97 protein-coding genes and 3 pseudogenes (1 of these 100 running past the window's edge) are annotated in these 115343 nt (G+C 64.9%); 45 read left to right on the top strand and 55 right to left on the bottom strand.

Annotated elements, in window-relative coordinates:
* From KYG_RS07870 to KYG_RS07850, 5 genes are all read right to left on the bottom strand, one after another.
* Positions 1 to 630 carry the 5' portion of a sulfate/molybdate ABC transporter ATP-binding protein gene (locus KYG_RS07870; RefSeq protein ID WP_008904330.1) on the bottom strand. The gene continues 495 nt to the left of window position 1, outside the view, so the window shows 630 of its 1125 coding nt (coding positions 1–630); the start codon lies at positions 628 to 630; the stop codon falls past the left edge of the window.
* A 15-nt stretch (positions 631 to 645) separates the two neighbouring features.
* Entirely contained in the window at positions 646 to 1548 is a 903-nt protein-coding gene (gene cysW / locus KYG_RS07865) for a sulfate ABC transporter permease subunit CysW (RefSeq protein WP_034693693.1), read from the bottom strand.
* Positions 1545 to 2435 carry a sulfate ABC transporter permease subunit CysT gene (gene cysT, locus KYG_RS07860; protein WP_008904328.1) on the bottom strand — a complete coding sequence of 297 codons (891 nt, stop codon included), beginning with the start codon at positions 2433 to 2435 and terminating at the stop codon, positions 1545 to 1547. The genes cysW and cysT overlap by 4 nt, the downstream gene beginning before the upstream one ends.
* Positions 2436 to 2441: 6 nt before the next feature.
* On the bottom strand, positions 2442 to 3443 hold the full coding sequence (locus KYG_RS07855; RefSeq protein ID WP_008904327.1) for a sulfate ABC transporter substrate-binding protein: 1002 nt from the start codon (positions 3441 to 3443) through the stop codon (positions 2442 to 2444).
* A 237-nt stretch (positions 3444 to 3680) separates the two neighbouring features.
* On the bottom strand, positions 3681 to 4268 hold the full coding sequence (locus KYG_RS07850; RefSeq protein WP_008904326.1) for an alpha/beta hydrolase: 588 nt from the start codon (positions 4266 to 4268) through the stop codon (positions 3681 to 3683).
* A 262-nt stretch (positions 4269 to 4530) separates the two neighbouring features.
* On the opposite strand from KYG_RS07850, the gene KYG_RS07845 reads away from it, so the two are divergent.
* Entirely contained in the window at positions 4531 to 6192 is a 1662-nt protein-coding gene (locus KYG_RS07845; protein WP_008904325.1) for a methyl-accepting chemotaxis protein, read from the top strand.
* 49 nt (positions 6193 to 6241) lie between these two features.
* Here KYG_RS07845 and KYG_RS07840 read toward each other — a convergent pair whose 3' ends face one another.
* Positions 6242 to 7003, bottom strand: coding sequence for an AAA family ATPase (locus KYG_RS07840; RefSeq protein WP_008904324.1), 762 nt, complete (start codon positions 7001 to 7003; stop codon positions 6242 to 6244).
* 144 nt (positions 7004 to 7147) lie between these two features.
* Between KYG_RS07840 and KYG_RS07835 the strand changes: the two genes are divergently transcribed.
* Positions 7148 to 8047, top strand: a complete 900-nt coding sequence (locus KYG_RS07835; protein WP_008904323.1) for a hypothetical protein — start codon at positions 7148 to 7150, stop codon at positions 8045 to 8047.
* Positions 8048 to 8085: 38 nt separating this feature from the next.
* Positions 8086 to 8706, top strand: a complete 621-nt coding sequence (locus KYG_RS07830) for a sigma-70 family RNA polymerase sigma factor (protein WP_034693690.1) — start codon at positions 8086 to 8088, stop codon at positions 8704 to 8706.
* A gap of 110 nt (positions 8707 to 8816) precedes the next feature.
* Here KYG_RS07830 and KYG_RS24650 read toward each other — a convergent pair whose 3' ends face one another.
* Positions 8817 to 8990: a hypothetical protein gene (locus tag KYG_RS24650; protein WP_160165340.1), complete on the bottom strand. Its 174-nt coding sequence runs from the start codon at positions 8988 to 8990 to the stop codon at positions 8817 to 8819.
* Between the two features lie 155 nt (positions 8991 to 9145).
* Between KYG_RS24650 and KYG_RS24830 the strand changes: the two genes are divergently transcribed.
* Complete coding sequence (locus KYG_RS24830; protein WP_192810320.1) at positions 9146 to 9649, top strand: ankyrin repeat domain-containing protein; 504 nt, start codon at positions 9146 to 9148, stop codon at positions 9647 to 9649.
* Between the two features lie 12 nt (positions 9650 to 9661).
* Here KYG_RS24830 and KYG_RS07820 read toward each other — a convergent pair whose 3' ends face one another.
* The gene (locus KYG_RS07820) at positions 9662 to 10531 is read right to left on the bottom strand and encodes an HDOD domain-containing protein (protein WP_008904319.1); all 870 of its coding nucleotides are present in this window, start codon (positions 10529 to 10531) and stop codon (positions 9662 to 9664) included.
* A 187-nt stretch (positions 10532 to 10718) separates the two neighbouring features.
* Positions 10719 to 11666, bottom strand: coding sequence for a LysR family transcriptional regulator (locus KYG_RS07815; protein WP_008904318.1), 948 nt, complete (start codon positions 11664 to 11666; stop codon positions 10719 to 10721).
* 125 nt (positions 11667 to 11791) lie between these two features.
* Here KYG_RS07815 and KYG_RS07810 point away from each other — a divergent pair, with 125 nt between their 5' ends.
* Together KYG_RS07810 and KYG_RS24915 are read left to right on the top strand one after the other, a co-directional pair.
* Complete coding sequence (locus KYG_RS07810) at positions 11792 to 12439, top strand: FMN-dependent NADH-azoreductase (protein WP_034693721.1); 648 nt, start codon at positions 11792 to 11794, stop codon at positions 12437 to 12439.
* A 212-nt stretch (positions 12440 to 12651) separates the two neighbouring features.
* Positions 12652 to 14172: pseudogene (locus KYG_RS24915) on the top strand (alanine/glycine:cation symporter family protein).
* Here KYG_RS24915 and KYG_RS07800 read toward each other — a convergent pair.
* The 5 genes and pseudogenes from KYG_RS07800 to KYG_RS07780 all read right to left on the bottom strand — a co-directional run bounded on the left by KYG_RS07800 (position 14149) and on the right by KYG_RS07780 (position 21693).
* Positions 14149 to 16485 carry a bifunctional diguanylate cyclase/phosphodiesterase gene (locus KYG_RS07800; protein ID WP_050813815.1) on the bottom strand — a complete coding sequence of 779 codons (2337 nt, stop codon included), beginning with the start codon at positions 16483 to 16485 and terminating at the stop codon, positions 14149 to 14151. The pseudogene KYG_RS24915 and the gene KYG_RS07800 overlap by 24 nt on opposite strands.
* A gap of 245 nt (positions 16486 to 16730) precedes the next feature.
* Positions 16731 to 17459, bottom strand: a pseudogene (locus KYG_RS07795) (MetQ/NlpA family ABC transporter substrate-binding protein); the annotation flags it as partial.
* Between the two features lie 150 nt (positions 17460 to 17609).
* Positions 17610 to 18413, bottom strand: coding sequence for an IS21-like element helper ATPase IstB (istB, locus tag KYG_RS07790; RefSeq protein WP_008904314.1), 804 nt, complete (start codon positions 18411 to 18413; stop codon positions 17610 to 17612).
* Between the two features lie 78 nt (positions 18414 to 18491).
* Entirely contained in the window at positions 18492 to 20015 is a 1524-nt protein-coding gene (gene istA / locus KYG_RS07785) for an IS21 family transposase (protein WP_026437811.1), read from the bottom strand.
* 589 nt (positions 20016 to 20604) lie between these two features.
* A complete protein-coding gene (locus KYG_RS07780; RefSeq protein WP_008904312.1) occupies positions 20605 to 21693 on the bottom strand; it encodes a DUF6817 domain-containing protein in 1089 nt (362 codons plus the stop codon).
* Between the two features lie 312 nt (positions 21694 to 22005).
* On the opposite strand from KYG_RS07780, the gene KYG_RS07775 reads away from it, so the two are divergent.
* The 7 genes from KYG_RS07775 (at position 22006) to arsB (ending at position 27407) form a co-directional block, all read left to right on the top strand.
* Complete coding sequence (locus tag KYG_RS07775; RefSeq protein WP_008904311.1) at positions 22006 to 22332, top strand: helix-turn-helix transcriptional regulator; 327 nt, start codon at positions 22006 to 22008, stop codon at positions 22330 to 22332.
* 34 nt (positions 22333 to 22366) lie between these two features.
* Positions 22367 to 22873: an ArsI/CadI family heavy metal resistance metalloenzyme gene (locus KYG_RS07770; protein WP_034693684.1), complete on the top strand. Its 507-nt coding sequence runs from the start codon at positions 22367 to 22369 to the stop codon at positions 22871 to 22873.
* Between the two features lie 176 nt (positions 22874 to 23049).
* On the top strand, positions 23050 to 24096 hold the full coding sequence (locus tag KYG_RS07765) for an ArsJ-associated glyceraldehyde-3-phosphate dehydrogenase (RefSeq protein ID WP_008904309.1): 1047 nt from the start codon (positions 23050 to 23052) through the stop codon (positions 24094 to 24096).
* 5 nt (positions 24097 to 24101) lie between these two features.
* On the top strand, positions 24102 to 25409 hold the full coding sequence (arsJ, locus tag KYG_RS07760) for an organoarsenical effux MFS transporter ArsJ (protein ID WP_008904308.1): 1308 nt from the start codon (positions 24102 to 24104) through the stop codon (positions 25407 to 25409).
* Positions 25406 to 25738, top strand: coding sequence for a helix-turn-helix transcriptional regulator (locus KYG_RS07755; RefSeq protein WP_008904307.1), 333 nt, complete (start codon positions 25406 to 25408; stop codon positions 25736 to 25738). Before arsJ ends, KYG_RS07755 begins: the two co-directional genes overlap by 4 nt.
* A gap of 40 nt (positions 25739 to 25778) precedes the next feature.
* Positions 25779 to 26279 carry an arsenate reductase ArsC gene (locus tag KYG_RS07750; RefSeq protein WP_008904306.1) on the top strand — a complete coding sequence of 167 codons (501 nt, stop codon included), beginning with the start codon at positions 25779 to 25781 and terminating at the stop codon, positions 26277 to 26279.
* Positions 26280 to 26390: 111 nt separating this feature from the next.
* Positions 26391 to 27407, top strand: coding sequence for an ACR3 family arsenite efflux transporter (gene arsB / locus KYG_RS07745; RefSeq protein ID WP_008904305.1), 1017 nt, complete (start codon positions 26391 to 26393; stop codon positions 27405 to 27407).
* 13 nt (positions 27408 to 27420) lie between these two features.
* Here the strand turns inward: arsB and KYG_RS07740 are convergent, their stop codons facing one another.
* On the bottom strand, positions 27421 to 28074 hold the full coding sequence (locus KYG_RS07740) for a DUF1566 domain-containing protein (RefSeq protein ID WP_237707224.1): 654 nt from the start codon (positions 28072 to 28074) through the stop codon (positions 27421 to 27423).
* 117 nt (positions 28075 to 28191) lie between these two features.
* Here KYG_RS07740 and KYG_RS07735 point away from each other — a divergent pair, with 117 nt between their 5' ends.
* Positions 28192 to 28950 carry an N-acetyltransferase gene (locus tag KYG_RS07735; protein WP_008904303.1) on the top strand — a complete coding sequence of 253 codons (759 nt, stop codon included), beginning with the start codon at positions 28192 to 28194 and terminating at the stop codon, positions 28948 to 28950.
* Positions 28951 to 29021: 71 nt separating this feature from the next.
* Here the strand turns inward: KYG_RS07735 and KYG_RS07730 are convergent, their stop codons facing one another.
* The 5 genes from KYG_RS07730 to KYG_RS07710 all read right to left on the bottom strand — a co-directional run bounded on the left by KYG_RS07730 (position 29022) and on the right by KYG_RS07710 (position 35470).
* Positions 29022 to 29687, bottom strand: coding sequence for a methionine ABC transporter permease (locus KYG_RS07730; RefSeq protein ID WP_008904302.1), 666 nt, complete (start codon positions 29685 to 29687; stop codon positions 29022 to 29024).
* A 16-nt stretch (positions 29688 to 29703) separates the two neighbouring features.
* Positions 29704 to 30750 (bottom strand): methionine ABC transporter ATP-binding protein, encoded by a 1047-nt coding sequence (locus KYG_RS07725; RefSeq protein ID WP_008904301.1) that lies wholly within the window; start codon positions 30748 to 30750, stop codon positions 29704 to 29706.
* A gap of 283 nt (positions 30751 to 31033) precedes the next feature.
* A complete protein-coding gene (locus KYG_RS07720; RefSeq protein ID WP_008904300.1) occupies positions 31034 to 33091 on the bottom strand; it encodes a PAS domain-containing sensor histidine kinase in 2058 nt (685 codons plus the stop codon).
* A 98-nt stretch (positions 33092 to 33189) separates the two neighbouring features.
* Complete coding sequence (locus KYG_RS07715; protein ID WP_237707223.1) at positions 33190 to 34395, bottom strand: MFS transporter; 1206 nt, start codon at positions 34393 to 34395, stop codon at positions 33190 to 33192.
* Positions 34396 to 34462: 67 nt separating this feature from the next.
* Positions 34463 to 35470, bottom strand: a complete 1008-nt coding sequence (locus tag KYG_RS07710) for a D-2-hydroxyacid dehydrogenase family protein (protein ID WP_008904298.1) — start codon at positions 35468 to 35470, stop codon at positions 34463 to 34465.
* 250 nt (positions 35471 to 35720) lie between these two features.
* Here KYG_RS07710 and dusA point away from each other — a divergent pair, with 250 nt between their 5' ends.
* On the top strand, positions 35721 to 36749 hold the full coding sequence (gene dusA, locus KYG_RS07705) for a tRNA dihydrouridine(20/20a) synthase DusA (protein WP_255344419.1): 1029 nt from the start codon (positions 35721 to 35723) through the stop codon (positions 36747 to 36749).
* A gap of 10 nt (positions 36750 to 36759) precedes the next feature.
* Here dusA and KYG_RS25405 read toward each other — a convergent pair whose 3' ends face one another.
* Positions 36760 to 39552: an EAL domain-containing protein gene (locus tag KYG_RS25405; RefSeq protein WP_008904296.1), complete on the bottom strand. Its 2793-nt coding sequence runs from the start codon at positions 39550 to 39552 to the stop codon at positions 36760 to 36762.
* Between the two features lie 236 nt (positions 39553 to 39788).
* Between KYG_RS25405 and KYG_RS07695 the strand changes: the two genes are divergently transcribed.
* The 3 genes from KYG_RS07695 (at position 39789) to KYG_RS07685 (ending at position 43372) form a co-directional block, all read left to right on the top strand.
* On the top strand, positions 39789 to 40874 hold the full coding sequence (locus KYG_RS07695) for a GTP pyrophosphokinase family protein (protein ID WP_008904295.1): 1086 nt from the start codon (positions 39789 to 39791) through the stop codon (positions 40872 to 40874).
* A gap of 204 nt (positions 40875 to 41078) precedes the next feature.
* Entirely contained in the window at positions 41079 to 42698 is a 1620-nt protein-coding gene (locus tag KYG_RS07690) for a polyhydroxyalkanoate depolymerase (protein ID WP_008904294.1), read from the top strand.
* 17 nt (positions 42699 to 42715) lie between these two features.
* Positions 42716 to 43372, top strand: a complete 657-nt coding sequence (locus tag KYG_RS07685; protein ID WP_008904293.1) for an RnfABCDGE type electron transport complex subunit B — start codon at positions 42716 to 42718, stop codon at positions 43370 to 43372.
* An 88-nt stretch (positions 43373 to 43460) separates the two neighbouring features.
* On the opposite strand, the gene KYG_RS07680 is transcribed toward KYG_RS07685, so the two are convergent.
* On the bottom strand, positions 43461 to 44951 hold the full coding sequence (locus KYG_RS07680) for a methyl-accepting chemotaxis protein (RefSeq protein ID WP_034693678.1): 1491 nt from the start codon (positions 44949 to 44951) through the stop codon (positions 43461 to 43463).
* A gap of 171 nt (positions 44952 to 45122) precedes the next feature.
* On the opposite strand from KYG_RS07680, the gene dapC reads away from it, so the two are divergent.
* The 6 genes from dapC to KYG_RS07650 all read left to right on the top strand — a co-directional run bounded on the left by dapC (position 45123) and on the right by KYG_RS07650 (position 52892).
* Positions 45123 to 46328, top strand: coding sequence for a succinyldiaminopimelate transaminase (gene dapC, locus KYG_RS07675; protein ID WP_008904291.1), 1206 nt, complete (start codon positions 45123 to 45125; stop codon positions 46326 to 46328).
* A 37-nt stretch (positions 46329 to 46365) separates the two neighbouring features.
* Positions 46366 to 47199: a 2,3,4,5-tetrahydropyridine-2,6-dicarboxylate N-succinyltransferase gene (gene dapD, locus KYG_RS07670; RefSeq protein WP_008904290.1), complete on the top strand. Its 834-nt coding sequence runs from the start codon at positions 46366 to 46368 to the stop codon at positions 47197 to 47199.
* A 91-nt stretch (positions 47200 to 47290) separates the two neighbouring features.
* Positions 47291 to 48454, top strand: coding sequence for a PilT/PilU family type 4a pilus ATPase (locus KYG_RS07665; protein WP_008904289.1), 1164 nt, complete (start codon positions 47291 to 47293; stop codon positions 48452 to 48454).
* A 159-nt stretch (positions 48455 to 48613) separates the two neighbouring features.
* The gene (dapE, locus tag KYG_RS07660; RefSeq protein ID WP_008904288.1) at positions 48614 to 49807 is read left to right on the top strand and encodes a succinyl-diaminopimelate desuccinylase; all 1194 of its coding nucleotides are present in this window, start codon (positions 48614 to 48616) and stop codon (positions 49805 to 49807) included.
* Positions 49804 to 50739, top strand: a complete 936-nt coding sequence (prmB, locus tag KYG_RS07655) for a 50S ribosomal protein L3 N(5)-glutamine methyltransferase (protein ID WP_008904287.1) — start codon at positions 49804 to 49806, stop codon at positions 50737 to 50739. Before dapE ends, prmB begins: the two co-directional genes overlap by 4 nt.
* Before the next feature lie 113 nt (positions 50740 to 50852).
* Entirely contained in the window at positions 50853 to 52892 is a 2040-nt protein-coding gene (locus KYG_RS07650) for an ABC-F family ATP-binding cassette domain-containing protein (RefSeq protein ID WP_008904286.1), read from the top strand.
* A 397-nt stretch (positions 52893 to 53289) separates the two neighbouring features.
* Here the strand turns inward: KYG_RS07650 and phbB are convergent, their stop codons facing one another.
* From phbB to KYG_RS07620, 5 genes are all read right to left on the bottom strand, one after another.
* Complete coding sequence (phbB, locus tag KYG_RS07640) at positions 53290 to 54027, bottom strand: acetoacetyl-CoA reductase (protein ID WP_008904285.1); 738 nt, start codon at positions 54025 to 54027, stop codon at positions 53290 to 53292.
* Positions 54028 to 54175: 148 nt separating this feature from the next.
* A complete protein-coding gene (locus KYG_RS07635) occupies positions 54176 to 54958 on the bottom strand; it encodes an EAL domain-containing protein (RefSeq protein ID WP_008904284.1) in 783 nt (260 codons plus the stop codon).
* A gap of 82 nt (positions 54959 to 55040) precedes the next feature.
* Positions 55041 to 56480, bottom strand: a complete 1440-nt coding sequence (locus KYG_RS25400; RefSeq protein ID WP_050813813.1) for a methyl-accepting chemotaxis protein — start codon at positions 56478 to 56480, stop codon at positions 55041 to 55043.
* Positions 56481 to 56673: 193 nt separating this feature from the next.
* Positions 56674 to 57852, bottom strand: coding sequence for an acetyl-CoA C-acetyltransferase (locus KYG_RS07625; RefSeq protein ID WP_008904282.1), 1179 nt, complete (start codon positions 57850 to 57852; stop codon positions 56674 to 56676).
* Positions 57853 to 57944: 92 nt separating this feature from the next.
* Positions 57945 to 59645, bottom strand: a complete 1701-nt coding sequence (locus KYG_RS07620) for an alpha/beta hydrolase (RefSeq protein ID WP_008904281.1) — start codon at positions 59643 to 59645, stop codon at positions 57945 to 57947.
* A 128-nt stretch (positions 59646 to 59773) separates the two neighbouring features.
* Here KYG_RS07620 and KYG_RS07615 point away from each other — a divergent pair, with 128 nt between their 5' ends.
* A complete protein-coding gene (locus KYG_RS07615) occupies positions 59774 to 60109 on the top strand; it encodes a hypothetical protein (protein WP_008904280.1) in 336 nt (111 codons plus the stop codon).
* Here KYG_RS07615 and KYG_RS07610 read toward each other — a convergent pair.
* The 3 genes from KYG_RS07610 to KYG_RS07600 all read right to left on the bottom strand — a co-directional run bounded on the left by KYG_RS07610 (position 60029) and on the right by KYG_RS07600 (position 62136).
* Positions 60029 to 60919, bottom strand: a complete 891-nt coding sequence (locus KYG_RS07610) for a polyphenol oxidase family protein (RefSeq protein WP_008904279.1) — start codon at positions 60917 to 60919, stop codon at positions 60029 to 60031. The genes KYG_RS07615 and KYG_RS07610 overlap by 81 nt on opposite strands.
* A complete protein-coding gene (maiA, locus tag KYG_RS07605; RefSeq protein ID WP_008904278.1) occupies positions 60919 to 61587 on the bottom strand; it encodes a maleylacetoacetate isomerase in 669 nt (222 codons plus the stop codon). The genes KYG_RS07610 and maiA overlap by 1 nt, the downstream gene beginning before the upstream one ends.
* Before the next feature lie 93 nt (positions 61588 to 61680).
* Positions 61681 to 62136 carry a MarR family winged helix-turn-helix transcriptional regulator gene (locus KYG_RS07600; RefSeq protein WP_008904277.1) on the bottom strand — a complete coding sequence of 152 codons (456 nt, stop codon included), beginning with the start codon at positions 62134 to 62136 and terminating at the stop codon, positions 61681 to 61683.
* Positions 62137 to 62224: 88 nt separating this feature from the next.
* Between KYG_RS07600 and KYG_RS07595 the strand changes: the two genes are divergently transcribed.
* Positions 62225 to 62920, top strand: coding sequence for a fumarylacetoacetate hydrolase family protein (locus KYG_RS07595; protein WP_008904276.1), 696 nt, complete (start codon positions 62225 to 62227; stop codon positions 62918 to 62920).
* Between the two features lie 99 nt (positions 62921 to 63019).
* A complete protein-coding gene (locus KYG_RS07590) occupies positions 63020 to 63571 on the top strand; it encodes an NUDIX hydrolase (protein WP_008904275.1) in 552 nt (183 codons plus the stop codon).
* Positions 63572 to 63625: 54 nt separating this feature from the next.
* On the opposite strand, the gene KYG_RS07585 is transcribed toward KYG_RS07590, so the two are convergent.
* From KYG_RS07585 to KYG_RS07535, 11 genes are all read right to left on the bottom strand, one after another.
* On the bottom strand, positions 63626 to 64114 hold the full coding sequence (locus KYG_RS07585; RefSeq protein WP_008904274.1) for a hypothetical protein: 489 nt from the start codon (positions 64112 to 64114) through the stop codon (positions 63626 to 63628).
* Positions 64115 to 64264: 150 nt separating this feature from the next.
* Positions 64265 to 64738, bottom strand: a complete 474-nt coding sequence (locus tag KYG_RS07580; protein ID WP_008904273.1) for a periplasmic heavy metal sensor — start codon at positions 64736 to 64738, stop codon at positions 64265 to 64267.
* Entirely contained in the window at positions 64735 to 65193 is a 459-nt protein-coding gene (locus KYG_RS07575; RefSeq protein ID WP_008904272.1) for an anti-sigma factor, read from the bottom strand. The genes KYG_RS07580 and KYG_RS07575 overlap by 4 nt, the downstream gene beginning before the upstream one ends.
* Positions 65194 to 65207: 14 nt before the next feature.
* The gene (locus tag KYG_RS07570) at positions 65208 to 65762 is read right to left on the bottom strand and encodes a sigma-70 family RNA polymerase sigma factor (RefSeq protein WP_008904271.1); all 555 of its coding nucleotides are present in this window, start codon (positions 65760 to 65762) and stop codon (positions 65208 to 65210) included.
* Between the two features lie 377 nt (positions 65763 to 66139).
* Positions 66140 to 68485 carry a penicillin-binding protein 1A gene (locus tag KYG_RS07565; protein WP_085942526.1) on the bottom strand — a complete coding sequence of 782 codons (2346 nt, stop codon included), beginning with the start codon at positions 68483 to 68485 and terminating at the stop codon, positions 66140 to 66142.
* Positions 68486 to 68555: 70 nt separating this feature from the next.
* Positions 68556 to 69527 (bottom strand): patatin-like phospholipase family protein, encoded by a 972-nt coding sequence (locus KYG_RS07560; RefSeq protein WP_008904269.1) that lies wholly within the window; start codon positions 69525 to 69527, stop codon positions 68556 to 68558.
* Positions 69527 to 71638 (bottom strand): NAD-dependent DNA ligase LigA, encoded by a 2112-nt coding sequence (ligA, locus tag KYG_RS07555; RefSeq protein ID WP_008904268.1) that lies wholly within the window; start codon positions 71636 to 71638, stop codon positions 69527 to 69529. Before ligA ends, KYG_RS07560 begins: the two co-directional genes overlap by 1 nt.
* A gap of 14 nt (positions 71639 to 71652) precedes the next feature.
* The gene (locus KYG_RS07550) at positions 71653 to 72768 is read right to left on the bottom strand and encodes a cell division protein FtsZ (protein WP_008904267.1); all 1116 of its coding nucleotides are present in this window, start codon (positions 72766 to 72768) and stop codon (positions 71653 to 71655) included.
* 150 nt (positions 72769 to 72918) lie between these two features.
* On the bottom strand, positions 72919 to 76443 hold the full coding sequence (smc, locus tag KYG_RS07545; RefSeq protein ID WP_008904266.1) for a chromosome segregation protein SMC: 3525 nt from the start codon (positions 76441 to 76443) through the stop codon (positions 72919 to 72921).
* A 261-nt stretch (positions 76444 to 76704) separates the two neighbouring features.
* Positions 76705 to 77778, bottom strand: coding sequence for a diguanylate cyclase (locus KYG_RS07540; protein ID WP_008904265.1), 1074 nt, complete (start codon positions 77776 to 77778; stop codon positions 76705 to 76707).
* Positions 77779 to 77894: 116 nt separating this feature from the next.
* Positions 77895 to 81065 (bottom strand): EAL domain-containing protein, encoded by a 3171-nt coding sequence (locus KYG_RS07535; RefSeq protein WP_034693666.1) that lies wholly within the window; start codon positions 81063 to 81065, stop codon positions 77895 to 77897.
* 435 nt (positions 81066 to 81500) lie between these two features.
* Here KYG_RS07535 and KYG_RS07530 point away from each other — a divergent pair, with 435 nt between their 5' ends.
* The 6 genes from KYG_RS07530 (at position 81501) to KYG_RS07505 (ending at position 87381) form a co-directional block, all read left to right on the top strand.
* Positions 81501 to 82859, top strand: coding sequence for a diguanylate cyclase domain-containing protein (locus KYG_RS07530; protein ID WP_034693665.1), 1359 nt, complete (start codon positions 81501 to 81503; stop codon positions 82857 to 82859).
* Positions 82860 to 82966: 107 nt separating this feature from the next.
* On the top strand, positions 82967 to 83434 hold the full coding sequence (locus KYG_RS07525; protein ID WP_034693662.1) for a CopD family protein: 468 nt from the start codon (positions 82967 to 82969) through the stop codon (positions 83432 to 83434).
* Positions 83435 to 83541: 107 nt separating this feature from the next.
* Positions 83542 to 85386 (top strand): ABC transporter ATP-binding protein, encoded by a 1845-nt coding sequence (locus KYG_RS07520; RefSeq protein WP_008904261.1) that lies wholly within the window; start codon positions 83542 to 83544, stop codon positions 85384 to 85386.
* 115 nt (positions 85387 to 85501) lie between these two features.
* Positions 85502 to 85834 (top strand): EthD family reductase, encoded by a 333-nt coding sequence (locus KYG_RS07515; protein ID WP_008904260.1) that lies wholly within the window; start codon positions 85502 to 85504, stop codon positions 85832 to 85834.
* A 171-nt stretch (positions 85835 to 86005) separates the two neighbouring features.
* The gene (locus tag KYG_RS07510; RefSeq protein ID WP_237707222.1) at positions 86006 to 86278 is read left to right on the top strand and encodes a DNA-binding transcriptional regulator; all 273 of its coding nucleotides are present in this window, start codon (positions 86006 to 86008) and stop codon (positions 86276 to 86278) included.
* 131 nt (positions 86279 to 86409) lie between these two features.
* Positions 86410 to 87381, top strand: a complete 972-nt coding sequence (locus tag KYG_RS07505; protein WP_034693659.1) for a 2-hydroxyacid dehydrogenase — start codon at positions 86410 to 86412, stop codon at positions 87379 to 87381.
* A 143-nt stretch (positions 87382 to 87524) separates the two neighbouring features.
* On the opposite strand, the gene KYG_RS07500 is transcribed toward KYG_RS07505, so the two are convergent.
* Positions 87525 to 88478 carry a ketopantoate reductase family protein gene (locus tag KYG_RS07500; protein ID WP_008904257.1) on the bottom strand — a complete coding sequence of 318 codons (954 nt, stop codon included), beginning with the start codon at positions 88476 to 88478 and terminating at the stop codon, positions 87525 to 87527.
* 355 nt (positions 88479 to 88833) lie between these two features.
* Here KYG_RS07500 and KYG_RS23665 point away from each other — a divergent pair, with 355 nt between their 5' ends.
* Positions 88834 to 88992, top strand: a complete 159-nt coding sequence (locus KYG_RS23665; protein WP_008904256.1) for a DUF3309 family protein — start codon at positions 88834 to 88836, stop codon at positions 88990 to 88992.
* A 134-nt stretch (positions 88993 to 89126) separates the two neighbouring features.
* Here KYG_RS23665 and KYG_RS07495 read toward each other — a convergent pair whose 3' ends face one another.
* From KYG_RS07495 to KYG_RS07485, 3 genes are all read right to left on the bottom strand, one after another.
* A complete protein-coding gene (locus KYG_RS07495; protein WP_034693656.1) occupies positions 89127 to 89666 on the bottom strand; it encodes an EF-hand domain-containing protein in 540 nt (179 codons plus the stop codon).
* Positions 89667 to 89860: 194 nt separating this feature from the next.
* Positions 89861 to 90703, bottom strand: coding sequence for a sensor histidine kinase (locus KYG_RS07490; RefSeq protein ID WP_008904254.1), 843 nt, complete (start codon positions 90701 to 90703; stop codon positions 89861 to 89863).
* Between the two features lie 62 nt (positions 90704 to 90765).
* Positions 90766 to 91515 (bottom strand): response regulator transcription factor, encoded by a 750-nt coding sequence (locus tag KYG_RS07485; RefSeq protein ID WP_050813818.1) that lies wholly within the window; start codon positions 91513 to 91515, stop codon positions 90766 to 90768.
* Between the two features lie 540 nt (positions 91516 to 92055).
* On the opposite strand from KYG_RS07485, the gene KYG_RS07480 reads away from it, so the two are divergent.
* The 4 genes from KYG_RS07480 to KYG_RS07465 all read left to right on the top strand — a co-directional run bounded on the left by KYG_RS07480 (position 92056) and on the right by KYG_RS07465 (position 96163).
* A complete protein-coding gene (locus KYG_RS07480; RefSeq protein WP_008904252.1) occupies positions 92056 to 92529 on the top strand; it encodes a hypothetical protein in 474 nt (157 codons plus the stop codon).
* A 159-nt stretch (positions 92530 to 92688) separates the two neighbouring features.
* Entirely contained in the window at positions 92689 to 93123 is a 435-nt protein-coding gene (locus KYG_RS07475) for a hypothetical protein (RefSeq protein ID WP_008904251.1), read from the top strand.
* Positions 93124 to 93163: 40 nt separating this feature from the next.
* Positions 93164 to 94936, top strand: a complete 1773-nt coding sequence (locus KYG_RS07470) for a DUF4384 domain-containing protein (protein WP_008904250.1) — start codon at positions 93164 to 93166, stop codon at positions 94934 to 94936.
* A 27-nt stretch (positions 94937 to 94963) separates the two neighbouring features.
* The gene (locus tag KYG_RS07465) at positions 94964 to 96163 is read left to right on the top strand and encodes an SEL1-like repeat protein (RefSeq protein ID WP_050813811.1); all 1200 of its coding nucleotides are present in this window, start codon (positions 94964 to 94966) and stop codon (positions 96161 to 96163) included.
* 56 nt (positions 96164 to 96219) lie between these two features.
* Here KYG_RS07465 and KYG_RS07460 read toward each other — a convergent pair whose 3' ends face one another.
* From KYG_RS07460 to KYG_RS07420, 9 genes and pseudogenes are all read right to left on the bottom strand, one after another.
* Positions 96220 to 97122, bottom strand: a complete 903-nt coding sequence (locus KYG_RS07460) for a LysR family transcriptional regulator (protein WP_008904248.1) — start codon at positions 97120 to 97122, stop codon at positions 96220 to 96222.
* Between the two features lie 78 nt (positions 97123 to 97200).
* Complete coding sequence (locus tag KYG_RS07455) at positions 97201 to 98376, bottom strand: acetyl-CoA C-acyltransferase (RefSeq protein WP_008904247.1); 1176 nt, start codon at positions 98374 to 98376, stop codon at positions 97201 to 97203.
* A 33-nt stretch (positions 98377 to 98409) separates the two neighbouring features.
* Positions 98410 to 100509: a 3-hydroxyacyl-CoA dehydrogenase NAD-binding domain-containing protein gene (locus KYG_RS07450; RefSeq protein ID WP_008904246.1), complete on the bottom strand. Its 2100-nt coding sequence runs from the start codon at positions 100507 to 100509 to the stop codon at positions 98410 to 98412.
* A gap of 328 nt (positions 100510 to 100837) precedes the next feature.
* Positions 100838 to 101533, bottom strand: coding sequence for an ABC transporter ATP-binding protein (locus KYG_RS07445; protein ID WP_008904245.1), 696 nt, complete (start codon positions 101531 to 101533; stop codon positions 100838 to 100840).
* 2 nt (positions 101534 to 101535) lie between these two features.
* On the bottom strand, positions 101536 to 102327 hold the full coding sequence (locus KYG_RS07440) for an ABC transporter ATP-binding protein (RefSeq protein ID WP_008904244.1): 792 nt from the start codon (positions 102325 to 102327) through the stop codon (positions 101536 to 101538).
* Between the two features lie 2 nt (positions 102328 to 102329).
* Complete coding sequence (locus KYG_RS07435) at positions 102330 to 103661, bottom strand: branched-chain amino acid ABC transporter permease (protein WP_008904243.1); 1332 nt, start codon at positions 103659 to 103661, stop codon at positions 102330 to 102332.
* A gap of 4 nt (positions 103662 to 103665) precedes the next feature.
* Positions 103666 to 104619 carry a branched-chain amino acid ABC transporter permease gene (locus tag KYG_RS07430; protein WP_008904242.1) on the bottom strand — a complete coding sequence of 318 codons (954 nt, stop codon included), beginning with the start codon at positions 104617 to 104619 and terminating at the stop codon, positions 103666 to 103668.
* A 68-nt stretch (positions 104620 to 104687) separates the two neighbouring features.
* The gene (locus KYG_RS07425; protein WP_008904241.1) at positions 104688 to 105920 is read right to left on the bottom strand and encodes a branched-chain amino acid ABC transporter substrate-binding protein; all 1233 of its coding nucleotides are present in this window, start codon (positions 105918 to 105920) and stop codon (positions 104688 to 104690) included.
* A gap of 187 nt (positions 105921 to 106107) precedes the next feature.
* Positions 106108 to 107751 (bottom strand): annotated as a pseudogene (locus KYG_RS07420) (3-(methylthio)propionyl-CoA ligase).
* 215 nt (positions 107752 to 107966) lie between these two features.
* On the opposite strand from KYG_RS07420, the gene KYG_RS07415 reads away from it, so the two are divergent.
* Complete coding sequence (locus tag KYG_RS07415) at positions 107967 to 108653, top strand: Crp/Fnr family transcriptional regulator (protein ID WP_008904240.1); 687 nt, start codon at positions 107967 to 107969, stop codon at positions 108651 to 108653.
* Between the two features lie 40 nt (positions 108654 to 108693).
* Here the strand turns inward: KYG_RS07415 and KYG_RS07410 are convergent, their stop codons facing one another.
* Positions 108694 to 110400: a carboxylesterase/lipase family protein gene (locus KYG_RS07410; protein WP_008904239.1), complete on the bottom strand. Its 1707-nt coding sequence runs from the start codon at positions 110398 to 110400 to the stop codon at positions 108694 to 108696.
* Between the two features lie 194 nt (positions 110401 to 110594).
* Between KYG_RS07410 and KYG_RS07405 the strand changes: the two genes are divergently transcribed.
* From KYG_RS07405 to KYG_RS07380, 6 genes are all read left to right on the top strand, one after another.
* Positions 110595 to 111644 carry an AraC family transcriptional regulator gene (locus KYG_RS07405; RefSeq protein ID WP_034693652.1) on the top strand — a complete coding sequence of 350 codons (1050 nt, stop codon included), beginning with the start codon at positions 110595 to 110597 and terminating at the stop codon, positions 111642 to 111644.
* Between the two features lie 62 nt (positions 111645 to 111706).
* Positions 111707 to 113191 carry a YdiU family protein gene (locus tag KYG_RS07400; protein ID WP_008904237.1) on the top strand — a complete coding sequence of 495 codons (1485 nt, stop codon included), beginning with the start codon at positions 111707 to 111709 and terminating at the stop codon, positions 113189 to 113191.
* Entirely contained in the window at positions 113188 to 113601 is a 414-nt protein-coding gene (gene msrB / locus KYG_RS07395; protein ID WP_008904236.1) for a peptide-methionine (R)-S-oxide reductase MsrB, read from the top strand. The genes KYG_RS07400 and msrB overlap by 4 nt, the downstream gene beginning before the upstream one ends.
* 24 nt (positions 113602 to 113625) lie before the next feature.
* On the top strand, positions 113626 to 114174 hold the full coding sequence (locus KYG_RS07390; RefSeq protein WP_008904235.1) for a septation protein A: 549 nt from the start codon (positions 113626 to 113628) through the stop codon (positions 114172 to 114174).
* A gap of 13 nt (positions 114175 to 114187) precedes the next feature.
* A complete protein-coding gene (locus tag KYG_RS07385; protein ID WP_008904234.1) occupies positions 114188 to 114448 on the top strand; it encodes a BolA family transcriptional regulator in 261 nt (86 codons plus the stop codon).
* A 66-nt stretch (positions 114449 to 114514) separates the two neighbouring features.
* Complete coding sequence (locus KYG_RS07380; RefSeq protein WP_008904233.1) at positions 114515 to 115300, top strand: peptidylprolyl isomerase; 786 nt, start codon at positions 114515 to 114517, stop codon at positions 115298 to 115300.
* The last annotated feature ends 43 nt before the right edge of the window (positions 115301 to 115343 follow it).

Raw genomic sequence — 115343 nt, 5'->3', positions numbered from 1 at the left:
GATCACCACCACGCGGTCGGCCACTTCCAGCGCTTCTTCCTGGTCGTGCGTCACGAAGATCGAGGTGACATGCAGCTCGTCGTGCAGGCGGCGCAGCCAGCGGCGCAGTTCTTTGCGCACCTTGGCATCGAGCGCACCAAAGGGCTCATCGAGCAGCAGCACCTTGGGCTCCACGGCCAGCGCGCGGGCCAGGGCAATGCGCTGGCGCTGGCCGCCAGACAGTTGCGACGGGAACCGCTCGGCCAGCCAGTCCAGCTGTACAAGCTTGAGCAGGTCCATCACCTTCTGCTTGATCTGCGCCTCGCTCGGCCGCTCCTTGCGGGGTTTCACGCGCAGACCAAAGGCCACGTTCTCGAACACGGTCATGTGGCGGAACAACGCGTAGTGCTGGAACACAAAGCCCACGTTGCGCTCGCGCACATGCACGTCGGTGGTGTCTTCGCCGCTGAAGTGGATGGTGCCCACGTCGGCCGTCTCCAGCCCCGCGATGATGCGCAAGAGCGTGGTCTTGCCGCAGCCCGAAGGACCGAGCAACGCGATGAGTTCGCCCGACGCAATGTCCAGGCTCACGTCCCGCAGCGCATGGAAGTCGCCAAACTGCTTGCTGACGTTACGGATTTCAATGCTCATGGTGTTCTTCTTCCTTCAAACGCCAGCGGGCGCGGGGCGCTCGGGGGGCAATTCGGCAGCGGCTTTCAGTGCCTGCTCGTTGCGGTGTTCGGCAATGGTCTTGATGACCAGGGTGACCAGCGCCAGCAGGGCCAGCAGCGATGCTGCGGCGAACGCGGCGACCGACTGGTATTCGTTGTACAGAATTTCAACGTGCAGCGGGATGGTGTTGGTCTGGCCCCGGATGTGGCCTGACACCACCGACACCGCACCAAACTCGCCCATGGCGCGGGCGTTACACAGAATCACGCCGTACAGCAGCCCCCACTTGATGTTGGGCAAGGTCACGTACCAGAAGGTCTGCCAGCCGCTGGCTCCCAGCACGATGGCAGCCTGCTCCTCGTCGTTGCCCTGCGCCTGCATCAGCGGGATCAGCTCGCGCGCGATGAAGGGGAAGGTCACAAACACGGTGGCCAGCACGATGCCGGGAACGGCAAAGATGATCTTGATGTCATGCGCCTGCAGCCAGGGGCCAAACCAGCCCTGCGCGCCGAACATCAGCACGTAGACAAGGCCAGCAACCACCGGCGACACCGAAAACGGCAAGTCCACCAGCGTGGTCAAAAACGCCTTGCCCCGGAACTCATATTTGGCAATGCACCAGGCCGCTGCCACGCCGAACACCAGGTTCAGCGGCACGGCTATGGCGGCAGTGATCAGCGTGAGCTTGATGGCCGACCAGGCATCGGGCTCGCGCAGACCTTCGAGGTACGCGCCAAAACCCTTGCGCAGCGCTTCGGCAAACACCGCGGCGAGCGGCAACACCAGAAACAGCAGCATGAAGGCCAGCGCGATCCCGATCAGGGTGTAGCGCACCCATGGCGACTCGGTCGTTCCCGCCTGTGTGCGGCGCACGGTTCTTGTAGCAGCCCCGCTCATGCTGGTGCCCCCGCGTGGCGGCGCTGCCAGGCCTGCAGTGCGTTGATGATGAGCAGCAAGACAAACGAGATGACCAGCATCACCGTGGCCACCGCCGTGGCGCCCGCGTAGTCATATTGCTCCAGCTTGCCGATGATGATGAGCGGGGTGATTTCAGACACCATGGGAACGTTGCCTGCGATAAAAATGACCGAGCCGTATTCGCCCACCGCCCGCGCAAAGGCCATGGCAAAGCCGGTCAGCAACGCCGGCGTGATGGACGGCAGGATGACCTTGGTGAAGGTCTGAAAGCGCGTGGCGCCCAGGCAGGTGGCAGCTTCTTCGAGTTCTTTTTCTGCGTCTTCCAGCACCGGTTGCACGGTGCGCACCACAAAGGGCAGGCCGATGAAGATGAGTGCGATGACGATACCGGCGGGCTTGAACGCCAGCTGAATGCCCATGGGCTCCAGAATCTGGCCGATCCAGCCGTTGCCAGCCAGCAGCGCAGTCAGCGAGATGCCGGCCACCGCGGTGGGCAATGCAAAAGGCAGGTCCACCAGGGCATCCACGATCTTCTTGCCCGGAAACTTGTAGCGCACCAGCACCCACGCGATCAGCAGGCCAAAGACCAGGTTGACCAGCGCAGCAATGAACGAAGCGCCAAACGTGAGCTTGTAGGACGCCACCACCCGGGGTGAGCTGACGGCCGCCCAGAACTCGTCCCACGTGAGCGTAAAGGTCTTGAAGATCAGCGCCGACAGCGGGATCAGCACGATGATGCTGAGATAGAAAAGTGTGTAGCCCAGCGTGATGCCAAAGCCTGGCAGCACGCGCTTGGGCGCACGCCGGCCGACCTGGGCAGAGGCCCGCAAGGCCCCCTGCCCGGCCGCAGAGGTCGCAGCAGTCATGTCGGCTTACTTGGTGCTGTAGATCTTGTCGAACTGGCCGCCGTCATTGAAGTGCACCTTCTGCGCTTCGGTCAGCGAACCAAAATATTTGGACACCGTGAACTGCTTGAGCGGCTTGAACGTGGCGGCGTGCTTCTTGAGCACGGCTTCCGAACGCGGGCGGATGGCGTGCTTGGCGGCGATCTCCTGGGCTTCGTCGGAATACAGGTAGTCAAGATAAGCCTTGGCCAGCGCGCCGGAGTTCTTCTTTGCCGTGGTGCGTTCGACAATCGCCACGGGGTTCTCGGCCACCACGCTCACTGAGGGGTACACGGAGTCCACCTTGCCCGCGCCGAATTCGCGGTCGATCGACACCACCTCGGATTCAAACGTGATGAGCACGTCGCCAATGTTGCGCTGCAAGAAGGTGGCGGTGGCGTCGCGCCCGCCCTTGGCCAGCACCGGCACGTTCTTGTACAGCTTGGCCACAAACTCGGCGGCCTGCTCGTCGGTGCCGCCCTTTTCGCGCACGGCGCCCCAGGCGGCCAGATAGGCATAGCGGCCGTTGCCGCCCGTCTTGGGGTTCACCACGATCACCTGCACGCCGGGCTTGATGAGGTCGTCCCAGTCCTTGATGCCCTTGGGGTTGCCGTTGCGCACCAGAAAGAGCATGGTGGAGGTGGTGGGCGATGCGTCGTGCGGAAACTTCTTGGCCCAGTCCTTGGCGACCACGCCGCTGTCGGCCAGAAACTGCACATCGGTGGTGGTGTTCATGGTGACCACATCGGCGTCCAGCCCGTCACGCACGGCGCGTGCCTGCGCGCTGGAGCCTGCGTGAGACTGGTCAATCTTCACATCCTGGCCCGTGGTCTTCTTGTAGTGCGCCGCGAAAGCAGCGTTGTAGTCCTTGTAGAACTCGCGCGCCACGTCGTACGACACATTGAGCAGCGTGTTCTGCGCCGCTGCCAAACCACTGGTGGCCAGGGCCACGGTGGCCAGAAGGGTCTTGAGTTTGAGGGAAGTCGTCATGGTGCGTCGCCTGATGAAAAGCTGGAGATGGCGGATTGTGCAGAGCGCTTCTTAAAACTCAAAAGAATATATTCTTGTTAATTAATCGAAATTTCGAATATAGACCGTACACCAGACGCATTCACCACCGCCCCGGAGGATCTGCGGAGCTCGATATTTCAAGCAAAAATGGCCTCTAGCGCCTATCTGTATTGCGCTAGCAGCTATCAATTTAGGACCGATCGAGGTGCAACCGGGCTACAACGCCACTGGCGATGCGTGTACGGCAGAGGGCGACACGCCCGCTGCGCCTGCAGGCTGCTCGCCCTCCAGCGACTGCAGCAATGCCCAGCCCAGCGGCCATTCGCCATGGCCGGAGTCGATGTTGATATGCCCGGCGTTCTGCATGCGCACGAACTCGCTGCCCCAGGCGCGGGCATAGGCGCCCGCCAGGCGAATGGGGCAGTACGGGTCGTTGCTGCTGGCCACCACGATGCTGCGGTACGGCAGCGGCGCATAGGGCACCGGCGCAAAGTCGCTCAGGACGGCCCGGCGCTCCGGGTCGGCCGGGGCTACCAGCAGTGCACCGCACACCCGGGCTGCCGCTGCAGGCCCGAGGTGGGTGGTGGTGATGCAGCCCAGGCTGTGGGCCACGACCACCACGGGGTGCGGCGCAGCGAGCACGGTTTTTTCAAGTTGCCCCACCCAGGCGGTGCGCTTGGGGGTGATCCAGTCATCCTGCACCACGCGTGTTGTGCGGGGCAGCCGTTCGGCCCACAGGCTTTGCCAGTGTCCAGGGCCCGAGTCGCGCCAGCCGGGGACGATGATGATGGATGCAGTAGTCACAGGCTCAGCATTCTGGGAGCCCGCCTTTAAAACCCAAACGACTTAATTCTTTTTATTTAATCGCCAAATCATCTAAACGCACGCCGCCAAGCCGTCTGCGGAAAAAATGCGACTCTTCAATGAACAAAAAACTTTGTTGTCGATTTTGCGACCAGACAGTACAATTTCGTAACCAAATGCAAACATTCGTGGTGAGCAATGGGCTCTCTGGCGCGGTGTCTGCAAGCGACTTCTGTTCGAGACATCTATTCAAGGCACACCTATGAACACCTGGAAAATCAGCCATCGCCTCATGGCGGCCTTCGGCCTGGTCATCGTGGCTTTGCTCGGCATGTCGATCTACAGCATGCTCATAGCACGGGGGATCGACCGGGCACTCACGGCCAACGCCACGCAAAACGCCGTCATCCAGCGCGCAGCCATCAACTTCCGCGGCTCTGCACACGACCGGTCCATCGCGGTGCGCGACGTGGTGCTGGCGCCCAGCGAAGACGCACGCCGGGCCGAAGTTGAAGACATCGCCAGGCTGGCGGACTTTTACGCCAAGTCGGCCACGCAGCTTGAAGCGGTGCTGCAAACCGCCAAAGACGTCCCGCCCGAGGTGGGCCCGATGGTGCAGGCCCTCAAAGACATCGAAACGCGCACGGTGGCCACCACCAACAAGGTCGTGGCCCTGATGCAGGCAGGCGACCGGACGGGCGCCGAAGCCCTGCTCTGGTCTGAAGCCAAGCCCCAGTACGAACAATGGCTGGCCGCCGCCAACAAGCTGATCGACTATGAAGAAGGCCGCATCATCAAAAACAGCCAGACGGCCAACCAGGACGCTAACCAGTTCACCGGCGTGATGCTGGCCATCACCTTGCTGGCCGTGCTGATCAGCGTGGGCGCCACGGTGATGGTTTCGCGCAGCATCGGCCGCGAACTGGGCGCAGAGCCCAGCGAGGTGCGCGCCGTGGTGCAGGCCATTGAGCAGGGTGACCTCACGGTGCCTGTGCAGGTCAAGGCGGGCGACACCGGCAGCGTGATGGTGGCGGTGCGCGACATGCAACAGCGTTTTCATGAACTGGTCTCCGCCGTGCGGGACAACATTGGGCAGCTGCGCGCTACCAGCGACGACATCAGCAGCGGCAACCAGAACCTGGGCCACCGCACCGAACAGGCCGCCAGCAGCCTGGAGCAGACCGCCGCCAGCATGGAAGAGCTGACCGCCACCGTGCGCCAGAGCGCCGACTCCGCCCGCCAGGCCAACCAGCTGGCCACCACGGCAGCGGGCACCGCCGCCAAGGGTGGCGAGGTGATGCAACAGGTCGTGACGACCATGCAGGACATCCACCACAGCAGCCAGAAAATTGCGGACATCATTGGCGTGATCGATGGCATTGCGTTCCAGACCAATATCCTGGCCCTCAACGCGGCGGTGGAGGCTGCCCGCGCGGGCGAGCAGGGGCGCGGCTTTGCCGTGGTGGCCACCGAAGTGCGCAGCCTGGCGCAGCGCAGTGCCGAGGCCGCCAAGGAGATCAAGGCGCTCATCCAGTCCAGCGTGGAGAAGGTGGACTCTGGCACCCAGCTGGTGGCCGATGCCGGTGTGACGATGAACGAGATCGTGCAGGGCGTTCAGCGGGTGACGGGCATCATTGGCGAGATCAGCACTGCAGCAGCCGAGCAAAGTGACGGCATCTCGCAGGTCAACGTCGCCGTCACGCAGCTGGACCAGATGACGCAGCAAAACGGCGCGCTGGTGGGCGATAGCTCGATGGCCGCCGAAAACCTGCGCCAGCAGGCGCAAAGCCTGGCAGACCTGGTGGCGGTGTTCCATGTCGCCGGCGGTACGGCTGCAGGCCAGGCCCAAACGGCACCGCGTGCTGCACGCCAGGGCACAGGCACTGCCCTGCCGGTGCCGCGCACCCGGCGCCTGGCGCACTGAATGTGAATGCCCGGGCCCGGGCGCGATGAGCCCGCCCGCAGCGCAATGTTCAGGTGTGCGACCCGGCAGGCCCATCACCCGGTGCGTCTTGCAGCAGTTGCTCCAGCCGCCGGGGGTAGTTGTTCAGAAAGTCCCGGGTCACCGCAAAGTGCTCGGTGTCTTCAAACGCCACTTGCGCCAACCCCGTGCTGCCAAACCGGATGATCCGGGCGTGGGGATAGGACAGCAGGATGGGCGAATGCGTGGCGATGATGAACTGCGACTTGTCCTGCACCAGCTGGTGGATGGCCGAGAGCGCGGCCAGCTGCCGTTGGGGCGAGAGAGCCGCCTCCGGCTCGTCCAGAAGGTACAGGCCCTGGCCCCTGAACTTGTGGATGAGCAGCGCCATAAAGGCTTCGCCGTGCGAACGCGCATGCAGTGACCTGCCTCCATAGCTCTCCAGGTAGCCCACCTCGTCCATGAACGTCGCCACATTGAAAAAGCTCTCGGCCCGCAGAAAGTAGCCATCGCGCGGTTTGCGGAAGCTGCGCGCCAGCCGCAGCACCTCGTGCAGCGGCGACACCGATTGCGTCGTCGCCAGCTGGAAGTTGCGGGTACCACCTTCAGGGCTGTAGCCCAGCGCCAGGGCAATGCCTTCGAGCAGGGTGGATTTGCCAGAGCCGTTTTCTCCCACAAAGAACGTCACGTCCGGATGGAACTCCAGCAGCCCCAGCTCCCGCACGGCAGGGATGCTGTAGGGATAGGCGTCGTAGTCCACCTCGGCATCAGGGCGGATGCGGACGCTCTGCAGATAGGGTTTGGCGGCAAGCATGGACTGCATGCTAACGGGCGCCAAGGGATCGGCTCCCGGCGTTCAGCTCCGGCACCGGCAACTTTTTTCGCGGCCTTTTAACCCCGTTGGCCCGCCCCGTTCGTTTCACCCAGCACCAACACCCATTGCCTGACTGGAGCCCCCATGAAACACCGTTCGCTCACCATCACCGTCCAGACAACCATCACAGGGCTGGCCGCGTTGCTGGCTCTGGCCTGCCTGCCCGCCCACGCCGTGGGCCACCTGGCGGATGTCACCGTTGTTGACCGCGACACCGGGGCCACGCTGCCGGTGCACTACGCCCGTGGCGAGTACTGGGTGGCAGGCCGCCCGGGCGCACGCTATGCCATTACCGTGCGCAACCGGCTGGGTGAGCGCGTGCTGGCGGTGCCTTCGGTGGATGGCGTGAACGTTCTCAGTGGCGAAACCGCCGCGTGGGACCAGCGCGGCTATGTGTTTGCGCCCCATGAGCGCTACCAGATCACGGGCTGGCGCAAAAGCGCCAGCGAGGTGGCAGCGTTTGAGTTTGCCCCCATTGCCCACTCGTACGCAGCGCGCACGGGACGCCCTGCGCACGTGGGGGTGATCGGGGTCGCGCTGTTCCGTGAACAGCCGCCGCTGCCACCGCCGTCCGTCGCGCCTGCACCGTACAGCCAGCGGGGGCGCGGTGACAGCGGCGCGGACGGAGACGATGGCGCCAATGCACTGGACCGCCTGCGCGAGGAACCGGCGCAGGCAGCGCCCGCCCCGTTGTCCCGGGCCGAATCTTCAGCGCGATCGCAGTCTGCCGAGAGCGCAGCCAATGCAGCGCCCCTGCCATCCGCCCGGCTGGGCACGGCACACGGCCAGCGTGAGACATCCGTGGTCACGCACACCACCTTTGCGCGACTGCACAGCCACCCCAATGAAGTGATCAGCATCCGTTACGACAGTCGCGAAAACCTGATTGCCAGCGGCGTGATCCGCGAACCCGTCGCCCGGCTGCATGTGCCCCGCGCGTTTCCGCTGTCGGACCAGTTTTCGTATGTCCCCGACCCGAGGTAGCCCGTGCAAGCGCCTGCAACACCTGCGCCTGCCGGTGCATGAGGGCCTCGCATAATGCGCGGGTGCCGCCCCCCAGCTCCACCGCACCCGCAGACGATGGCGACGAAACGCTGATGCTGCGCTACGCCCGGGGAGACATGGCTGCGTTTGACACGCTGTACGCCCGGCACGAACTGGCGGTATGGCGGTTTGTGTACCGCAGCGTGAAAGTGCAGGCGGTGGCGGACGACCTGCTTCAGGATGTGTGGTTTGCGGTGGCGCGCCATGCACGAACCTATGAAGCCAAGGCGAAGTTCCGCACCTGGCTGTTCACGCTGGCCCACCACCGGCTGGTAGACCACCTGCGCACCGCCAGGCACCACACCAGCCTGGACGCAAGTGGCGACGACGACGTGCACAGCCTGGCGGACACGCTGATGGCCGACTCGGGCTTCGGCCCCGTGCGGCAGTTGCAGTCGCGCGAACAGGCGGTGGCGTTGATCACGGCAGTGGAGAACCTGCCCCTGGAACAGCGCGAAGCCTTTTTGCTGCAGGCGGAAGGCGATCTGAGCGTGCAGGAGATTGCCGAGGCCACCGGCGTCCAGTTCGAAACCGCCAAGAGCCGCCTGCGTTACGCGCGGGCCAGCTTGCGGCTCCAGCTCAAGGAATTTGCACCATGAGTGCGCCAGACGACGAACTGGTACGCCGCTACCACGAGGCCAGTGCAACCGAAGCCGCCCGCCCGGGTGCGCATGTGCGCGATGCCGTGCGCGCGCACGCGCAGATGCTGTCAGCCGCCACTGCCGCCGCCACCGCCGCCCCGCCCCCGGCCCCAGGACGCGCCGCCGCCAACCAGTCGCGCTGGAAGCTCTCGGCCCTGGCCACGGTGGCCGTGCTGGGCCTTGCCGGGCTGCTGATGCTCCAGTTCGAGCGCGGAACGCCCGAAGAAAAAGAAATCACCCACGGCCCGCGCCGGGCTGAGATGCCGGCGCCTGCGCGCGTGCCACCCCCTCCCCCGCGCCGACGACCGACACGGCGGCGAAGCGGCGCGCCGAACCGCCAGCCGCGAGTGCGCAGCCGGGCACCGCCCCCGCACCCGCCAAGCCTTCGGCCCCAGCCATGGCTGCCAGGCCGGCTCCTGCGCCTTCTCCAGCGCCAGCTGGTGCGCCAGCCCTCGCTCAAGAGCCTTTCGCCCAGTCGCACAGGCGTTCGACCGGTGAAGAGGACCCTGCCGAGAGGCGGGCCCCGCTGTCCAAGGAATCGGCGGCACCGGCTGCGGACGCTGCCCTGGCCGAAACCGCCCGTGCAGCAGCGCCTGCGCCCACCGCCAACATGGCATCCCGCGCACCGCTGTCGCGCGGTTTGCACGACGCGGCGCGCGCGGGCAACGCCCCCCAGGTGCACAACCTGGTGCGCCAGGGCGCGGCGGTGGATACGCGCGACAGCGCGGGCAGAACACCGCTGATGCTGGCAGCCATGCATGGCCAGACCACCACCGTTGGGCAACTCCTGGCGCTCGGCGCCAACCCCGCGCTGGTGGATGCGGAAGGCCTGAACGCGGCCGAGCAAGCCCGGCTGCGGGGCCACGCAGCCATTGCAGACCTGCTGGACGGGGCGCGGTGATCGGGTGAAGTCTCAGAACCGCACAGCCTCGAACGCGGGGTGCAACGCGTCGATCCAGTGGTCCAGCTCATCCTGCGTCACATCCAGGTGGTCCATGCAGGCATGGCCGTGTTCCTGCCATTCGCGCGTGGGCGGCAGGTTGTCGTGGTGGTTAACCAGGAACTCGGCCAGCAGGCCCACGGCCACCAGGTGGCGCACTGCGGGCGCAAAGCGCTCATCGCCCAGGCACGCAAAATCGTGGTGCAGCCAGATGGCCTGGGCCACGTCGCCCGGCAGATGCCAGGTGCGGGCCACGATGGCGCCCATTACTGCGTGGTCGGTGCGGTGGCTGGCGTTCTCGGTCTGGGTGAAGGTGCGGTCCTTGCGGGCCAGGGCCTCGGTCACCGTGCCCGCATAGCCGCGCACGGCCTTCACCAGCACCGGCATGCCCACGTGGCAGAACAGCCCGAAGCTGTAGCCCAGGCCGGGGTCAAAGCTGTAGAGCTGGTGACCGATGTGTTCGCACGCAATGGCCCTGCGTTGCGAGCTCTCCCAGAAATGCTCGAGCAGCGGCGACCGCACCTGCAATGCGTTGCGCGTGATGAAGGCCGACAGCAGCTCCACCGACGGCTGCAGCCCCAGCACCGTGAGCGCCATGCCTACCGTCTGCACGGGCTGGGTGAGGCCATAGAGCGGGCTGTTGGCCAGCCGTATCACCGCGGCGGCCAGCGCCACGTCCGAAGAGGCCAGCTGCTCCAGCGCGGCCGCATCCAGCTCGGGTGCCGCCACGATCTGCTGCAGACGCAGCAGCGACTCGGGGCACGGCGGGACCACGATCGCCCGCACGGCGGGGTGGATGCGGGCTTGACGGATATCGGCGTCAACGGGGTGTGGAGCGGTCACAAGGAATTTCCGGACGACCCGCTGTGGTGAACACCCGGACTGCCCGCACAGTTGCAATTGGTTGCATTGTGGCGGCAAAAAGCGCGGGGCTGGTGGTACCCGCGCCCGGCAGCGGACTTTGCACGTGCGGGCCGCGAGAGCTCTTGCTACCCGGTAAGCCGCAAACGGCCGCTCAGTCCACCGCCGCTCAGATGTCCGCGCCGTCCAGCCCTTGCAGGGCCTGGCGCGTGCTGAGGCTGCTGCGCCCCGGCGTTGCCTCGCCCAGAAAGTCCAGAAAACGCCGCACGGCGGGCGACAGCCCCCGGCGCGACGGAAACACCGCGTGCACGATGGCGGTGGCAGGGCCCCAGTCGGGCAACACGCGCACCAGCTTGCGCGCGCGCATTTCTTCATGGCACATGTAGTCGGGCATCCAGCACACGCCCGTGCCCGCCACGGCGGCGAACTTGAGCGTGAGCAGGTCGTCGGCCACATAGCGCGGCGTGTGGTGCACCACCTGTTGCACGCCGCCCGGGCCTATCAAGTGCCAGGTGGAGCGGCCGTCGGGGGCCGACATGGCGATGCTGTCGAGCTTGGCCAGGTCGTCCAGAGTCTCTGGAGTGCCCTGGCGGATGAGCAGCTCGGGGCTTGCCACCAGGATCTGGGTGGTGGTGTCCAGCCGCTTGACCACCATGCTGCCGCTGTCGTCCACCGAGGCGCGCACTCGCAGCGCAACATCGATGCCCTCCTCCACCAGGTTCACGGCACGGTTGCTCACCAGCATGTCGATGCGCACCTCGGGGTACTGGGCCAGAAACCGGGGTATCAGCTCGGCCACTACGGTCTGCGCCAGTGTGACCGGGCAACTCACGCGGATGGTGCCGCGCGGCTTGGTCTGCACCTGGGCCACCGTGTCCGCCGCGGCCTGGGCCGACTCGCGCATGGCCTGGCAGTGGCGCAAGTAGGCCTCGCCCACTTCGGTCAGCGAGAGCTTGCGGGTGGTGCGCTGCAGCAGGCGCACGCCCAGCTGGGTCTCCAGATCGGACACCCGGCGGGACAGCCGGGACTTGGGGATGCCCAGGGCGCGTCCGGCAGCGGCAAAACCGCCCCGCTCCACCACTTCGGCGAAATACAGCATGTCGTTGAGGTCTTGCATGGCGATCACTGTTCTATGGGTAGAACAATCTATCGCAATTTTGCCGGCTTATCAACAAAACCATGCCTGAGCACAATCAACCCATGGCCACATACGGTGGCCTTACACAGACCTCGGAGAACTTCATGCAACTGCTTCACATCGACTCTGCCATCACCGGTGACCAATCCGTTTCCCGCCAGCTCACGGCACAGATCGTGGCCGCCTACAAGGCCAGCCACCCCGACACCCAGGTGAGCTACCTTGATCTTGTAGCCAATGCGCCCGCCCACTTCACCATGGACGCCATGGCGCCCCGCACGGGCCAGACCGACGGCCTGAGCGACGCGCAAAAGCGTGAGAACGCCGTGTCTGAACAGCTGGTCAGCCAGTTCCTGGCGGCTGACGTGGTGGTGATCGGCGCGCCGTTCTACAACTTCAGCATCCCCTCGCAGCTCAAGGCCTGGATCGACCGCCTCGCCCAGCCTGGCCGCACGTTCCAGTACACCGCCAACGGCCCGGAAGGGCTGGCCAAGGGCAAGACGGTCATCGTCGCCTCCACCCGGGGCGGTGTGTATTCGACCAGCGAAGGCGGCCAGGCCATGGAGCACCAGGAGAGCTACCTGAAGGTGGTGTTCGGTTTCTTCGGCATCACCGACGTGCGTTTTGTGCGCGCCGAGGGCGTAGCCATGGGCCCCGATGCCAAGGCCGCCGCCCTGGCCTCGGCCCATGTGGACATCACCACCCACACCAGCGTGGCCGCCAACCAGGCCAGCGTGTCGCAGGCCGCCTGATCTCTGGCCAAGCCTGACGACGGCGCGCTCGCGCGCCATCACCCGACCCGGCCCTGCGCCGGGTTTTGCTTTTGAACGACGAAAATTCAGGTAAAAACAGCCTCCAGCGCTTATCCATAAAGCGCCAGCAGCTATTACAAGCATAGCAACTGCAGACACCATCCCCGACTGCAGCGCGGGGCTGCAACGGCAGACGCCAGTGTTGATGGGGGATGATGCCGTGGTCATCATCCACGGAGAACCCCGCCATGACGCCTGCATCCCAGGCTCTCAGCGTGGACGAGCGCATCAGCGCCGCCATCGCTCCCTATGCCGATGTCGTGTCGGGCGCCATTTTTTATGCCGTGCCGGTGGGCGGCACCGAGTTTCCGCTCATCGTGGGCTGGCTCATCGTGGCCGCCGGGGTGTTCACCCTGGCGTTTCGCTTCATCCAGCTGCGCGGTTTTGGCCACGCCATTGCCGTGGTGCGCGGGCGCTATTCCAACCCGGCCATGGCGGGCGAGGTGACGCCCTTCCAGGCGCTGACCACCGCCGTCTCAGGCACCGTGGGGCTGGGCAACATTGCGGGCGTGGCCGTGGCGGTCAGCCTGGGCGGCGCGGGCGCCACGTTCTGGATGATCGTGGCCGGGCTGCTGGGCATGGCCTCCAAGTTCACCGAGGTGACGCTGGGGGTGAAGTACCGCAGCGTAGACCCCGCCACCGGCGCCATTTCGGGCGGGCCCATGCGCTACCTCTCCAAAGGCCTGGCCGAACGCGGGCGCCCGGTGCTGGGCAGGGTGCTGGCCGTGTTCTTTGCCGTGTGCTGCGTGGGCGGCGCCCTGGGCGGGGGCAACATGTTCCAGGCCAACCAGAGTTTTCAGCAGGTGCTGGGCGTGACGGGCGGCGCAGACAGCGTGCTGGCCGGCCGCGGCTAGGTGTTCGGGCTGGGGCTGGCGGCTCTGGTGGGGCTGGTGATTCTGGGCGGCATCCGCTCCATTGCACGGGTGACCGAGGCGGTGGTGCCCTTCATGGCGCTCACCTATGTGGGCGCGGGGCTGGTGGTGCTGGCGCTGCATGCCGATCAACTGGTGTGGGCGGCGGCGCAAATTCTGCAGGGCGCGTTTTCAGCCGAGGGCGTGGCCGGTGGCGTGCTGGGTGCCATGGTGCAGGGCTTCAAGCGCGCGGCGTTCTCCAACGAAGCGGGGGTGGGTTCGGCGGCCATCGCACATTCGGCGGTGCAGACCGACCAGCCGGTATCCCAGGGGTATGCCGCACTGCTCGAGCCCTTCATCGACACGGTGGTGATCTGCACCGTAACGGCGCTTGTGGTGATTGTCACGGGCCATGTGGACGCCGGAGGGCTGACGGTGGCGGCGGGCGATGCGCGGGGCGTGGCCCTGACATCCGCTGCGTTTGCCAGCGCCGTGTGGTGGTTTCCATATGTGCTGGCGCTGGCCGTGGTGCTGTTTGCGTTCTCCACCATGGTCACCTGGTCGTACTACGGCCTGCAGGCCTGGGCCTACCTGCTGGGCGACCATGCCATCACGGGGCTGGTGTTCAAGCTGCTTTTTCTGGCCTGCGTGGTGGCCGGGGCCAGCATGGGCCTGGGCCCGGTGATCGATTTTTCGGATGCCATGATTTTTGCCATGGCGCTGGCCAATGTGGTGGGGCTGTACTTCCTGCTGCCCGTGGTGCGCGACGAGGTGCGGCGCTACGAGGCCGGGGTGGCGTCAGGCGCCATCCGGCGCCACTGAACCGGCCGTTGCGGCCTCGCCTGCCTCGGCCCGCTGCAGCCAGCGTTCGGCCAGCAATGCCGGCGTGAGCGCAGGGGCAAACAGCCAGCCCTGAAACCGCTGGCAGCCCATCCTGACCAGCAGTTCGAACTGCTCCTGGGTTTCCACCCCTTCTGCCACCACCTCCAGGCCCAGCGTGCGGGCCAGCGCGTTGACGGTGGCGCAAATCTCGCGGTCGTTCACGTCGTGAACGATGTCACGCACGAAGATCTTGTCGATCTTGAGCTCGCCCACGGGCAGGCGGCGCAGCTTGATGAGGGACGAGTGGCCGGTGCCAAAGTCGTCAATCGACAAGCCAAACCCCGCGTTTTTGAGGTCAAGCGCAATGCCGTAGAGCGATTCGTCGAGCAACTGCGATTCGGTAATCTCCAGCACCAGGCCGGCGGGTGGCACGCCGTGGCGTGCGGTCAGCGCGAGCAGCGCCTGCGCAAACCCGGGCTCGCGCATCTGGATCGTGGACACGTTGACCGAAATCACCGGCACCTGCCAGCCCCCGGCGCGCCACTGCGCCACCTGCTGGCAGGCAGCCTCGAACACCCACAGACCGATGGGCACGATGAGCCCCCCTTCTTCGGCCAGCGGGATGAACTCGTCGGGCGGCACCGCCTTGCCGTCCACCGACCAGCGCAGCAGCGCCTCGGCGCCCACCGTGTGGCGCTGCTGGTCAAGCTGGGGCTGGTACACCAGCGTGAACTCGCCCCGCTCCAGCGCGCTGTGCAGGCGGCGGCGCAGCTCCAGCCGGCTGCGCGTGACCTCCGTGAACTCCTCGATGTAAAAGCGGTACGAGCCCCGCGCCGCGCTCTTGGCGGCATGCAGTGCCGAATGCGCATGGCGCACCAGCTCCACGCTGTTGGCCGAATCATCCGGGAACAGGCTGATGCCCAGGCTCGCGCCCATGTACTGCGCGCCCACTTCCGACAGCTCCCAGGGCTGCGCCAGGCCTTCCAGCAGCGTGGCCGCCAGCTGCGCCAGATCGGTGCGCGACGCAGGGCGCAGCAGCATCACGGTGAACTGGTCATTGGCCAGCCGCGACACCAGGCCCTGCCCCGCCAGCAGCTGGGTGATGCGCTGGCCCACCTCGCTGAGCAGCGCGTCGCCCACCCGGTGGCCGTAGGTTTCGTTCACGCTCTTGAAGTGGTCCAGGTCGATCAGCAGCAGCGCCACGCGGCGGTTGGCGCCCTGCGTATCGCGCGCTGCCTCGGCCACGGCGCGCTCCAGCGCATCTTCAAAGTAGCGGCGGTTGGGCAGCCCGGTGAGGGCATCAAAATGCGCCACGCGGTACAGCTCTTCCTCGTTGCGCAGCACGGCGGCCTCGGCCGTGCGCAGGCGGTTGAGCAGGCTCACCACAATGGTCTGGCGCAGTGCAGCCAGCAGCAGCACCAGCAGGCAACAGGCAAGGACCAGCGCCTGGACCCCGGCCCGCCCCTCGGGCGCCAGAAACAGCAGCACCAGCGTGATGGCCGCCAGGGTCATGGACACCAGCGGCACGTAGTTCATGACCCGGTCACAGCGGCGGCGGAAGTCCGCATCTTCGGCGGTGTCAAAACCCAGCCAGCGCGCGCCCCAGCCCAGCGCCACGGCCGACAGGCTGAAGCTGGCGTTGAACCACATCCCGGACTGCAGCTGGCCGCCGATCACCATGAGGTTCCAGTGCATCCAGCTCAGGCCGTAGCCCAGCAGGCCCGCCAGCACCAGCAGGTGCGAGCGCGTGACGCGCACCCCCACGGTGGGTATGGCCAGCGCCGTGACACCCGCAGCCGTGAGGAACCCGGCCGGATACAGCACCAGCACAGCCCCCACCGCCAGCGACCGCACGCCCTCGGCCGGCAGGTAGACCACCAGCGTGAAGGCCAGCGCCGCCAGCACCGCGCCGCCAAAGTCCAGCGCCGCAGGGTAAGCGCGGTCGCGGGACAGGCGGGTGAACGTGGCGCGGATCACGGTGGCCGCCAGCAGGGGCCCCCCAAGCAGGAAGAATGCGTCCGCAGGGGCTGGAAACGGATTCCAGTCCAGGGCCACCTGCAGGTTCCACACCATTTGCCCCACCGCCACCAGCAGGGCAAACAACAGCAGGCCGGTGTGCACCGTGCGCTGGCCAGGGGGCGCCTTCACCCAGCCACGCCAGGCCCAGTAGGCCGACAGCCAGAACGCCAGGCTCCAGGAGGCGTTGTCCAGAAACACCCGCACGCTGGCATCCGGCATTCCCAGCGACGCGGCAAACATCAGCGTGGCTGCGCCCAGCCAGACCACTGAGAGGATTCGTTCCGCAAGGGACATGGGGCGCCGTGGGGTGGGATGTACTGTGCGAAATGCTACAGAACGTTAACACTCCCATTGTGTCTGCAAGCGCAGCCCGCTGCATCACCCGGCCCCGGCACGGGGCACTGCGCTGCCCCATCGCTATAAAATTAATAGCTATTGGCGCTTATTGCATAAGCGCCCGGGGCCGATTTGTTTAAAACTGCGTTTATTGGCGGCACTGTTCAGGCTTGCGCCCTTGCCGGGTGCGCCTGCCCGTAGGCTCAGAACCCCGGCAGCACCGAGCCCTTGAACTCGGTCTGGATGAACTTCTTCACCTCTTCCGACTGGTAGGCCTTGAGCAGCTTGGCCACCCAGGGCTTATCCTTGTCGGCCTCGCGCACGGCGATCAGGTTGACATACGGCCCCTTGGCGTTTTCCTGCGCAATCGCGTCCTTGCCGGGGTTCAGGCCCGCCGACAGCGCGAAGTTGGTGTTGATGGCCGAGGCGTCCAGGTCATCGAGCGAACGCGGGAGCTGCGCGGCATCCAGCTCCACAAACTTGAGTTTCTTGGGGTTGCTCACCACATCGAGCGGCGTGGCTTTCAGGCCCGCGCCGTCGCGCAGCTTGATCAGGCCCTGGTCTTGCAGCACCAGCAGCACGCGGCCGCCGTTGGTGGGGTCGTTGGGGATGCCGAACTTGGCGCCTTCCTTCAGGTCTTCGAGCTTCTTGACCTTCTTCGAATACAGGCCGATGGGGAAGTTGACGGTGTAGCCCACCGACACCAGCTTGTAGCCACGGTCTTTGACCTGTGCGTCGAGGTAGGGCTTGTGCTGGTAGCTGTTGGCGTCCAGGTCGCCCGCGGCCAGCGCGGCGTTGGGCTGCACGTAGTCGCTGAACTCGATGACCTGGATCTTGAGGCCGTCTTTCTCGGCCACCTTCTTCACCTGCTCGAAGATCTGCGCGTGGGGGCCGCCCGTCACGCCCACCTTGATGGGCTTGTCCTGGGCCATGGTGCGTATTTCGGCGAATGTGACCGGTCATTTCGGCGCATCGTGACCGGTGGGCTGAGCGATGTTCTCAGCGCCGTTTCGGTAACGTGACCGCCCGTTTCGGCGATCGTGACCGCCGTGATGCTGGCGGTGCTGCGTAGGGGGTTGAGTTTACGGTTTTGGAGAGGCTGTCAGGTCTTCATGGGGGTCCTTGATGGTCGTTTTTGAAACGGTTGCAGTGCGCGCCGTGCGGCCCGTTCGTCGCGACTCGCCGTCCAGGCTGAAGCGCCGGCAACTCTGCAGCAACCGGTCCAGAATGGCGTCGGCAACGGTGGGGTCGCCCAGCCAGGCGTGCCAATGCTCGATGGGCAATTGGTGGGCGATGATGGTGGCGCGCTGCCCCACCCGGTCATCGATGACCTCCAGCAAATCGGCACGCGTGGCGGCGTCCAGGTGTCCGATGCCCCAGTCGTCCAGCACCAGCACGTCGATCTTGGCGAGTTGCTGTAGCCAGCGTCGGAAGCTGCCGGCCCCATGCAAGATGCGCAGCTCTTCTGCCAGTCGAGGCACGCGCAAGTACAGCGCGGAGCGACCTTGCCGGCACGCGTATTGGGCCAGCGCACACGCCAGCCAAGTCTTGCCCAAGCCTGTGGCACCGGCCAGGGTCACCGTCTCGCCGCGATCGATCCAGGTGGACAGCGCAAGGCCCATGAGGGCCGGACGGTCCATTCCCCGGATGCCCTCGAAGCTGGCGTCCTCCAAGGTGGCCGAGGGGTACTTGAGCTGCGCCTGTTGCAGCAGACGCGCTCGCTTGCGGTCACTGCGGGCGTAGACCTCGCGCTCGACCAGCAAGGCCAGGCGCTCATCAAAGGACAGATTCAGGCAGTCGGCCTGTTCGTGTTGCTGTTGCAAGGCATCGGCGAAGCCCACGAGTTTGAGTGAGCGCAGCTGGGCGATGGTGGTGTTGTTGAGCATGGTGATGATGTCCTGAAGCCGTGGATTGGAGATAGAAACAATGGTGGCAGTGGCGGCGGCGGCGGCGGTGGCGCCACCTCACTGGTAGTAGCCCGGGCCGCGCAGATTGGCGTGCGCCGGGCTGGTCCAGTCCGACTCGGACTGGGGCGTGATCTGGTCACAGTTGTTGGCCAGCAAGTCACGCACATGGCTGTAGCGCAATGTGCCCAGGGCCAACGCCCGCTCGCAGGCGGCCTCCAGTCGCACCGGGCCGTACCTCTTGGACAGGCTCAGCAAACCCAGGCAAGACCGGTAGCCATGCTCGGGATGCTTGTAGGTCTGCAGCAAACGGGTGATCAACTCACCGCAGGCCACACCGATGCGCTGCCCCCATTCGATCAGGCGCTGTGGCGTCCACTCCATGTGGGCGCGGTGGGCCGCGGGCATGTGTGCCTCCACGGTAGAGAAACCCCCACGCTTGTCGCTGCGCGCGTGGGCGGCCACGCGCTGGCCGCGCAAGAGCAACTCGATGCCGCGCCCGGTCATGCGAGCCTCCAGCGTCTGACCGACCAGCGGGTGCGGTGCGCTGTAACGATGACCGTCGATCTCGACGTGGTAGTCGATATGGACCTTCACGGTCTTGAAGCGCGCGAGTTCATAGGGTTGCTGCGGCAGCGGCATCAGGGCTGGGGCGTCCAGCTCGGCGAACACACTGGCGCGACTGCCCGCCAGCTTCTGAAACGGCCGCTCGTTCAGGCTGGGGAGCAGCTGCGCAATGGCCGCGTCAACCTGAGCGACGCTCTCAAATCGCTGGTGGCGCAGCCTGGCCAGGATCCAGCGTGTGACGACCTGAACCGAGCTCTCAGCCGTGGCCTTGTCGCGCGGCGTGCGTGGGCGCGCAGGCAGCACCGAGGTGCCGTAGTAGCGGGCCAGGTCCTGCACCGTCTCGTTGGCACGTGGCTCGTAACGGTCTGGCGAGGCGATCACGGCACGGGCGTTGTCAGGCACGATGAGCTGCGGCACACCCCCGTAGAAGTGCAGAGCGCGCACCATGCCCTCGACCCAGTCATCCAGGCGCTGCGCGGGCGTGGCGCAGGCAAAGACGCAACTGGAGGCGGCCATGGCCGAGACGAAGACCTGGGCACGGGCGCCATCGCGCAAGGGCACCGTGGAGCCAGCGAAGTCGATGAACAGCTTCTCGCCGGCGCGCCGGTGCTGGCGCATCGAGCGCTTGAGGGTTTGGGCGAAGTCCTTGTAGTGACCGCAGAACTGGGTGTAGCGCCAGGTACGACCATGGGGATGGGCCTCCACGTACTCCTGCCACAGCAGCATGAGTGTCACGCCCTTGCGGTCGAGTTCGCGGTGGATGCGGCCCCAGTCGGGGGTGATGTAGGGCTGGGAGGTGGTGGCCTTGGGCAGCAGGGCGGAGGTCAGTCGCTGCTCGCTCCAATCCTGGACAGTCTCCCAATCCAGGCCAGCAGCATGGGCCAGGCCAACGTACTTGGCCACGGCCCCTTTGGAGATGTTGAGGGTGGCGGCGACTTGCTCGTGAGAGAGGTCGGCCTGCCACTTCAGGCGGATAACGTCTTTGATCATGCGTAGAGAAATTCGAGGTTTGGGCATCCGGCTCCTGAAGGCAAAAGCCGTCGAGGTTAGGACGCCCGGGTTGAGTTCTCTACGCAGCACCGCCTGGCTTCAGATCCCACAAAAACGTGGGCTGAAACGGCGGTCACGATGACCGAAATGATCGGTCACGTTGCCGAAACGGCCGGTCACGATGAACCGACAACGGAGTCGGTCACGATGGGCCGAAATCCTCGGTCACGATACCGAAACCAGCGGTCACGTTGGTCCGAAATACCCAGCCATGGCCCCCGACGAGAAAGTGGCAGCAGCCGCCAGGGCCAGGGCGGATTGCAGGAGAAGGCGCTTGTTGTTGTTCACAGGGAAACCCTTTCGTTGAGAGATGGCTCGCATCCTAGGGTTTTCCCGATAAAACTGGAACAACTAAGTTTTCATTTCATTACAACTCATTCGAATAAGAAGACAAGACCCGTGCACCTCACCCCCCAGCTCATGAGACTGGCGCGCGCCCGGCGAGGGCAGCCGAGCAAGGGCCGCCCCGCAGCGAGGGCTGCGTCCCCCTTCCCGAATCGCGCAGCGATTCGAGAGAAGGGGGAAGTGGCGCAGCCACTCAGGGGGATGTTCCAAGTCACCCCCGCAGCGCCACGTTGTTGAGCTTGTCCAGCCGCTCGGGCCAGGTGCCCTCCACCGTCGCGCCCTGCAGCAGGATGCGCGTCCAGGCCACCCAGGCGTCCCACTGCACGCGCTTGTCCCACGCATTGCCCCAGGCGCTGAACAGGTGCAGCGCGCTCTCGGCGGCGGCCTTGGCGTCGTCCTTGCGGCCAGCGGACAGATACAGCTGGGCCAGCACCATCTGCGGCTCGCCCACCCAGGGGTTGTGGCGCACGGCGCTTTCCAGCACGCCGGTGGCCACGTCCAGGTCCACCAGGGGCTGGTCCTGCTGGATGACGGACCAGTACAGCGACGTGGCCGCCGCCTCGTTGGCGGCAGACAGGTGCTGCGTGCAGTTGTCAAACACGGGCGGCATGGGCAGCAGCCCCTTCAGCCCCGGGTGCTGCAGCGCCTTGGCCAGCCCGTTGATCTGGTGCACCATGCGCCCCGACGGCCGCATGGGCCCGGGCCAGAGCGATGCGGCCCAGTGCGCCTTCTGGTGGCGGTGCTGCACCTCGGGGAAACGCGAGAAGATGTCGTCCTGCCAGCTGAACCACTGCTCGATGGTGTCAGCCATGCTCACGATGATGAAGGCCGCCACCTCGCAGGGCGTGAGCACGTGGTGCTGCCCATCCTTTTGCAGCACCAGGCTGCCATCAGCCTCCAGCGCGTGGGCCAGCACCTTCTGCACAAACTGCGTGCGCGACTGGGTGCAGAACAGGTAGACCAGGTGCTCGGCCGACTCGCCCGCAATCTCGCGCACCCGGGCGCGTTCCTTGGCGGGGTCGAACTTCACCAGGTCCACAAAGGCATTGCCGTACACGCTGTGCAGCAGGCCCAGCAGGCGCACATCACGCGGTTGCTGCCACACCGTCAGGGTGCGTGTCACGCCCACCAGGTGGTGGCGGAACGTGCCCGCCTTGTGCCAGTCCTGGCCCACATTGCGCGCCAGCACCATGGGCAGCACGGGGGCCAGTTCAGCGTCGCGGGCGAGCCAATCGTCGTCCAGCAGCGGCAGTGCGCGGGCAAACAGTTCGGTATCCAGGGGGTGCAGGGGCAGGCTCATGAAAATCGTCTCCGGTTTTGCTATGGGGTGCGCGGGCCGGAGCGTGTGCAGAGGCCCGCATGCGTGCAAGTATCGTGGCTTGCCCCGTTCCGCTGCTGCGGGTGTGGTATCGGCATTCCAGAATCTGAATGAAAATCGACTCCAGGACATAACCATCTTGCGCAGATAGCTATACTTTTAGTAGCATTTTCTGTCACGTGGGATCTCGGCCCATGGGCCGTGTCACCAGGGAGCGCCACCAACATCAGGCGCTTCCCACCCGCTTCTGCGCGCCCATTGATAATATTTCTACATTCGTTGTAATATCGAATCATGAATGAAACCGATGTCATCCGCGCCCTCGCCGCACTGGCGCATGAACTGCGCCTGCGTGTCTTCCGCGCCCTCGTGGTCGCAGGCGAGGCGGGCCTCACACCTGGGGCCCTGTCCGAACAACTGGGCATTGCCTCCAACACCCTGTCTTTTCACCTCAAGGAACTGGCCAACGCCGATCTGGTGACCCAGGAGCGCCAGGGCCGCAACCTGGTCTACCGCGCCGCCTACCCCGCCATGAACGGTCTGCTGGCCTACCTGACCGAGAACTGCTGCCAGGGCACCACCGCATGCCTGGCGGACGACGACGCATCCTGCAGCTGCTGAACACCCCTCCCCCCACCGAAAGGAAGAAGCCACCATGAAGCGATTCCATGTCCATATGCACGTGAGCGATCTCAGCCAGAGCATCGCGTTCTACTCCCGCCTGTTCGCCGCCCCGCCCACCCGCGTCGAAACCGATTACGCCAAGTGGATGCTGAACGACCCCCGCGTGAACTTCGCCATCTCCACCCGGGGCGCAAAGACCGGGCTCGACCACCTCGGCTTTCAGGTGGACGACGCCGATGAACTGGCCGAACTCCGGGCCCGCGCCCAGTCGGCCGACATGGCTCTGCTGGACGAAGGCGCCACCACCTGCTGCTACGCGCGAAGCGAAAAACACTGGGTGACCGACCCCGAAGGCGTGGCCTGGGAGCACTTTCACACGCTGGGAGACATCCCCTTGTTCAATGAGGCTGCAGCACCCAAGGATGCGGCAGCCGCCTGCTGCGCTACCGGCGCAGCTACCACCAACATTGAAGCCACCCCCGCTCACAAGGCCGCATGCTGCGCCCCTGAGGCCACCCCTTCCACCCGCTGCTGCTGACGGGCGCCGCAAAACTTGCAGAGACACGGATCTCCAGGGTTGCACTTCCCTGCAGGTCCGTGCTGCATCGGCCTTGGGGCGAGGGTGTGCGGCTGTGTCACCGAACCGTCACGCAATACATCAATAATTCAACGATCATCGAATCAATTCATCCCTCAGCCCTCAGGAACACCCCAATGAAAGTAGGCATCAACGGCATGGGCCGCATTGGCCGCCTGGCGCTGCGCGCCGCCCTGGGCGCAGCCCACCGCCCCGGCAGCGACCCACGGATCGACAACCGTCTGCAGGTGGTGCACCTGAACGAAATCAAGGGCGGTGCGGGTGCCACGGCCCATCTACTGGCATTTGACACGGTGCAAGGCCCCTGGCGCGCAGCCATTGGCACAACGGGCGACGACATCATCCGCATCGACGAACAACAGCTGTCCTTCAGCAGCTACGCCACCCCGGGCGACATCCCCTGGGGCGAACTGGGCGTGGACGTTGTACTGGAATGCACGGGCAAATTCCTCGCCCCCGAAACCCTGCAAGGCCACCTCGACCGCGGCGCCAAGCGTGTGATCGTGGCAGCGCCCGTGAAGACCGGGAACGTGCTCAACATCGTGGTGGGCGTCAACCACCACCTCTACAACCCGGCCCGCGACCACATCGTGACGGCCGCATCGTGCACCACCAACTGCCTGGCGCCGGTGGTGAAGGTGGTGCATGAAAACCTGGGCATCCGCCACGGGCAGATCACCACCATCCACAACCCCACCAACACCAACCTGGTGGTGGACGCACCCCACAAAGACCTGCGCCGCGCCCGCAGCGCCATGATGAGCCTGGCCCCCACCACCACGGGCAGCGCCACGGCCATTGCACTCATCTACCCGGAACTCAAGGGCAAGCTCAACGGCCACGCCGTGCGGGCACCGGTGCTCAACGCGTCGCTCACCGACTGCGTTTTCGAGCTGAGCCAACCCACCACCGCCGAGGCCGTAAACGCCCTGTTTGCAGCTGCGGCAGCGCAAGGCCCACTGGCAGGCATCCTGGGCTATGACGAGCGCCCCCTGGTCAGCGCCGATTACGCGGGCGACACGCGCAGCTCCATCGTCGATGCGCTGTCCACCATGGTCACCGATGGCACGCTGCTGAAGGTGTACGCCTGGTACGACAACGAAATGGGCTACGCCTGCCGCATGGTGGACCTGGCCTGCCACATGCAGGACGTGGGCATCTGACTACCATGACCAGCACCTTGACGCCCGGCCCGCAAGCCCCCGCGCCCGCAGGCAACGCCGCCGCCCGCAACTACGCCATCGTCACGGCCGCGTACTGGGGCTTTACGCTCACCGACGGCGCGCTGCGCATGCTGGTGTTGCTGCACTTTTACCGCCTGGGCTATTCGTCGTTCACGCTGGCGTTTCTGTTCTTGCTGTACGAGGCCGCAGGCATTGCCGCCAACCTGATCGGTGGCTGGCTGGCCACGCGCTACGGCATTGCCCGCATGCTGGCCGTGGGCCTGACCACGCAGATCATCGGTTTTGCGCTGCTGTCCGCGCTCAACCCCGAGTGGACTGCCGCGATGTCGGTGGCGTGGGTGGTAGTGGCGCAGGGCATCTGCGGCGTGGCCAAGGACCTGACCAAAACGGCCAGCAAGTCGGCCATCAAGATCACCGCCAGTCAGGCCAAGGACCAGGGATCTGGCCAGCTCTTCAAATGGGTGGCATGGTTTACGGGCAGCAAGAACGCCATGAAGGGCGTGGGCTTTTTCCTGGGCGGGCTGCTGCTGGACCTGCTGGGTTTTCGCGGCGCACTGTGGGCCATGGCAGTGCTGTTGGCGCTGGTGCTGGTGGGCGTGGTGCTCTTTGTGCCGCCCCTCATGGGCAAGGCCAAGGCCTCCAGATCCGCCAGGGAGCTGTTTGCCAAAAGCCCCGCCATCAACCTGCTGGCAGCCGCGCGCGTGGCGCTGTTTGGCGCGCGGGATGTGTGGTTTGTGGTGGGCGTGCCGGTGTTTTTGTACGCCTCTGGCTGGACTTTCACCATGGTGGGCGGCTTTCTGGCCGCGTGGACCATCGGCTACGGCCTGGTGCAGGCCCTGGCGCCCCACATCGTCAAGCGCAGCCCCGATGGCCTGAGCGCCGAGGTGCCCGCCGCGCGCTGGTGGTCTGCCGCGCTGGCCATGGTGCCGGTGGCGCTGGCCATCGTCGTCTACCTGCAAGTGCCCCACCTGCAATGGGTGGTGGTGGCAGGGCTCACGGTGTTCGGCTTTGCGTTTGCCGTCAACTCGTCGGTGCACTCGTACCTCATCCTGGCCTATGCGGGCAGCGAGAAAGCGGCCGAAGACGTGGGCTTTTACTATGCGGCCAATGCGGCCGGCCGGTTCATGGGCACGCTGCTTTCAGGGTTGCTGTACCAATGGGGGGGCCTGCTCTACGCGCTGATCGGGTCTGCGGTGATGCTGATCATCTGCTGGCTGGTGACCCTGGCGCTACCCTGCACGCTGGTGCGCCCTGCAGCAGCCCCGGCTTCACTTCAAGGAGACACCGCATGACCGACCTGGAAGCCGTCAAAGCCCTGGCCGCACTGGCGCAGGAGTCTCGCCTGCGGGCGTTTCGCATGCTGGTGGTGGCAGGCCCGCAGGGCGCCACACCCGGCCAGATGGCGCAGGGGCTCTGCATATCGCCCACCTCGCTGTCGTTTCACCTCAAAGAGCTCACACACGCCGGGCTGATCACGCAAGAACGCGACGGCCGCAACCTCGTCTACCGCCCCCGCATCGACGCGATGAACCAGCTGCTGGGTTTTCTGACCGCCAACTGCTGCCAGGGTGAGCCCTGCCTGGACGACCCAACCACAGCAGTGCAGTGCACCGCCTGCTGACCTGCCCAACACCGACCACCCATTTCAAAAGAGGCCTTCCATGTCGTATCGCGTCTTCAATGTTCTCTTCATCTGCACGGCCAACTCGGCGCGCAGCATCATGGCCGAGACCATCCTGAACCAGCTGGGCGCCGGGCGCTACCGGGCCTACAGCGCGGGCAGCCAGCCTGCCGGGCAGGTGAACCCCTATGCTGTGGAACTGCTGCAGCGCAACCGCTTTCACACCGACGGCCTGCGCAGCAAGCACTGGGACGAGTTCGCCCGGCCGGGCGCACCCGCCATGGACTTTGTGCTCACGGTGTGCGACAACGCCGCCGGTGAGGTCTGCCCCGTGTGGCCCGGCCAGCCCTTGTCTGCCCACTGGGGGGTGCCCGACCCCGCCGCCGTACAGGGCAGCGAAGAAGACAGGCAGCGCGCCTTCAGCGAAGCCTTCATCACGCTCAACCGCCGCATCACCATCTTTCTGAGCCTGCCGTTTGACAAGCTCGACAGGTTGTCGCTGCAAAGTGAGCTGCGCCGCATCGGTACCGAAAAGGGCTGACAGGCCCGGCGCGATCGCGCAACCTCCGGGGCCTGGCTGCGTCATGCTGTCGGGCCTTCTGACCTTTCAGACCCGCCCCACCCATCGACCACACAACAACAAGGATTCACCATGGGATTGTTTGAACGTTTTCTGAGCCTCTGGGTGGCCCTGGGCATAGGCGCCGGGGTGGGCCTGGGCCTGGCGGCGCCGGGTCTGTTCCAGGCCGTGGCCGCGCTGGAGGTTGCGCACGTCAACCTGGTGGTGGCGGTGTTCATCTGGGTGATGATCTACCCGATGATGATCCAGATCGACTGGACCGCCATCAGGGACGTGGGCAAGAAGCCCCAGGGGCTCATGCTGACGCTGGTGGTCAACTGGCTGATCAAGCCCTTCACCATGGCGGCGCTGGGTGTGTTGTTCTTTCAGTACCTGTTTGCGCCCTGGGTGGATGCGCAATCGGCCAGCGAGTACATCGCGGGCATGATCCTGCTGGGTGTGGCGCCCTGCACCGCCATGGTTTTTGTGTGGAGCCAGCTCGTCAAAGGCGACGCCAACTACACGCTGGTGCAGGTGTCGGTCAACGACATCATCATGGTGTTTGCGTTTGCGCCCATAGCCGCGTTTTTATTGGGCGTGACCAACGTCACCGTGCCGTGGCAGACGCTGCTGCTGTCCACCGTGCTCTACGTGGTGCTGCCCCTGCTGGCCGGCATGGCCACCCGCCACCTGCTGCTTGGGCGATCACGCGAATCCCTGGCGCAGTTCGTTGCGGCGCTCAAACCGTGGTCCATCGTCGGGCTCATCGCCACGGTGGTGCTGCTGTTCGGCTTTCAGGCGGGCACCATTGTGGACAAGCCCCTGGTGATCGGGCTCATTGCCATCCCGCTCATCCTGCAGAGCTACGGCATCTTCTTCATCACCTGGGTGGGCGCGCGCTGGCTCAAGCTGCCGCACAACGTGGCCGGGCCCGCGTGCCTGATCGGCACGTCCAACTTCTTCGAGCTGGCGGTGGCCGTGGCGATATCGCTGTTTGGCCTGAACTCCGGCGCTGCGCTGGCCACGGTGGTGGGCGTGCTGGTGGAGGTGCCGGTGATGCTGTCGCTGGTGGCCATCGTGAACGCATGGCGGCCCCGCACCCAGGGCTGATGGTGCGCCCCGCCTACCGCGCGGGCTCCATCTGCGGGCGCACCAGCCGCACGGGCAGCTTGCTGGCGCGCGCCACGTCGCCCCGCGCCTCGCCGGTGGCCATGTTGACGGCCCAGCCATTGAGCAGGGCCATCTGGCCGGCGCTGTCACCCTCACGGCTCTGGCGAATGGTGTTGTAGTTGTACTGGTTGCCGCGCACGCCGCTGACGTTGGCGGTGGATGACCAGTACCACAGGTCAGGCGCCGCCGGGAACAGCCGGGCGTCTGCGCCCGCCGCGTTGTGGGCAGCCTTGCCCACCAGCCGCTGCAGCTCTGCCGCGCGCGGCAACCGCCAGGCCACGCCCTCGGCCTGCCAGCGGGCGGTGGCCAGCGCCGTGGCTTCGGCACGGTCCAGCAACAGGGGTTTGCCGGTGCAGGTGGTGCCGTTCCACTGCATGCCTTCCACACAGCGGGGCCACGCCAGTTGTGCCCGCACGTCGATCACGTAGGCGCCATCGTCCGACACACGCCAGTCGGCGCTGCCTTGCTGCTGTGGTGAGGCAACCGCCGACAAAACCCACAGGCCGCCCACGACCGCAGCCAGAGAACGCGCCCGGCGAAGCCGGGGCCGGTATTTCAACAGTGCCATGCGGGCGGGCGAAGCGGAACAAAGGGATGCAGAGGCCATGGGGGTGCGGAGAAAGAACATGCCAGGAACAAGCCCCAGAGCCTAAACCCGTCTAGCGCAACGCGCCACCACGGCAGATCAAGCCCGGGGCCCTGCGGCGGTTGGTATAACCCCCGCATGAGCACCCCCGCCGCACCCATCTCGCTGGTCCGCGCCCTGGAAGAGCGCGCCTTCAACGCCTGGCCCGCGCGGCAGAACGTGTTTCACCGGGGGTGGCTGCTGCGCATGTCAGGGGGTTACACCAAGCGCGCCAACTCGGTGAATGCGCTGGTGCCCGGCGCGCCGTTTGACGGGGTGCGCGAAGCAGCTGCGGCGCTGTATGCGCGGCACGGGCTGCCCACCGTGTTTCGCCTGTCGCCCCTGGCCCCGCCCGAGGCTGACGAGGAACTGGCCGGCGCCGGGTACCGGCACTTCGACCCCTCGCTGGTGCTGCACCGCCCCCTGGCCCTTGCGCAACTGGGCAGGCCCGACGACAGCGTGGTGGTGACCACCACGCCCCCCGATGCGTGGCTGAACGGCTTTGCGGCCGCCAATGGCGTGGCGCCCCACCACCGGGCGCTGCACCGCAGCATGCTGGACGCCATTGCCCACCCCACCGCGTTTGCGCTGCTGCACGCACAGGGCCTGGCCGTAGGCTTTGGGCTGGCCGTGCTGGAACGCGGCGCTGTGGGCCTGTATGACCTGGCGGTGGCGCCCGAGCACCGTGGCTGTGGCCGCGGCCAGGCCCTGGTGCAGGCCCTGCTGCACTGGGCCGCCCAGGCAGGCGCCACATCGGCCTACCTGCAGGTGCGCACGCAAAATGCGCCGGCGCTGCGGCTGTACGAGGGGCTGGGATTCAAGGAGGCGTACGGCTACCACTACCGGGTGCCAATGTGATTAAAATCGGCCTCCAGCTCTTATCCAGCATGCGCCACAAGCTATCAAAACAATAGCAAACGGAGTGCCATTCACCGGTGGCTCAGCCTGCGCACCGCCCAGTCGCCCAGGCTCTGCACGGCCTGCACAAAGAAGATCAGCACCAGCACCACGGCCAGCATGATTTCTGGCAGAAAACGCTGGTAGCCGTAGCGGATGCCCAGGTCGCCCAGGCCGCCGCCGCCAATGGCACCGGCCATGGCCGAGTAGCCGGTCAGGCTCACGAACGTGATGGTCAGCCCCGCCACGATGCTGGGCAGCGCCTCGGGCAGCAGCACCTTCCACACGATCTGGCCGGTGGTGGCGCCCATGGCCTGGGCGGCTTCGATCAGGCCTTGGTCCACCTCGCGCAATGCCGATTCAACCAGCCGCGCCACAAACGGGGCGGCGGCAATCGTCAGGGGCACCACGGCAGCGGCCGTGCCGATGGACGAGCCCGTGATGAAGCGCGTGAGCGGGATGATGGCCACCAGCAGGATGATGAAAGGCGTGGAGCGCACGGCATTCACCAGCCAGCCCACCAGCTTGTTGAGGGGGCCGTTTTCCAGCACCCCGCCGTGATCGGTGAGCCGCAAAAAGACGCCCAGCGGCACGCCGATGAGGCCACCCACGATGCCCGAAATGCCAACCATGACCAGCGTTTCCCACAGCGACGAGGCAAACAGATCCAGCATGGCTGGCGTGAAGTTGTCCAACATGATTGAAGTCTCCCTTTCAGCCTGCCACGGCCACTTCTTGCACCTCGACACCCCCGGCACGCAGGTGCGCCACGGCGCCCCGCACGCTCTGGGCCTCGCCACTGGCATACACCGCCAGCGAGCCAAAGGTTTCGTCCTGGATCTCGTCCACCTGGCCGTGCAGGATGCTCATGTCCACACCAAACTCGCGGATCAGCTGCGACAGGATGGGCTGGTAGGCGCTGTCACCCGCGTACGACAGGCGCAGCAGCTGGCCGGTGCGGCCTGTGCTCAGTTGGCCTGCGAGCTTGCGCACATGGCCGAGCACGCTGGCGGGCAGCTCCTGCGGCAGGATCTCGTCGATCAGGCTTTTGGTGATGGCCTGCTGCGGGCGGGTGAACACGTCCAGCACACGGCCCTGCTCCACGATGCGGCCCGCTTCAATCACGGCCACGCGGTCGGCCACCTGCTTGATGACCTGCATCTGGTGCGTGATGAGCACCACCGTCAACCCCAGCTCGCGGTTGACCTGGCGCAGCAGGTCGAGGATGGAGCGCGTGGTCTCCGGGTCCAGCGCCGAGGTGGCCTCGTCGCTCAGCAGCACCTTGGGGCGGCTGGCCAGCGCACGCGCAATGCCCACACGCTGCTTTTGCCCACCGCTGATCTGCGCCGGATAGCGGTCGGCCAGGGCAGACAGGCCCACCAGCTCCAGCAGCGGGTTCACCCGCGCACGGATGGCGGCCTTGTCCATGCCCGCCAGCTCCAGCGGCAGCGCGGCGTTGTCAAACACGGTGCGCGACGACAGCAGGTTGAAGTGCTGGAAGACCATGCCGATCTCGCGGCGCGCCTCGCGCAGTTGGGCGTCGTTCAGCTGGGTCAGGTCCTGCCCACCCACGATCACCTGGCCCGTGGTGGGCCGGTTGAGTAGGTTGATCACCCGCACCAGCGAGCTCTTGCCCGCGCCGCTCTTGCCGATGATGCCGAACACTTCGCCTGGCTGGATGTTGAGGTCGATGCCGCGCAGGGCCTCGACCGGGCCTTGTGCGCCCCGATAGGTTTGGGTGATACCCCGTAAGTCGATCATGAAAATGCAACAGCGCCGCCCAGGGCAGAAGCCTGGCTGCGGCGCGCAGTGTCTGTGGATTGGGATGCCGGACTGTATCGGCGATTAATAAGAACACAAACGATCAAAAAATCGGGTGTTTAGACATCGAAGTTATTTAAAACGTGATAGCTACGCAAAACAACTTCCAAATCAATAGCTGCCAACGCTTTTCCATCAAGCGCTGGAGGCCGATTTGGCTTGTATTTATGCTGTCATCAAGCTGCGCCCGTCCCGCGGGCGAAAGGTACAGCCCACGGGAGCGTCAGCGCCCCTGCCCCATCGCTGCATGCACCTTGGCCACCAGCGCCTGCGCATCAAAAGGCTTCACCAGCAGTTCCATCTGCGCCCCCAGAAACTGCGGGGTCATGGCGGCCTGCTCGGCATAACCGGTCATCAGGATGATCTTGATGGCGGGAAACTTCTCACGCGCGTAGTCGGCCACCTGGCGCCCGTTGGGGCCGGGCAGGCCCACGTCGGACACCAGCAGGTCAAAGTGCACGGCGCCCGACAGCAGGGCCATCGCGGCACTGCCATTGGCAGCCTCCATCACCTGGAACCCCATGTCGCGCAGCAATTCGACAGTCAACGCGCGCACCGTGTCATCGTCCTCCACCACCAGGATCGAATCGGGGCGGCGCGCACCCGAGAGCGGTGTGATCGGCTGCGCAGGCGCGGGCTCGGCCTCCTGCACCTGCGACCGCACGAAGTACAGCGCCACCGCGGTGCCCTTGCCCTCCGCGCTGTCCAGGACTGCAATGCCGCCCGACTGGCGCATGAAGCCGTAAATCATCGACAGCCCGAGCCCAGTGCCCTGCCCCAGCGGCTTGGTGGTGAAAAACGGGTCGAACGCCCGCGCGATCACGTCGCCTGTCATGCCGATGCCGGAGTCGCGCACAGTGATGCGCACATAGTCACCCGGGTCCAGCCCGGGGATGGCCGCCACCAGTGCGGCGTCAGCCTGCACGTTGTCGGCGCTGATGTGCAGCGCGCCACCACCGGGCATGGCATCGCGGGCGTTGATGGCCAGGTTGACTACAGCGCTCTCGAACTGGCCGGCATCCGTCAGGGCAGGCCACAGTGCTTGTGGCAGTGACAGATGCAGGGCGATGTTCTCGCCGCAGGTGGTCTTGAGCATGGACTCCAGCCCGCGCAGCGATGCACCGAGATCCACCGGTCTGGAGTCCAGCGGTTGCCTGCGCGAAAACGCCAGCAGCCGCTGCGTGAGCCCCGCCGCCCGCTTGGCCGCGGCAAGCCCCGAGTCGATATAGCGCCCCACTTCGTCGTGCCGCCCCTGGGCCATGCGCTGGCGGATGATCTGCAGCGGCAGCACGATGCCCTGCAGCATGTTGTTGAAATCATGGGCGATGCCACCGGTGAGCTGGCCCACAGCCTCCATCTTCTGGCTCTGGCGCAGGCGCTCTTCGGCGTTGCGCAAGGCCTCCTCGCGCAGGTGTTCCTCGGTGGTGTCACGGCCCACGGCCTGGATGAAGCCTTCGCTGGGCACGGCCGTCCAGGCGATCCATCGCTCGCCCCCGTCGCGGTGACGGTAGCGCGCCACCATCTGTCGGCGTTCGGGCTCGCCGGCCAGCCGGGCCATGGCGCTGGCCACCATGTGCATGTCGTCGGCGCAGGCGAACGCGGCCAGGGGATGGCCTACCGTCTCTTCCTCCGACCAGCCCAGGGTCGCCGTCCAGGCGGGGTTGACTGCGGTGATGGCGCCATCGAACCGGGCCACGAGCAAAACATCTTCGGACAACTGCCACAGCCGGTTGCGGTCGGCGGTGCGCAGCGCCACCTGCTCTTCCAGCGATGCCGCCACGTCCCGCCACTGGCGCAGCGCGTGGAACTTGCTGGTGGTCTCGACCACCGTGTCCAGCATACCCACGACCACGCCAGTGTCGTCACGCACGGGGCTGTAGCAAAAGGTGAAGTAGGCGATTTCCGGTTGGCCGAAGCGGTTGATTTCCAGCTCAAAATCTTCAATGAACGTGGCCTCGCCAGCGAAAGCCTTGTCCACCAGAGGCTGGATGGACGGCCATGCCTCGCTCCACACTTCGGAGATCGGGCGGCCCAGCCCTTCGGGTTTGCTGCCCATGATCGGGAGGTAGGCGTCGTTGTAGAACAGGGTGCGCTCTGGCCCCCACGCCAGACAGGCCGGGAAACGCGAGGACAGCATGGTCTCCACCGCAAACCTCAGCACGAAGGGCCACTGCGCAATGGGCCCCAGCGGGGTGCTCGACCAGTCGAAGGCCCGCACCCTTGCACTCATGGCGCTTTGAACATGGGGAAACGCCAGCACGGCGGGCGATGGGTCGGTCATGGCAGTGGGTCCCGCAAGGTGAACGCCGAGTCTACAGGCGCAGGCAGCAAGGCCCCGGGCGGCGCCCCACGCCGTGGCGCGGCCAGCATGCGGGCCGATCAGCCCGCCACGGGGGCCCGCGCATGCACCTGGCGCGAAACCATGTAGCCCAGCACCAGCATGCCCAGCGCGGCCGCGGAAAACACCGGGGGCAGCCAGCCACGGTCCACGCTGAAGGCCACCACCAGTACGCCCGTGGACTGCCCCAGAAAGAGCAGGCTTGCAAACAGCGTGACTGCCGTGCCCCGTGCCTGCGGCGCCATCTGCGTGGCCTGCACCTGCAGCGTGTTGTGCAGCATGTAAAAGCCCAGCCCCGCCAGAAAACTGCCGAGCACCGCCCACGCCACGTCGGGCGCCCAGGCGAGCAGCAGCAAACCCAGCGCAATCTGCGAAGCCCCTGCCAGCGCCAGGCCCCGCTCGCCCAGCAGCGCCAGCCAGCGCCGTGCAAACACGCTGTACACCAGGCCACCCACGCCATACAGCACCATCACGCCGCCCGCCGCCGAAGCCGACAGCCCGAAGCCATCGACCATGCGGGCCGGCACAAAGGCCAGGGTGCCAAAGGCCAGCGCCCCTTCCAGGGCCACCACCGTGAGCACCCAGCGCACGCGCGGCATGCGCAGCAGCGCCGCAGTGCTGGCCATGTAGGCCGCCATGGAAAACGCAGCGGCAGCGGCGGTACTGGGCGAGGGGCCGTCGCGGTGCGTGTCGCCCGTTCGGGCATGGCGCAGCAGCAGCGCTGCGGCGGCAAAGAACATCACCGCCAGCACCCCGAACGCAGTGCGCCAGCCCAGCGTCTCGGTGGCGAAGCCCCCGAACCACTGGCCCGCCATCATGCCCGTCACCGTCGCGCCCATCAGGCGGGCCAGCGTCTCCTGCCGCTGCTCATATGCCACCTGGTCACCGATCCAGGCCATCGACAGCGGAATGATCCCGGCAGCCGCCGCCCCCATGGCCGCGCGTGACACCACCAGCACCGTGAACGTGGGGGCCAGTGCCGTCAGCGCACTGAACAAGGCACAGGCTGCGGTGGCTGCAATGATGACGCGCACCTTGCCCAGCATATCGCCCAAGGGGCCATACACCAGTTGCAGCACGCCATAGGCTACGGCAAAGGCCGCGATGACAGCCGAGGCATCCCCCGTGGTGACCTGGAACTCCCGCGACAGCTCCACCAGCATCGGGTCGCACACCCGCATCGACGCCATGCTGCAAAAAGCAGCCAGGCCGACGAGGCGCAGCATCATGGAATGAGCGGGGGTCATGGCGGGCACCAGGGCGCCAGGGGGTGACGGAGCGGACGCAGCGCTGCGCGCCGTGTCGCCCTGATGGCTATCGCCGCACCTGCAGCGCGCCAGGGTTGACGATATTGGACGGCGTGCCCTTGATGAAATTCACCACGTTGTCAAACGCGGCCCCGAAATACAGCTCGTAGCTGTCTTGCTCCACATACCCGATGTGCGGCGTGCAGATGCAGTTCTCCAGCCGCAGCAGGGCGTGACCCTGAAGAATGGGCTCGCTCTCGAAAACGTCAACCGCCGCCATGCCCGGCCGACCCCGGTTGAGCGCCGCAATCAGGGCGTCGGGCTCAATCAGCTCCGCCCGCGACGTATTGACGAGCAAGGCGGTGGGCTTCATGCACGAGAGGTCCTCCAGCGACACGACGCCACGCGTTTCCTCGGTCAGGCGCAGGTGCAGCGAAATCACGTCGCACTGCGAGAAAAACTCTTCCCGGGTGGTGGCCGCCTGGAAACCATCGGTCAACGCTTGCGCCCGCGAGGCTTCGCGCCCCCACACGCGCACGTTCATGCCAAAAGCGCGCCCGTATCCGGCCACCAGCTGGCCGATCCGGCCATAGCCCCAGATGCCCAGTGTCTTGCCACGCAATACCGTGCCCAAACCGAAATTGGGGGGCATGGACGCCGTCTTGAGGCCCGACTGCTGCCACGCGCCGTGCTTGAGGTTGGAGATGTACTGGGGCAGCCTGCGCATAGCCGCCATGACCAGCGCCCACGTCAATTCGGCAGGCGCCACGGGCGATCCAACGCCTTCCGCCACCGCGATGCCGCGCTCTGTGCAGGCAGCCACATCAATGTGGCTTCCCACTTTTCCGGTCTGGGCAATGAGCTTCAGGCGGGGCAGCTTTTCTACCAGCTGGCGGGTGATGTGGGTGCGTTCACGCACCAGCACGATGATGTCGGCGTCCTTCAGACGCACTGAAAGCTGGCCCAGCCCCTTGACCGTGTTGGTGTACACCTTGGCCGTGTAGGCATCGAGCCTGGAGGCGCAGTGAAGCTTGCGCACTGCATCCTGGTAGTCATCGAGAATCACGATATTCATGGCGGTATTGTGCCTTGGCAGGTTCTGCCCTCCCGGAGAGCAAGGCCTGTGCCACCATTTCAGAAAGCAGCGCCGCCTGCGCCCCCGGATGCCCCGTGGCCAGCGCGGGCCGGGCCCGGCTGGGTAAACTTCGCCCCCGGGCCGCGCACGCCACTGCGGCGTACCCGATGGAGTGCACACCTGGCCCGCTCACCCGCTGGCCGGGTTGCCGAGACAGGCAGCGGCGACCTCGCTGAACCGGATTTTTACCTTGGACACTACCCTTTCGCAGCAACCGTACAGCCCCTGGCGCATGTCCGTTGCGCCGATGATGGACTGGACGGACCGCCACTGCCGCTACTTTCACCGGCTGCTGACCCGCCAGACCCTGCTGTACACCGAGATGGTGAACGCGGGCGCCATCATTCACGGCGGCACCGAGCGCCACCTGCGCTTCAACGCTGAAGAGCACCCCGTGGCGCTGCAGCTGGGCGGCAATGAGCCCGACAAGCTGGCCGAAGCCGCGCGCCTGGGCGCGCAGTGGGGCTATGGCGAAATCAACCTCAATTGCGGCTGCCCCAGTGACCGCGTGCAGCGCGGCGCGTTCGGCGCCAGCCTGATGAAGTCGCCCCAGCTGGTGGCCGACTGCGTGAAGGCCATGAAGGACGTGGTGGATGTGCCCGTCACCGTCAAGCACCGCATTGGCATCGACAAGGTGGAGGACTATGGTTTTGTGCGCGACTTCATCGGCACCGTGGCCGACGCCGGGTGCTCCGTGTTCATCGTGCATGCGCGCAACGCCTGGCTGCAGGGTCTCTCGCCCAAGGAGAACCGCGACGTGCCGCCTCTGCGCTACGAGGTGGTGCACCGCCTGAAGGCCGAGTTTCCCCAGTTCACCATTGCGATCAACGGCGGCATCACCACGGATGCAGTGGTGCAGGAACAGCTCACACACCTGGACGGCGTGATGATTGGCCGCGAGGCCTACCACAACCCCTGGTGGCTGGCCCGCTGGGACCAGCTCTACTACGGCGGCGCCCCCTGCCCCCTGACCCGCGAAGAGGTGGAGCTGGCCATGGTCGAATACATGGAACGCGAAGCCGCCCAGTACGGCACGCCCTGGCCCCATATTGCCCGCCACATGCTGGGCCTGCGCCACAGCCTGCCCGGCGCCCGCATCTGGCGCCAGGTGTGGAGCAACCATCTGCTCAAGGACCGCCCCGCGCGGGAGGTGCATGCGCTGGCGGTGCAGTCGTATGCCCGCGACGTACCCGAACTGCAGGCCGGGCCCAGCCCCTAGGCTGCAGCGGTTAGTTGAGCCGGTCCAGCCACGCGGCCAGCGGCTCTGGCCGACCGAAGAGATAGCCCTGCAGGCAGTCGCACTGGCTGTTGATCAGGAAATCCGCCTGCGCGCGGGTCTCGACCCCCTCAGCCACCACCCGCAGTTTCAGGTGACGGGCCACCGACAGGATGGATTGCACGATGGCGGTGTCGTTGGGATCGTCCGGGGTGTCGTTCACAAAGCTCTTGTCGATCTTGAGCTCGTACAGCGGCAGCCGCTTGAGATAGGCCAGGCTGGAATAGCCCGTGCCAAAGTCGTCAATGGAAAACCGCACGCCCAGATTCACGATCTCGGTCATTCGGGCGATGGTGTCGTCCAGATTCTCGATGAGCAGGCTTTCCGTCACCTCCAGGATCAGGTGGGCGGGGTTGGCGCCGGTGTGGGCCAGGATGTGCCGAACGCGGTCCACAAAGTCGTCCTGGCGGAACTGCCGCTCGCTCACGTTGACAGACAGCGACAGCGTGCGCCCGCTGGCCTGCAGGCGGGCCAGGGTTTCGCAGGCCTGCTGGATCATCCAGTCGCCCATGCGCAGGATGAGCCCCGAGGCCTCGGCGATGGGAATAAACCGGTTGGGCGGTACATTGCCCCGCACCGGGTGGTTCCACCGCATCAGCAATTCGCCGCCCACCACGTTTGCGGCTGCGTCCACCTGGTTTTGCACGAACACCGCCAGCTGGCCTTCGGCGTGCGCATTTTTCAGGTCCTGCTCCAGGGCCAGCCGCTCCTGCACGTCGGCCTGCATGGCCGCTTCGTAAAAGCGGATACGGTTGCGGCCCAGGTCCTTGGCGCGGTACATGGCGGTGTCGGCCTCACGCAGCAGATCCTCGGCGTTTTCGCCCCGCTCGGGAAACAGCGTGATGCCGATACTGCCCGTGGTGCTGTACACGTGCGTGTCAATGGTGTACGGAGCCTCCAGCGACACGCGGATTTCCTCTGCCACCAGCAACGCCGCGCGCCCTGCCGATTCCATATCGGATGCCACGTTGTTCACCAGGACCACAAACTCGTCGCCGCCCAGGCGTGCCACCGTGTCGCCGGGGCGCATCTGTCGTGTCAGGCGCTGCGCCACCTGCATCAGCAGCGCATCGCCCAAGGTATGCCCGCGGGCATCGTTGATCTGCTTGAAGTTGTCGAGGTCGATGTACAGCACCGCACCCACATGGGCGGCCTTCAGCGCGCTCTGGAGCGCGTGCTCCATGCGGTCGAGCAGCATGCGCCGGTTGGGCAGCCCGGTAAGGGCGTCGAAGTACGCCAGCTGGTGCGTGCGCGCCTCGGCCTGCTTGCGTTCGGTAATGTCGCGCGAGAGCGCAATGAACCGGGGTTCACCATCCGGCTGGGCGCTTTGCTTGCGGGCAATGGACAACTCAAACCAGTGCGCCACGCCACCGACCTCCAGCCGGTACTGGTGACCTGCCGAGTAGCCCGTGTGGTGGGCAGCCTCCAGCGCCGCATGGCAACCCGCTGCCGCTTCCGGGGGCACCACCTCGGTGATCAAACGGCCCAGAAACATCTCGGGGGGCATGGTGAGCATGTCCATGCGTGCCGTACGGCAGTGGTGAATGCGTCCATGCACGTCCAGCTCGAAGAGCAGGTCGGGGATGGCGTTGAGCGTACTCTCCAGGTCGTCGCGCGTGGCCCGCAGCTCTGCCGTCATGCTGCGGGCAAGCGCCACAGCCCGCTCGCGCCCGGTCGCCAGCAGCCAGGCAAACCAGGCAAGAACCAGGCTCAATACGGTGCCCGCCAAGGCAACGGGGTGGTGGCCCACTACCTGGTAGCGCAGCGAAAAAGCGGGCAGGGGCGCCATCTGCAGCGTCCAGCGGCGCCCGCCGATATCGAGAACGCGCGTTGCCTGCAGCCCTCCTGATTCCAGCCCGGCAGCGTTGGGGGCGGTTTTGCTGAAGATGGGGGTATCGGATGCGCTGCGATCGGGCGTGCTGTCCAGAATCTGCAGGCCGATGTCCGCGTCGAACTCGCCGGACATGCCGCCCAACACATCGGCCATGCTGAACGGGGCGGACACCCACCCCGCAATGCCCGATCGCCTGCCCTCCAGGGTCTGGGTGTTGGCCGCAGGGTCATACATCGGGAGGTACATGACCAGCCCCGGACTGCCGTCCTGCATGAGGGTGATTGGCCCCGAAAGGGCCAGCTGCCCGGTATCGCGCGCGCGGTCCAGGGCCTCTTTGGCCACGGGAATGGTCAGCACGTCGAACCCCAGGGTCTTGAGGTTGTCGTCCTCCAGCGGCTCGATGTGGGTGATGGGGGCATACACCGCCCGCTCGCCTGCAGGCCGCACCGTGTAGCCCGCAAAGCCGCGCTGCTGCATGTCTTCAGTGTGCGCTGCAAGGGCAGATGCCGGCAGCCGCAGGATGAGCGACACGCCTCGCAGGCCCGGCCGGGTTTCACGCAGCTGCAGGGCCTCCACGTAGGCCTGAAACTCCTCCCGGTCAATGCGCTCGGAGCCCTCGAAGTACCCCTTGACGCCCCGCAGCACCACCTGGTAGGTGGTCATCCGGTCCTTGAGGTTGTATGCAATCTGGTCGGCCGCCGTCTGGAAGTTCTGATCGCGCTGGGCGAGCGCGTTGCGCTCCTCGCTTTGCCAGTACAGGAACGTCAGCCCCAGGGTCAACACGGCAATCAGCGGCGGAAGCACGCGGGCAAGCCAGCGGTGGCGCCCGGCATCCGGAACGGCGGCCGGGTGCACGGTAGCTTGGGCTGTCGCGCCGGAGTGCTCGGCGCCCTCGCGGGAGTAGGGTGTCATCGTTTGCTGGGTGCTGTCGCGCTCGCGGCTGCGAGGTCAAACTCTGGCAGTGGAAATACCGGGCCATTATGAGCACGACCCTGCCCTTCCCCGAAGAAGAACTTGCCCGCACCCCAGCAGTCTGAATGCGAAGGGTAATTTTTGCGCCCGCCGTTGGCTTGTATATGCTCTGGACTGCAGCGGCGCCGAACTCTGACCCGCAACCCACCCTCCGCACCACACCAGAAGACCCCGGCATGGCATCGCTTGACTTTGACCTGGAAGCCACCCACTTTCGCACTTTCTATGGGCAGCACGCTGCATCGCTGGAGGCCGCCTGCACAGCCATCACGGCCATGGTGGCCGCGGCCGTGTCCGAGGCGGGGGGCGTCGATGTGGCAAAGGTCGAAGGCCGCGTGAAGGATGTGGACGAGTGCATCCGCAAGTTTGTGCGCAAGTACCGTCCTGCGCTGGAAGAAAGCAACACGCCCTACGACATCCAGAGCTACATCACCGACCTGATCGGCGTGCGGGTGGTGTGCCTGTATGAGGACGAACTGGAAAAAGTGGCCCAGATCGTACGCGCGCGCTTTGCGGTGATCGATGTCACCGACAAGGTGACCGCCGTGGAGAGCACTGAGGCATCGTTTGGCTACAAGGGCCTGCACCTGGACCTCAAGCTCAGTGCAGCAGAACGGGACCTGCCCCAGCACGCCGCCTATGCGCATTGGCCGTTCGAGCTGCAGGTGCGCACCATCATTCAGGATTCATGGAGCGTTCTGGACCACAAAATCAAATACAAGAAGTCCATTCCAGGGCAGCTCAAGCGGCGCATCAACGTGCTTTCGGCCCTGTTTGAACTGGCCGACCGCGAATTCCGCCAGATCCGCGACGCCACGGCGGCCGAGCTGCTGCAGGCACCGGATGAAACCGCAGAGCCGCTGCCGGATGCAGCGGTGGATATCCACCCCCATAGCCGGGCAACTTCGGGCAGCAGCGAGCTCAACGCCTTCACGTTCCTCAAGATCGCCACGCATTTCTTCAAGGATTTCGAGTTCGAGCCCAGCAAGGTGGACGGTTTTGTGGACGATATCCAGGTCTGGTCGCCGGGCATGACGCGCGCACGCTTCAACAGCCTGATGCGCGAAACCATCGGCGTCGTCAAGCGCTACAAGCAGCATTTCGAGGAACTGAACCCTCTGGGCAGCTTCAACCCGTACACCGTGATCCGGCACTGCCTGTACCTCAGTAACAAGTCAGCCTTCCGACCGGCCCTGAGAAACTCGGCACGCGAATCGTTTGAGGCCTGGCTGCAGGAACAGGGCGAACACAAATCGCAATAAATGGTCAAAAACGGTTCTGGCGCTTACCCAACAAGCGCCAACAGCTATATTACTTATAGCAAATTTCGAAGATGAAACGATAGGCAAACCCTCAGGCTCGCGCATGGACCCTGTCGCCCATGCGACTTGACATTGGTGGTTGTACTCCATGCGCTTGTTACCAAGTGCTGCTATATTGCACTGCAACATAACGGAGTTTCGCCCATGCTGTATCACATCTACGAAACCCAGCGCTCCCTGATGGAGCCCTTCACCGATTTCGCCCAGGCTGCTGCCAAGCTGTTCAGCAACCCGCTGTCCCCTTTCAGCGAGACGCCGCTCGCACAGCGCATGTCCGCCGGCTACGAGCTGCTGTACCGGCTCGGCAAGGACTATGAAAAGCCCGCTTTCGGCATCCACTCGGTGGATGTGGATGGTGTCGGCGTGGCAGTGCATGAGCGCATCGAAGTGGACAAACCATTTTGCGAATTGCGCCGCTTCAAGCGCTTTTCGGACGACCCCGCAACCCTGGGCAAGCTCAAGGTGCAGCCGGTGGTGCTGATCGTTGCCCCCTTGTCGGGCCACTACGCCACCCTGCTGCGCGACACCGTGCGCACCATGCTCAAGGACCACAAGGTCTACATCACCGACTGGAAAAACGCACGCCTGGTGCCATTGAGCGAAGGCGAGTTCCACCTTGATGACTATGTGAACTATGTGCAGGACTTCATCCGCCACCTGCAGGGCACCTATGGCAACTGCCACGTCATCAGCGTATGTCAGCCCACCGTGCCCGTGCTGGCGGCCGTATCGCTGATGGCCAGCCGGGGCGAGACCACGCCCCTGAGCATGACCATGATGGGCGGCCCCATTGACGCGCGCCGCTCCCCCACCGCCGTCAACAACCTGGCCACGAACCGCAGCTACGAATGGTTCGAGAACAACGTCATCTATCGCGTGCCAGAGAACTTCCCGGGTGCCGGGCGGCGGGTGTATCCCGGTTTTCTGCAGTACACCGGCTTCGTGGCCATGAACCCTGACCGCCACGCCACCAGCCACTATGACTACTTCAAGGACCTCATCAAGGGCGACGATGCCAGCGCCGAGGCCCACCGCAAGTTCTACGACGAGTACAACGCCGTGCTCGACATGGACGCGGACTACTACCTGGAAACCATCCAGACCGTGTTCCAGGACTACAAACTGGTGAACGGAACCTGGGACGTGCGTTCCCCCGACGGCAAGCTGGAGCGCGTGCGGCCCCAGGACATCAGCACCACCGCCGTATTCACGGTAGAGGGCGAGCTCGATGACATCTCTGGCTCCGGCCAGACCCATGCAGCGCACGGCCTGTGCAGCGGCCTGGCAGACAGCGAGCAACGCCACCTGGAGGTCAAGGGCGCGGGCCACTATGGCATTTTCAGTGGCCGCCGTTGGCGCGAAGTTGTCTATCCCCAGGTGCGCAGCTTCATCCTCGAACACGACAAGCCGCAATCCAGAGCCGCCCTGCCCGTCACCGAAACACCCGATGACAGCCCGCCCCGTCGTGCTGTGGCCCCCAGCGCGCGCCTGCAGGGCGCCAAGGCGGCCGCAAAGCCGGTGGCAAAACCGGCCGCAAAACCTGCTGCCAAACCGGTCGCGAAAAACACGGCCAAGGCAGACACAAAGCTTGCAGCCAAACCGGCAGCTGGCGTAGCCACACGCTGGGTGACGCCTGTGCCCGCCAGCAACGGGGCGGTCGATTCGGCTGCGCCCGCCGCTGCGGATCCGGCGCCAACGCCCAAAGGCTCGCCCTCCGCGGCAGCGCCCACCGCCAGCCGCCGCGCTGCGGCCCGCAAGGCTTGACCCCCCCCGACCCGACCATGGCTGCGCGCGCAGCCCTCTCGGAGCTGGCAGCACGGATTGACGCGGCCCTGCCGCAAACACAGTGCACGCGGTGTGGCTACCCCGACTGCGCGGCATACGCCCACGCGATTGCCGACGAGGGAGCGCCCATCAACCTGTGCCCACCGGGTGGCGCCGAGGGCATCGCCCGCCTGGCATCGATCACGGGGCAGGCGCCGCTGCCACTGAGCGCTGAACACGGGACAGAAGGCCCCAGGGCGGTCGCCTGGATCGATGAAGCGTGGTGTATTGGCTGCACGCTGTGCATCAAGGCCTGCCCCACCGATGCGATCGTGGGCTCAAACAAACAAATGCACACTGTCATCGAGCCCTATTGCACCGGGTGCGAGCTGTGCATCCCGGTCTGCCCCGTGGACTGCATCCAGCTCGACAACGTCAGCGGCTCGGCCACGGGGTGGACGGCATGGTCCAGCCCCCTGGCGCTGCAGGCCCGCCAGCGCTATCAGGCCCACCGGGAACGCGTACCGCTAACGCTGGTGGAGGAATCCGATGACGACCTGCCAGCCCCAGAAGGGGTACAGCAGGAGGCCGCCAGCGGCGCCGCTGCCCGGCAGGCCGTCATCGCTGCGGCCCTGGAACGCGCCCGCCAACGGCGGGCCGAAGGGCCGCGCTAAAAAAAGCAGGCGGCGTGGCCTGCCTGCACGCCCCGATCAGTTCCTGAACGCCAACGCTGCTCCACCCGGGAGCCCCAGCGAGTCCCGCTTACTTTGCGGCGAGCTTCTTATACACACCGCAGCCTGCGTAGAGGTCACCCACGCGGTGAACGTACGACATCTTGGTCTGCACCGCCCCCGTCGCGGGGTTCGTGATGTCGTATTCCACCCAGCCCGGCTCACGGTCTGCCTGGGCGACGATGTCGCTCACCAGCCGGTCGCCGGCAATGCCGGGAATATCCTGAACGCGGGTGCCCACCTTGGCGGGGTTGCCGCCGAACGCCAGGTAAGTGCCTGCCGTGTCGAGCACAAACACGTACATGTCGCGGTCGTGGTACGGCTGGTTTTTGTCCGTGATGCTTCTCAGGAACTGATCGCGCGATGTGCTCTTTGAGAGCGCTACGGCCCGGCCCACCAATGCCACGGCCTCCTCGGCCGTGCCTTGCTGCAGGCGGAAGGCGGACACCGCGTGCGACAGTGTGGAGGCACGGCTTTCGAGGGCCTCGGCCTGTTGCACCGCATGCCCCACCATCTGGGCGTTGTGCTGGGTGATCTGGTCCAGCTGCTGCACGGCGGCGCTGATCTCGCGCAGCCCGGTGCTCTGCTCTGCACTCGAGCCCGAGATCTCGCTCATGCTGGCAGCAACGCTCCGGATGCCTCCCGCCATGTCGGTGATCCCCTGGCCGGCCGAGCGGATGAGGCCGGCGCTGGTTTCCACCTGACTCACCGACGCTCCGATCAGTTCGCGGATTTCGTGCGCCGCATCACTGGACCTTTTCGCCAATGTACGCACTTCGGCAGCCACCACGGCAAACCCGCGGCCTTGCTCGCCCGCCCGGGCAGCCTCGACGGCGGCATTCAGGGCCAGGATATTGGTCTGGAAGGCAATGCTGTCGATCACACCGATGATTTCACTCATCCGGCGTGCGCCCTGCTGAATAGCCTCCACCGACTGCACCGCACGGGCCATGGCCTGTGCGCCCACCTCGGCGGCATCACGTACCTGCGCGGCCCGGGCATCCGCACCCTGGGCGGTCTGCGCGTTGTTCTCCACGGCCGACGACAGCTGCTCCACGCTCGCTGCGGTCTGCTCCAGATTGGCAGCCTGCTGCTCGGTACGGTCGGCCAGGGAGCGGTTGCCCTCGGCAAGGCTTTGCCCGGCATGGGCCACCAAAGCCGCATTGCTGCGGATGTCAGCCACCATCGCGGAAAGCGTGATGACCATGCGGTCCAGCGACCGCGCCATATCGGCCACCTCGTCGTGCCCGAGGTCGCTGCGCGGTTGCGCGCGCAGGTCTCCTCCCTGGGTCATCACGATGGTGCGCGCCAACCCGGCCAGATCCGCCGAAAGACTCAGATGCAGCACCAGCAGCGCGTAAGCCACTGCCAACGCACACAATGCGACGCCCCACCAGGGAGCGCCCAGGACAGCCGCAGCGAGGGCTGCAACCATGGCAAGGCCCAGCGAAATCAGCTTTCCGGGCAGATGCAACCTGCGCATCCACCACAATCCCGGACGCAACGGTAGGAATCCTGACATCGTGTCTCCTCTTATCGTTTTACCAAATAACCAAATGTAAGCAACTGCACTTACGGCGGATTGACAGAAAACCGCAGCCAATGGCTGGCGAACGTCCCGCTCTATCCCCACCCATGCGCGCAGCCCCACGCCCCACCCTCTGCAGCGGGCCATCACCCATAATGGCGCCCCATGAATCCCCTGCTTTCCCAACTCCAGCCTTACCCGTTCGAGCGCCTGCGGCAGCTGTTTGCAGGCATTACCCCGCCGGCGGCGTACAGCCCCGTCAGCCTGGGCATGGGCGAGCCCCGCCATCCTACCCCGCAGTTCATCAAGGATGCACTTTGTAACAACCTCGGCGGATTGGCAAGTTACCCCGCTACAGCCGGCGAACCCCGGCTGCGCGAGGCCTTCACCGGCTGGCTCCACCGCCGCTACGCCGTGGCGGTGGACCCGGCAACGCAGGTGCTGCCCGTGAATGGGTCGCGGGAAGCGCTCTTTGCGTTTGCCCAGACCGTCATCGACGCATCCGGGGGCCAGCCACTGGTGGTGTGCCCCAATCCGTTCTATCAGATCTACGAAGGCGCGGCGCTGCTGTCAGGCGCCGCGCCCTACTACGCGCCCAGCGACCCGGCACGCAACTTTGCCGTGAACTGGGACACGGTGCCCGACGCGGTGTGGCAACGCACACAGCTGCTGTTTGTGTGTTCGCCCGGCAACCCCACGGGTGCGGTGATGCCGCTGGCCGAATGGGAGAAGCTGTTCGAATTGAGCGATCGCCATGGTTTCGTGATCGCTTCGGACGAGTGCTACAGCGAAATCTACTTCCGCGACGAACCACCGCTGGGTGGCCTGCAGGCCGCCCACCAGCTCGGCCGCAGCGACTACAAGAACCTCATCTCCTTCACCAGCCTCTCCAAGCGCAGCAACGTGCCGGGCATGCGCAGCGGCTTTGTCGCCGGGGACGCGGCCTTGATCAAGGCCTTCCTGCTGTACCGCACGTACCACGGCAGCGCCATGAGCCCCATCGTGCAGGCCGCCAGCATTGCCGCATGGAACGATGAGCAGCATGTGGTGGAAAACCGCGCGCTGTACCGCAAGAAGTTTGCCCAAGTCACGCCGCTGCTGGCGGGCGTGATGGATGTAGCGTTGCCGGATGCCGGTTTTTACCTCTGGGCCAAGGTTCCAGAGCAGCTCGCCATGGACGACGCCGAGTTCGCGCGTGCGCTGCTGGCTCAATACAATGTCACGGTGCTCCCTGGCAGCTACCTGGCGCGCGAGGCCCAGGGCAGCAACCCCGGCGCCCAGCGTGTGCGCATGGCCCTGGTGGCCGAAACCGAAGAGTGCGTGGAGGCTGCCTTGCGCATCGTGCAATTCATCCAGTCCCGTACGCCCTGATTTCCGATTCCTGATCCACAGACTGACAGACAACAACATGACCCAACAACTGCAAACCCTCATCGACAACGCCTGGGACAACCGCGCCAGCCTCTCGCCCGCCGCCGCACCCAAAGAGATACTGGACGCTGTCGAGCACGTGATCGCCGAGTTGAACAACGGCACGCTGCGCGTGGCCACGCGCGAAGGCGTGGGCCAGTGGACCGTGCACCAGTGGATCAAGAAGGCCGTGCTGCTGTCGTTCCGCCTCAAGGACAACGAAGTCGTCAAGGCCGGTGACCTGGGCTTTTACGACAAGGTGCAAACCAAGTTTGCCCACCTGACGGAAGAAGAAATGAAGGCCACCGGCGTGCGCGTGGTCCCCCCCGCCGTGGCCCGCCGTGGCAGTTTCATCGCCAAGGGCGCGATCCTGATGCCGTCGTACGTGAACATCGGCGCCTATGTGGGCGAAGGCACCATGGTGGACACCTGGGCCACCGTGGGCTCATGCGCGCAGATCGGGGCCAACGTGCACCTCTCTGGTGGCGTGGGCATCGGCGGCGTGCTGGAGCCCCTCCAGGCCGGCCCCACCATCATTGAAGACAACTGCTTCATCGGTGCCCGCTCCGAAGTGGTGGAAGGCGTGGTCGTCGAAGAAAACTCCGTGCTGGGCATGGGCGTGTACCTGGGCCAGAGCACCCCCATCTTCAACCGCGCCACGGGCGAGATTAGCTATGGCCGCGTACCCTCGGGCTCGGTGGTGGTCAGCGGCAACCTGCCCAAGACAGCCGCCAATGGCGCGCCCTACAGCATGTACGCTGCCATCATCGTCAAGCAGGTGGACGCGCAGACGCGCTCCAAGACCAGCATCAACGACCTGCTGCGCGACTGATCGTTTGCAGGCAGGGGGCGGGCGGCCGCGCCTGCCCGTCGAGACACAGACAGACACCGACGACAGATACCGACACCAAGAGGGAAACACCATGAGCACGATGGAGCGGATTCTTCGCCTGATGAGCGAAAAGAAGGCATCAGACGTCTACCTGTCGGCCAATGCCCCGGCGCTGATCAAGATCAACGGCGAATGCATCCCGATCAACAACCAGATACTGCCACCCGACGCGCCGCGCAACCTGCTCTCCGAAGTGGTCCCCCCGGACCGCATCGAAGAACTGGAGGAGACCGGCGAGCTCAACATGGGCGTGCCGCTCAGTGGTGTGGGGCGTTTCCGTATCAGTGCCATGCGCCAGCGCGGCAGCTATGCGGTGGTGATCCGTTTCATCTCGCAGCAGATTCCCGAATTTGACTCGCTGGGCCTGCCCCCGGTCATGCGTGATCTGATCATGGAGAAACGCGGGCTGATCCTGATGGTGGGCGCCACCGGTTCAGGCAAGAGCACCTCGCTGGCGTCGATGATCGACACCCGCAACGAAGCGCTCACGGGCCACATCCTCACCATTGAAGACCCGGTCGAGTACCAGTTCAAGAACAAGAAGTCCATCGTCAACCAGCGCGAGATCGGCAGCGACACCCAGTCGCTGCAAACCGCCCTGAAAAACGCGCTGCGCCAAGCGCCAGACGTGATTCTGATCGGCGAAATCCGCGACCGCGAAACCATGTCGGCTGCCATTGCCTACGCCCAGTCGGGCCACCTGTGCCTGGCCACGCTGCACGGCAACAACAGCTACCACGCGCTCAATCGCATCTTGTCGTTCTATCCCGTCGAAGTGCGTCCGACCATGCTGGGCGACCTGGCATCCGCCATGAAGGCCATCATCTCGCAACGCCTGGTGCGCACCGTGGACGGCAGCCGAGCCCCGGCGGTGGAGGTCATGCTCAACACCAAGCTGGTGTCCGACCTGATCGAAAAAGGCGACTTCTCCGGCGTGAAGGAGGCGATGGAGAAATCCATGGCCGAAGGTTCGCAGACCTTTGAGGAAGCGCTGGCCAAGCTGATCATGGACTCCAGGATCGACCGCAAGGAAGGCATGGCTTACGCCGACTCGCCCACCAACCTGATGTGGCGCCTGCAGAACGACTTCTCCCTGGCCGCCAACGCAGCCAAGGCCCAGAAGGAAGCGCGCGACACCCCAGATGACGCGCCTTCATTTACCGAAATCGTGCTGGATGTGAAACCCGCGGCTTGAAATGCCCCTGAGCCGCCTCCTGCGGCGCCGCCCCCCTGGGTGCGACGCCCACGCTGCGGGGCGGCCCTTGCCAGGCGTCTTTCGCTAAGGCCGCGCTGGTGCAGACGCATCACCCGATGATCACAGCTGATTGCTCACCCCCCATTCCCCCGAATCCCCATGTCCCGCACCCTGCACCTGGCTGAACAGCTCATCTCCCTGCCTTCCATCACCCCCGAAGATGCAGGCTGTCTGGATCTGCTGGCCGCGCGGCTGGCTCCACTCGGGTTTGTGTGCGAACGCCTGGACAGCGGGCCTGCGGATTTCCGGGTGAGCAATTTATGGGCAAAAAGGCCTGCATCGCTTGCTGGTAAAGCGCAAGCAGCTATCAAAACCATAGTATTCGCAGGCCACACCGATGTTGTGCCTACGGGCCCGTTGAACCAATGGAGCAGCGACCCGTTTGTACCCACCCACAAGGACGGCAAGCTTTATGGCCGTGGCGCCAGCGACATGAAAACCTCCATCGCCGCTTTCGTGGTGGCGGTGGAGGAGTTCCTGGCGGCCACGCCCGATCCACAGATGGAGCTGGCGTTTCTGCTGACCAGCGACGAGGAAGGCCCCTCGGTGGATGGCATCAAGGTCGTGGTCGAGCAACTCAAGGCCCGCGGCGAAAGGCTGGACTACTGCATCGTCGGTGAGCCCACGTCGGTGGAGAAAACCGGCGACATGATCAAGAACGGGCGGCGCGGCACCCTGAGCGGCAAGCTCACCGTGCGCGGCATCCAGGGGCACATTGCCTATCCGCAACTGGCCCGCAACCCCATTCACCAGGCCCTGCCAGCCCTCGCCGAATTGGCTGCCACCGTGTGGGACCAGGGCAATGCGTTTTTCCCACCCACCAGCTGGCAAATCAGCAACGTGCACGGCGGCACGGGTGCCACCAATGTGATTCCGGGCGAGGTCGTGATCGACTTCAACTTCCGCTTCTCGACGGAATCCACGGCCGAACGCCTGCAGCAGCGTGTGCATGCCGTGCTGGACCGCCATGGCCTGGAATACGACCTGCGCTGGACGCTGGGCGGCCAACCGTTTCTGACAACCCCCGGCGAACTGGTGGGCGCCGTGCAGCAGGCCATCACTGCAGAGACCGGGCTGACCACCGAACTCTCCACCACGGGCGGCACGAGCGACGGCCGTTTCATCGCCCAGGTGTGCCCCCAGGTCATAGAACTCGGCCCCCCCAACGCCAGCATCCACAAGATCGACGAGCACATCGTCGTGGCCGACATCGAACCCCTCAAGAACATTTACCGCCGCACTCTGGAAAACCTGCATGCACAGGCTCTGGCGGCACGCGGGGTACCGGCATGAACGCACCGCAACACCCACCCACGCTCGCGGGCGATACCGTGGGTGCCCTGGTCGAATCGGGTGCGCAGTGCCTTGCGGCGGCCGGTGTGTCGTTCGGCCATGGCACCACCAATGCCCACGACGAAGCCGCCTGGCTGGTGCTCTGGCGCCTGGGGCTACCGCTGGACAGCGATCTGTCAGATGCTCCAAATTCCATACAAAAACAGCCTGTAACGCCCGCCGATCAAGCGCGAGTAGCTACACTTTTTGAAGAGCGCATCCGCACCCGCAAACCTGCCGCCTACCTCACCCAGGAGGCCTGGCTCCAGGGCGTGCCGTTCTACGTGGATGAACGCGCCATCGTGCCGCGCAGCTTCATTGCCGAGCTGCTGGTGGATGGCGGGGCCGACGAGTACCTGAGCGACCACACCCACCGGGTGCTGGACCTGTGCACCGGCAACGGCAGCCTGGCCGTGCTGGCCGCCATGGCCTGGCCCGAAGTGCAAGTGACCGGCGCCGACATCTCGCCCGACGCCCTGGCCGTGGCCCGCATCAACGTGGACAGACACGGCCTGCAAGACCGCATCGAGCTCCAGATCTCTGACGGGCTGAGTGCCCTGCCCGGCCCCTGGGACCTGATCCTGTGCAATCCGCCCTATGTGAACGCGGCCAGCATGGCCGTTTTGCCCGCAGAGTACCGTGCCGAACCCGAACTGGCCCTGGCCGGAGGCAACGATGGCATGGACTTTGTGCGCCAGCTGTTTGCCGCTGCGCCGGCCTGCATGAGCGAGGACGCCGTGATCATTCTGGAGATCGGCAACGAGCGCGCACACTTTGAAGCTGCCTTCCCCCAACTGCCGGTTTTCTGGCTGTATACCAGCGCGGGGGAAGACCAGGTTTTGCTGGTGACCCGGCAGGCGCTGGCCGCCCAAACCCGGCTCACGGCACAATAGAGGGTTGCGCGCCACTGCGTTGCTGCATCCGTGGCACGGATTGCGGCAGCCCTGGCCCCTGCTTTTTCTCACGCCACCCGCCCAGTGCGGGTGCGCTTTTTTCTGAGTTCCGGATGATCACCCTCAAGAACGTTACCCTGCGACGCGGCGCCAAAGTCGTGCTCGACAGCGTGTCCACCACCATCAACCCCGGCGAAAGCGTCGGCCTGGTGGGGCGCAATGGCGCGGGCAAGTCGAGCCTGTTTGCCTTGCTCAGCGGCAAGCTGCACGAAGACGGGGGAGACTTTTACATCCCCACCAGCTGGCGCATGGCGGAAGTCGCGCAGAACATGCCCGAGACCGACCAGTCGGCCACTGATTTCGTGCTGGAGGGCGACACCCGCCTGGCCGAAGTGCAGCAACAGCTGGTGGACGCCGAGGCCAGCGACGACGGCATGGCCATCGCCCATGCTTATTCGGACCTGCACGACGCTGGCGCACACGACGCCGTGGCACGCGCGCAGGCACTCATTCTGGGCCTGGGCTTTCGCGTGAGCGAGCTCGACCAGCCCGTCAACAGCTTCTCGGGCGGCTGGCGCATGCGCCTGCAACTGGCGCGCGCGCTGATGTGCCCCAGCGATTTGCTGCTGCTGGACGAGCCCACCAACCACTTGGACCTGGACGCCCTGGTCTGGCTCGAAGCCTGGCTCAAGCGCTACGCGGGCACCATGATCGTGATCAGCCATGACCGCGAGTTTCTGGACGCCATCACCAACGTCACCCTGCAAATCCAGCAAGGCGAATTGAACCGCTACGGCGGCAACTACAGCAAGTTCGAAGAACTGCGTGCCCAGCAGCTTGAACTGCAACAGGCCAGCTTCTCCAAACAGCAGGAGAAGATGGCCCATCTGCAAAAGTTCATTGACCGCTTCAAGGCCAAGGCCAGCAAGGCCAAGCAGGCGCAAAGCCGCGTCAAGCAGCTCGAACGCATGGAAAAGATTGGCCCCGTGCTGGCCGAGGCGGACTTCACCTTCGAGTTCAAGGAACCCGCCAACCTGCCCAACCCGATGCTGGCCATCAGCGATGCCTCGTTCGGCTATGTGGACGACGAGGGTACGCCCACCACCATCCTCACCGGCGTCAATCGCTCGGTGCTGGCGGGCCAGCGCATCGGCATTCTGGGTGCCAACGGCCAGGGCAAGTCCACGCTGGTCAAAACCATTGCCCGCACCATGAAGCCCCTGGGCGGCAGCGTGACCGAAGGCAAGGGCCTGAACATCGGCTACTTTGCCCAGCAGGAACTCGACGTGCTGCGCCCCAGCGAGAACCCGCTGGAGCACATGATCCGCCTGGCCAAGGAACTGGGCCCCGACGCCAAGCAACCCAGCCGCGAGCAGGACCTGCGCAGCTATCTGGGCACGTTCAACTTCACGGGCGACATGGTCAAACAGGCCGTGGGCACCATGAGCGGCGGCGAGAAGGCGCGCCTGGTGCTAGCCATGATCGTGTGGCAGCGTCCCAACCTGCTGCTGCTCGACGAGCCCACCAACCACCTCGACTTGGCGACCCGCGAGGCGCTGGCCATGGCGCTCAACGACTTCGACGGCACCGTCATGCTGGTCAGCCACGACCGCTCGCTGCTGCGCTCGGTCTGCGAAGACTTCTGGATGGTGGGCCGGGGTGTGGTGGGCCCGTTCGATGGCGATCTGGACGACTACCAGCGCTATCTGCTCGAAGAGTCCAAACGCCTTCGCGAAGAGGCACGTTTGGCAGAGCAAACCCAGCCCCCGGTGACAGCCGGGGCCTCTGCGAAGGCAGTTGCAGCGGCTGCACCCGCTGCTGTCGCCGCGCCCGGCCCTGCGCCGACATCAACCCCGCCGGCACCGCGGGATGGCCGTGAACAGCGCAAGCTGGACGCCCAGGCGCGGCAGCAGCAGGCCGAAAAAACACGGCCGCTCAAGAAAGAGCTGGAACAGATCGACAAGCGCCTGGCTTTGCTGGCCACCGAGCGGGCAGCGCTGGAGCACAAACTCACGCAGACCCTGCCCCCAGCCGAGATCGCCGAATGCGGCCGCGCCCTGAAGGCGGGCCACGAAGAGACGGCGCAACTGGAAGAACGTTGGCTTGAAATTTCGACCGCGCTGGAAGAAATTTCGACAGCAGCGGTCAGCTAGAAATGTAATCGCATGTAATTGATTACATGATTTTTTGGGCTCTTTCGCTTATGCAGCAATGGTTTTTAGCTGCAATATTCATAGCGATTGCCACCCTGAATACCCCGGGCACTTACGGTTGCATTTTTTTGCGAAACGCTGTCAACGGACCATTGATGGACCGCGTTGTTGGTACATCACAGGAGTTTTCCAGCATGAATACCACCGCAATCTTGTCCGCTTGGCCCGAAGACGAACGCGACCGCAAGCGCGCTCCCGCCCGCTTCTGAAGGCGTGGCTGCCCATAGCAGCCCCTTGCGCCAAATCACGGATCCTCTCAACAAAAAACCCCGCATCGCGGGGTTTTTTGTCGTCCGGGGAAAGAGGTTGCAAAACCCGCTTCCCGATCCGCGGACCATCAGCCCATGTGGAGGCCGCCGTTGACCGAGAAATCCGCCCCGGTGGCGTAACCACCCTCCTCCGAGGCCAGCCAGGCGATGATGGAGGCGATTTCACTGGGTTCACCCAGGCGTTTCACCGGCACGGTGGCAACGATTTTTTCCAGCACGTCGGGACGGATGGCCTTGACCATGTCCGTGCCGATGTAGCCCGGGCTCACGGTGTTGACCGTCACACCCTTGGTGGCCAGCTCCTGAGCCAGAGCCATCGAAAAGCCGTGCATGCCGGCCTTGGCAGCAGAGTAGTTGGTCTGGCCCGCCTGACCTTTTTCGCCGTTCACCGAGCTGATGTTGACAATGCGGCCCCAGCCTTTTTCCACCATGTCGGCCACCACCTGCTTGGTGACGTTGAACATGCTGTTCAGGTTGGTTTCGATCACAGCATCCCAGTCTTCGCGGGACATCTTGAGGAACATGCGGTCACGGGTGATACCGGCATTGTTCACCAGCACGTCAATCGTGCCGTGTTCGGCCTTGGTCTTGCTGAACGCCTCCACGGTCGAGTCCCAGTCGCCCACGTTGCCCACCGACGCATAGAAGGTGTAGCCGAGCGCCTTTTGTTCTGCCAGCCACTTGGCATGGTCACGGGTGGGGCCACATCCGGCAATGACCTTGAAGCCCTCCTTGTGCAGGCGTTGGCAAATGGCGGTGCCAATGCCACCCATCCCGCCGGTGACGTACGCAATTTTCTGGCTCATGTGATTTCTCCTTGTAAGTGGCTTGCTCGGCTACCACTTTAACGAAGAAACGCCGCGTTGCCGTGAAGGTAAACACTGAACCCTGCGCTTTTTGACGCAACATGCTGTGTCACGAGCCTGACACCCGGCGACGCTAAACGCGTGCACATCACCCGTGTTGGGGCGACAACGGCAGGGTCTCCCATCCGGGCTTGGCAAACAGATAACCCTGCTGATAGCGGATGCCCGTCGAGCGCAGGTAAGAAGACTCGGCCGCTGTCTCGATGCCCTCGGCGACGATATCAATCGACAGTCGCTGGCACACCAGAGCAATGCCACACACGATGGCCTGGCGCACCGGGTCCTGGTCGATATTGCGGATGAGCTCCATGTCGATCTTGAGCACATGGGGCTGGAGCTGCACCAGCATGTTCAGGCCGGCGTAGCCCGCGCCAAAATCGTCAATGGCAGTCATCAGCCCCTGGCGGCGGTACTCGTTGAAGATGGATTTCAGATGGGGGCCATTGGTGACCTGTTCGCCTTCAGTCACCTCGAACATGATGCGGTCGTGCGGAAACCGGAACTCCTTGGCGGCCTCCATCGTGGCCCGGATGCAGGTCTCGGCGCGGTACACGGCATTCGGCAGGAAGTTGATGCTCAGACGGCAGCCCGGCATCGCGGCCAGCCCCAGACGGGAAGCCAGTTCAATGGCCTTCACACGGCAGGCCTGGTCAAACCGGTAACGATTGCCGTCATCCACCCACGACAGCACGGTGCCAGCGGATTCGCCATTGACGCCCCGCACCAGCGCCTCGTAGGCAAATGGACGATCCAGTTCCAGGTCCATGATGGGCTGAAAGGCCATCGTGAAGTCGAACGGGAGCTGCGTCTTGTCACGACAAGATTGGCAGCCCACGGGTTCGAAGGGTTGGGCAAAGATGGTCGCTGTCATGGAGAAACATGGTAACGCATCATTACAAGGCAGCGGCCTCGCATTGCTACGCAGACCATATCCCCGGATGCGGCTCCTGCAACTACAGCACAAAGACCGCCACCGCCCCGGCCAGCCGGTCAGCCTGACCCTTGAGTGTTGCGGCAGCTGCAGCCGACTCCTCAACAAGTGCGGCATTTTGCTGCGTCATCTGGTCAAGCAGGCCGATGGACTGGTTGACCTGCGCTATGCCCGAAGACTGGTCTCGGGCTGCGGTGTGAATTTCACCCATCCTCGCGCTCACACGTTCGACCGATCCCACAATTTCGGCCATGGTCCGTCCGGCGTCATCAGCCAATTGCCCTCCCTGTGACGCCTTTTGCACTGAAGCGCTGATCAAGCCCGAGATCTCGCGCGCTGCTTGCGCTGAGCGCTGGGCCAGCCCGCGCACTTCCGTGGCCACCACCGCAAATCCGCGCCCCTGCTCGCCAGCACGCGCAGCCTCCACAGCCGCATTGAGGGCAAGGATGTTGGTCTGAAACGCAATGGAATCAATCACGCCCGTGATGTCGGCAATGCGGGCTGAGCCTTCGTTGATATCGCGCATGGTACGCACCACCTCGCCCACCACATCCCCACCGCGCCGGGCTACACCTGCCGCCGACACCGCCAGGGTATTGGCCTCAGCGGACGCAGCGGCTGTCTGGCCCACGGTGCCTGTCAACTGTTCCATGCTGGCAGAGGTGGCTTGCAAACTGCCGGCTGCATGTTCGGTGCGTACAGACAGGTCTTGCGCTCCGCTTGCGATTTCTTCGCACGCCACGGCCATACCGGCTGCGGCCTGCTGTACGGTGACAACCGTCTGGTGCATGCGCTCCAGGGCCTCTTTGAGGGCTCGCCCGCCGGGTGTGCGGACTACCAAGTGCGACATATCCAGGCGGATGCGATCGCCCTGCGCCAGCGAAGAGGTCAGGCGTCGCAGCTCAGTGGATTCCTGCACCGTGCGGCCCATCTTCACGGCCAGGACAACCTCCAGCACCGTCTGGATCACCACATACAGTGCGTGCAACATGACCTGTGCCAGGTTGGGGGAAGTGACGCAATACAGGCCAAACCCGGCCGCCTGAAGACGATCAAACACCACGTGGTGCACAGCAAACAACCCTGCCGCCCAGACGATGGGGCGCCAATCCAGGTACACCAGCAACAGCGCCAGCGTCACGAACACACCGAAATGGAACTCCAGCATCCCCCGGGCCAGCTGGATATGCAGGGCCACCAGGCTGACCTGCACAAACGACAACACCAGACGCGACGCCAGCGTGCCACGAGCCACCGCATACGCCACAGCAGCGATCGCCCCCAGCACCAGCACTGAGGTCAGCGCCAGCATCGATTCCACAAACTGCACGCCCAGCGCGATGGCTGCGAGCGAACTCAGTGCAATCGCAGCCAGGATGACACGGTCACCCAGCAAGGCGCCAGGGTCCGGACCACCAGACGGTTCCGAGAAATCCGCTGGGTGGGCAGAAAAAATAGACATTTAGAATCAATTTGTTACCAATATGGCTGAATCATAAACCATACGGTAATTTTTTGACTGCCTATTTATTTTTCTGACAGCGGGCAATAAAAAAGCTGCATGTCACTGCAGCTTCTTCGGTGCAACCGGTGCCGCTGGATCACCAACGCGGCACAGGCGTCACCCAGGCAAACCCCGTACGGGGGCCTTTGACTCAGCGTTCCACCGCCAGCGAGACGCCCATGCCGCCACCGATACACAGCGCGGCCAGGCCCTTCTTGGCATCGCGGCGCTGCATTTCGTGCAGCAGCGTGACGAGAATGCGGCAACCGGATGCGCCGATGGGATGGCCAATGGCAATGGCGCCACCATTCACGTTGACCTTGGCGGGGTCAATCGCCAACTCCTTGTTCACGGCGCAGGCCTGGGCCGCGAAGGCTTCGTTCAGCTCGAAAAGGTCCACATCGGCGGCGTTCCAGCCAGCACGCTGCAAGGCCTTGCGCGAGGCAGGCACGGGGCCCATGCCCATGGTGGCAGGGTCCAGGCCGCTGGTGCCAAAAGCGGCGATACGGGCCAGGGGCTTGAGGCCCAGGGCCGCCGCTTTTTTTGCGGTCATGACCACCACGGCCGCAGCACCGTCGTTCAGCCCCGAGGCGTTGCCGGCCGTCACGCTGCCAGCCTTGTCAAACGCCGGGCGCAGGCCCGCCAGGGCTTCGGCGTTGGTCTTGCGGTTGAGGTATTCGTCGGTATTGAAGAGGATGGGGTCGCCCTTCTTCTGGGCCAGGCTCACGCCCACGATTTCATCCACGAACCTGCCGGCATCCTGTGCAGCGGCAGCCTTTTGCTGGCTGGCCAGCGCCAGTGCGTCCTGCATGTCGCGGGTGATGCCGTACTGCTTGGCCACGTTTTCAGCGGTAATGCCCATGTGGTACTGGTTGTACACGTCCCACAGGCCATCCACGATCATGGTGTCCACCAGCTTCCAGTCGCCCATGCGCTGGCCGTCGCGCGAGCCCGGCAGCACGTGGGGTGCCAGGCTCATGCTTTCCTGGCCGCCGGCCACCACGATGTCGCTGTCGCCCCAGGCCACGGCCTGTGCCGCGAGCATCACAGCCTTCAGGCCCGAGCCGCACACGGCATTGATGGTGAGGGCCGGAGTTTCCTTGGCCACACCGGCTTTCATGGCCGCCTGGCGCGCCGCGTTCTGGCCCACACCGGCTGTCAGCACCTGGCCCATGATCACTTCGCCGATCTGGTCAGCCTGCAGCCCGGCACGTGCGATGGCTTCGCGGATCACGATGGCACCCAGCTCGGTCGCGGGGGTCTTGGCCAGTGCGCCGCCAAATTTGCCCACCGCGGTGCGGGTGGCTGAAACGATGACGATGTCTTCCATGGAAAGTCCTTTCGGGGTGGTTCGGTGCGGAGCGGCTTCGCGCCCCGGCGGGATGCGAGCTGATTCTCGCAGCCCTTGTGGAGACTTATAAGTCAGGACTTTTGCTTAACGTAGCGACCGGGCGCAGGTTCGATGGCCTTGAACTTGGTGCCCTTGCCGTAGGTTTTGGGCGCCGCAACCTGCTTGCCGGCATGGCTCTTGAGCCAGCCTGACCAGTCCGTCCACCAGCTGCCGGGGTGTTCTGTCGCACCGCCTAGCCATTGGTCGAGTGTGGCGGGCAGCTTGCCGTCCGCACGGATCCAGTGGCTGCGTTTGCCCTTGGCGGGCGGGTTGATCACGCCCGCAATGTGGCCCGAAGCCCCCATGACGAATCGCTTCTTGCCCGGCAGCACCTGCGTGGACGCATAGGCAGCGTTGATGGGCACGATGTGGTCCTCGCGCGAGCCGTAGATATACACCGGCATGGTCAGGCTGGACAGGTCCATCTTCTCGCCGCACACGGTGAGCTTGCCGGGCTTGACCAGGTTGTTTTCGAGGTAGAAATTGCGCAGATACCATGCGTAGAACGGCCCGGGCAGGTTGGTGCTGTCGCTGTTCCAGTAGAGCAGGTCGAACGGCGGTGGCGTCTCGCCCTTGAGGTAGTTGCCCACCACGTAGTTCCAGACCAGATCGTTGGGGCGCAAGAAGCTGAAGGTGGAGGCCAGGTCCTGGCCTTTCATCAGGCCGCCATTGCCCATCTGCATCTCGCGGAACTTGACGAAGGCCTCATCGATGAACACGTCCAGAATGCCCGTGTCGGTGAAGTCGATCAGCGTGGTGAGGAAGGTGGCACTGGCCACGGGCTCGTCGCCGCGCGCTGCCAGCACGGCCAGCGCGTTCGACAGGATGGTGCCGCCCACACAAAAGCCCAGCGCATTGATCTGCTCGGCGCCGGTGATGTTCTGCACCACGTCGATGGCGGCCATGGCGCCGTCTTCCACGTAATCGTCCCAGGTCTTGTGGGCCAGGCTGTCGTCGGGGTTGCGCCAGCTCACCACAAAGGTGCGGTGGCCTTGCTCCACGGCGTAACGGATCAGCGAGTTCTCGGGCTGCAGGTCCAGGATGTAGAACTTGTTGATGCAGGGCGGCACGAGCAGGAAGGGCCGCTCATACACCTTGGCGGTGAGCGGCTTGTATTCGAGCAACTGGAAAAGCTCGTTCTCGTACACCACCGCGCCTTCGGTGGTGGCCACGTTGCGGCCCACCTCGAACAGGCTTTCGTCGGTCATCGACACATGGCCCTGCGTGATGTCGTGCAGCAGGTTCTGCATTCCCTTGGCAATGCTCTCGCCCTTGGTCTCGATGGCTTTTTTCTGCGCTTCGGCATTGAAGGCGAGAAAGTTGCTGGGCGCCATGGCGGCCATCCATTGCTCCACGCCGAACCGGATGCGCGCCTTGGTCTTTTCGTCGGCCTCCACGGCGTCGGCCAGGCCCATCAGGGTGCGGGCGTTGAGCAGGTAAGCGGCGGCAGAAAACGCAGCCACAGGGTTGCTGGCCCAGCCCTCGCCCGCAAAGCGCTTGTCCTTGACCTCGGGGATGCCCTGCAGGCCCTGCGCCCAAAGCTCCTGGGCATCCTTGAGGTATTGCTGCTGCAAGGCCTGCAATTTGTTCTGTGAGAGTTTCAGCGGAGCCGCGGCAGGTACTTGCGTGCCCAAGTCCAGTTTCTGAAACGATTGCAGGGCCTGCGCCCAGCTTTGCCCGAAAATCTTCTGGAACTGCTGAGCGCTCTCGGCCCACGGTGATTCAGAATTCATTCTCTTACCTCGATGGTTGATCGCTTGCAGCGGCAGGGGCTCGGCCCGCTGGTTTTTCCGGTCCATTGTTGCCGACGCCACCGCGCGTGGCAACGGATTCCCACGCTTGCACTGAACACGACAAACCAATGTACCTCATCGTTATTACCTGGGCTTACGTGACGCTCATGATGGCCGTGGCCGAAGCCACCAGCCCGCAGGGCACCCTGCTGGGCGCGCTGGTCACGTTTGCGCTTTACGGGCTGCTGCCCATGGGCATTCTGGTGTACATCCTGGGTACGCCCGGCCGCAAACGCAAGATCAAGGCGCGCGAGGCGGCCGCGCAGGCGGCCCACGACGCAGAACAGGCGGCGCTCGCGGCCCAGCAGGCTGCCGGCCCGGACTCAGCCGAGCCAGATACTGGCGGCCAGGCGCCCGCTGCCCCCCAGGGCCACGCTGTCGCGCCGGTGCGAAAAGAACCGTGACGCGTTGGCCACGGTGCACCATGGGGGCGTGCTGTCGTTGCCATATACACCCTGGATCCCCAGTGCCCGCAGGCGCAGGCGGGCCAGGGCCGGCAGATCGCACAGGAATTTGCCCGGTGCGCCCGCGCGGTGCACAAAGCAGTGCTGCGCGGCCGGGTCGGTGTCGCAAAAGGCGGCGCGCACCTCGGCCCCCACTTCAAACGCCTGCGGGCCGATGCAGGGCCCCAGCCAGGCCAGGGTGTCCTGCGCGACTGGCGTGGCAAGGCTTGACTCCGGGATACCGGGTTTTGCTTCGTATTTGATAGCTGTTGGCGCTTTACCATCAAGCGCCAGAGTACTAAAACGCTCAAAAACTGCCTCCAGAACGCCCCGGCCGTGCGCACCCGCCAGCCCGCGCCAGCCCGCGTGCGCGGCGCCTACAACAAGTCCCGAGCGGTGGGCCAGCAACACGGGCAGGCAGTCGGCCACCATGATGGTGCAGACCACTCCCCGGGTGCTCGAGACGCACGCATCGGCCTCGGTACCGTCGGGTGTGGAAGGCTCCAGGCAGACCACGCCATTGCCATGCACCTGGCTCAGGAAGACCGCGCGCGCACCGGGCGTGTGCGCCTGCAGCGCCGACTGCAGGATGCCGCGATTGGCCAGCACGGCCTGCGCGTCGTCGCCGACGTGGATGCCCAGGTTCAGGCTGTCGAACGGGGGCAGGCTTGCGCCCCCATGGCGGGTGGTGCACACAGCGTGCACACCGGTGGGGGCTGGCCAGTCGGGCACCAGCCAGTCGTGCAAGGCGATCTGCCCAGGCCGGGCCATCAGGCCTCGCTGTCGGGGCAGGCCGAGGGCTGTGCTTGCTGGAAGGCAGGCAGCGCCATGCACGCGTTGAACGCACCCAGGGTCAGCGGCAGTCCGTCCAGGGGCACGTTGAAGCGCTGGGCATTGAAGATTTGCGGCACCAGGCAGCAGTCGGCCAGCGTGGGCGTGTCGCCCCAGCACAGCACCGAGGGCGGCAGGCCCTGGGCCGCGCGCTCTTGCGCGAGCAGTGCCAGCTGGCGCTCGAAAGCCTCCAGCCCGCTGCGCACCCAGTGGTGGTACCAGGCGTTCTTGGCGTCTTCCGGCACTTTCAGCTCCCGCACCAGATACCTGAGCACGCGCAGGTTGTTCAGCGGGTGAATCTCGCACGCCACCATCTGTGCCAGGGCCCGCACGCGCGCGCGGGCCAGGGCGTCGGCCGGCAGCAGCGCAGGCGTGGGGTGGGTTTCGTCCAGGTATTCGATGATGGCCATCGACTGTGCGAGGGCCGCCCCGTCGTCCGTGACCAGCGTGGGCACCAGGGCATCCCCAATGCGGCTGGCATAGTCAGCGGCCTGGTGTTCGCCTTTGACGAGATGCACCGGCACGTAGTCGTACCCCAGGCCCTTGATCTGCAGCGCGATGCGCACACGGAACGAGGCGGAGGAGCGGAAGTAGTTGTAGAGCTGCATGCAGGGGTCTGTGGTGAATGGAAAGAATGTGCCTGTGAGCCCGGGCCCTGCTGCGCAACGGAGGCAGCAGGAGGGGCGCCGCTGGCGCGGCCATCAGGCGCCGGATGTGCCCGCCGGGTCCTGGTGGTTGTAGACGATTCTGGACAAAAGCTCCATCAGGACCCCACTCTCCTGTGGGGTCAGCGGTGCCGTCAGGCGCTCCTGCACGCGCTGGGCCGCGTCGCGCATCTGCAGGGCGGCCACTTCGCCTTCCGGCGTGATCCACAGCAGCTTGCGGCGGCGGTCGCGGGTGTCGGGCTCGCGCCGGATCCAGCCGCGCTTTTCCAGCCGCCCGATCACCGACCCCGAGGTGGCCGCATCAAAGGCGACGCGCGATGCCAGCGTGACCTGGTCTTCCCCCGGCCGGGCCAGCAACTCGTGCAGGATGGCGAACTGCACCGGTGTCACATCAAACCCTGCGGTCTCTTCCATGAACAGCGCCACGGTACGCTGGTGCGCACGGCGAACCAGATGGCCGGGCGTGTTGTGGAAATCGAAGCTCTTTGCCATGGGCGCGAGTGTAGCGCCCGCAGCAGGCCGCCCCTGCCCATGGCACACTGCCACGCAGTGCTTGACCAATCACCCATGAAAGGCTGACATGAGCTACGTTTTTCCTCCCGCACCCGTGGCCAGCGTGCCGGTTGCGGGCAGCAATGACCGCTTTCCCGTGCACCGCATTTACTGCGTGGGGCGCAACTATGAAGAGCACGCCAAAGAGATGGGCTTCACCGGGCGCGAGCCCCCCTTCTTCTTCATGAAACCGGCCGACGCACTGGTGGTGGTAAATGCCGGAGACACCGGCCAGCTGCCCTACCCCAGCCTGACCGCCAACCTGCACCATGAGATCGAACTGGTGGTCGCCATTGGCAAGGGGGGCAAAAACATCCAGGCCGCCGATGCGCTGAGCCACATCTTCGGCTATGCCGTGGGCCTGGACATGACACGCCGCGACCTGCAGAACGACATGAAAAAGCAGGGCCGCCCCTGGTGCATCGGCAAGGGCTTTGACGCCAGCGCCCCCATCGGCCCCATCACCCCGGCAGCCCAGGCGGGTGACGTGGCCAAGGCCGACATCTGGCTGCAGGTCAATGGCACAGACAAGCAGCGCAGCACCGTGGCCCAGCTCATCTGGAACATCGCCGAAACCATCGAACACCTGTCGGCCGCGTGGGAGCTGCAGCCCGGCGACCTGATCTACACCGGCACCCCTGAAGGCGTGGGCGCGGTCGTGCGCGGGGATGTGCTGGAAGGCGGCGTATCGGGCCTGGGCACGCTGCGCCTGAGCGTGGTGTAGCGCCGGGCACGCTCAGGCGCGCCGCCATATACTCACTTTTTAATAGCTGCTAGCGCTTACACCATAAGCGCTAGCGCTCTATTTCATTCAAAACCCTGCATGACCCACCGCAGCCCCATCAAACACTGCCGCGAATGTGGCACCGCCGTGGTGTACCGCCTGCCAGACGACGGGGACACCAAGCCGCGCGCCGTCTGCCCCGAGTGCAACACGGTGCATTACGAAAACCCGCTGAACGTGGTGGGCACCGTGCCTGAGCTGGCCGACGGGCGAATCCTGCTGTGCAAACGCAACATCGAGCCGCGCTGGGGCAAATGGACGCTGCCCGCAGGTTTCATGGAACTGGACGAAACCACCGCCCAGGGTGCCGCCCGCGAGACCGACGAAGAGGCCGGCGCGCAGATTGAGATGGGCCCGCTGTTCGGCTTGCTCAACGTGCGCCGCGTGGGTCAAGTGCACCTGTTCTACCGCGCGGCCTTGCTCAGTGACCAGTTCAATCCCGGCTACGAAACCATCGAAGCGCGCCTGTTCACAGAAGAAGAAATACCGTGGGACGAGCTGGCTTTTCGTACAGTGAAGCAAACGCTTGAGGCGTATTTCGCCGACCGCAGGGCCGGCCAGTTCGGGCTGCACTGCATCGACGTGGAATAACGCGCCGCCACAGCCTGCGGCCGGCGGCGGCCATACGCACTGGCCCGTGTTCGCTCAGTGCGACAAAGGCAAAGGAATGGCTTTCCATCCTGAGTGGTTGAAATGACTGCCATAGGTGTTGAGTGCCTGGGCCACCTTCACCACCCCTTCCGCGCGCGCCTTGTCGCCTTCCTTGCCTTGCGCGGCATCCACGCCGCCCAGAATCTCGCCGATCACGATGTGCAACTGGGCATCGGCCTGGGGTTCGAGCTTGCAGTTCTCCACGATGTACGCGACCTGTTTGGAGACTTCCGCGCCAAAGGCGTCGTAGTCGGCTGCCTGGGCCTTGCCCGCGTGGGCCAGCGCCAGCGTGCGGTTCACGGCCTTGTGCATGGCATTCATGCCCTGGCGCAGCGGGGCATCGATGTGCCATTTCTTGCCCGCATTGAGTTCGATTTTCTGGGGCGCGGTCGCACCGTGGTCATGGGCACTCGGGCTGGCAGCCAGCGTGGCAAACGGCAGGGTCAAGGCGGCGGCGAGCACAAGGTACAGAGGGGATTTCATGAGAAGACTCCGGTAGGTTGAACAAAAAGGGCCGGCAATTGCCGGGCCTTGTTGCTTCAAACGAAGAGTGATCAAAAATGTTCCAAGTATTTGCATCTTTTATTGATAAAACCTTTGGCTGCCACGCCCCTCAGCGGCTACGCCCAGGCATCAATCGCGGTGCAGAAGTTCCTCTTCAGTGGATTCCTGGGCATAGCGGCTGAGCAGCAGGGTCATCAGGCGGGCACGCTGCCCCTCGTCGAGCAGCGCGCGCTCCGCCAGCAGTTGCGCAATCACGCGTTGCTGCTGCACGTCCTGCAAGGCGGCAATGCGGGCCTGCTCTGCGTCGATGGCGCCGCGCTGCGGCGGGTCGGCAAAAATGTGACGCACCAGCGCCTCGCGGTGGCGCCGGATCTCGGCCCAGTTCGCGGTCAGATCGCGCAGGAAGTCGGGTTCGAGCTGTTGCCAGCGCAGGCGCTGCTCGGCACTCAGTTCCAGGTAATCTGGCAGGTTCACGGGACTTTTCCGCACGGCATCCACACTCGACTGCGGTTGCAACAGGTGCATGGCAACGGCTACAAGGATGCCCGCGTTCAGGGCCAGCGACACGGCCAGAAGCCATGCGGGTACGCTGCGGCGGTTCATGGCATTCCTTTCGAAAGACGACAGAGTTCTGCGGCGGCGCACAGGCCACCCGGCGGCACCGGATCGAACACCCGCACCAGACCGGCACCCGGTGCAATGGCAGCACCGCCGCCCAGCAGCAGGCCGCCCAGCCAGATGCCCGACGCCAGCGCCAGTCCGCCAGCCAGCCCTGCCGGCATCCAGCCCAACCAGCCGGCCCAGGTAGGCCCTGGACGCGACGCGCGCTGGCGGTCACGCAAGCGTTGGTTGAGTCGATCATTCAGTTGAGCAGTCAGATCAAAGCCCAGCTGGGGCGACGGCATGGCGCGCAGGCTCTGCCCCAGGGCGGTAATTTCATCAAGCCGGTGCTGGCACACCGGGCAGCCCGCCACGTGCTGGCTGAAGCGGGCGCGTTCGGCGGGTTGCATCATGTCGTCCGCATAGGCAGACAAGTCGGCGTGTCGTGGGCAGGTCATGGCGAGGTCTCCATTCAGCGCGGCATTTTTTCCAGCAGTCCAGCGCGCGCCCGTGCAATGCGCGACTTGACGGTGCCGGTGTTCAGGTTGAGCACGGCGGCAATGTCGTCATAGGACATTTCTTCGATTTCCCGCAGCAGCAGGATCTCGCGGTGTTCGGGGGGCAGGCGCGCCAGGGCTTTTTCCAGTCCCTGGTAGCGCTGCGCCGTCTCCAGCACGGCATCGGGTGGCGGTGCGGGGTTGGGGTGGCTGGCGGCTTCGTCTTCGTCCCAGGGCACAAAGTCCACGCGCTTGCCCCGCCGCAGCCAGTCAAAAGCCAGGTTGCGGGCAATGCGAAACAGCCAGGTGCTCAGCCGGGCATCGGGTGTCCAACGCGGCAGTGCCTGGTAGGAATTCAGGAACGTTTCCTGCGTCAGCTCCAGTGCGTCGTCAGGCGACCGAGTAAGCCGTACCAGAAAGCGGTAGATACGATCCTGAAACCGCACCACCAGCTCGGAAAACGCCGCGCGGTCGCCCCGCTGTGCGTGCGCGGCGCATTCTTCGTCATCGAGGTGGCTGAAGATTCGCATGGTTGAACAACTGCTTCAACGCGCAGCGCACCAGAATGTTCCCTCTATTTTTTTCATTCTGGACCTGGCGCCGCTCGCGCCCGCATCTTGGCATGTACCCGAGCACGGAGGCAGGCCCAGCGACCGGTCGAGAGCGGCTCATGAAACCCTAGAACCGCAACACCGCGAGAGCCCACCTTTTTGCCGAAAGCAGGGTATGGGGCCGACTTTCGAGTGTGGTGGTTCACCTGTCGGATGCCACGCGTGGCAAGAACTCTGCGGCCCCTGTCAACGACTGCATCGCGCCCTCTGGGGAGACACGGCGTCGGCATCGAACACCATGCAGCGGCAGTGTCTTCTACGCCGATCAACGGTTCAACCGCCCACTCGCCAACCCGTTATTGCGTTGGCACGGCGGGCGCCAGGGGCGCAAGAGGGGTGACGACGACCGGCGCGGGGGGCGCAGTGGGCTGCCGCGGCACATACGGTGCATCGTCCGTAGTCACCGGGGGCAAGGTGCCTGGCGGGGGCATTGGTGGTGCAGAGGGGGTATCACCACTACTGAACAGCCCACGAATCCATTCGCGCATGCTGCCCAGCGACGTGTCCGCTGGGGGCGGCACGTCGAATTCATCCACAAACCGCTCGCTGGCATTTATCACCTTGGCGCGCAGCCCCTGCTGCATGAATTCGCCCACCATGGGCAGTGCGCTGCGTGCGCCCTGCCCCCAGTAGTCGCTGCGCAGCGTGATGCGGCCATCATTGAAGCCCGCCCAAGCGCCCGCCACCACGCGCGCGTGCATCAGGATGAACCAGCCATCGGTGTTGTCCTGCGTGGTGCCGGTCTTGCCCGCCACGTCGGCCTGGATGCCGTAGCGCGTGCGGATGGCCGTGGCCGTGCCTTTGTCCACCGCGCCACGCATGGTGTTGCGCAGGGTTTGCGCCGCACGCGCGTCAAACACCGGCGCGGGCGCGGAGCTGGCGAAGGTCTCCAGCACCTTGCCATGGCGGTCCTCGATGCGGGTGATGAGCACGGGCTCCACATAGCGGCCCAGGTTCACGATGGAGCTGTAGGCCGTCACCATTTCCTTCAGGGTGACCGGGCTCGTGCCCAGGGCCAGGGACGGCACCTCCTCCAGCGGCGACTGGCGCACGCCCAAAGCCCGTGCCACCTCGGCCACACGGGCCGGTCCCACCTGCTGCATCACCTGGGCGGTGATGGTGTTCTTGGAAAGCGCCAGGCCATCCGCCAGCGTCATGGGCTCATCGCTGGGGGCGCGGCCATCGGTGGGGCGCCACACGCGGCCGCCGCCCAGCGGGATCTCCACGGCCGAGTCCATCAGCGTGTCGTTGGGTGATGCCCCGTTGGCAAACGCCGCGCCATACACAAACGGCTTGAACGTGGAGCCCGGCTGGCGCCGCGCCGCCTGCACATGGTCAAACGGGTCTTGCGCAAAGTCGCGGCTGCCCACCCAGGCGAGCACATGGCCGGTCACCGGGTCCTGCGCAAGAAAACCCGCCTGCACACGCGTCTTCTCGGTGCGCAGCCTGCGCAGGAAGGCCTCGTCGGCCAGGAGGGCCTGCAGCGCGTCTTCAGGCGCCTCTCCCTTGTCCAGCGCCGCACGGTACTCCGCGCTCTCGCGCACCAGCGTCTGCACCAGCTCGTTGCCCGGGCCCCAGCCATTGCGCTGCGACCAGGCGGTGTCGGCCACGCCCTGCAGCTGCTGGCCGTGGCGTGCCACAGCACGGTTGGCGATGGCCTGCAGGCGCGAATCGATGGTGGTGCGGATGATGAGACCATCCGCATACAGGTTGTAGCCCCGGCTGTCGGCCCAGTCCAGCAGCTGCTTGCGCAGCTGCATCGCAAAGTGCGATGCCGGGCCCATGACCTCGGTCTGCCGCTCGAAGTTGACCCCCAGCGGGCGCACCTTGAGCCGCTCGAACTGGTCAGCCCCGAGCTGGCCGCGCTTGACCATCTGCGACAGCACCGTGTTGCGCCGCGCCAGCGCCCGCTCGGGGTTGAGCACCGGGTTGTAGTAGGCCGTGCCCTTGAGCATGCCGATCAGCGTGGCGCTTTCCAGCACGTTGAGCTTGTCGGCCGACTTGTCGAAATACGTGCGGGCGGCCATCTCGATGCCGTAGGCGTTGTACAAAAACGGTACGGTGTTGAGGTAGGTCTCCAGGATCTCGTCCTTGGTGTACGAGGCCTCGATCTTGACGGCCGTGATCGCCTCCTTGAGCTTGCGCGTGAGCGCCTGCGGGAACACGCGCGAGCGCCCGATCTCCTCGGGAAACAGATTGCGCGCCAGCTGCTGCGTGAGGGTGGAGCCGCCCTGCGGATCGCCCCGCAGCGTATGCACCACCGACGATGCCGTGCGCTTCCAGTCCAGCCCGAAGTGGTCGTAAAAGCGGTGATCTTCGGTGGCGATGAGGGCTTTGACCACATTGGGGGATATCTGGTGGAGCTCCACCCATTCGCGGTTGGCCCAGCGGTATTCGGCCAGCAGCTTGCCGTCCACCGACACGAGCTGCGCGGGCAACTCGCTCTTGGCCTTGCGGATGTCGCTGATGCCGGGCGTGAAGGGCACCAGCGCCAGCGCGTACACCAGCAGCGCCACGGGCACCATGGCCAGCAGCCAGCAGCCGCTGCGCAGCGACAGCAGGCGCTGCGGCCGGCGGAAAACGAAGGCCAGTGCGCCGCGCACCCGGGCCCACAGTGCCTGCGCTGAAGAAGTAGATGTCATCAGAAATTGAATAAAAAATGCCGCTGACGCTTATCAGTAAAGCGCAAGCAGCTATCAAAATAATAGTTCATCAGCCCATGAACCTCCGCAGCTGCGGCAGGCTGGCCTGGGCGGCCCGGCGGCCTTCGGCAATGGCCTCGCTTGAGCGGTGGAAGTCGAGCAGCCCCAGGTTTGCCAGCGCGGGCGCAACGATGACTTCCGGCGGGTCGCCGGCCATGCGGCTGCGGGTGATGCGCATCTGCATGATGTTGACACTGGTCATCACCACATCCAGCACGGAGGGCACCGGCACCGGCCGGGCCACAGGCGCCGCCGCGCCGGCATCGGGCGTCCAGAACTTCAGGCGCCGCACCCAGTCGACATTGCGGGCCGGCTCGGGCACGGGCTCCGGGGCAGCGGCACCGGCAGCGTCTGCCTCCAGCGCCTCGGGGGCGGGCGCCTCGCGCACCACGGCCAGCGGCCGCATGTGGCGGTGCAGGATGTCGGAGTTCAGGTCCACCGCGATCACGATGTCGGCCCCCATGGCCCGGGCCAGCGATGCGGGCACCGGGTTGACCAGGCCACCATCCACCAGCAGCCGCCCGTCGTCGCGCATCACGGGCGTGAAAAGCCCCGGCAGCGCGATGGAGGCCCGCACCGCATCGGCGATGGAGCCGTGGCGCAGCCAGACTTCGGCGCCCGAGTGCAGGTCGGTGGCCACGGCGCCAAACGGCATGGGCGAGCGGTCAATGTCGAAGTCCGCAAAGTTGCGGCGCCAGAAGGCAATGAGCTTTTCGCCCTTGAGCATGCCCCCGGTGATGTTGAAGTCCATGAACCCGAACACGTCGCGCATGCCCAGGCCCTGCACCCATTCGGTAAACCGCTGCAGCTCGCCCGCCGCGTAGGCGGCCCCCACCAGCGCGCCAATCGACGAGCCACAGACGATGTCGGGCCGGATGCCCTCCTCGTCCAGCACCTGCAGCACCCCGATGTGCGCCCACCCACGCGCCGAGCCGCTGCCCAGGGCCAGGCCCAGCCGGGGAGCGCGCCGGGCCAGAGCCATCACTGCGCCCCTTGGGGAGTTGCCAGGTCCGCGTGACCCGCCAGCAGCGCTAGCATGCCGGCTTCGTCCAGCACCGGCACGCCCAGCTCCTGCGCCTTGGCCAGCTTGCTGCCGGCCTCTTCGCCCGCCACGACATAGCTGGTCTTCTTGCTGACCGAACCGGCCACTTTGGCGCCAGCGGCTTCCAGCATGTCCTTGGCGGCGTCGCGGCTCAGCGTGGGCAAGGTGCCGGTCAGCACCACGGTCTTGCCCGCCAGGATCTGCGGAGCGCGCTCGGCCACCGGGCCTTCGGGCCACGTCACGCCGCAGGCGCGCAGTTGTTCGACCACTTCGCGGTTGTGCGGCTGCTGGAAGAAGGTGTGCAGGCTCTGTGCCACCACGGGGCCCACATCGTTCACCTCCAGCAACTGCTCCACGCTCGCATCCATGATGGCGTCCAGCGTGCCAAAGTGCCGAGCGAGGTCCTTGGCCGTGGCCTCGCCCACATGGCGCAGCCCCAGGCCAAACAGAAAACGCGGCAAGGTGGTCTGCTTGGATTTTTCGAGCGCGGCCAGCACGTTCTGGGCCGATTTTTCGGCCATGCGCTCCAGCGCGATGAGGGATGTAAGGCCCAGCCGGTACAGGTCGGGCAGCGTGCGGATCACGTTGGCATCCACCAGCTGGTCCACCAGCTTGTCGCCCAGGCCTTCGATGTCCATGGCGCGGCGCGCGGCGAAGTGCAGGATGGCTTCCTTGCGCTGCGCGGCGCAGAACAGGCCGCCGGTGCAGCGGTGGTTGGCTTCGCCCTTTTCCCGGACCACATCGCTACCGCACACGGGGCAGGCTGTGGGCATGCGGAAGTTGGGCACATACCCCGTGCGCTTGCCGGGCATCACGCCCACGACCTCGGGAATCACATCGCCCGCGCGGCGCACGATGACGGTGTCGCCCACGCGCACGCCCTTCTTGCGAATCTCGAACAGGTTGTGCAGCGTGGCATTGGTGACGGTGACACCGCCCACAAATACTGGCGCCAGGCGTGCGACCGGCGTGATCTTGCCGGTGCGGCCTACCTGCACGTCGATGCCTTCGATCTTCGTGGCCATCTCCTGGGCCGGGTACTTGTGCGCCACGGCCCAGCGCGGCTCGCGGGTCTTGAAGCCCAGGTCGCGCTGCAGCTGCAGGGAATTGACCTTGTAGACGACACCGTCGATGTCGTACGGCAGCGCATCGCGGCTGGCGCCCACCTGCTGGTGAAATGCTACCAATTCCGTAGCACCTACCGCAATCTGCACCTGCGCTGCAACTGGAAAACCCCAGGACTTCAGCGTCTGCAGCATCTCGTAGTGCGTGCGGAACACCGGCCCGCCATCGCCGGGCGGCGTGATGGCGCCCAGGCCATAGGCAAAAAAGCTTAAGGGCCGCTGGGCGGTGATGCCGGAGTCGAGCTGGCGCACCGCACCCGCAGCCGCATTGCGTGGGTTCACAAAGGTCTTGCCGCCCTGCTCCCGCTGGCGCTCGTTCAGCGCGTCGAAGTCGGCGCGGCGCATGTAGACCTCACCACGTACCTCCAGCAGCGGCGGCACGCCGTCAGGCAAAGTCAGCGGAATCTGGCGGATGGTGCGGATGTTGTGCGTCACATCCTCGCCCACCTCGCCATCACCGCGCGTGGCGGCCTGCACCAGGCGGCCGTTTTCGTAGCGCAGGCTCATGGCCAGGCCGTCGAACTTGGGCTCGGCCACGTATTCGATGGCAGGGTCAGCGTCAGACAGCCCCAGCTCGCGCCGCACGCGGGCATCAAACGCCTGCGCGCCGGTGGCTTCGGTGTCGGTTTCGGTGTGGATGCTGAGCATGGGCACCGTGTGGCGCACAGGGGCCAGGCCCTCCATCACCGCACCAATCACGCGCTGCGTGGGCGAATCGGGGGTGATGAGGTCGGGGTGTACGGCTTCCAGCGCCTGCAGTTCGCGGAACACACGGTCGTATTCGGCGTCGGGCACGCTGGGCTCATCCAGCACGTAGTACTGGTGCGCCCACTGGTTGAGCTGGTCGCGCAGTGCTTTTATTTTGATAGCTGGTGGCGCAATATCCACGGGCGCTGGAGCCGAAAAAAGATCCAGATTGTCGGTCATGGCCGCACCGGCGCTCAGCTGAAAAGGCGCCGCGCCAACACCGACCCCGCCGACAGATCGCGTCCATCCAGCTGGTCATACAGCAGCTCCAGGTCTGCAGCGATCGGGTCCATGGCCATGGCGGGCAGCGGCGTGCCGTTCTGGTCGCACAGCACGCCGTCCATGGTTTCGCACAACGCGGCCCCCACGTCGCGCAGGCGGGCAAAGGGCTGCTCGGTGCGGTGAACCTGGGCGACGTCCAGGCTCAGCGTGATGTCGCGGATGGCGGACTGGTCGGGGTCGTCGGCCAACGCGGCTTGCGTGTCGTACCCCAGTGTGAGCAAGGGCGGCAGGCCCTGGGTGCTGGCAGGCAGCACCAGGCGGCCGGGCATGGCGCCGGGCACAAAACCCAGGCGGGCAGCGTTCTGCTGCACGTAGCCGGGGCTCCAGGCGGCCTGTCGGGCGCGCAGCATGAACATGAGCTGGGCATCGTGGTCGCTGGCGAACTGGTCCAGCTCACGGGCGCGGGCCACTTCCTGCAGCATGTCGGGGAAGTCGGGCGCAGCATTGATGGCGTCGGCAAAGGCCTGGGCCTTGACCACGAACTCGGAGAACTCGATCTCGTTGAGTGCGCCCATGCGGTTGGCCAGCTGCACCCCCGCCTGGAACGACTGGTAGCGCTGGCCGGGGGCCGGAGTTTCCCACTGCTGGGTGGCTTCGTTCAGGCCTTCGATGGCAAAGGGCTTGCTGCCTGCACGGCGGGTGGGCGGCAGGGCGGCCAGCGCCGCATCGCCCGACACCACGTGCTCGGGCTGCAGTGAGGCGATCACGTCGATGAGCGGGTCGAGCCCCGGGCGGCGCTCGGGCGAAAACGGGGGCACGGGCAGTTGCAGGGCATCGGCCGCGTCCACATTGTGTTCGGACGGCTCCGGCCCCCGGTCCAGGCCATGGAACTCGCCAGACGGCATGGACCCGGCCGCGCCTGCGTCAAAGCCGGGCTCCAGGCGCTGGGCGGGCTCCGCCGCCGGGTCGTGCTCTGCGGGCAGGGCACGCTTGGGCGCGTTGCGGCGCGAGGTCCAGGTGTTGTAGGCCACGATGAGGGCCAGCACCAGGCCGCCGATGATGGCCAGACTCAGTTGCAATGTGCTCATAAAGAAAGATTTTCAGCTATGCGTTGCGCTGTGCACGCCCGCTGCCGTCGCAACTGGCGCAACCCATGCCAGGGACGCCTAGCAAGGGCCGCCCCGCAGCGAGGGCGTCGTCCCCTCGGGGGGAAGGCGCGAAGCGACTCAGGGGGGCTCTCATAGTTCCGCCATGGAGAGGGCCGATTCCATATCCACGGCCACGATGCGCGACACGCCCTGCTCCTGCATGGTCACGCCGATCAGTTGCTCGGCCATCTCCATCGCGATCTTGTTGTGGCTGATGAACAAAAACTGCGTGCCCTTGCTCATGCTGGACACCAGCTTGGCATAACGCTCGGTGTTGGCGTCGTCGAGCGGCGCGTCCACCTCGTCCAGCAAACAGAACGGCGCGGGGTTGAGCTGGAAGATGGCAAAAACCAGCGCGATGGCCGTGAGGGCCTTTTCACCCCCCGACAGCAGGTGGATGGTCTGGTTCTTCTTGCCGGGTGGCTGGGCCATCACCTGCACGCCGGAGTCGAGGATTTCGTCGCCGGTGATGATGAGCTTGGCCTGGCCGCCACCGAACAGCTCGGGGAACATGCGGCCAAAGTGCGCGTTCACGGTGTCGAAGGTGCCCGAGAGCAGCTGGCGCGTTTCGCCGTCGATCTTGCGGATCGCGTCTTCCAGCGTGTTCATGGCCTCGGTCAGGTCGGCGGTCTGCGCATCAAGGAACACCTTGCGCTCGCTGGCGAGCTTCAATTCATCCAGCGCGGCCAGGTTGACCGCGCCCAGTGCCGCGATCTCGCGGTGCAGGCGGTCGATTTCGCTCTGCAGGCCGCCGATGCGCACATTGCCTTCCTCGATGGAGCGGGCCACGGCTTCCAGATCGGCCTGGGCGTCTTGCAGCAAGGTGGTGTATTGCTCCAGGCCCAGGCGCGCGGCCTGTTCCTTGAGCTGGAACTCGGTGATGCGCTGGCGCAGTGGGTCAAGCGCGCGCTCCAGCTGCATGCGGCGCTCGTCGCTGGCGCGCAGCTTGGTGGTGAGGTCGTCGTATTCGCTGCGCTGGGCGGCCAGTGCCTTTTCGCGCTCCATCTTCACTTCGAGCGCGGCCTGCAGGCCGCCCTGCGCGGCGGCGTCAGAGAGACGGGCGAGTTCGTCGCGCGCACGCTGCTCCTCGTCGGCCAGGGCCTTGGCCTGCTGCGTGGCGGTTTCGATGGAGCGGTTGAGTTCGCCCCGGCGCGCCTCCAGGCTGCGTTGCGAGAACGTGGCCTCTTGCGCCTGGCGCTCCAGCGTGCGCTGCTGTTCGCGGCAAGCGGTGAGCTTGCGCTCGGCTTCGATGACCTTGTCGCCCAGCTGGGCCTCGCGCTCCTGGCTGTCGGCCAGTTGCATGTCCAGCTCTTCAAAGCGCGCCTCGGCGGCCACGCGGCGCTCCTGCAGGTCGGCCAGCTGGGCTTCCACCTCGGCCAGATCGCCGTCGATTTGCTGGCTGCGTGCGCGGGTCTGTTCGGCCAGCTGCGTAAGGCGCAGGGTTTCGACTTGCAGCTCATGTGCGCGGCTCTGGGTTTCGGTGGCTTCGCGGCGTGCGGCCACGAGGCGCTGGGAGGCGTCGGCATACGCGGCCTCAGCACGGACCAGGGCGGTGCGTGATTCTTCGGCAATGAGCGCCTGCGCGCGCAGCTCCTTTTCGAGGTGCTCGATTTCCTGCGCGCGGGCCAGCATGCCGGACTGCTCGGAGTCCTGTGCATAGAAGCTCACGCTGTGGGCGCTGACGGCATGGCCCGTGGGCACAAACACCACTTCGCCGGGTTGCAGCGAGCTGCGGCGGGCCAGAGCGTCGTCCAGCGTGGGGGCGGTGTAGCAGCCCTGCAGCCAGTCCACCAACACGGCACGCAGGCCCGCATCGTTCAGGCGCAGCAGGTCCGACAGGCGGGCGTGGGGTGAAGATGTTTCGGGGAGGCCCGCAGCCGGGGCGCTGTAGAAGGCCAGGCGTGCGGGCGGTGCATCGTTGCCGCCGGAGCCTAAAAAGCCGCGGACCATGTCCAGGCGCCCTACTTCCAGCGCGGCCAGGCGTTCGCGCAGGGCCGCTTCGAGCGCGTTCTCCCAACCGGGCTCGATGTGGATGCGGCTCCACAGGCCTTGCAGGCCGTCGAGGCCATGCTTGGCAAGCCAGGGGCGCAGCTTGCCGTCGGTCTTGACCTTTTCCTGCAGCGCCTTGAGCGCCTCCATGCGGGCAGACACCTCGGCCTGGCGCGCGCTTTCGGCATTCACAGCCTGCTGGCGGGCGCGGCGGTCGTCGTCCAGTTGGGGCACGGACTCCTGCAGCTCGTGCAGACGGGCTGCGGTGGTTTCGGCGATCTCTTGCGCTTCTTCCAGCTGCTCGCGCAGGTTGGTCAGGCGGGCTTCGTCGGGCGCAGCCAGTGCGTTGCGGTCGGTGCGCAGGCGTTCGAAGCGGGCGTCCAGCTGGCGGCTTTGTTCGTCAAAGCTGCGCTGCTCGGCGGCCAGCACGCCGATTTGCTGCTGCACCTGCACGACGGCAGTCCGTTGCTCGGCCGTGCGGCTTTGCGCCTGGCGGAGGGCCTCTTCCAGGTCGGGCAGCTGCATGGCCTGCTCTTCCACCTGGGCGGCCAGCATCTCGGCGCGTTCTTCGGCGTCCACACCGGCACCGGCCAGGTTTTCGAGCTCAATATCGGCCTCTTCCTTGCGGGCCTGCCACTGGGCGATCTGCTCGGCCAGCGTGACCAGGCGCTGCTCCACGCGCTGGCGGCCTTCTATCACGTAGCGGATCTCGGCTTCGAGCTTGCCGACCTCGGCCGTGGCTTCATAAAGCTTGCCCTGGGCCTGGTTCACCTGGTCGCCAGCGGCGTAGTGGGCCTGGCGGATGGTTTCGAGATCAGACTCCACCGCGCGCAAATCGGCCATGCGCGCTTCGAGGTCGTTCACGGCCTGCAGGCCATCGAGGCGCACCTTGTTCTGCTGTTCTTCGGCCTCGGCCCGCTTCAAAAACCACTGCTGGTGCTGCTTGAGCGTGGCATCGGCCTGCAGGGTGTTGTACTTGGCGGCCACCTCGGCCTGCTTTTCGAGCTTTTCGAGGTTGGCGTTCAGCTCGCGCAGGATGTCTTCAACCCGCGTGAGGTTCTCGCGCGTGTCCGACAGGCGGTTTTCGGTCTCGCGGCGGCGCTCTTTGTACTTGGAGACACCGGCAGCTTCTTCGAGGAACAGGCGCAGCTCTTCGGGCCGGCTTTCGATGATGCGGCTGATGGTGCCCTGCCCGATGATGGCGTAGGCGCGGGGCCCGAGGCCCGTACCCAGGAACACGTCCTGCACGTCGCGGCGGCGCACGGGCTGGTTGTTGAGGTAGTAGCTGCTGGTGCCGTCGCGCGTGAGCACCCGGCGCACGGCCACCTCCCCGTACTGGCCCCATTGGCCGCCCGCTCGGTGGTCGGAGTTGTCGAACACCAGCTCCACACTGGCGCGGCTGGCCTGCTTGCGGGTGGTGGTGCCGCTGAAGATCACGTCCTGCATGCTCTCGCCACGCAGCTCGCTGGCCTTGCTCTCGCCCAGCACCCAGCGCACGGCATCCATGATGTTGGACTTGCCGCAGCCGTTGGGCCCCACCACGCCGACCAGTTGCCCGGGCAGCATGAAGTTGGTGGGTTCAGCGAACGACTTGAAACCGGAAAGCTTGATCGAGGTAAGACGCACGGGTCAGATGGCGGATAAAAGCAGATGGGACGCAGGGGTCATACCGGGCGCCGGTGCGCAGTCCCGGCGCTAAACACTCCGGCTGGGCCGGGTGTGGACAAGGCCGGAATGATACCGCGCCGCCTGCCCGACCCCAGGCCCCGGGCGTGGTGGAAGGCCTCTACCGCCGTTCATCACTCAGAAAACCAGCAAAAACAGCTTTTAGCGCTTATCCAATAACAATTGGATGCTATCAATTTTGGGTATATACCGCACCCAAATTCAGGGCAGTACACACACCTGGTTACGCCCGCCGGACTTGGCCTGGAACAGGGCCTCGTCTGCGCGGGCGACCGCCTGGGGAAGGTGCTGCAGCGCAGAGATCTCGCACGCGCCAATGGAAACGGTGAGCTGCTCGGGATCGGTGATGCCCTCTACCGCCCGGCGCAGTTTTTCGGCAACCTTTAGCGCGTCGGGCAGCGCGGTTTGTGGCAGGCACACCAGAAACTCCTCGCCGCCCCAGCGGATGATTTCGTCGCCGCGCCGCAGGGCGTCGGTCAGCACCCGGGCCACCGCCTGCAGGGCCTTGTCGCCGGCATCGTGGCCAAAACGGTCATTGATGCTCTTGAAACGGTCCAGATCCATGAGCAGGATGGACGAAGCGGGCTCGAACAACGAGGCGCGGTACACGCGCCGGTCGATCAGGTCGACCGCGTGGCGGTTGAGCAGCCCGGTGAGCGCGTCGTGGTAGGCGGCGCGCTGCAGTTCCTGGCGCTCGGCGGCCACGGTCATGAGCGAGCCGAACAGCTCGGCCAACCCCGCAAACAGGCTCACGCCGACTTCGTCAAAGTAGCCGTCGCGGTCGGCATACAGCACAAAGATGCCGCTGTAACCATTGAAGGTGGAGGCAATGGGCAAGGCCAGCACGTGGTGGATTCCATGGTGGCGCGCGGCCTCGCGCCAGGGCCCGAACAGCGAGAACTGTGACACCGTGAATGGGCCCGCCGCCTTGCCGTCCAGCGTCGAGAAGGCCGGGCCCATGCGGGTAAGCAGGTTGCGCTCGATGGTCAATGACTCGGCATAGGCCGCAGCCTGGCCGGCGTACACCTGCGGGCGAAGGGTCTGCGTGTCGGTAGGGCCAAACCAGGTCCAGGCCAGACGGATGTGGCTGGTGACATCCACGATGGCCTGGCACACCCCCCGAATGATCTCCAGCTCGCTGCGCCCCAGGATCAGCTTGGCCGAACGCCTGAGCAGCATCTCGGCAATCACCGACCGCTCGCGCTGGGCGTCAAAGGCCTGCGTGGATGACGCCGGGGGAACCGTCACGGGCTGGGGAGGATTCTTGAAAAACATGGCAGGGGCAGCGGGGCAGCGAACGCATCATAGGTGGCACTGCCAGGCTGCGGGTCTGAAGGGTTTCCAGCAGCGCGTTGCCACTCACGCGCCACTTGCGGCGAAGCGCAAGTGCTTCAGGCTCCACCATCCGCAGGGCTGCCATCCACTGCGCCATTGGTACGGCGCACCAGCGCCTCAAAATCGGCCACCGGCACAGGGGGGCTGAGCAGGTAGCCTTGCCAGGCGTGGCAATGGTGGCGCTCCAGAAACTCGCGCTGGGCCTCGGTCTCCACACCCTCCGCAATCACGCGCAGGCCCAGGCTGGTGCCCAGCGCCACCACCGTGCGCGCAATCGCTGCATCGTTGGGGTCGGTGAGCACGTCGCGCACAAAGCTCTGGTCGATCTTGAGCTGGTCCAGCGGCAGGCGCTTGAGGTAGCTCAGCGACGAGTAGCCCGTGCCAAAGTCGTCAAGCGAAAAGCCCACGCCGTAGCCCTTCAGCTGGCCCATCTTGTCGATGGTGTCTTCCACGTCCTGCAGCAGCAGGCTTTCGGTCATCTCCAGCTTGAGCTTCTGGCCCTGCGCGCCCGAGCTGGCCAGTGCGGCCAGCACCTGGGCTACAAAGCCGCTCTGATGGAACTGGCGCGGGCTCACGTTCACCGCCAGGCCCAGCCCTGCCAGGTCAGGCTGCGCGGCCCACTGCGCCAGCCGTGCGCAGGCAGCCTGCAGCACCCACTCCCCCAGCGGCAAGATCAGCCCGGTCTCTTCGGCCAGCGGAATGAAGTGCGCCGGGGAAACAAACCCGTCACGCGGATGGCGCCACCGCAGCAGCGCCTCGGCACCCGTGATCCGGCCGCGGTCGATCTGCGGCTGGTAATACAACTCGAACTGGCCCTGCGCCAGCCCGATGCGCATGTCCAGCTCCAGCGCGGCGCGGGCGCTCACGGCAGCCTGCATCCTGGGGTCGTAGAACCTCAGGGTGTCACGGCCTGCATCCTTGGCCTGGTACAGGGCGAGGTCAGCGCGTTTAAGCAGTTCGTCCACAGTCTCGCGCATGTCGCTGAAGATGGTGACGCCCATGCTCAGCGAGCTGTGGTGCGCGGCACCGTTGATGATGTAGGGCTCTCGCAGGGCGGCCAGAATGCGCTGGCCCACCTCTTCCGCACGGGCGGCTGCTTCTTCCGGGTTGTCGCCCAGGTCTTCGAGCACCACCACGAACTCGTCCCCCCCCTGGCGCGCCACGGTGTCGTCCTCGTGAACGCAGCTGCGCAGCCGGTGCGCCACCTGCTGCAGCAGGGTGTCGCCACTGTCGTGGCCGCGGGTTTCGTTCAAGGTCTTGAAATTGTCGAGATCGAGCAACAGCACGGCACCACTGCGGTGGTGACGGGCACTGGTGGCCAGCGCCTGCTGCAGCCGGTCCATCAACAGCCTGCGGTTGGGCAGGCTGGTGAGGGGGTCGTAGTAGGCAAGGTGCTTGATTTCCTCCTCGGCCGCCTTGCGCTCGCTCAGATCCTGCAAGGTAAGGAGGTAGCCGCCCACCTGCTGCACGGCCGAAATCTCCACAGGCCGCTTGATGCCGTCTGCGCACCAGATGGCGTATTCCGCCGCAGGCACCACCCCGTCAGACGCCGCCGCTTTGTGGGTTGCGGCCTCCCACAGCGCACGCATGGTTTCGCGCTCGCCCACGTTGGGGAAGGCGCGCTGCCACCAGATCTCCACATCGGGCACGGCAGCCTCGGTGTAGCCGCAGATCTCCACATAACGCCGGTTGCGAAAACTGATGTTCCCGTCGTCCTGCACCAGGCACACCCCCATGGGCAGGCGCTCAAGAATCGCGCGCAGCCGCAGTTCGTTGGTGCGCAGATGGTCTTCCATGCGCTTGCGGGAAGTGATGTCCTGCACCACCGCGATGTGGTGGTCGGGTGCCGCCCCTGGCATCCACATGGGAGATACGGTCAGATCCGCCCAGACCTCATGCCCTTGCCGGTGAATCAGGCGTTGCTCCACCCGGTACTGGGGTGTCTCGCCTTTTCTCAGCAAGGCCAGCTGGCGGGCGTCGGTGGCTTCGTCAGCGGGATGCGTGATCGAATGACTGCTCAATGCCAGCATCTCGTCGGGGGTGTAACCAAGAATGTCTGCAAAGCACTGGTTGACGCGCAGAAAGCGTCCGGTTGCGGTGTCCAGCAACGCCACGCCCACGCTGGCCTGGTGGAACAGGGCGTGAAAACGTTCCTCGCTTTGCTGGCGCGCTTCGTCCGAGGCATGCGCACGCGCCAGCGCCAGCGTGCGCTGGCGAACCAGCAGCGCCGCCGTAGTGCCCAGCAGGATCGACACCAGCGCACCGGCCAGGCCGATGAGCGCGGGCAGGCGGGCCTCTGTGGCCGAAAGGAAGGACTGGGCAGGGTGAAACGTCAGGCGCCAGAGCCGGTCGTGGACCTTGACGTCCCGCACATACGGTTCGGCGCCCGGCAGCGGCTGTGCGGACTGCGCCAGCAGCGGCCGCACGGTGGTATCAGTGGCCCCGGCCCGCACGGACCCATGGTCGGCAATGGACACGGCAATCCCGCGCAGCAACCCCTGCCCGCTCAGCACCTGCACGAGGTCGTACACACGGATGGTGCTCGCCACCGCCCCCAGAAAGCGCGGCTCCGGGGTGCCTGCCGTTGGGTCGAACACCGGCACGCGGATCACAAAACCTGCTCTGTGCGTTTCCTCCTGGATCAGATCGAACGGTGCCGAAGCGACAGTGCGCCCGCTGTCCCGGCTGTACTGCATGGCTGCCAGATTGGTGGGCTGGGCGCTGATATCCAGGCCGAGCACGCTTTCATTGCCCACCATGGGCCACAGGTACTCGGCAACGAAATACTCGGTACGTTCGCCGGGCGGGCGGATGGAAAAATCCGGGAACCCTTGTGGCGACAACGAGGTATCGGCCCGCACCCGCGCCTCATATGCGGCCCGCTCTGCGCCCGGCACCCACCGCGTGAATGACAGGTTGCGCACCCCCGGAAACCGTGTACCCACGTCCAGGTTGCTGGCCACACGGTCGAACTCGGCACGTGTGAGGTTCGGATTGACGGTAAAAAGGCCTCGCAACCCGTAGACAACTTCGGTGTTGCCCTCGATGCGCTGGCTCAACGCATCGGAAAAGGCACGCGCCTCCTGGATGAAGCGCGTGCGCTCGACGCCGGCCACGGACTGGTACTGCTCCCACGCCAGCCAGGAACTCACCGAAACCCCGAGCGCAGCGACCCCCAGCCCGACAAGCCAGTGCCGGTATCGACCGTTGTGCGTCAGTGGGGCCATGGCGTTTGGCGGGTTGGCAAAGACATGCGGTATCAGAACGGGCCTTGGCAGAAATGCAGGAGCAATGGGCGGCGGCGGCCGACACGTGATCCGTCGCAGCGCGAACGCGCAGGATAGCGGCATTCCAACATGCTTTGAAACCAGCGCCGGTACAACAACCGGTTACCAATGAGTTATTTGGTGGAAAGTGCTTTCAGCGCCACACAGTCGACCTTGCGAGGGCAGTGCCCCTGCAAAGCCCTGCCTGTGCAGTGCGCCACCTGAGTTCCCATAAAAACCGCTTGCAGCGCTTTTCCAGCAAGCGCGACATGCTATCAATTCAGAAGCGCCAATCTCTGAGGACAGAAACCCCTTGGCCTGCGAGCTGCGCCCGGGCCGCACAGACAGGGGGGCACACGGCACAATGGCCGCTTCATGCACGTTGTGCGCGCCCCCATGCAAAGCATTCTTCCCCAGAACCTCGTAGACATCCTGCTCGACGCTGTGTGCGTGGTTCGGCCCGACAGTTCCATCGTGTACGTCAGTCCGGCTTTTGAACGCATCTTTGGTTACGCCCCGGAGGAGGTCATCGGCAAGCGCATGCTGGACATGGTGCACCCGCACGATCTTGCGGCCACGCAGCGCCAGGCCAAGAGCGTGACCGAGGGCCAGATTCAGCTGCAGTTTGAAAACCGCTACGTTCGCAAGGACGGATCGATTGCCCACATCCGCTGGACGGCGCGGTGGCTGCCCGAGCACCAGGTGCGTGTGGCAGTGGCACACGACTTCACCGAACGCAAGTTCACCGAGTCCATGCACGAGGTGATCTACGCGATCTCTGAAGCCGCCCACACCACGCAGAACCTGCAGGCCCTGTTCGAGCACATCCACCAAATCATTGGACGGCTGTTGCCGGCAAGCAATTTTGCGGTGGCTCTCTACGATGCGGGCAGTGGAGCGCTCAGTTTCCCGTACCACGTGAGCGATCACGGCCAGAACCCTGCCCCGCTGCGCAGCGTGCAGGACGCGTTGTGCGCCGAGGTGATCCGCAGCGCCAACACGCTGTTTCTGACACCCCACGCGCGTGAAGTGCGTGATGCGCTGCGCGGCCAGTTGCCCCTCGACCACGCGCCCCTGTACTGGCTGGGCGTTCCGCTGCACACGCAAAAGGGCCCTATCGGTGCCCTGGTTCTGCAAAGCTTTACCGAGCAGGCGCGCTACACCGAGAAAGACAAGGAGCTGCTGCAGTTCGTATCCACCCAGGTCGCGGCCGCGATTGAGCGCAAGCAGATGCTGGAACGCCTGGAGCACATGGCGCAGTACGACCAGCTCACGCACCTGCCCAACCGCCAGCTGTTTCTGGACCGCCTCAAGACCGCACTGGCCCGCGCCCGGCGCGACAAGAGCCTGCTGTCGCTGCTCTTCCTGGACCTGGACGATTTCAAGCAGGTGAACGACACCCTGGGCCATGCCATGGGAGACCTGCTCCTGCAGCGTGTGGCCCAGCGGCTGCTGGAATGTGTGCGCGGCTCCGACACGGTGGCACGGCTGGGGGGCGACGAGTTTGTGGTGCTGCTGGAAAGCGGCCATGCCCGCGAGCACGCCGCCGCTGCGGCCGAGAAGATCCTGGCGGCCTTTGGTCAACCGTTTGACCTGGAGGGCATCCGTCTCAGCATCCGGCCCAGCATTGGCGTGGCCATCTATCCCGACCATGGTGGTGAAGAGCACCACCTGCTGGGGCATGCCGACGAGGCGATGTACCTTTCCAAGAAAAGCGGCGGCAACCAGGTGCGCGTGGCGCCGCCGCCGGACTGAGAAGCGGTAACGAAGTCGCAATGCCCCCAGTGGGCCGAGTGATACAGAGGCAGCACGGGGATTGCGCCTCATGGACAATCCGGGGCTTCCACACCTGCCCCACCGCCATGCTCTACAACGCCCTTCAGCTCGTCCATGTCCTTTCCATCATCGTATGGATTGGCGGCATGGTTTTTGCCCATTTCTTCCTGCGGCCCGCAGCGCAGTCGCTGGAGCCGCCACAGCGCGTGCGGCTCATGCACGATGTGCTGGGCCGCTTCTTCACTGCCGTGAGCGTGGCCGTGGTGGTGGTGCTGGGCAGCGGCCTGTGGATGATCGGCCGCGTGGCCAAGCAGACAGTGCAGTCTGGCGGCAGCTTTGCAATGCCGCTGGACTGGATCATCATGGCCGCGCTGGGCATTGTGATGATGGCGCTTTTTGGCCACATCCGTTTTGCGCTGTTCCGCCGGCTGCAGCGTGCAGTGGCGGCTTCGGACTGGGCCGCCGGTGGCAAGGCACTGGGCAGCATCCGCACGCTGGTGGGTATCAATCTGGCACTGGGCGTGGTGATTGTGGTGGTCACGTTGCTGATGTAGGCCCGCGGGGGGCCGTGCCGGCCCTGCTGCAGTTGCGGACAAGCGACTGCTGACACACCGCGTCCGCAGGCCTCCTCTACCATCGCAGCGCTGAGGAGCCCTGCCACGTGTTCACGTATTTCGAGAGTCGCTTACCCCCCTACCCCCCCGCAGAGCCCACCCTGCCGCCCAAGGCCTTCATGGCCTTTGTGTGGGACGGCACCCGTGGCCTGCGCGGCTACGTGGCCGCCATGGCGGGCCTGTCTGCCGCCATTGCCATCTATGAAGCGCTGCTGTTTGCGGTGCTGGGCCATGTGGTGGACTGGATCGCCACCACGGCCCCGGGCGCCCTGTGGGCCGAACGCCGGGGCGCGCTGATTGGCATCACCGCGCTTCTGCTCACGTCCATAGCGCTGGTGACCGTGCAGACCAGCATCAAGCACCAGGTGCTGGCCATCAACTTCCCACTGCGCTTGCGCTGGAACTTTCATCGCCTGATGCTGGGCCAGAGCATGGCGTTCTACGCGGACGAGTTTGCCGGCCGCATCACCACCAAGATCATGCAGACGGCCCTCGCCGTGCGCGACATGATCTTCACCACCACCGACGTGGTGATCGGCATGGGCATCTACCTCGTCACCATCCTGGTATTGCTGGCAGGGTTCGACGCGCGGCTGCTGGTGCCCTTTGCCGCATGGATGGTCGCCTACGGCCTGGCCTGCTGGTACTTTGTGCCGCGCCTGGGCAAGGTGGGAAAGGCGCAGGCCGATGCGCGCTCGGTGATGACCGGGCGTATCACCGACGCGTACACCAACATCGCCACCGTCAAGCTGTTCTCGCACACGCGGCGCGAATCCGAATTTGCGCGCGCGGCCATGGACGCGTTCAAGCTCACCGGCTATGCGCAGATGCGGCTGGTGAGCCGGTTCGAGATCGTGAACCACATCCTAGTGGTGGCGATGATTCTGGGCGCCTGCGGCACCGCGCTGTGGCTGTGGTCTGCGGGCGAAGTCGGTGCCGGTGCCGTGGCCGCCGTCACTGCCATGACGCTGCGCGTCTCGGGCCACGCCCACTGGGTGATGTGGGAGATGACCACGCTGTTCGAGAGCGTGGGCACCATCCAGGACGGCATCAACACGCTGACCCGGCCGCGCACGGTGGTGGATGCGCCCGATGCCCAACCACTCGTCGTGACCCAGGGCGAGGTCCGCTTTGAGGACATGAGCTTTGCCTACGGCAGCGGCCCCGGCGCCCGCCCGGTCATTGACCAGCTCAACCTGACCATCCGCCCCGGCGAAAAGATCGGACTCATCGGCCGCTCGGGCGCGGGCAAGTCCACGCTGGTCAACCTGTTGCTGCGTTTTCATGACGTGCAGTCCGGCCGCATCCTGATCGACGGGCAGGACATCGCCCACGTCACGCAAGACAGCCTGCGCCACAGCATTGCCATGGTCACGCAGGACACTTCGCTCTTGCACCGCTCCATGCGCGACAACATCCTGTACGGCCGCCCCGACGCGAGCGAGGGCGACCTGCACAAGGCCGCCGAGCGCGCCGAGGCAGCAGATTTCATCGCCTCGCTGACCGACCTGCAGGGCCGCACGGGCTACGACGCCCATGTGGGCGAGCGCGGCGTCAAGCTCTCGGGCGGCCAGCGCCAGCGCGTGGCCATTGCGCGCGTGATGCTCAAGGACGCGCCCATCCTGCTGCTGGACGAGGCCACCAGTGCGCTCGACTCCGAGGTCGAAGCCGCCATCCAGCAAAGCCTGCACAGCCTGATGCAGGGCAAGACCGTGATCGCCATTGCCCACCGCCTGTCCACCATCGCCGCCATGGACCGCCTGATCGTGATGGACGCAGGCCGCATTGTGGAAGAAGGCACGCACGCACAGCTGCTGGGCCAGGGTGGCGTGTATGCGCGGCTGTGGGGACACCAGAGCGGCGGGTTCCTGGGCGAATCGGAAGAGGACTGACGTCGCAGGAAGGGGACTTGAGCCGCGTGGGCGACTCACTGTCGCGCAAGCGGCTGTGCAGCTGGTGAGTTATCCCTACGGTGGCGGTTTTCAACTACCGGATGGAAAGGCCTCGATGATCAAAGTCACCGCCCTGTACCGCTGGCGCGAGGGCGCCACCTTCAACCACGACTACTACCACGGCGAACACATGCGCATTGCCCGCGCGGCGCTCCAGCCGCTGGGCCTGCTACGACTGGAGAGCGACCGCGTGCTCTACCCCGGTGAGCCCCGCCCCGGCCAGGTGGTGGCGCTGACCAATGCGTTTTTTGGCAACCTGACGCAGGCGCAGACCGCTGCCAAACAGACAGCGGCGGTGCTGATGGCCGACGTGCCCAACTACACCAACATTGCGCCCGAGTCGTACATCGCGCAGCTGAACGAACACAGCTTGACCACGGCGGCATAGAAACCCGTGCAATGTAATGGCGGCAGTAGAATTTCGAGCAAAATTAGCCTCCAGCGCTTACCCATAAAGCGCCAATAGCTACAAATATAATAGCATTTTCGCGAATCTGCAGCCCGATAAAACCCGCCCGCCATGACGCCTGAAACGCCTTTGTTCCCCACACCATTGCCCATGCCCACCCCCACCGGCGACCAGCTCAAGGCCGCGCGCACCGCTGCGGGCCTCAGCCAGGCGCAGGCGGCCCAGCTGATGGGCTACCCGCTGCAAACGGGCAGCCGGGGCGGCGTGCAGTCGCGCACCTGGCAGGCGCTGGAGAGCACGTCCGACGAGCGCAACATGCAGGGGCCGGTGTTTGCCATGTTTCTGCTGCTCACCGGGCAACACCCGGAGTTCGTGCTGGCCCCGCGTGCACCTGTGGCCAATGCGGCCGCGGCCGATGGTTGAACGCAGGCCGGGCGAGGCTCCGTCCGGGCAGTCTCGCGCCCTGCGCACCCGCACCCGCTCCCGCCCCACACCAGGGGCGCCATGCTGGCGTGTCCAGCCCTTTCTTTATGGCCTTCTCTGCCCCTTCTGACATGACCACCACTTCCCAGCCCTGCATCCTTCAAATCGGCCGCGCGCCCCTGCCTGCGCTGGAGGCCGAACTGGCCGCGCACTACCAGGTCACGTGCCTGGCCGACCAGCCCGACGCGGCGGCCTTTCTGGCCGCGCACGGCGCGCAGTTCACCGGCGTGGTGACAACAGCCGCCATCGGGCTGCGGGGCGATGTCATGGCCGCGCTGCCCAACCTGCAGGTGATCAGCAGCTTTGGCGTGGGATTTGATGCGCTGGATATCGACACCGCCAGGGCCCGCGGCGTGCAGGTGGGCTACACGCCCGGTGTGCTCAACGACTGCGTGGCCGACATGGCGTTTGCGCTGATGCTGGACGTCTCGCGCAACATTGCCGCCAGCGACCGTTTCGTGCGCCAGGGCGCATGGCCGCAGGCGCGTTTTGGCATGGGCTCCCGGGTATCGGGCAAGCGCCTGGGCATTGTGGGCATGGGCCGGATCGGCCAGGCCGTGGCCGAGCGTGCGAGCGGTTTCCGCATGGAGGTGGGTTACCACAACCGCCGTCCGGTCGAGGGCTGCCCGCTGCCCTGTTTCGATGCGGTGACGGCGCTGGCGCAGTGGGCCGACTACCTGGTGCTGACCGTGGCCGGGGGCGCCGGCACGCGCCACCTGGTGAACGCCGATGTGCTCAACGCCCTGGGCCCCAAGGGCTACCTGATCAACGTGGCGCGGGGCAGCGTGGTGGATGAGGCAGCCCTGGTCGATGCCCTGACCGAGCGGCGCATTGCCGGTGCCGGGCTGGATGTGTTTGAAAACGAACCCACCGTGCCCGCCGCGCTGATGGCGCTGGACAACGTGGTGCTGACCCCGCACACCGCCAGCGCCACACACGAAACCCGCCGCGCCATGGCAGACCTCGTGCTGGAGAATCTGCACGCCTTCTACGCCACCGGGGCGGTGCGGGTGCCGGTGCCAGGCACAGGTCGCCCGACCTGACGCTTGCTGCGCAGGGCAGACGCAATCGCCCGTCCGGCCACTCACATCCGCAGCAGACCGCTTTCGTCTGCTCCAGCCTCCGCGGCAACGGCCGATACCGCTGAACACGGCGCTGGCAAGTGCAAGGGTCCCAAAATTCCGCCTCAGCCGGCGGTGCGCTTCATCTCTGCCAGCTTGACCAGCACCTGCAGCGCATGGTTCAGCGGCGTCGGCACGCCCAGGGCCGCGCCGCGCTGGACCACATAGCCGTTCAGGTGGTCGATCTCCGTGGGTTTGCCCCGCGCCAGATCCTGTGCGGTGGACGAATACTGCCCGGGCATGGTGCTGGCAATGCCGCGCACCGCCGCCTGCACATCGCCTGGAATCGTCACCCCGTCGGCCGCCGCCACCGCCAGGCATTCGGCCACGATGTCGGCAATTACCTGCGTTACGCCGGGCACCTGCACCAGCGGGCCATAGGGTTGCTGCGACAGGGCCGACAGCGCGTTGTAGGCGCTGTTGAGCACCAGCTTGGCCCAGAGCGCACCGCGCACGTTGTCGGACACCTGGGTGGGGATACCCGCCGCCGTGAGCTGGCGGGCCACCTCGTCGCTGCGCGGCGAAGGCGCAATCACCAGCTCACCCCGGCCATGGTGCACCACATGCCCCGGGCCGCCCATGGCGGTGGCCACGTACACCACCGCGGCCGCCACGGGGTTGCTGGCGTCCAGCACGGCGCGCACGCGCTCGTCGTTGTCCACGCCGTTCTGCAAGGTCAGCACCAGCGCGCCGGGGGCCAGGTGCGGGCGTATCTGCTGCGCGGCGTTTTCAGAGTCGGATGACTTCACGCAGAACAGCACCACGTCTGCGCCGTGCACCGCGCTGGCCTCGGTACTGGCCGCCAGGGGCACCTGCACATCCATCGCCGCCGTCTGCAACCGCAGGCCGTACTGGCGCACCGCCTCCATATGTGCGGGCCGACCGATGAGGGTGACAGCATGGCCCGCACGGGCCAGCAAGGCACCAAAGTAGCAGCCCACCGCCCCGGCGCCCATCACGGCGATGCGCAGCGGAGGGTGGGCGGAGCTGGTGGCGGCAGGCAACGAGGATTCAGGCATGGTGCAGTGCAATGGAGAGATGACGTGGACGGATGGTATTGCCCCGGCCAACGTGCCCGGGCATGCAACCCTGCGGATCCCTTGCAACCCCGGCCTGACCGCTGGCAGCCGTGACCCGCCAAACGACAGCGCGCGGCAAGATTGTAAAAACCATCAAACACGGCCTCAGCGCTTTACCATCATGCGCCATTAGCTATGTTTTATATAGCATTTTGTAGGTTGCGGACCCACTGGCTGCTTCCATCCCACAACGCGTGTCGGAAAACCCTGACCATCCTGCAAGCGCGGCGCCTGCGGGTTTTGCAAAAGGCCCGCCCAACAATGCATTCACCTCAACCCACAACAAGGAAATGCCATGTCACTCTCCCTGATTCTGCTGATTGTCCTGATCCTCATCCTGGTCGGCGTGCTGCCCACCTGGGGCCACAGCCGCTCCTGGGGCTATGGGCCCAGTGGCGGTATAGGGCTGGTGGTGCTGATCCTGGTGATTCTGCTGCTCATGGGCCGGATATGACCGGCAACCCGGGGCTCATGCAAGTCAGGAGCTGACCGTTCACAGCAGCAACTGACGGCAAGATGCCAAAAGCACGAAAGCGACCATTCCGGTCGCTTTTGTGCTTTGTGGGCGCCGGCGTAGCAGCGCGGTAATCATGCTTGCCGTGGGCCGCTCTGTGCCGAGCCAAATGCGGTCGTCAAGGCTGCGAACTCCTGCCGTGCCACGGTGCCGTCTGCGTTTCCGGCGTTGTCCATGAGCTGGAGCACGGTCTGCGCAAAATCGCTGCCGGCCTGCGCGCCCCGGGTTTTCGACAGACCCTGAAGGAACTCGTCCTGGCCGATCCTGCCATCGTTGTTGGTGTCAAACCCCGCTACCAGTTGATCTTTTTGCGCCTGAGTGGCGCCAAAACGCTCGAGCAGCGTCTGGAAGTCCTCGCGGGACACTGAACGCCCGTGCATGCTGCCCACCCCCATGCTTGAAGGCAGTGCGCTGTTGCCTGTGCCTACCGCCACGCCTTTGCCCGCCATGCCGGCCAGCGACGCTGCCTCGGGACTCAAATGCAGGAACGAGGATGGCCCCGGGGTCTCCTCGCCATTGCGGCGCGCGGCCTGCGCCTTGCCCGGGCCCGCGGTAGCTGCGTTGAAGATCATGGACGCAACCGAGCTGACCAGACCGGAAATAAGAGGTGACATCGCTTTGCTCTCCCGAGGGGCGACAGCGCCACAGCAACACGTGAGCGCAAGCGTTTCACGGGTGGCGGCTTCGCCCCATATGCGCAGGTTACCCGGCGCTTGCTGCGGTGGCGGCCGGATAAAAAGGCGCTTTGCGCCCTATTTCAGACCGCCGGGGGCGCAGTGGGGGCGCCAGATGGCGGTGCTCCATTCGATCAAACGCCGCCGCCCGTGGGCAGGATCACCCGCACTCGCGTACCTCCTGCCTCCCGTTGCAGGATCTGAAGCTCACCCCCCGCCAGTCCGGCCCGGGTGTGCATCCCTTTCAGGCCGAAACCCGTCCCTCGGGTGCTTTCGGGGTCAGCATCTGCAGCAGGCATGCCCAGGCCGTTGTCACACACCTCCCAGAGCCAGAGTCCGGCGTGCGCGATGTACCGGGCGGACACAGACACCTCGGTCGCACTGGCATGCTGCAGGATGTTGCTCAGGGCTTCCTGCGTGATGGCGACCAGCTGGTCCGCGCTGCCGGCGTGCGGCAAGCGGGGGCCCGGGGGTATGTCAACGTCCCACAACATGCCGATTCCCCGCTGGTCCAGCACTGGCTGGATGCGGTGGCGCAGGCGGGCCATGCGGTCGGCCAGCGTGTCCTGCGCTCCATCCATCGAGTCAACGACGAGGCGCAGGTCCAGCAGGCATGTTTCAAGCACTGCACGGATGTCACGCGCACGCGGCTGATCCCTGTCGAGAAGGCCCATGGCATTGACAAGCTGCGAACCCAGGTGGTCATGCAGATCCCTGGCAATGCGGCGGCGCTCGGCCATCAGCTCGGCGCTGGGGCGAACGTTCAGGCGGGGGCGCCATTGCATGGCCCTGGGGAGCTGTACCAGCAGCAATGCCCCAAGCCCCATCGAGACCCCCACCACCGCAAGCTCCCACCATTGCTGCTCTGAAGAGCCCACCGACCCGATCCAGTGAAAAGCCATCGCCATCAGTCCCAGCTGCAAAACCCATATGCCAACGCACACCATGGCGAACCAGGGAGGACGGGTGCGAAACATGGCTCGGATTTATGCGCTGGACAACGGCTGCGCGTGGACGGCCAGTACGGCCAGGCCTGGGTTCAGAAGAGCCCCCGCAACGAGGCAAAGCGTACGGCCTGGGCGCGGGTACGCACCTGCAGCTTGCGATAGATGTTTCGCAGGTGGGTATTGACCGTCATGCAGCTGATAAGCAGACGCGAGCCCACTTCCGCGCTGGTGTAGCCGCTGGCCACCAGGCGCAGGATTTCTTTTTCCCGCGCGGACAAACGGTCTACCTCATCGGGCTGTCTGCGCTTGTTTTCTGCGGAGTTGGTGCGGTCAAACCGCTGGAGCAGCCGGCGCGCAAGGTTGGGCGTGATGGAGGCACCGCCGTTGGCGACTTGCAAAACAGATTGCGCGTAGTTGCCAAACCACGAGTTCTTGCCCACATAGCCACAAGCGCCGAGCTCGAAGGCGCGGATCACCTCATCGTCGTTTTCCATGACCGATATCACCACGGCCTGCGCCGAGGGGCGGGCCGGTTTGAGGTATTCCAGCAGATCGAAGGCGTTGCCGTCGCCCAGATTCAGGTCCACCAGCAGCACATCGAAGTCGTATTGCTTGATCGCACGGCGCCCTTCGCGCACGCTGCCCGCCTGCCCCACCAACAGGGTGCGGGCGTCTGCCATGAGCTCCTGCGCAATCACCAGGCGGATGTGGGGGTCGTCATCCACCAGCAGCACGCGCACCGGGCTGGTCTCCTGTCCGGTGAGAAATGCAGGCCACACAGACGGGGGATTGCTGAAGGTTCCAAACTGACCCGAAGGCAACGCTGATTCGTCGCACCCCATGGAAGTCAGCGCCTCCGAACGGTGGGGCATACCGGTGGTGCCAACGGTCTGGGAAGGCATGTTGCTGTTCACGTTGATCGCTCCTTGAAACCCGTCACATCGCAGAAAAGGGGCCCACAGAGGACGCTTTCACATGCAAATTTTCATGCATCTTTCCGTGAGGTGGGCTTGTCCTCTGTGCGCTAACGAACACAGTGCGACAAAAAATTACCACCGTCGCGCTAAAAATGACACTGTTGCAATAGAAGCATTTTGTTACTACCAAGGTTTAGACAGGACTTCCTGGCAGCAAATGTCCAGGAATCCCTTTCACCACAACGCCCGTGCGCCACGGCCACCACTGGCACGTTGCTGCGATTGAGGTAGCCCGCACAGCGTATTCGCGGCAAACACATCCGGGAACACACTGCAACCCGACAGCGCCAAACGGCCGCCGTCCACGCAAGTGGAAGGGCCCGGCGGCACCGTCCAACAGCACTGCACCACAGGTTTTTCTGCGGTTGCAGACAGTGTCGAAGTTCCACCATTGAAGGATCTGCCATGAAAACCCTTGCTTTCATCACGCTCAGCGTCATCGCCTCTGCCGCAATGGCCACCGGTCCCGTAGCTTCCAGCCCGGACATCACCATTACCGGCAATTCCACCCAGTCGGTTTCACTGACCTCCATGTCGGTGAACAACAATTCGACCGGTTCCAAGAGCGAAGCCTTTCAGAACCTTGGTTCCAACACCGGCAATGTGACCATCAGCGGCAACTCGACACAGACAGTGATGGGCGCTGGCGGCAATGTGACCAACACCGCCAGCGGCAGCGATGCCTACGCCAGCCAGAACCTGTCGTCCAACGTGGGTGAAGTGACGATCGTTGGCAACTCCAGCCAGTTCACGGCGCTGATGGGTGCCTCGGTCAACAACCTCTCCAGCGGCAGCAACAGCAAAGCCGTGCAGAACATTGCCACCAACAATGCCTGCTTCACCTGCCAGCCCACCAAGACCACCGGCTGGCCCTTCTGATGCCACAGTGAACGCTGCCGCCGCGGTGGCAGCGCACAGGCCGGCAACGGCCAGGTTCCCGGCGTAGGACTACCGCCGGGACGTGTTGGCGAAGGGGCACGGGTGTGCGGCTGTCACTGGCAGCCCCATGTGCCCCGCTTTAATTTCAGGAGGTGTTCCATGAACACACAACGCTTTGCACGGTGGGCGCCGGTTCTGGCCACAGGCCTCTCTCTGTGGTGGGCCGCTCCCGCATGGTCGCAGGCACCGGGCGAAGACCCCGTCGTCCTCACCAAGAAACTCTCGGTCCAGATGCTGCCCATGGGTGCTGCAGCGCCGTCCACAGGGCTTGACAACAACAACGCCATGCCGTCCTGGCTTCGCGCCCGCATTGCGCGGTATGAAGCCAAGGCGTTCTCTGACGACACCAGCGGTGTGCTGACCAACAACGATGTGGTCACCACCGCCACCGCCGAGGGCATGCAGAAAACCTGCGTACAGGAAGTTGGCAGCAATACGGTATCGGGCGGCACTGCCGGCACGGGCCGGTATGGCCCGAACCAGGGCCCCCAGGTCGTGGTCTTGCGCGGTGACCTCGTGAACATCTGCAGGTAACCACATTGCCAGCGCCACCCTCGCCGCACGGAGACACAACATGGCCCCCACAACCCTGAGCCCGCCCAGCCCTTGCGGCCACCACATGGCAGCCGGCCCGCTGAAGCGGCCTGCACTGTGGGTGCTGCTGCTGATGGTGGCGGCTTTGCTGATGGCCGGTTGCGCCACCCCGCGCGACCCGCGCAAGGACCAGGAGTTTCAAAGCCTCGCGTCCATCACCGACCGGCCTGTGGTGCGCCCTACCCGGTCGATTTCGAGCTTCTCCGATTCGCTGATGTGCATGGACCACATGCTGCGTGACGCCCAGTTGCCCACCACCCTGATCACCAGCAAGCAGATTCCCGACTACTCGACCCGCGTGACTGTGGCCACCAAGGACATGATCATCACGGCGCTGTCGCAGATGTCGCGCCTGAGCAATGCCTTCCGCTTTGTGGACTATGAGGTCGATATCGCACGCCAGGACACGGTGCAGAACCTCACCACCATCCTGCTCAACAACAACCAGATGCAGCTGCAGCGCCCGGCGCTGTACCTGTCGGGCGCGATCTCGTTCGTTGACCAGAACGTGATCAACAACCGGTTTGATACGGGGCTCTCGGGCCCCCGCATCGACATGGGCTACAGCCAGAGCCGCAACGCCACCATCATCGGGCTGGAGATGCACCTGGGCGACTTTCGCACCCGCACGCTGATCCCCGGCCTGGATTCGGCCAACGAAGTCATCATCGGCAACGGCGGCCAGGGCATCGACCTGGCAGGGCGCATTGGCACCTACGGCGTGCAGTTCAATGTAGGGCGCGACTACACGCAGGGCTCGGGCGGTGCGGTGCGTACCCTGGTGGACCTGGCCACCATCGAGCTCATTGGCAAGTGGGCCCGTGTGCCCTACTGGCAGTGCCTGACGCTGGAGCAGAACCATCCCGACTTTCAGCGCCAGCTGCGCGACTGGTTCGACGAAGGCACCCCTGCCGTACGCACCCAGCTCATCACGCGCTCCCTGGTGAGCCGTGGCTATCTGGCACCGTTCACATCCCCCCTGCCAGACAACGACCCGGCGCTGCGCAAGGCACTCGCACGCTTCCAGGCCGACAACGGCATGGTGGTAACCGGCGTGGTGGACTTTCCCACCTACGAACGCGCCCTGCGCCATTTTGTCGGGCTTTCTGCAGAAGGCACCTTGACCCGCATCGGCTGGGCCGCCACGCATGCGCAGCCCGTGCAGTCCGCTGCCGCCAGCCCGGCAACGCCAGGGACGACGGGGGTGGATGGGGTCAGCAACGATCCTGATGCGCCCCGGTACGGTGCTGCGGCGCCTGCGCGCACGATCAACCTGCAGATCGAGAACGTTTTGCTGGAGCGCACCGCCTTTGAGGTGGGTGAGCAGGTCTTCCTGTCGGCCACGGTGTCGCGGGCTTCCTACCTGCAGTGCTACCTGGCCGACGCCACCGGAACCATCATCCGTCTGCTGCCCAACCAGGCCAACAGCACAGGCTGGGTGTCTGCCAATCAGGCCATACGCATTCCCGACTGGATGAGCCCGAATCCCGGTTTCATCATGGATGCGGCCAGCCCTGGCACCGAAGGCGTGGCCTGCTTTGCCACCGACGAGGACAGCATGGCCCGCCTGCCCGAAGACCTGCGCGGCCCGCCACTCAAACCGCTCAAAAACTACCGCACGCTCGAAGGCTTGAACCAGGCCTTTGCAGCGGCCTGGGGCAGCGAGGGGTACACCGGCAACGCGGTGTACTGGCAGGTCGTCCCGCGCCGGGTGATGCCGGTTGCACCGGCCCAGCCCGCTCCACGCAAGTGATGCATGGCGGTTCAACCGGCACCCACCATGTCGCCAGTCAATTACCGGACAGCCCTTGTACTCACCGCCCTGGCACAGGCCTGGGGCGCTGCGTGGCTGCTGCTCGCGGCCGCTGCCACGCCGGCGCAGGCATCGGTGCGCGCGCTCCCAACGCCCGGAGATTCGGACATCGAGCGCTCCACGGTGAACGCGGCTTCCCCCCGGGCCCAGGGGCCCGACAACCCGCTCCAGGAGCAGATGTTGCAGAAATTACGCAGCGCCGCACAGCGCGAGGCCGCCCCTTCGCGCAAACCGCGCACCGGGCCAGGTGCCGCACCGCGAACGTCGGCCGACCTGGCGCCCGCCGACGCAGCATGGTTGCTGGGCCTGCTGTCGCTGCATGGGCTGGCCATGCCCGCAGACCCACCACAAGCCCAGCACTGGTTTGAGCGCGCACAGATGCTGGGCCACCCGCTGGCACCGGCGGGCCTTGCCTGGTGCCAGATCAGCGGCTGCGTGTCCGCACCCAACCCTTCCACGGCCATGCACTGGATTGCGTTGGTCAGTCGCACCGACCCCGGTCTCGCCAAGTACCTCGAATGGCATGCCGCCAAGGCACTGGCCCCGCTGGCAGACCCCACAGCAGCATCTGCGCGGCCAGACGCCGCGCCCAGCCAGGGTGTTGCCGCTGGCCAGCATCTGCAAAAGCTGCTGGCAGACGCCGCGCGTGCAGGCAATGCCCAGGCGGGCAACGAGCTCGGGCTGGAGTGGCTGGCCAAAGGCGAGCTGGACAAAGCACTTGGGCAATTCCAGTCGGTGGCAGAGAGGTCCGAAGCCGCGGCCGCCAATGCGGGGCTGCTGGCCAGCCGCATCCGCAGTGGACCGACAGGCCGGACCCGGCCTGCCCGCTACAGCCCGGCCGACTGGTTTGCCCAGGCGCAGCGCTACCACCAGGGCGATGGCGTGCCCGCCAACTACACCGAAGCCGTGCGCCTGTACCAGATCGCCGCCAGCGGCGGCGATCCCCAGGCGCGCAAGATGCTGGAGCTGATTTTTTCGAGGCCGCTGCAAGGGGGCGCCATTGATATCGCGTGGATGCAGCAACTGGCCAACATCCCGATGGGCAGCAGCATCACGCCGGGCGCACCCAAATCCTTTGCGCCCCACGGCTGGCAGCGCGACCCCAGCCCTCTGTACGCGCTGGTGCCATTGCAGTGGCGCACACCCGAAGCGCTACCGCGGCGTTAAAAAATCAAGCAAAAAATGGCTCCAGCGCTTACCCATAAAGCGCGAGCAGCTATTATTTAAGTAGCAACCGGTGCTGGAAGCAACAGCCCCTGCTGCGCCGCGACTGCCTCGCGCAAAAACGCCCAGGTGGCCTGCATGCGTGCCACGTGCTTGTTGTCCCCGGGCATGGACATCCAGAACGTCCGTTGAAACCGCGCCACGCCCGGCAGCACGGGCACCAGGGACGTGTCCTGCGCCGCCACAAACGCCGGCAGCACCGCCAGGCCCGCGCCCACCCGCGCGGCTTCGTACTGGGCCAGGATGCTGGTGCTGCGCAGGGCGAAATGTTCCGGGCGGTGCAGTTCGTCCAGTATCTGCAGTTCCTTGCTGAACAGCAGGTCGTCCACATAGCTGATGAAGGTGTGGCCGCGCAGATCGTCCGGGGCATGGATGGGCGGGTGGCGCTGCAGGTAGCTGCGCGCACCGTACAGCTGCAGCACATAGTCGGTGAGCTTGACCACCACCACGGCGCCCCGCGCAGGACGCTCCAGCGAAATCACGATGTCGGCCTCGCGCCGCGACAGGTGCACCAGGCGAGGCAAGGCCAGCAGGTCCACCACCAGCCCGGGGTGGTCCAGTGCGAAACGCGCCAGCTGCGGCGCCAGGATGAGATTGCCAAACCCCTCGGTGGTGCCAATGCGCACGAGACCGTGCAGCCCTTGACGCACGCCCGGGGCGGCGCTTTCCACCGCCAGAAAGGCCGTCTCCATGGCCTCGACCTGGGGCAGCAACGCCCTGCCCGCTTCGGTCAACCGGTGGCCGCCCGCCTCGCGAGCAAACAGGGCGGAGCCCACCTGTTTTTCAAGCGCCTGAAGGCGGCGCGCCACGGTGGTGTGGTCTACAGCAAGCCGCCGCGCAGCACCCACCAGGGTGCCAGCGCGGGCCAACTCCAGAAAGTAGCGCAGGTTGTCCCAGTCCATGGTTGCTTCCGGTTGATGTCATCAGGTCATGGGTATACCTGAATCCCAACCCCTACCGGGCTCCAGCCTGCTGGCAGATCAAAACACCTCGAAAATACCCGCTGCGCCCATGCCACCGCCAATGCACATCGTCACGCACACCTTCTTGGCGCCACGGCGCTTGCCTTCAATGAGTGCGTGGCCCGTGAGGCGCTGGCCCGAGACACCGTAGGGGTGGCCCAGGGCAATGGCACCGCCGTTCACGTTCAGGCGGTCGGCCGGAATGCCCAGCTTGTCGCGGCAGTACAGCACCTGCACCGCAAAAGCTTCGTTCAGCTCCCACAGGTCGATGTCCTGCACCGTGAGGCCCAGCTTCTTGAGCACCTTGGGCACGGCAAACACGGGGCCAATGCCCATTTCGTCGGGCTCGCAACCGGCCACCGCAAAGCCGAGGAAACGGCCCAGGGGCTTGAGGCCCTTCTTGCTGGCGTACTCTTCACTGGTCACCACGCAGGCACCCGCGCCGTCAGAGAACTGGCTGGCATTGCCGGCCGAGATCAGGCCACCAGGCAGCGCCGAGCGCAGGCCGCTGATGGCTTCTACCGTCGTTCCTTCACGCGTGCCTTCATCCTTGCTCACGGTGACCTGCTTCGTGATCAGGCCCAGCGTTTTGTCGGCCACACCGGCCGTCACCGTAATGGGCGCGATTTCGGCATCAAACAGGCCTGCCGCCTGCGCCGCACAAGCCTTTTGCTGGCTGGCTGCGCCGTACTCGTCCATGACATCGCGGCCGATGTTGTAGCGCTTGGCCACCTGCTCGGCAGTCTGCAGCATGCTCCAGTAGATCTCGGGTTTTTGCTTGGCCAAGGCCAGGTCCTGGATCATGTGCAGGTTCATCTCCTGCTGCACGCAGGAGATGCTTTCAACGCCACCGGCCACGAACACATCGGCTTCGCCAGCGATCACCCGCTGCGCTGCCAGGGCAATGGTCTGCAGGCCCGAGGAGCAAAAGCGGTTCACCGTCATGCCCGAGGCGGTGATGGGCAGGCCTGCCTTCAGCGCAATCTGGCGGGCGATGTTCATGCCCGTGGCGCCCTCGGGGTTGGCACAACCCATGATGACGTCGTCCACGTCAGCGGCATCAATACCCGCGCGCTGCACGGCGTGCCGCACGGCATGGCCGCCCAGGGTGGCGCCATGCGTCATGTTGAACGAACCCTTCCAGCTCTTGGCGAGCGGTGTGCGGGCGGTGGAAACAATCACTGCGGAGGTCATGTGAAATCCTTTGTTCGGTAAGAAGGTGCGCGCTTACTGGAAGGCCTTGCCTTCGGCAGCCAGCTTGGCCAGCAGCGGAGCGGGCTTCCAGAACGCTGCGTCATCCAGCGGGTTCTTGGCAAAGCGGTCCATGGCCTGCACCACGTTGAACAGACCCACCTCGCTGGCGTAGTGCATGGGGCCGCCACGGTGGATGGGGAAGCCGTAGCCGGTCAGGTACACCATGTCGATGTCGCCGGACTTGCTGGCAATGCCGTCTTCCAGGATGTGCGCACCTTCGTTAACCAGAGCGAACACCAGGCGCTGCACGATTTCTTCGTCCGAAATCTTGCGCGGCGTGATGCCCAGTTCCTTGCGGTGGTCTTCGATCATCTTGTTGACCAGGTCGCTCGGGATCGCATCGCGTTTGCCAGCCTGGTAGTCGTACCAGCCTGCGCCGGTCTTCTGGCCAAATCGGCCCAGCTCACACAGCTTGTCGGCCGTGCGGCTGTACTTCATGTCGGCGCGCTCGACGGCGCGGCGCTTGCGGATGGCCCAGCCGATGTCGTTGCCCGCCAGGTCACCCATGCGGAACGGGCCCATGGCAAAGCCGAACTTCTCGATGGCCTTGTCCACCTGCTGGGGCGTGCAGCCTTCGTCCAGCAGGAAGCCGGCCTGGCGGCTGTACTGCTCGATCATGCGATTGCCGATGAAACCATCGCACACGCCCGAGACCACCGAGGTCTTCTTGATCTTCTTGCCGATGGCCATCACGGTGGCCAGCACGTCCTTGGCGGTCTCCTTGCCACGCACCACCTCCAGCAGCTTCATCACGTTGGCGGGGCTGAAGAAGTGCATGCCCACCACGTCCTGCGGACGCTTGGTGAAGGCGGCGATCTTGTCCACGTCGAGCGTGGAAGTGTTGGAGGCCAGGATGGCGCCGGGCTTGGCCACGGCGTCGAGCTGCTTGAACACGGCTTCCTTCACGCCCATCTCTTCGAACACGGCTTCGATGATCAGGTCGCAGTCCTTGAGGTCGTCATAGCTCAGCGTGGTGCTCAGGAGGGCCATGCGCTGCTCGTACTTGTCCTGCTTGAGCTTGCCCTTCTTGACCTGGGCTTCGTAGTTCTTCTTGATCGTGGCCACGCCACGGTCTAAGGCTTCCTGCTTCATTTCCAGAATCTTGACGGGGATGCCCGCGTTCAGGAAGTTCATGGAGATGCCGCCGCCCATGGTGCCGGCGCCAATCACGCCCACCAGCTTGATGTCGCGCTTGGGGGTGTCGGAGGCCACATCAGGGATCTTGCTCGCCGCACGCTCGGCCATGAACAGGTGGCGCAATGCGCGCGACTCAGGCGTCCACATCAGGTTGATGAAGATCTCACGCTCGACCAGCATGCCTTCGGCAAACTTCTTCTTGGTGGCGGCCTCCACAGCGTCCACGCACTTGGCAGGCGCGGGGAAGTTCTTGGCCATGCCCTTGACCATATTGCGCGCGAACTGGAAGTACGCGTCGCCTTCGGGGTGCTTGCAGGGGAAGTTGCGCACCAGGGGCAGCGGACGGGCATCGGCCACGCTCTGCGCAAACGCCAGGGCTTCCGCAGCCAGCGATTCGGCCGATGCGGCCATCTTGTCGAACAGCTTCTGGCCGGGCACGGCGCCAATCATTTCGCTCTTGACGGGCTCGCCACTCACGATGAGGTTGAGCGCGGCTTCCACACCAATCACGCGCGGCAAGCGCTGCGTGCCGCCCGCGCCGGGGATCAGGCCCAGCTTGACTTCAGGCAGTGCAATCGAGCAGCCAGGCGCCGCAATGCGGTAGTGGCAACCCAGGGCCAGCTCCAGCCCGCCGCCCATGGCGACGCTGTGCATGGCGGCCACAACGGGCTTGGCCGAATTTTCGATGGCGGCAATCACCGACAGCAGGTTGGGTTCTTGCAGCGACTTGTCGGTGCCGAACTCCTTGATGTCGGCGCCACCAGAGAACGCACCACCGGCACCGGTGATCACGATGGACGTGACCGCCGCATCGGCATTGGCACGGCCAAGGCCTTCGACGATGCCCTGGCGGGTCGATAACCCAAGTCCGTTGACGGGAGGGTTGGCCAGGGTGATCACGGCAACGGAGCCGTGGACTTTGTATTCAGCGGTCATGGTGCTGTTGTTCCTTGGTAAGTGAAAAAGAACGATCGTGCGTTTTTATTGTAGAGACTTCAACCCCGTTTGGCGTGTCAATTTGTCCCGGGCGGGACAAGAGGTTTGGACATACCCGCATTACGCGGCCTGTGCAGGCAAAAAACGCTGCCGGAAGTCCCGGCTCTTGCAAGTCGCAGCGAGCGGCAATTCTTACGAGCCGCCGCCCTGGGTCAACGGCTATAAAAAATGGCGCGCACCCCAGGCCAGCGCCCACGCGCAAGGGCCGCCCTGCCGCGCTGGGGGCGTCCCCCTGGGGGGAAGGCGCCGCAGGCGACTCAGGGGGGCTTCAAACCTCCAGCCACTCCTTGCGGATGTAGTTGTCGGCGCGCAGGCTGTCTGGCGTGCCCTGGAACACGATGGCGCCATGCCCCATCACCAGCGCGCGGTCCGAGATCTTCATGGCAATGGTGAGTTTCTGTTCAATGAGCAACACCGATATGCCGCGCGCCTTGATGGTCTGCAAATATTCGCCCACCAGCTCGACGATCTTGGGCGCAAGACCCTCGGTGGGCTCGTCGATGATGATGAGGTCCGGATCGCCCATGAGCGTGCGACACAGGGTCAGCATCTGCTGTTCGCCACCCGACATCACACCGGCTTCGGTGTGCTGGCGCTCCTTGAGGCGGGGGAACAGCTCATACATGTCATCAAACGACCAGCGGCTGTTTTTGCCGCTGCCCTTTTGCCCCAGCAACAGGTTTTGGTGCACCGTGAGGTTGGGAAACACGTCCCGGCTTTCCGGCACATAGCCGATCCCCAGGTGCGCGATTTCATAGGCTTTCTTGCCCTTGAGATCGGTACCCTTCCATTGCACGGTGCCCTCCCAGTCCACCAGGCCCATGATGGCCTTGGCGGTGGTGGAACGACCGGACCCGTTTCGGCCGAGCAAGGCCACGATTTCACCCGGCTGGATGTCGAAATTCACGCCATGCAGCACATGGCTTTTCCCGTAGTACGCGTGGAGATTCTCAATATGCAGCATGTCTAGTGTCCTCCCGCCTGCTCATCGGCCACGGCGGATCCGAGGTAGGCCTCCTGGACGCGCGCGTTGGCACGTACCTTTTCCGGGGTGTCGAAGGCGATGACTTCGCCATACACCACCACCGCGATCTTGTCGGCCAGGCCGAACACCACGCCCATGTCATGCTCCACGGTGAGCAGGGTGCGCCCTTCGGTCACCTCCTTGATAAGGTGAATGAACCGCGTAGTTTCGGTCTTGCTCATCCCGGCCGTGGGCTCATCGAGCAGGATCACGTTGGCGCCGCCTGCGATGGTGATGCCGATCTCGAGTGCGCGCTGCTCTGCATAGGTGAGGTTCATCGCCAGGGTGTCGCGCTTCTTGTCCAGCTTGATCATCTCCATGAGCTCTTTGGCGCGCTCATTGGCATCATGCAGGTTGGAGAGAAACCGCAAAAACGTGTACTTGTAGCCCATGCTCCAGAGCACGCCGCAGCGAAGGTTCTCGAACACCGACAGCTTCGGAAAGATGTTGGTGATCTGGAAGCTGCGCGACAGGCCCTTGCGGTTGATCTCATATGGAGGCAAGCCGTTGATGCGCTGCCCGTTCAGGATCACGTCGCCACTGGTGGGCGCAAAACGGCCGCTGATCAGGTTGAACAGCGTGGACTTGCCGGCTCCGTTGGGCCCGATGATGGCCACCCGTTCGCCCGGTGCCACCGCGAGGTTGGCGCCGCGAATGATTTCGGTCTTGCCAAAGCTCTTGCGCAGGTCGCGCAGTTCCAGTGCATAGGTGTTGGTTGCGTTGTCAGCCGCCATGTTTACAGCGCCTCCCCACGCTTGATTTCATGTTCGATTTCTTCCTGGATCGTGCTCCACTGGCGCACAAACTGCCGGCGGCACAGTTCAAAGAGCCCGAACCCCGTCACCATGACAAAGATGGATCCGAACCAGCTCGTGAAGCTTGTTGCATTGAGCGTGGCACCCATGAACTTCAACTCAGGTCCCAGGGCTGCATTTAGCTGCAGGTGATAGGTCATCTCGATCATGCAGGCTGCACCCATCACGCCCACCAGCGCAGTGCCGCCAAGCGCCAGGTACGAGCTCCACAGCGGGCGCAGCTTGCCGTATTTGGCCAGGCGCAGGTTCATCATGATCAGGCTGGCAATGCCGCCTGGGGCATACATCACCATGAACAGGAACACCAGCCCCAGGTACAGCAACCAGGCCATGGAAAGCTCTGACAGCAGCACGGAGGCCAGCACCAGCAGCACTGCACCGATGATGGGACCGAAGAAGAACGTGGCCCCACCAAGGAAGGTGAACAGCAGATAGCCGCCCGAACGGATGACGCTCAGACTGTCTGCACCGGTAATGATTTCGAAGTTGATCGTGGCCAGACCACCGCCAATGCCAGCGAAAAAGCCCGCAATGATGAAGGCGAAGTAGCGCACCCGCTGCGTGTTGTACCCGATGAACTCCACGCGCTCCGGGTTGTCGCGCACTGCGTTCAGGATGCGGCCCAGCGGCGTTCCGGTGAACGCAAACATCGCTGCGGTGCAGACGAAGCAATAGGCGGCGATCAGGTAGTAAACCTGAATCGCGGGACCAAAGCTGATGCCGAAGAAGGGCTTACCGTACACACGGTCGGTGGTGATGCCACCTTCCCCACCAAAGAACTCAGGGAACATCAGTGCCATGGAGGCCACCAGTTCCCCAATACCCAGCGTGATCATGGCAAACGTGGTGCCTGATTTCTTGGTCGTGACGAAGCCGAGGATGATGGCGAAGAAGGCCCCGGCAAGCCCGCCCACCAGCGGGATGAGTACCAGAGGAATGTTGACCGTGCCTTTGGTCGCCATGTTCATCGCATGGATCGCGATGAAAGAGCCCAAGCCTGTGTACACCGCATGCCCGAAACTCAGCATCCCGCCCTGCCCCAGCAAGATGTTGTAGGAAAGGCAGATGATGATGAGATAGCCAATCTGGGAAAGCATGGTCAGCGCCAGGCTGCTGCGAAACAGCATGGGCGCAACGATCAGCATGACCGCAAACAACGTCCAGATGACAAACCGCCCCACATTGAAGGGCTTGAACCGGTAGTGCGAAGTGGCTGTTGAAGCAGCGGAGTTGGATGTCGTAGTGGAATTCATGGCATCAGTCCTCCCGCTTGCCCAAAAGGCCCTTGGGGCGGAAGATCAGGATCAGCACGAGGAACAGGTACGGCAATATCGGTGCGACCTGGGAAATCGTGAGCTTGAGCAAGGGGTAGCCGAAGGTCTGCTCGGTCACCGCCACACCCACGGCCTGAAAGACGTGGATCAGCGAATAGTCCAGCGCAACCGCAAAGGTCTGCACCAGGCCGATGAGCAGCGATGCGAGGAACGCGCCTGCCAGCGAGCCCATGCCGCCGACCACCACCACCACGAAGATGATGGACCCCACCGAGGCCGCCATCGCGGGTTCGGTGACATAGGTGTTGCCACCGATCACGCCTGCCAGGCCCGCCAGCGCAGCGCCACCACCAAACACCAGCATGAAGACCCGTGGCACGTTGTGCCCCAGCGCCTCGACCATCTCGGGGTACTTGAGTGCAGCCTGAATCACCAGGCCAATGCGTGTACGGGTGAGAAGCAGCCACACCGACACCAGCATCACCAGCGCCACGAGCATCACAAACGAGCGCGACCTGGGAAACTGCGTTCCGTACAGCGAGAACAGCGGGCCCTGCAGTTGCTCGGGCAGGCCATAGGGCACCGTGGAGCGCCCCCACACCAGCTGCACCACTTCCAGGATAAGGTAAGACAGGCCGAAGGTCACCAGCAGCTCGGGCACATGGCCGAACTTGTGCACCCGGCGCAAACAGTAGCGCTCAAACGCCGCCCCGAGCGCAAACACCGCCAGGGGTGCCAGCACGAGCGCAGGCCAGAAGCCCACCACCCCGGAGATGGTGAACGCGAAATAGGCACCCAGCATGTAAAAGCTGGTGTGTGCAAAATTGAGCACGCCCATCATGCTGAAAATCAGCGTGAGACCCGAGCTCAGCATGAACAGCAGGAGCCCGTAGCTCACGCCGTTCAGCATAGAGATCACGAAAAACTCAGGATTCATTGGAATTTTTCATTACTAGGTGAAAAAAAGGCCCGATTCGATCGGGCCTGGAAGCTCTCTGACCGAAGTTACGGGCGCTTCATCTGGCACGACGTGGGCGTGCTGGCCACATAGGGCTCGTAATACTTCACGGGCACGAAGGTGTGACCCGTGTTCTCAGCGTCGAGCGGGTGCTTGGCGTCAACCTTGGACCACTTCGAGATGTACAGGCCCTGCTGCAACTGGTGATCGGTCTTGCGCATTTCGACCTCGCCGTTGTAGCTCTTGAACTTCATGCCCTCCATCGCAGCGGCCACTTTGACGGGATCCGTGGACTTGGCTTTTACAAAGGCCTCGGAGAGCATTGCGTACGCGTGATAAACAGCTCCGGTGTAGAAGTCATCGTTGAACTTCTTCTTGTACTCTGAGACGAGCCGGCTGTATTCGCCCCCCATGTTGGAGTGGGCGTAGGACACCATGTACACGCGACCTGCAGCAGTCGCGCCCATCGCAGTGGGGCTGCCTGTTACAGCGCCGTAATACGTGTAGAAATTGACATTGTTCAGACCCGCATCGTTGGCCGCCTTGATCAACAGGGCCAAGTCTGAGCCCCAGTTACCGGTGATGACGGTGTCAGCGCCTGACTGCTTGATTTTGGCGATATAGGGCGAGAAGTCGCGCACCTGAGCCAAGGGCGAGAGGTCGTCACCCACGATCTGCACGTCGGGGCGCTTGCGCTGCAGCATTTCCTTGGCGTACTTGGACACCTGGTGGCCGTGCGCGTAGTTCTGATTGATCAGATAGACCTTCTTGACCTCGGGCACGTCCTTCATGTAGGTCGTCAGCGCTTCCATCTTCATGGAGGTGTCCGCGTCCAGACGGAAGTGCCAGTAGCTGCACTTGCTGTTGGTGAGATCAGGGTCGACGGCGGCGTAGTTCAGGAACAGGACTTCCTTGCCGGGATTGCGCGCGTTATGCTTTTCCAGCGCATCCATGATGGCGAGCGCAGGGCCGGAGCCGTTGCCCTGCACCACATAACGCGCACCCTGGTCCATCGCCGAGCGCAGGGCACTGGTGGTCTCCTGAGGGCTCAGCTTGTTGTCGATGCCGATGATTTCAAATTTGACACCCGCAGCGTTCTTTTTATTGAACTCTTCAGCGAGGAACTGGAAACTCTTGAGCTGGTTGGTTCCAACCGCAGCCATCAGGCCTGAAAGCGGATCGAGCCAGGCAATCTTGACGGTCTCGCCCTTTTGAGCGAATGCACCGCCAGCGCTTGCCAGGATTAGCGAGGCTGCTACAGCCTTAATAGCGAACTTCATGGTCTTGTCTCCTTGTAAATCGACACAACGCAGCGTACCGCGTTGCAACAAAGCGATGCTCAGGGATTGCCCCTAGCAGCGTCGCACACGTGACTGGACCCACGCTCCCCCGAGCGCGCCCCAGCCTGGGGCAGAGCACAGAAACGGCCGTGAAATGCAATCCATCACCTGCTGTGCTCCACCGTGATCACAAGCCCGGAAGCTTGTAGCCCTTGAGCTGCTCGCGCAGTTTGGTCTTGAGCATCTTGCCGGTCGCCCCCAGCGGAATGGCTTCCACAAACACCACGTCATCGGGGATCTGCCACTTGGCGGTTTTGCCGTCGTAAAACGCCAGCAGTTCGTCGCGCGTGACTTCCGTACCGGGGCGCTTGACCACCGCAACAATCGGGCGCTCATCCCACTTTGGGTGGGGCATGCCGACGCAGGCGGCCATTGCAATGGAAGGATGCGCCATGGCAATGTTTTCGATATCGATGGAGCTGATCCATTCGCCGCCGGACTTGATCACATCCTTGCTGCGGTCGGTGATCTGCATGAAACCGTCGGCGTCAATCGTGGCCACATCGCCCGTGGGGAACCAGCCACGGCCCTGCGCATCCTTGACGAGCGGATTGCCGCCCTCGCCCTTGAAATAGCTGTCCACAATCCACGGCCCCCTGACGAGCAGGTCGCCATAGGTCTTGCCGTCCCAGGGCAGCTCGTTGCCGTCACCACCCACAATCTTCATGTCCACGCCATAGATGGCGCGCCCCTGCTTTTGCAGGATCTTCATCTGATCGTCCTTGGACATGGCCAGATGCTTGTTCTTCAGGGTGCACAGCGTTCCCAGCGGGCTCATCTCGGTCATGCCCCACGCATGCAGAACCTCCACGCCGTAGTCTTCCTTGAAGGCGTGGATCATGGCGGGCGGGCAGGCCGAGCCACCGATGACGGTACGGCGCAGCGTGGAGAACTTCAGGCCCGCCGGCTTCATGTGCCCCAGCATCATCTGCCACACGGTGGGCACGCCAGCGGCGTAGGTGACCTTCTCGGATTCGATCAGTTCGTAGATGGATTTGCCGTCCATCGCCGGGCCGGGGAACACCAGCTTGCAGCCCGTGAGCGCGGCAGAGTATGGGATGCCCCAGGCGTTGACGTGGAACATGGGCACCACGGGCAGCACGGCGTCGCGGGCTGAAAGGCACATCACGTCAGGCAGTGCGGCGGCGTAAGCATGCAGCGTGGTGGAGCGGTGGCTGTACAGCGCGGCCTTGGGGTTGCCCGTGGTGCCGCTGGTGTAGCACATGCTGGATGCAGAGTTCTCGTCGAAATCGGGCCAGGCGTAGTCCGGCGACTGCGCGCCGATCCAGGCTTCGTAGCTTGTGAGGCCAGGGATGCCGGAATCCGCAGGCAGCTTGTCGGCATCGCACAGAGCGACTCACTTCTTCACCGTGGGGCACCGGGAATGTACGGCCTGCACCAGGGGCAGGAAAGTCATGTCAAAACACAGCACCTGGTCTTCGGCGTGGTTCATGATCCATGCGATCTGGTCCGGGTGCAGGCGCGGGTTCACGGTGTGCAGCACCCGGCCCGAGCCGCTCACGCCAAAGTACATCTCCATGTGGCGGTAGCCGTTCCAGGCCAGCGTGGCCACACGGTCACTGAACTGCAGCTTGAGCTCGTCCAGGGCATTGGCCAGCCGCCGAGCACGCGCCCCCAGATCGCGGTACGTGTAGCGATGGATGTCGCCCTCGACACGTCGGGAAACGATTTCAGCGTCGCCATGGTGGCGCTCTGCGAACTCGATCAGCGACGAAATCAGCAACGGTTGGCTCTGCATCAGGCCCAGCATGGGTGCTCCTTGAATGTTGTAGTGGATGGAACAGTCATCGTAGCGCTGTGTGCTGTTCCGTGGTGTCTCCCGGGACACGCGGCCCTACCGCATCTGCTCCCATGACAGGGTTCAGTGTGCGCGTGTGCGGCTTGGCTGCCAACACCTGTCGTCCCGTTGACAAAGGGCAAGGGAATACCCTGAACGTACCAAGCCCAGGAGCGACAATCACGCCCATGCTCAGCCCCGCCCCGCCCCCACTGCGTTTCATCGAAGCCCAGCCCTGGTTTGCAGGGGTTTCCGTGGCCCTGCAGGAGAGGCTGCGCAGCGAGGTGTCCACACAGCACGCCGACAAGGGCTCGGTCATGCTGCCGGCAGGCAGCGCCGTGCAAGGCTGGCACGCAGTGCTCTCGGGCCTGGTGATGCTGCAAAGCCCTGCCAGCCAGGGCCGCGCCTCAGCGTTCATCGGCGTACCTGATGGCGAATGGTTTGGCGAGGGCTCGGCCATGAAGCCAGAGCCGCGTCGATACCACGTAATCGCGCTGCGCCCCACCACGCTACTGTGCCTGCCGCTGCCCCTGTTTGCCACGCTGCGCGAGACCAGCCTGGGCTTCAACCAGTTTCTGGTGCAGCACCTGAACATGCGGCTGGGCCAGGCCATGACGATCATCGAGGCCGGGCGCACGCAATCCCCCGAGCACCGGGTGGCGCTGTACCTGAGCCGCCTGTTCTGGCGCAGCACGCGGCGGCTGAACCTCACGCAGGACGAACTCGGCCAGCTCGTGGGCCTGTCACGCCAGACGGTGAACAAGGTGCTGCGCGTGCTGGAGGGCCGGGGCATCGTGTCGCTGGACTTCGGCCGCGTGGCCATCGTGGACGACGACGCGCTGAACGCGTACCTCGCCGCCACGGCGGCACGCTGACGCACCGCAGAGTGCACAAACACGTTCACCCTCGTCCCTCTCACTGCACGCTCAGGCGCACGGCCTTCTGGTCGGCGTCGAACATGAGCCGACTGGGCCACGGCGTCCAGTTTTGGTTGACCGTTGCGTTGTTCGGGTTGCCCGTGTGCACAAAGGCCCGCATGGTGTCCATCATCGCGCGCGACAGCGCCTGTCGGCCAGGCTGATTGGCCGTGCTGTTGGTGGCCTTGGCAAAGACCGAAGGTCCAAAGTTGCCGAACAGGAACGGCAGGTCAAACGCATGCGCCGCTCCGTACACATCGTTCCAGGGCGCCGGTTGCTGGGCCCAGTTGAACTGGTAGCTCCATACCGTGGATTGCTGACTGCGAAGGGTATTGAGCAGGTTGTCGCGGCTCGGATCGATGAACACACTGCCCAGCAGCCGGGTGCGCGCGTTGTAGCCCGTGCCGGGCGCCGTGACCGGCAGGTAAGAGGCATCCAGGATGTCGCCGGCCGTGAGTATGGTGGGGCCATCGGGGTTGAAGTTCTGCATCATCACAAAGCGCTCGGCGTCGGAGATCTTCATGCCCGGCTTGCCGCCCAGCAGCGCCAGGAAAGGCGCAAACAGCTTCCCCTCCTCGCCCGTGTAGCCAGACAGCACGGGCACCTTGTGATAGCGGCCAGCGCCCATTTCGGCGATCGGGTCCGCGGGCACCACCACGCCATCAGGGATGGGGCCCGAGCCCGTGAGCCCGTTCTTGAGCACCGTCTGCAGCACTACCCGCGCGTCCTTGCCACGCAGGTAGCTGGCTACCTGGGCAGGGGTCCATCCCGCAACGAGCGCCTGTGCATCGGCAAGCGCAGGCGCCAGGCCATCGGCCAGCGCCAGATGCGCCAGCAGCAAGCCCGCCTGCCCGGTGTACCGGGAGGACGGGTTGAGCGTGGGAATCGAACCGGGCGGCAGGTTAGTCGCCAGCGAAATTCCGCCACTGACCGGTACGAGCTTGTGGAACAACCCCGCGGCCTGGGGCGCGACCAGCAGCGCCAGCGCGTTGATGGCGCCTGCGGACTGCCCCATCAGCGTGACATTGCCCGCATTGCCGCCAAAGCTGGCAATGTTGTTCTGGATGAAGCGAAGTGCCTGCACGTTGTCGAGCAGCGCGTAGTTCCCGGTATAGGGCTGCGTGCCGGTGTGCAGTGGCGGCATCTGGAAGTAGCCCAGAACGTCGAGCCGGTAGTTGGCCGTGACCACCACGGCGTTGGCAGACCGTGCCAGCGCAGCGCCGTCGTAGACGGGATCGGCTGTATAGCCCGAGATGGCACTGCCGCCATGCAGGAACAACAGCACAGGCAGCTTCTCTTGCGAGGTGGCCGGACGCCAGACATTGAGGGTCAGGCAGTCTTCGCTGCCTACCGGCGTGCCCAGGGTCTCGCCAATCGTGTTGTCAAACCGGTTGTTGGCACCGGGGCCGTAGATGCGGCCCATTTGCAGGCAGGCACTGCCAAAACGTGTGGCGTCACGCTCTCCGGACCAAGCGGCCGGGGCTGCGGGCGGTTGCCAGCGCAGCTCGCCCACGGGTGGCGTGGCAAACGGAACACCTTTCCATGCGTAGGTGCCGGTCACCGCACTGTCGTCCACACCGCGCAAGGTGCCGTACACCGTCTCGCGCACCTCGGGCGCAGAGCCGGAACCACCGCCGCAGCCCACCATTGCTGCGGCCGAAAACACCGCTCCCAACCATTGCAACCGCCAGCGCGAATCGACCATGTCTTGTCTCCTTGGGGGTTTTCAGGAATGGGTCGGGCCTCTATCTGCAGTCACACTACGGGCAGGGCACAACCTCGGAGGCGATTGTGGGAACCAGGTGGCGTTTGGCTACTATCGCAACCTTGCCAAAACACTGACTTCAGGCCACCACCGCGCGTAAACCCTGATCCGCCATTTCTTCCATTCGCCACCCCATGACTCCCCGCACAAGCTCTGCCGCCTGGGTGCGCGGCATCACCGACATGATGGCCGCCGAAGGCTTGCCTGCTGCCGAGTTATGCGCCGAAGCGGGCATCGATCTGACGGCGCTGCAACTGCCACAAACCCGTGTGGACGTGGACAAGATCAGCCGCCTGTGGGAGCTGGCGGTGGCACGTTCGGGCAAGGTGGCGCTGGGGCTGTGCCCGCAGCTCACGGCGCGCTACGGCAATGTGGATGTGGTGGGCTACGCGCTGGCGTCCGGCCCCAACCTGCTGGTGGGTTTTCAGCACCTCACGCGCCATATGGCGGTGATCTCGGACTGCACCACCTTCGCGCTGGATCACGATGCACGCGGCTACTGGATCTCCATCGCGCACATCGGCGCCACCCGCCCCATTCCGCGCCAGCGTGTCGAATACGCCCTGCTCACACTGTTCACGCTGTGCTGCTGGCTCACACGCCGGGAGCTTCGCCCTCTGGCTGTGGAGCTGACCACGCCACAACCCGCCGCTACCGGTGAGGCGCCCTACCATGTGGCGTTTGGCATGCTGCCCCGCTTCGGGCAGGCAGCCAACCGGTTTTTGCTGGCCGAGGCCGATCTGCGGGCCGACATCCCCACACACAACCCCAGCCTGTGGGCCCTGCACGAGCGGCTGGTAGAGACCGAACTGGACCACCTGGGCCAGTCTCTCACCAGCACACGCGTGCGCACCGAGGTAGCCCGCATCCTGCACCGGTGCGAGCCCCGCCGCGAAGACGTGGCCGCGCGCCTGCACCTGACGGACCGCACGCTGCAGCGGCGCCTGCAGGCCGAATCCGTCAGCTACCAGCAGTTGCTGGACGACACCCGCTGTGAACTGGCACGCCAGTACCTCAGCGACGAGCGCCGAAGCCTGGCCGAGGTGGCCGACCTGCTGGGCTTTGCCGACCAGAGCAACCTGTTTCGGGCCTGCAAGCGCTGGTTTGGCCTCCCGCCGGGCCAGTACCGCGCGCAGGTGCTGTACCCTGAGGCCGAAGGCCAAGGCTCTACCCAGGCCGCATAGGCCGGGCCGTGGTCCAAGGCCCTGCAAGCGCCGGGGCATCCGGGGTGCGAGACAATCCACCCATGAACCTGCCCGCCGAAAGCGTGACCCCCACCGCCGATATCGGCCTGGCCTGGAAGCACGGATTTGCCGCCCTGGGACCGGACTTTTTCACCGAACTGCGCCCCACTCCGCTACCCGCCCCCCACTGGGTGGGCACCAGCACTGCCGTTGCACAGCTGATCGGCCTGGACGCAGACTGGCTGCAGCGGGACGCAGCTCTGCAAGCCTTCACCGGCAATACGCTGCTTGCAGGCTCACGGCCCCTGGCCAGCGTCTACAGCGGCCACCAGTTCGGCGTGTGGGCTGGCCAACTGGGTGATGGCCGCGCCATCTTGCTGGGCGAGACCGCTGCGGGCCTGGAAATCCAGCTCAAGGGCGCTGGCCGCACCCCCTACTCCCGCATGGGCGACGGGCGCGCTGTGCTGCGCTCCAGCATCCGCGAATTTTTGTGCAGCGAGGCCATGCATGGCCTGGGCATTCCGACATCGCGCGCACTGTGCATCACCGGTTCGCCCGCACCCGTGCGCCGCGAAGAGGTGGAGACGGCCTCCGTAGTGACGCGGGTGGCCCCCAGCTTTGTGCGCTTTGGCCATTTCGAGCACTTTGCAGCCAACGACCTGCAAGCACAGCTCAAGACCCTGGCCGACTACGTTATCAACCGCTATTACCCCGAATGCCGGGACACCCGCGACTTCGGCGGCAACGCGTATGCCGCCCTGCTACAGGCCGTGAGCGAACGCACCGCACACCTGATGGCACAGTGGCAGGCCGTGGGCTTTTGCCATGGGGTGATGAACACCGACAACATGAGCATCCTGGGCCTGACGATCGACTACGGCCCTTTCCAGTTTCTGGACGCCTTTATGCCCGGCCATGTGTGCAACCACAGCGACCACCAGGGCCGCTATGCCTACAACCGCCAGCCCAATGTGGCGTACTGGAACCTGTTCTGCCTGGCGCAGGCCTTGTTGCCGCTGATCGGCGACCCGGAGCTGGCAAAAGCTGCCCTGGAGTCCTACAAAACCGTCTTCCCGGAAGCGTTCATGGCCCGCATGCGCAGCAAACTCGGGCTGGCCCAGGCGCGCGAGCAAGACGCAGAACTGATCGACGGCATCCTGGTGCTGCTGGCCCAGAACGGGGTGGACTACACCATCTTCTGGCGCCGCCTGTCGCACGCGGTGCAGACAAGTGACTTCGAGCTGGTGCGCGACCTGTTCGCCGACCGTTCCGCATTTGACGACTGGATGCTATCATATTCAGAGCTGTTGGCGCTTGATGGTAAAGCGCTGGCGGCCAATTTTATGCTCAATACCAATCCCAAGTTTGTATTGCGCAACCACCTGGGCGAGCAGGCCATCCGCGCCGCGAAACTTGGCGATTTCGGTGAACTCCGAACCCTGCAGCGGCTGCTGGAGCGCCCTTTTGAAGAGCACCCCGGGCACGACGCCTACGCAGCCTTCCCGCCCGACTGGGCCTCCTCCATCGAGATCAGCTGCTCATCATGACCTACCCCGTTCAGAAATCCGATGCCGAATGGCAAGCCATCCTCAAGGACAAGGGCGCCGAGCCCGCCGCCCTGCAGGTGACACGCCACGCCGCCACCGAACGCCCTTTCACCGGCAAATTCGAAGCCCACTGGGCCGATGGCAGCTACCACTGCATTTGCTGCGGTGCGAAATTGTTCGATTCGGTGACCAAGTTTGACGCCGGCTGCGGCTGGCCCAGTTTCTCCGAAGCCATCCCCGGTGCCATCACAGAGATCGTGGACCGCAGCCATGGCATGGTCCGCACCGAGACGGTGTGTGCACAATGCGGGGCCCACCTGGGCCATGTCTTTGACGATGGCCCCGCGCCCACCGGCCTTCGCTACTGCATGAACTCGGCCTCGCTGGATTTCGAGTCCGGCAAGGACTGAGCCCCGAGACCCGCCCCTGAACCCATGAAAATCCTGATCGACTTCTTTCCCATCCTGCTGTTCTTCGGGGCCTACAAGTTCTACGGCATCTATGTGGGCACGGCGGTGCTCATGGCGGCCACCGTGGTACAGATGGGCCTCATTTACGCGATCGACCGGCGTCTGCAGACCATGCACAAGGTCACCCTGGTGCTGATCCTGCTGTTTGGCACCCTCACGCTGGTGCTGCAGGACGACCGCTTCATCAAATGGAAACCCACCGTGCTGTACGGCGCCATGGCCCTGGCGCTGGCTGTGGCCGTGTGGGTCATGAAGAAGAACTTCCTGAAGATGCTTCTGGGCAGCCAGCTGACGCTGCCGGAGGGCGTGTGGCACCGGCTAAACGTCGCCTGGATCGTGTATTGCGCGTTCATGTCGGCCATCAACGCCTATGTGGTCGTCAACTTCAGCACCGAGGCCTGGGTCGATTTCAAGCTCTGGGGCTACGCCTTCCCGCTGGTCTTCCTGGTGGGCCAGGGCATCTATGTGGCGCCCCATATCAAGGGCGACGAAGGCGACGAGCCTGCAGCCTGAAGGACCACATCACATGAACACCCTCGCCCAGCAAATGCACCAGACCCTGGCGGACCGTCTTGCACCCACCGCCCTGGAGGTGCTTGACGAAAGCGCCGCCCACGCAGGCCATGCCGGGGCCAATGGCACCGGTTTTGGCACCCATTTCCGGGTCCGCATTTCGTCACCTTTGTTTACAGGCAAGCCCCGCGTCGCGCAGCACCGCCTTGTGTATGATGCGCTGCAAGAATTTATTGACCAAGGCGTTCACGCCCTCGCCATTGAAGTTCTCTGAACCGGCCCCAACTCCACAGCTGCCGGATCTCAGCTGGCATACAACCCCTCTTTTTTTGGATTTCGCATGAAGAAACAGCTCCTGTCCGGCCTCGTGGCCGCTGCCGTGCTGGGCACGTTGGCCCTGCCCGTTTCCGCCCAGAATGTCGCCATCGTCAATGGCAAGGCCGTTCCCAAGGAACGTGTCGAAGCGCTCAAGCAGCAAGTGGAGCGTTCGGGCCGCCCTGTGACGCCGGACATCGAAGGCCAGATCAAGGAAGAAGTCATCGCCCGCGAGATCTTCATGCAGGAAGCGCAAAAGCGTGGCCTGGAAGCATCGGCCGATTACAAGGCGCAAATGGAGCTGGCCCGCCAGACCATCCTCATCCGCGAGCTGTTTGCTGACTACCAGAAGACAAACCCGGTGACCGATGCCGAAATCCAGGCCGAGTACGACAAATTCGTTGCCGCCAACAGTGGCAAGGAATACAAGGCCAGCCACATCCTGGTGGAAAAGGAAGCCGACGCAAAAGCGATCATCGCGTCCATCAAGAAGGGCGCCAAGTTTGAAGACATCGCCAAGAAGCAATCCAAGGACCCGGGCTCCGGCGCCAAGGGTGGCGACCTTGACTGGGCCAATCCCGCCAGCTACGTGAGCGAGTTCACTGAAGCGCTCGTCAAGCTCGAAAAGGGCAAGATGACCGAGGCGCCTGTGAAGAGCCAGTTTGGCTGGCACGTGATTCGCCTGGACGATGTGCGCCAGGCCGAACTGCCCAAGCTGGAAGAAGTGAAGCCCCAGGTGGCCCAGCAATTGCAGCAGCAAAAACTGGCCAAATTCCAGGAAGACCTGCGCGCCAAGGCCAAGGTCGAGTAATCTGCACAGAGCATCTGCACCGCAGATGCAATGCCACAAAAAA

Source organism: Acidovorax sp. NO-1 (assembly GCF_000238595.1).
Taxonomy (GTDB): Bacteria; Pseudomonadota; Gammaproteobacteria; order Burkholderiales; family Burkholderiaceae_C; genus Acidovorax.
This window is presented reverse-complemented; position numbering and strand designations above follow the sequence as displayed.

Coding starts and splice junctions, on each gene's coding strand:
- cysW (WP_034693693.1), bottom strand. CDS start 1,548: ATGAGCGGGGCTGCTACAAGAACCGTGCGCCGCACACAGGCGGGAACG.
- cysT (WP_008904328.1), bottom strand. CDS start 2,435: ATGACTGCTGCGACCTCTGCGGCCGGGCAGGGGGCCTTGCGGGCCTCT.
- KYG_RS07855 (WP_008904327.1), bottom strand. CDS start 3,443: ATGACGACTTCCCTCAAACTCAAGACCCTTCTGGCCACCGTGGCCCTG.
- KYG_RS07845 (WP_008904325.1), top strand. CDS start 4,531: ATGAACACCTGGAAAATCAGCCATCGCCTCATGGCGGCCTTCGGCCTG.
- KYG_RS07840 (WP_008904324.1), bottom strand. CDS start 7,003: ATGCTTGCCGCCAAACCCTATCTGCAGAGCGTCCGCATCCGCCCTGAT.
- KYG_RS07835 (WP_008904323.1), top strand. CDS start 7,148: ATGAAACACCGTTCGCTCACCATCACCGTCCAGACAACCATCACAGGG.
- KYG_RS07830 (WP_034693690.1), top strand. CDS start 8,086: ATGAGGGCCTCGCATAATGCGCGGGTGCCGCCCCCCAGCTCCACCGCA.
- KYG_RS24830 (WP_192810320.1), top strand. CDS start 9,146: ATGGCTGCCAGGCCGGCTCCTGCGCCTTCTCCAGCGCCAGCTGGTGCG.
- KYG_RS07815 (WP_008904318.1), bottom strand. CDS start 11,666: ATGCAAGACCTCAACGACATGCTGTATTTCGCCGAAGTGGTGGAGCGG.
- KYG_RS07810 (WP_034693721.1), top strand. CDS start 11,792: ATGCAACTGCTTCACATCGACTCTGCCATCACCGGTGACCAATCCGTT.
- KYG_RS07800 (WP_050813815.1), bottom strand. CDS start 16,485: ATGTCCCTTGCGGAACGAATCCTCTCAGTGGTCTGGCTGGGCGCAGCC.
- istB (WP_008904314.1), bottom strand. CDS start 18,413: ATGCTCAACAACACCACCATCGCCCAGCTGCGCTCACTCAAACTCGTG.
- istA (WP_026437811.1), bottom strand. CDS start 20,015: ATGCCCAAACCTCGAATTTCTCTACGCATGATCAAAGACGTTATCCGC.
- KYG_RS07780 (WP_008904312.1), bottom strand. CDS start 21,693: ATGAGCCTGCCCCTGCACCCCCTGGATACCGAACTGTTTGCCCGCGCA.
- KYG_RS07775 (WP_008904311.1), top strand. CDS start 22,006: ATGAATGAAACCGATGTCATCCGCGCCCTCGCCGCACTGGCGCATGAA.
- KYG_RS07770 (WP_034693684.1), top strand. CDS start 22,367: ATGAAGCGATTCCATGTCCATATGCACGTGAGCGATCTCAGCCAGAGC.
- KYG_RS07765 (WP_008904309.1), top strand. CDS start 23,050: ATGAAAGTAGGCATCAACGGCATGGGCCGCATTGGCCGCCTGGCGCTG.
- arsJ (WP_008904308.1), top strand. CDS start 24,102: ATGACCAGCACCTTGACGCCCGGCCCGCAAGCCCCCGCGCCCGCAGGC.
- KYG_RS07755 (WP_008904307.1), top strand. CDS start 25,406: ATGACCGACCTGGAAGCCGTCAAAGCCCTGGCCGCACTGGCGCAGGAG.
- KYG_RS07750 (WP_008904306.1), top strand. CDS start 25,779: ATGTCGTATCGCGTCTTCAATGTTCTCTTCATCTGCACGGCCAACTCG.
- arsB (WP_008904305.1), top strand. CDS start 26,391: ATGGGATTGTTTGAACGTTTTCTGAGCCTCTGGGTGGCCCTGGGCATA.
- KYG_RS07740 (WP_237707224.1), bottom strand. CDS start 28,074: ATGGCCTCTGCATCCCTTTGTTCCGCTTCGCCCGCCCGCATGGCACTG.
- KYG_RS07735 (WP_008904303.1), top strand. CDS start 28,192: ATGAGCACCCCCGCCGCACCCATCTCGCTGGTCCGCGCCCTGGAAGAG.
- KYG_RS07730 (WP_008904302.1), bottom strand. CDS start 29,687: ATGTTGGACAACTTCACGCCAGCCATGCTGGATCTGTTTGCCTCGTCG.
- KYG_RS07725 (WP_008904301.1), bottom strand. CDS start 30,750: ATGATCGACTTACGGGGTATCACCCAAACCTATCGGGGCGCACAAGGC.
- KYG_RS07720 (WP_008904300.1), bottom strand. CDS start 33,091: ATGACCGACCCATCGCCCGCCGTGCTGGCGTTTCCCCATGTTCAAAGC.
- KYG_RS07715 (WP_237707223.1), bottom strand. CDS start 34,395: ATGACCCCCGCTCATTCCATGATGCTGCGCCTCGTCGGCCTGGCTGCT.
- KYG_RS07710 (WP_008904298.1), bottom strand. CDS start 35,470: ATGAATATCGTGATTCTCGATGACTACCAGGATGCAGTGCGCAAGCTT.
- KYG_RS25405 (WP_008904296.1), bottom strand. CDS start 39,552: ATGACACCCTACTCCCGCGAGGGCGCCGAGCACTCCGGCGCGACAGCC.
- KYG_RS07695 (WP_008904295.1), top strand. CDS start 39,789: ATGGCATCGCTTGACTTTGACCTGGAAGCCACCCACTTTCGCACTTTC.
- KYG_RS07690 (WP_008904294.1), top strand. CDS start 41,079: ATGCTGTATCACATCTACGAAACCCAGCGCTCCCTGATGGAGCCCTTC.
- KYG_RS07685 (WP_008904293.1), top strand. CDS start 42,716: ATGGCTGCGCGCGCAGCCCTCTCGGAGCTGGCAGCACGGATTGACGCG.
- KYG_RS07680 (WP_034693678.1), bottom strand. CDS start 44,951: ATGTCAGGATTCCTACCGTTGCGTCCGGGATTGTGGTGGATGCGCAGG.
- dapC (WP_008904291.1), top strand. CDS start 45,123: ATGAATCCCCTGCTTTCCCAACTCCAGCCTTACCCGTTCGAGCGCCTG.
- dapD (WP_008904290.1), top strand. CDS start 46,366: ATGACCCAACAACTGCAAACCCTCATCGACAACGCCTGGGACAACCGC.
- KYG_RS07665 (WP_008904289.1), top strand. CDS start 47,291: ATGAGCACGATGGAGCGGATTCTTCGCCTGATGAGCGAAAAGAAGGCA.
- dapE (WP_008904288.1), top strand. CDS start 48,614: ATGTCCCGCACCCTGCACCTGGCTGAACAGCTCATCTCCCTGCCTTCC.
- prmB (WP_008904287.1), top strand. CDS start 49,804: ATGAACGCACCGCAACACCCACCCACGCTCGCGGGCGATACCGTGGGT.
- KYG_RS07650 (WP_008904286.1), top strand. CDS start 50,853: ATGATCACCCTCAAGAACGTTACCCTGCGACGCGGCGCCAAAGTCGTG.
- phbB (WP_008904285.1), bottom strand. CDS start 54,027: ATGAGCCAGAAAATTGCGTACGTCACCGGCGGGATGGGTGGCATTGGC.
- KYG_RS07635 (WP_008904284.1), bottom strand. CDS start 54,958: ATGACAGCGACCATCTTTGCCCAACCCTTCGAACCCGTGGGCTGCCAA.
- KYG_RS25400 (WP_050813813.1), bottom strand. CDS start 56,480: ATGTCTATTTTTTCTGCCCACCCAGCGGATTTCTCGGAACCGTCTGGT.
- KYG_RS07625 (WP_008904282.1), bottom strand. CDS start 57,852: ATGGAAGACATCGTCATCGTTTCAGCCACCCGCACCGCGGTGGGCAAA.
- KYG_RS07620 (WP_008904281.1), bottom strand. CDS start 59,645: ATGAATTCTGAATCACCGTGGGCCGAGAGCGCTCAGCAGTTCCAGAAG.
- KYG_RS07615 (WP_008904280.1), top strand. CDS start 59,774: ATGTACCTCATCGTTATTACCTGGGCTTACGTGACGCTCATGATGGCC.
- KYG_RS07610 (WP_008904279.1), bottom strand. CDS start 60,919: ATGGCCCGGCCTGGGCAGATCGCCTTGCACGACTGGCTGGTGCCCGAC.
- maiA (WP_008904278.1), bottom strand. CDS start 61,587: ATGCAGCTCTACAACTACTTCCGCTCCTCCGCCTCGTTCCGTGTGCGC.
- KYG_RS07600 (WP_008904277.1), bottom strand. CDS start 62,136: ATGGCAAAGAGCTTCGATTTCCACAACACGCCCGGCCATCTGGTTCGC.
- KYG_RS07595 (WP_008904276.1), top strand. CDS start 62,225: ATGAGCTACGTTTTTCCTCCCGCACCCGTGGCCAGCGTGCCGGTTGCG.
- KYG_RS07590 (WP_008904275.1), top strand. CDS start 63,020: ATGACCCACCGCAGCCCCATCAAACACTGCCGCGAATGTGGCACCGCC.
- KYG_RS07585 (WP_008904274.1), bottom strand. CDS start 64,114: ATGAAATCCCCTCTGTACCTTGTGCTCGCCGCCGCCTTGACCCTGCCG.
- KYG_RS07580 (WP_008904273.1), bottom strand. CDS start 64,738: ATGAACCGCCGCAGCGTACCCGCATGGCTTCTGGCCGTGTCGCTGGCC.
- KYG_RS07575 (WP_008904272.1), bottom strand. CDS start 65,193: ATGACCTGCCCACGACACGCCGACTTGTCTGCCTATGCGGACGACATG.
- KYG_RS07570 (WP_008904271.1), bottom strand. CDS start 65,762: ATGCGAATCTTCAGCCACCTCGATGACGAAGAATGCGCCGCGCACGCA.
- KYG_RS07565 (WP_085942526.1), bottom strand. CDS start 68,485: ATGACATCTACTTCTTCAGCGCAGGCACTGTGGGCCCGGGTGCGCGGC.
- KYG_RS07560 (WP_008904269.1), bottom strand. CDS start 69,527: ATGGCTCTGGCCCGGCGCGCTCCCCGGCTGGGCCTGGCCCTGGGCAGC.
- ligA (WP_008904268.1), bottom strand. CDS start 71,638: ATGACCGACAATCTGGATCTTTTTTCGGCTCCAGCGCCCGTGGATATT.
- KYG_RS07550 (WP_008904267.1), bottom strand. CDS start 72,768: ATGAGCACATTGCAACTGAGTCTGGCCATCATCGGCGGCCTGGTGCTG.
- KYG_RS07540 (WP_008904265.1), bottom strand. CDS start 77,778: ATGTTTTTCAAGAATCCTCCCCAGCCCGTGACGGTTCCCCCGGCGTCA.
- KYG_RS07535 (WP_034693666.1), bottom strand. CDS start 81,065: ATGGCCCCACTGACGCACAACGGTCGATACCGGCACTGGCTTGTCGGG.
- KYG_RS07530 (WP_034693665.1), top strand. CDS start 81,501: ATGCAAAGCATTCTTCCCCAGAACCTCGTAGACATCCTGCTCGACGCT.
- KYG_RS07525 (WP_034693662.1), top strand. CDS start 82,967: ATGCTCTACAACGCCCTTCAGCTCGTCCATGTCCTTTCCATCATCGTA.
- KYG_RS07515 (WP_008904260.1), top strand. CDS start 85,502: ATGATCAAAGTCACCGCCCTGTACCGCTGGCGCGAGGGCGCCACCTTC.
- KYG_RS07510 (WP_237707222.1), top strand. CDS start 86,006: ATGCCCACCCCCACCGGCGACCAGCTCAAGGCCGCGCGCACCGCTGCG.
- KYG_RS07505 (WP_034693659.1), top strand. CDS start 86,410: ATGACCACCACTTCCCAGCCCTGCATCCTTCAAATCGGCCGCGCGCCC.
- KYG_RS07500 (WP_008904257.1), bottom strand. CDS start 88,478: ATGCCTGAATCCTCGTTGCCTGCCGCCACCAGCTCCGCCCACCCTCCG.
- KYG_RS23665 (WP_008904256.1), top strand. CDS start 88,834: ATGTCACTCTCCCTGATTCTGCTGATTGTCCTGATCCTCATCCTGGTC.
- KYG_RS07495 (WP_034693656.1), bottom strand. CDS start 89,666: ATGTCACCTCTTATTTCCGGTCTGGTCAGCTCGGTTGCGTCCATGATC.
- KYG_RS07490 (WP_008904254.1), bottom strand. CDS start 90,703: ATGTTTCGCACCCGTCCTCCCTGGTTCGCCATGGTGTGCGTTGGCATA.
- KYG_RS07485 (WP_050813818.1), bottom strand. CDS start 91,515: ATGGGGTGCGACGAATCAGCGTTGCCTTCGGGTCAGTTTGGAACCTTC.
- KYG_RS07480 (WP_008904252.1), top strand. CDS start 92,056: ATGAAAACCCTTGCTTTCATCACGCTCAGCGTCATCGCCTCTGCCGCA.
- KYG_RS07475 (WP_008904251.1), top strand. CDS start 92,689: ATGAACACACAACGCTTTGCACGGTGGGCGCCGGTTCTGGCCACAGGC.
- KYG_RS07470 (WP_008904250.1), top strand. CDS start 93,164: ATGGCCCCCACAACCCTGAGCCCGCCCAGCCCTTGCGGCCACCACATG.
- KYG_RS07465 (WP_050813811.1), top strand. CDS start 94,964: ATGTCGCCAGTCAATTACCGGACAGCCCTTGTACTCACCGCCCTGGCA.
- KYG_RS07460 (WP_008904248.1), bottom strand. CDS start 97,122: ATGGACTGGGACAACCTGCGCTACTTTCTGGAGTTGGCCCGCGCTGGC.
- KYG_RS07455 (WP_008904247.1), bottom strand. CDS start 98,376: ATGACCTCCGCAGTGATTGTTTCCACCGCCCGCACACCGCTCGCCAAG.
- KYG_RS07450 (WP_008904246.1), bottom strand. CDS start 100,509: ATGACCGCTGAATACAAAGTCCACGGCTCCGTTGCCGTGATCACCCTG.
- KYG_RS07445 (WP_008904245.1), bottom strand. CDS start 101,533: ATGCTGCATATTGAGAATCTCCACGCGTACTACGGGAAAAGCCATGTG.
- KYG_RS07440 (WP_008904244.1), bottom strand. CDS start 102,327: ATGGCGGCTGACAACGCAACCAACACCTATGCACTGGAACTGCGCGAC.
- KYG_RS07435 (WP_008904243.1), bottom strand. CDS start 103,661: ATGAATTCCACTACGACATCCAACTCCGCTGCTTCAACAGCCACTTCG.
- KYG_RS07430 (WP_008904242.1), bottom strand. CDS start 104,619: ATGAATCCTGAGTTTTTCGTGATCTCTATGCTGAACGGCGTGAGCTAC.
- KYG_RS07425 (WP_008904241.1), bottom strand. CDS start 105,920: ATGAAGTTCGCTATTAAGGCTGTAGCAGCCTCGCTAATCCTGGCAAGC.
- KYG_RS07415 (WP_008904240.1), top strand. CDS start 107,967: ATGCTCAGCCCCGCCCCGCCCCCACTGCGTTTCATCGAAGCCCAGCCC.
- KYG_RS07410 (WP_008904239.1), bottom strand. CDS start 110,400: ATGGTCGATTCGCGCTGGCGGTTGCAATGGTTGGGAGCGGTGTTTTCG.
- KYG_RS07405 (WP_034693652.1), top strand. CDS start 110,595: ATGACTCCCCGCACAAGCTCTGCCGCCTGGGTGCGCGGCATCACCGAC.
- KYG_RS07400 (WP_008904237.1), top strand. CDS start 111,707: ATGAACCTGCCCGCCGAAAGCGTGACCCCCACCGCCGATATCGGCCTG.
- msrB (WP_008904236.1), top strand. CDS start 113,188: ATGACCTACCCCGTTCAGAAATCCGATGCCGAATGGCAAGCCATCCTC.
- KYG_RS07390 (WP_008904235.1), top strand. CDS start 113,626: ATGAAAATCCTGATCGACTTCTTTCCCATCCTGCTGTTCTTCGGGGCC.
- KYG_RS07385 (WP_008904234.1), top strand. CDS start 114,188: ATGAACACCCTCGCCCAGCAAATGCACCAGACCCTGGCGGACCGTCTT.
- KYG_RS07380 (WP_008904233.1), top strand. CDS start 114,515: ATGAAGAAACAGCTCCTGTCCGGCCTCGTGGCCGCTGCCGTGCTGGGC.